Origin of the sequence: Burkholderia sp. Nafp2/4-1b, assembly GCF_003635165.1 — a bacterium.
Classification (GTDB): Bacteria; Pseudomonadota; Gammaproteobacteria; order Burkholderiales; family Burkholderiaceae; genus Burkholderia.
Genome location: NZ_ML058610.1, coordinates 231,911 through 339,173, shown reverse-complemented (window position 1 = coordinate 339,173; position 107,263 = coordinate 231,911). Strand labels below are relative to the sequence as shown.

Genomic DNA, 107,263 nt, shown 5'->3' with positions numbered 1-107,263 from the left:
ACGAGGGTCTTGCCCGTCGCGACGTCGATCCCGCGCTCGTTGTCCGCCGTCCCTTCGAAGCGCAGCGTGTAGCCGGCCGCCTTGAACGCCATCGTCACGAAATCGCGCACGGTTTCGGTGCGGTTCGTTGCCAGCACGAACGTGTCCGGTTCGTCCGCCTGCAGCATGCGCCACATCCCTTCGACGTATTCCTTCGCGAAGCCCCAGTCGCGCTTCGCGTCGAGGTTGCCGAGCTCGAGCACGTCGAGCTTGCCGAGCTTGATCTTGGCGACCGAGTCGGTGATCTTGCGCGTGACGAATTCACGGCCACGCAGCGGCGATTCGTGATTGAACAAGATTCCCGACGAACCGAAGATGCCGTACGACTCACGATAGTTGACCGTGATCCAGTGTGCGTACAGCTTCGCGACGCCATACGGGCTGCGCGGGTAGAACGGCGTGGTTTCGATCTGGGGCACGGCCTGGACCTTGCCGAACATCTCCGAGGTCGACGCCTGGTAGAAGCGGATCTTGTCGTTGACGATGCGAATGGCTTCCAGCACGTTGAGCGCGCCGATGCCGGTGATCTCGGCGGTCGTGACCGGCTGGTCGAACGACACACCGACGAAGCTCTGCGCCGCGAGGTTGTACACCTCGGCCGGTTGCGCCGTCTGAAGCAGGCGGATCGTCGACGACAGGTCGGTCAGGTCGTGCTCGACCAGATTGAGGTCCGGATGCCCGGCGATGCCGAGTTCCTCGATGCGCCAGAAATTAACGGAGCTCGTGCGGCGGTACGTGCCGAACACGCGATAGCCCTTGCCGAGCAGCAGTTCCGCGAGGTACGCGCCGTCCTGACCGGTGATGCCGGTGATGATTGCAGTTTTCTTTTGCATGTCAGATCCTCTGTAGCTTGCGATGATTGAGCGGGCGGGCAGATTTACTCGGCCGCGAGCGCGTTTTCGAGTTCGTCGAGCGTGATGGCGGCGGTTCCGAGCTTGCCGACCACGATGCCCGCCGCGACATTGGCTTCGTGCATCGCACGCAGCCAGTCGCCATGGGTTGCATATCGTACCGCCAGCGTGGCGATGACGGTATCGCCCGCGCCGGACACGTCGAACACCTCGCGGGCCTTCGCCGGTTGATGATGGGCGCCGCGTGCGTCGAACAGCGTCATGCCTTCCTCGCTGCGCGTCACGAGCAGCTTCTCGAGCGACAACTGCTCGCGCAGCGCCTCGGCCTTCGAGGTCAGTTCGGCTTCCGAACCGAACCGGCCTGCGACCGCCTTGAATTCCGAGAGATTCGGCGTGAGCAGGGTCGCGCCGCGATAACGTTCGTAGTCGTCGCCTTTCGGATCGACGAGCACCACCTTCCCCTGCGCGCGGGCGCGCTGAATCAGTGCCTGTACGCCGTCGAGCGCACCCTTATGGTAGTCCGAGAAGATCACGACGTCGGCGCTCGGCAGCGCATCGTCGAACGCGGCCGAGATCTGTGCGAGCACGGCCGGCGCCGGCGTGCGTTCGAAGTCGAGGCGCAGCAGCTGTTGCTGATGACCGACCACGCGCAGCTTTACCGTCGTGTGCAGGTCGTCGTCGACGCAGAGCCGCGCGTCGATGTCGTTCTCGCGGCACAGGCGCGCGATCGTGTCCGCGTTGGCGTCGCGTCCCGCCACCGCGAGCAGTGTGGCGGTCGCGCCGAGCCGCGCGCAGTTATGCGCGACGTTGGCGCTGCCGCCGAGCCGGTTTTCGGTACGCTGGACCGCAACGACTGGCACCGGCGCTTCCGGCGAAATTCGGTTGACGTTGCCGAACCAATACTGATCGAGCATCACGTCGCCGACGACCAGGATATGAGGCTGGGTATTCACGGTGTCCTCGATAATGGCCATGGGTGGGTTCGGGTCAGATATGGCTGGGGCCGCAGACCATATGCAGCAGACGCCCCAGTCTGGGTTTGGCCCCGGGGCACGGCGCGAGCAGGGCGGCTTCGATGTCCGGCGCAGTGATCAGCGCCGCACATTCACGTATCACGCACCCGTTGTAAGCGTCCTTTGAAAACTGGATGCACGGCGAGCAGGGGACGTCAGAATACAGCACGCGGTTCGCTGCGCCGAACGGCGAGAATCGTTGCCACGGGCTCGACGTAAATACGCCGAGCACCGGCCGGCAGACCGACACCAGGTGCAGTGTGCCGCTGTCTGCGCCGACCACGACGTCGCATTCGCCGACCCGCGCGTGGAAATCGGACAGCTTCGCGCCGCCGAGGATCACGTCCGAGTCGGCCAGGTTCAGCATCCGCGCGAGCATCTTCAGTTCGTCTGCCTCGAGCGGGCCGCCGATCAGCTTGATCGCGATGCCGTACTTCGATTGCAGCGATTGCGCGAGCCGCACCCAGGTCGTCGCCGGAATCTTGTTCGCGAAGAAGCCCGCGCTCAGCGAGATGCCGACGGTGCGCAGCGCCGCAGGCCATTGCGGCTCGGCACCGGCTGGCCACATCAGCGACGTGCGCGAGTACGCGCCGGTCAGCGATTCGGTGACGCGCTGCTGGATGCGCGTTTCATGGGTGACGTTGTCGCTGCGCGGTGCGACCGCGCGCGAACCGAGAATGCTGGCCGCTTCCTGGCAGAACCCGTCGTCGCGCAGGAACACGATGAGCGAGTAGCGCTTCAGCTGCGCAATCAGTTCGGGCATGCCTTCGCCGATCCCGTCCTTCTGCAGGTGGGCGAGCTTGGTCGGATGCAGGACCGGCCCGTCCGGCATGAAATGCTCGAGCAGAAACCGGTTGCCCGGCGCCGCATACAAGTCGTAGTTGCCGAACTTCTGCTGTAGGGCGCGCAGCGCGGGCACGCTAAGGACGAAGTCGCCGAGGTGATCGGGCTTGACGACGGCCACGTCAGTCATGATCGCGCTCCAGACGCGTCCCGAGTTTCTGGATCAGCGTCTCGTTGATCATCGATCGAACCAGCGTATTGGTGACCTGCAGCGAAATCGCTTCGGCGATCACGCGCGCCGCGTACCATGGATACATCCAGATCCGGCCGGACATGAAGCGCGACAGCATCCGCGACAGGCGCAGGCGCCGCTCCTGTTGCAGGCAGTACAGGTAGTCCAGCGAAAACGAATTGCCCGGCACGTCGCGCAGCGTGGCCGGCACGATGCGCGATCGATGGATCAGTGCGCGACGGATGCGGCGCGTGAGCGGCAACGGGCGATTCGCCGCGGGCGTGTCGACTGCGGACTCTCCGGGCGCGGCAGCATTTTCGGACAACGGGTCATTGCGCGCGCTCGATCGTGCGGCTGCGCTCTCCGTGTGTCGCACCGCTTCCGTGACGACCGACAGGTATGCTTCGCGCGAGAATTTGCGAACCCACTCCTGACGTGCGCTCAGGGTATGCGCGCCGTAGTCGGGATCGTCGTCGGCGCGCCGGGCGGCTTCGACGAGGCCCTGCGCGATCGAGTGCGGGTTGCACGGGTCGACGTAGCGTGCGAACGGGCCACCAACCTCGGGCAGTGCGCCGGTATCCGACAGCAGCAGCGGGATGCCGCGTGCGAGCGCCTCCAGCGCCGGCAGGCCGAAGCCTTCCCACAACGACGGGTACGCGAGGGCGCAGCAACGCTCGTACTCGTCACGCAGCTTGTCGTCGGGCAGGCGGCCGCAGAGCACGGCACCTTGCACGCGGGAAACCGCGGCCTTGATGACCTCGGCGCCGTGGCCGTCGCCGCCGACGATGCGCAGCGTATAGCCTTCCTTGGCGAGCCCCGACAGCGCGAAGCCCTGGACGAGTCCCGTGATGTTCTTGCGGGTTTCCAGACTGCCGACGAACAGGAATTGCCGCGACGGCTCGCGTCGCTTCGCTTCGACCGGATGATCGAAACGGTCATAGAGCGGGACGACACGCATGCGGCTGCGCGGAATGCCGTAGTTGGCCCACAGGTCGCGCGACGTGCTTTCGCTGATCGACAGGATGTCGATCGACGGATCGTACAGACGGTCGTACGCGATCGAATAGAGGCGCGACACGCTCGGGTTGTGCCACTGCGGGCGTGTGATCGGCGTCAGGTCGAGCACATACGCGATCGTGCGCACGGCGCGGCCGACGAACAGCAGGTACAGCGGGTCGAACACGAAGTTGATGCACGGTGCCTCGGGCTGCCGCTCGTCGTGGCGTCGCGCGAACGCGTCGGGGTTGGCGAGGGCCGCGCCGAGCAGCGCGCCGACGCGCGACTCGAAGCTCGCGTTCAGCGTGTAATCGTTGGCGACGAATTCCGCGAGATCGACCGGTTCGCCCAGTGCCTGCAATTGAACCGGATGACCGGACAGGATCAGGTGGCGCACCGTGTCGCGCACGATGAAGTACATCGCAGTGCGATTGATCGCGAGCGGAGTGATGTCGATGACAAGACGCATCATGCGTGGTGCTCCCATGCCCGCGGGCGGCAGACGGTACGGAAATGCTCGACCGCGGCGCTGATCTCGGTGTGCGTACGTCGCTCGCGCAGGTCGCCGAGCAGGGTCTCGACGGTCGCGAGCAGCGCGCCTTCGCGCAGTACGCCCCAGTGCGCAGAGATCGGGTTCACGCCGACCGGATCGGCAAGACCGAAGTTGGCGATTTCGGTGTCGATGAAGTAGCGATAGTCGGGCGGCAGGAATTCCGCGAACGACGTGTGACGCGGACACAGGGCCGGTTTGCCCGCCAGCAGGTTTTCGAACAGGCCGAGCCCGAGCCCTTCGCCGAACGATGCGGTGAGGAAGCCGTCGCAGATCTGCCCGAGCGCCTGCATCGTGTCGTGCGTCAGCGAGCCGGTGCACAGATAGACACGCGATGCGTCGACGTCATGGCGCCGGGCGATCTGCGCGAACAGCGTCGACACACGGTCGAACAGGCGATCGGCCGTCTCCGTGACGTCGATCGTCGATACCTTGAGGACAAGGCCCGCGCGCGGATGCGCGCGAATCACGTCGAGCCATTCGTCGGCGAGCACCGGGAAGCCCTTGCGCGGAATCAGCGTGTTGGTGCTCAGCAGCAGCAGGTCGCTCGATGTGCGTACTTCGGACAACGAGACGAGTTTCGGGGCCATGCCTTCGCGCAGCGGGATTTCGCGCAGCGTGAGGTCCGGAATCGAAACGTCGCGCGGTTGGGTCGAGCCATGCGGCATCGGACACGGCGTATAGATGACCGGGATCTCTACGCCTTCTTCCTCGAGCATCGGTTGCATGAACTGAGCCGGCACCCACACTTCGTCGATATCGTTGATCGACGCAATCCACGACTGATTGCCGAGGCGATCGGTTTCCCAGAAGAACAGGCCGATGCTCCGCGCGCCGGTGAACGGACGGAAGTTGTCGGGCGTCGAAATCGTCAGGACGACGACCTCGCTGTCGGGCAGCTTGGCGGCGCTCGCGACACAGTTGTCGGCGATCAGCGGATACGGCCATACCGCGACATGGCGCGAAGGGTGGCCGTGCAGATCGACGCCGAGCACGATGTCGAAGTGCGGCTCAAGCCATTCGAGATAGAGACGGGTCGCATACGCATAGCCGCTGTAGCTGTTCAGGTCGCCGCGGACGATCAGTACGCGCCGCTTGGCGGACGGGTTAGCGTTGGTCATGCTGCGTGATCCGCTTGAGTTCCGTGTAAATCAGGTCGACGCAGTCGGCCGTCGCTTGCGATTGGGTGCGGCCGGGGCGCGTGACGTAGTTCCACACGCGCAGGATCGCGCGCTGCACGGGCGCGAACCGCAGCAGCCGGTAGCGCGCGATGCGTGGCGGCAGCGACGTCCGCGGCGCAGCGAGGTGTCTCAGCATGCCGATGCGGGCGAGGAGCTCCGCATCGATTCGCAATGGGGACAGCGCCGGTTGGCGCGTGTCGTCGCGTGTCGGTTCGAGATGCTTTGCGAACGCCTGCGAATCGCGGATTCGCGCGTCGCGAGTCGATGTTTCGTCGCCCGATGCAGCGTCCGGGCGGTTATCGGATTGAGTCATGTCGTCGATCCCTCGTCGTCACTTAGCGCGATCCGCCGTGCAGCCGCAGCGCAATGCGCACGAGCGGCTGTGCAAGCCGTTCGGTCTGCCGCGCGTGGTCCGCCTGCAAGGTGGCGAGCTGGCGTTTCAGGTCCATCGCCTGCGCTTCGGCATGGGCGGCGTTCAGGTGCGCTTCCGACAGTTCGGCGCGCACCGCGGCCAGCTCGTCGTTCAACGCGGCCAGCGCGCGCTCACGCTCTGCCAGGGTGTCGTGCAACGCGCGATGCGCGTCCGGCGACACTTCGGGATCCAGCACGAAGCAGTGGCCGCGCCGCAGCTTTGCGCGGTCGAACACATTCGGCGCGAGCGCGATGCGCGGCTTCAGGTCGCGGTGCTCGGCCGCGACATAGAACCGGTTCAGGCCGTCGAAGTACGCGTATTCGTAACCGGCGTCGGTCACGATCGATTCCCACTCCGCGCTGTTGTCGACCGGTGAATTCGGCTCGGTCGACTCGATCACGAGAATCCATGGGCGGAAGCGCTTGAAGTCTGCGCCGAGCAGCACGTTGCGCTCGAAGCCCTCGACGTCGATCTTCAGGAAATGGATGTCGGCCGGCGCGTACGCTTCGCAGACGTCCGCGAGCGTGCGGACCTCGACCTCGCGTTCGCCGTACAGGCGACCGGATTCACGATAGCGATTCGCGATCTCGGGCGCGTTGGTCGACAGGCCGCGCGCATCGATCTCATAGAGCGTCAGGCGGCCGGGTTTTTCGCCGAGCGCACACGCAAGATTGATGTCGCGCGGCCGATCCTGCACGAGCGCATTGAAATGTTCGGTGACCGGCTCGACGTTGACACCGTGCCAGCCCCGTTCGTAGAACGCCTTCGTGACGGAATCCTCGATCGGTTCGTTGGCACCCACGTCGATGTAGAAACCCTGTTCGACATCGGAAAGCGCGCGCCAGAGAACGATGTCTTCGAAGTTCTGCGCAAAGGAGAGAAAGGTCATTGCCGCTCGATCCGGATGGTGGGTTCGATGAAGCTGAAACCCAGGAAGAAGGGGCGGGTCAGGTTCGCGACCGTGAAGACCAGTGCGTAGTCGCGCCACTCATAGTTGTTGGTCAGGTGATCCGACCCGCTGGTGAGTGCCGTTGCAACCGAATACGAGCCGGGGCCGACGTTCATGTCGAACGCGAACGTGAACTTCAGGCATTCGCCGGCCTTCACGTCCTCGGCGATCTGTTTCGTGTGGTACGTGTTGGTGCCGTAGATGTCCTGGCCGAGGCGGTTCTTGATCATGTAGCCGAGGACGAGCTTCGGAATCGCCGCGTTCGCGCGCACCGTGATCTCGAGCTGCGCGCTCGAGCCCACGTCGACCATTTCGACCTCGTTGCCCGCGCCGTCGTAGAGCGCGATGTGCTCGACCGTCGCTTCACCGGTGCCGGAGATCGTGCGTGTATTGCCGTCCGCCGTCACTTCCTGCCGAATCGTCTGGCTCTGGCGCTGCGCGAGCGACGCGTTGTAGAAGTCGATCACCTCCTCGGGCGGCCCGATCTTGGAGACGGTGCCTTTCTCGAGCAGGATGGCCTTGTCGCAGATCGACTGGATCGACGTCTTGTCGTGCGACACGAGCAGCAGGGTAGTGCCTTGTTCGCGGAACTTGCGGATCCGGTCGAAGCTCTTGTGCTGGAAATACGCGTCGCCGACCGACAGCGCCTCGTCGACGATCAGGATGTCGGGGCGGCGCGCCGTCGCGATACTGAACGCGAGACGCATCTGCATCCCGCTCGAATAGACGCGCACCGGCTGATCGATGTATTCGCCGATCTCGGCGAATTCCTCGATTTCGGGCATCAGTCTGTCGACGTCGTGATTGGTCAGGCCGAGCAGCTGGCCGGCCATGTAGACGTTCTGCCGGCCGGTGAAGTCCGGATGAAAGCCCATGCCGAGTTCGAGCAGCGCGGCGACCGATCCGTTGATCGCGATCTGGCCTTTAGTCGCACGTGTCGTGCCCGTGATGATCTTGAGCAGCGTGCTCTTGCCCGCGCCGTTGACGCCCATCAGGCCCACGGCTTCGCCCGGTTCGATATCGAACGAAATATCGTGCAGAACCCACCGCAGTTCGTGGCGGTTCGAGCCCGGCACGATCCACTCGACGAGTCGTCCCCAGCGGGACCGATAGATTTTGTATGCCTTGCCGACGCCGGCTACCTTGATCGCCGTCATTACAGTTCGTCCACCATTTCAGCCGAGTGCCTGCGGAAAATATATGCGCCGGCCGCGCAGAGCAGGACGGCGAGGGCCAGAACGGGCCACAGCGAGTACCAGTTCGGCATGCGGTGCCACACGCAGATGTCCTGATAGGCGGTGATCACGCGTGCCATCGGGTTGAACATGATGTAGTGGCGCACGCGCTCCGGCAGGACGGTGACCGGATAGACGATCGGCGTGAACCAGAACCAGAACTGCATGACCACGCCGAAGAGCTGGCCGACATCGCGGAAAAAGACATTCAGCACGCCGAGCACGATCCCGAGGCCCATCGAGAAGGCGACCTGGAGCAGCAGCACCGGAATCAGCGCGAAGTACGACCAGCCCGGGAAATTGTTCGAAACCAGCAGGAAGATCGTGAAGAGCGCGAACACGATGCCGAAGTTCAGCAGTGCGTTCAATGCGACGATGATCGGCAGGCAGATGCGCGGAAAGTTGAGCTTCTTGATCAGGTTCGCCTGCTCGAGGAACACGTTCTGCGCACGCGTCAGCGTGTCGGCGAAGAGGCCCCACGTGAGCGAGCCCGCGCACAGGTAGACGCTGTAGGCGAGGTTGCTGTCGACACCGGGTAGTCGTGCGCGCATCAGCTGCGAGAAGATCACCGTATAGACGAAGATCATCGCGAGCGGATTGATCACCATCCACGCTCCGCCGAGCAGCGAATTCCGATAGCGCGATTGAAACTCGCGCTTCACGCTGCTGACGATGAATCCGCGATATCGCCACGCGGATTTGACAATTCCTACTGCCATGCAGAATTCCTATGAACAGGTCGTGCGCGCGACGCGGGGCGGCGGCTTCCGCGCGTGGGTTGCCGTCGGGACGCGCGGCGCGGGAGCGGGAACTCCGCAGCACCGCGACATCCATGCCGCACGCCCCCGGATCGACACGGGGGCGCGGGCGCTTCGCTCCGCCGCGTCGGTTCTACGAGGTGCGGCCGTAGACGTCTTCGAAGCGGACGATGTCGTCTTCGCCGAGATATTCGCCGCACTGCACTTCGATCAGCACGAGATCGAGCACGCCGGGGTTGATCAGCCGATGCTTGTGCCCGGCCGGAATGTAGGTCGATTCGTTCGGTTGAAGCGAAATGATCTGCTCGCCGTTGACGACATCGGCGCAGCCGCTGACGACGACCCAGTGCTCGCTGCGATGGTGATGCATCTGCAGCGACAGCGAGGCGCCCGGCTTGACGACGATCCGCTTCATCTTGAAGCGTTCGCCTTCCTCCAGCACCGTGTAGGTTCCCCACGGACGGTGCACGGTGCGGTGCAGGCGATACGCGCTGTGGTTCGACTGCTTGAGGCCCGCGACGATGTGTTTCACGTCCTGGGCGCGTTGCGCCGAGGCGACGAGCAGCGCGTCCGGCGTATCGACGACGATCAGGTCGTGCACCCCGACGAGGCCGACCATCCGGTCGTCGCTCTGGACGAAGCAGTTGTCGGCGTCGTGAAGTTGCGCATGGCCGCTGATGCGGTTGCCGCGCTCGTCGGGGGCGGTGAGGTTGCTGATCGACAGCCAGGAGCCGATGTCGCTCCAGCCGATATCGCACGGCACGACGTAGACGTTCGCCGAGCGCTCCATAACCGCATAGTCGATCGAGATGCTTTCGGTTTCCCGGAAGGCGGCCGGCGTGAGTTCGAGTGCGTAGTCGCCGTCGCTCGACGTGCTGCGCGCTGCGGTGTCGACCGCATGGACGACCGGTGCGGCAACGCCGGGCGCGTGGCGCTCGAGTTCCGCGAGAATCGTCTGGGCGGTAAAGCAGAACATGCCGGCGTTCCACAGGTGGCGCCCGTCGGCCACGAGCGCCTCGGCGACCGACAACTCCGGTTTCTCGACGAAACGCGTGACCTTGTGTGACGCCGGGCCGCGCGACGGCGCCGCATCGTATTCGATATAGCCGTAGCCGGTTTCGGGGCTGGTCGGGTGGATGCCGAACGTGACGACCTGGCCGTCGACGGCAGCTGCCGCGGCTTGCTGCACTGCAGCATCGAAGGCTGCCTGGTCGGCGACCAGGTGGTCGGCCGGCAGCACCAGCATGACGGCGTCCGGGCCGTGCTCGCGGCGGATCAATTCGGCAGCCGCGCCGATGGCGGCGGCCGTGTTCCGTGCCTCGGGTTCGAGCACGAAGCTGAGCCGGTTGCCTGCCTCGCGCACGTTCGTGCACTCGTCCTTGGTCAGGAAGTAGGTTTCGCGGTTCGTGACGACGACGACTTCGCGTGCAGCGGTGGCCTGCTGGGCCCGAAGATAGGTCTTCTGGAGCAGGCTTTGCCCGTCAGCAAGGCGCAACAGCGGCTTCGGAAACGCTTCACGCGACACGGGCCACAGCCGGGTGCCCGCGCCTCCGCAGATGATGACGGGTATGATATTCATTGACTCGATCTGGTTACGATCCGTTTACGGCATGGTGCGGGACCATCGGAAGGCTGGGATTCTAGCGGATTTCACCCGCCCAAACCATCGCACCATACATCTCGTTACGGAAGTTGCACTGCACGAAAACAACAACAAATCCAGACGGGGTATCGTCGCGCAGGCACGTTCGCCGTAACATGCAGGTATCCCGAATTTGCCTGTTTGTTCCGTCTATCGGCATAATTCCTACCGGTTCACGGCGATCGTGCGCTGGAGCCCCCCAGCCGATCCGCACACACTATACGACATGGCCACGCGGCCAAGCCGTCCGCGCGACGGCCGCCGCACAGTAGTTAACGTTCTGTTTCACTAGGATCTCACGCATGCTTCGATTCAAACCGTCGTGGCGGTCACTGAGCGTATTCGGATTCGACTTGCTCGCCGTCGCCGCTGCATGGATATCGGCTTACGTGATTCGCTTCAACGGGACCGTTCCGGCGGAGTTCTGGCACGGTTGCCTCATTGCGCTCGCGGGCGTCGTCCCGACCTACGCGATACTGTTCCGGATCTGCGGCCTGTACCGCGGCATGTGGGTGTTCGCGAGCCTGCCCGATCTCATCCGCATTGCGAAGGCGGTCGGCAGCGGCGCGCTGATCGTGATGATCGGCTCCGTGATGCTGCAGCCGAGCCCGATCATTCCGCGTTCGGTGCTGCTCGTCTCTCCGCTGCTCCTGTTCCTGTCGACCGGCGGCGCGCGTGCGCTGTACCGGACGGTCAAGGAATTCTACCGATACGGCGGCCTGGTCGCGCAGGGCAAGCCGGTTGTCGTGCTCGGCGCGGGCACGGCCGGCGCGAATCTCGCGCGCGAATTGTCGCGTTCGGCCGATTGGCGCCTGATCGGACTCCTGGACGACGACCCGGCGAAGCGCGGCCGCGAAATCTATGGCTACAAGGTGCTCGGTGCGATCGACGAGTTGCCGCGTTTCGCCGACATGCTGCGCGTCGAGACCGCGATCATCGCGATCCCGTCCGCGCCGGTCGAGGTGCAACGCCGCGTCGCGACGTTGTGCGTGCGCGCCGGTGTGCGCGCGATGGTGCTGCCGGCGCTCGCCGACGTCGCGCAGGGGCAGGCTTCCCTGTCGCGCGTGCGCCAGATCGATCTCGAGGATTTGCTGGGGCGCGAGCCCGTGTCGATCGATACCGCGCACGTCGATGCGCTGCTGCGCGGGCGTGTCGTGATGGTGACGGGCGCGGGCGGTTCGATCGGTTCCGAACTGTGTCGTCAGATCCTGCGGTTCGAGCCGGCCCAACTGGTGGCGTTCGACCTGTCGGAGTACGCGATCTATCGATTGACGGAAGACCTGCACGAACGTTTCCCGGGTGTCGACGTCGTGCCGATCGTCGGCGACGCGAAGGACTCGCTGCTGCTGGATGAAGTGTTCCGTCGCCATGCGCCGCACATCGTTTTTCACGCGGCGGCCTACAAGCACGTACCGTTGATGGAAGAGCTCAACGCGTGGCAGGCGGTCCGCAACAACGTACTGGGCACGTATCGCGTCGCCCGCGCGGCGGCGCGTCATGCCACGCGTCACTTCGTGCTGATCTCGACCGACAAGGCCGTCAACCCGACGAACGTGATGGGCGCGAGCAAGCGTCTGGCGGAAATGGCATGCCAGGCGTTGCAGCAATCGAGCTCGACGCAGTTCGAGACGGTTCGCTTCGGCAACGTGCTCGGCAGCGCCGGCAGCGTCATTCCGAAATTCCAGCAGCAGATCGCAAAGGGCGGCCCCGTGACGGTCACCCATCCGGAAGTCACGCGCTTCTTCATGACGATCCCGGAGGCGTCGCAACTGGTGCTGCAGGCTTCCAGCATGGGCCTGGGCGGCGAGATTTTCGTGCTCGACATGGGGCAGCCGGTCAGGATCGTCGATCTGGCCCGCGACCTGATCCGTCTCTACGGCTTTGACGAGACTCAGATCCGCATCTCGTTCTCGGGCCTCCGGCCGGGTGAAAAACTGTACGAGGAGTTGCTCGCGGACGACGAGACCGCGACCCGTACGCCGCATCCGAAGCTGCGCATCGCACGTGCGCGGGAGGTGCCGGACAATCTGCTCGACGACCTTCTGCCGTGGCTGATGCAGAATCGCGTGTTGCCCGACGACGAAGTGCGCCGGGACCTGCGCCGGTGGGTGCCCGAATACCAGCCGACTGTCTTGCCGCAACTGCAACCGGTGGTTTCCGCACGATCGGCCTGAGCGCTCGCCGTCTACCTTTCATATTCCTGACGCGACACCGTGCCCGTCTTCCCACGGGTCATGGCGTCGTCAAGTTCGTTTGGCCTTCGCCCGCATGAAACTGCTTTTCGATCTCAATTCGCTGCGTCCGCCCCGAAGCGGTATCGGCTACTACACACAACATCTGCTCGAAGGGCTCCTGCGGCGCAGCGACGTCGAAGACGTCGCCGGTTGGGTCGGGCGTAACGTGTTTCAGGGCGAGCGCCTCGACGCGATGATGCTCGACCAGTCGTCGCTGCAGAAGGCCGTCCAGTTCCGCAATGGCATGACCGCGAGCCTGCTGCAGAAATCGCGGTCGATTCCGGGGCTGTATCGTTTGCGCACGGTCGTGCGGAGTTCCGCATCGCGCACGCTGCGCAGCGACTTCGCGCGGCGCGGCTATCTGTATCACGAGACCAACTTCGTCGCGTCGCGCTATCGCGGCCCGAACGTCGTGACCGTGCATGACCTGTCGCACCGGCGTCATCCCGAGTTTCATCCGCAGGTCGCCGTGAACTACCTCGATCACGGGCTGCCGCGTTCGCTGCGCCAGGCCGGCGCGATCATCGTCGACAGCTTGTACACGAAGCAGGAACTGCTCGACATCTATGATGTGCCCGAGGAGCGGGTGGTGCCGATCCATCTCGGTGTCGAACCGGTTTTCCGGCCCTATAGCGAAGAAGAGTGCCGTCCCGTGCTGGATGCGCTCGGGATCCAGTCGCGGCGTTTCGTGCTGTCGGTCTGCACGCTGCAGCCGCGCAAGAACCTTCAGCGGCTGGTCGAAGGCTTCGCCCGGCTCCCGGAGGAGTTGCGACGGATGTATCCACTGGTGCTTGTCGGCGCGGACGGCTGGAAGAATTCGCAGCTGCTGTCGTGTATCGAGCCGCTGGCCCGCGCGGGCCAGATCATCTCGCCGGGCTACCTGTCACGCTCGAGCCTGCTGCATCTGTTCGCGTCCGCCGCGGTCTTCGCGTATCCATCGCTTTACGAAGGATTCGGTCTGCCGGTTGCGGAGGCGATGGCGAGCGGCGCGCCCGTCCTGACGTCGAACGTGACGTCGATCCCGGAAGTGACGAACGGCGCCGCGCTGGAAGTCGATCCGTATTCGGTCGACGCGATCGAAGCCGGTCTCGAGCGCCTGCTGACCGACGCCGCGTTGCGCGACCGGCTGGTGGAGAAGGGCTTGCAGCGTGCCGCCGAGCTGACGTGGGACGCGACCGTCGACAAGACCTGCGAGGTCTATCATTCACTGGTCTGACGCGCGCGGAGACGCATGCCGTCGAGAGGGGGAAAAGACAATGCGGATTGGCGTGAGCGGAGCGACCGGTTTCGTGGGGCGTGCACTGGTGCAGACGTTGTGTGATGCCGGGTACGACGTCGTCGCGCTCGTTCGCCGCCACGCGGGCGACCTCGATGCACGGGCAACCGAGTGCGTCATGGCGGACGACGATTTCGCGAGCGTCGCGGCCGGGCAGCCGGCCTTGCCCCCGTGCAGCGCGTTCGTGCACCTTGCCGCACGCGTGCACGTGATGCACGACGACGCAACCGATCCGCTGGCGTCCTACCGGGCCGCGAACGTCCAGGGCGCGCTAAATGCGCTCGACGCCGCGTGCCGTGCCGGCGTGCGCCGGTTCGTGTTCGTGAGCAGCGTCAAGGCGCTCGGCGAGCACGAGAACGGCCGTCCGCTGCGTGAAGACGATGTTCCAAGCCCGGGCGACCCTTACGGCATCTCGAAGCACGAGGCCGAAGTCGCGCTGCGCGAGGCCTGCGCGGCGCGCGGAATCGAGCTGGCGGTCGTGCGCCCTCCGCTCGTGTACGGCCCCGGCGTTCGCGCGAATTTTCTTGGGCTGATGCGCGCGGTCGCGCGTGGCGTTCCGTTGCCGCTCGGCGCCGCGCATGCGCAACGCAGCATGGTGTATCTCGGAAACCTGGTCGACGCGTTGCGGTTTCTCGCGACACGCGAGAACGCCACGGACGGCGTGTTCCATGTGACCGACGGCCGCGACCAGTCCGTTGCCGATCTCGTTGCGGGAATTGCCGCCGCGCTTGGCCGGTCGCCGCGCCTCGTGCCGGTGCCGGTCGCGTGGCTGCGCGTGGCGGGCGCGTTGACCGGACGCCGCGCGGCGATCGACCGGCTGACGAGCCCGCTGCGGATCGACTGCGCGCAGCTGCGCGCGCTCGGCTGGGTGCCGCCGTTTAGCGTCGAACAGGGACTGGCAAGGACGGTGGCCGCCCTGGCGAAGGGTGACGGAGCATGATCTCGTCGTTGCCCATCCTGATCGTGGCAGCAGTCGCGGCATGCGCGAGCTTCGCGGTACTTGCATGGCTGCTGAAGTCGGGCCTCGCGTGGCGACTCGCCGTCGACGTACCGAACCAGCGCTCTCTTCACGAACGTCCGGTGCCGCGTGTCGGCGGCTGGGGCGTGATGTGTTCGGCGTTGCCGCTGATTGCGCTCGGCGGACCAGGCTTCGGCTGGGCGGCGCTCGCCGCGTCCGTGCTGGCCGTCGTGTCGCTGATCGATGACCGGCGCGGCCTGTCGGCCCGGGTGCGGTTCAGCGTGCATCTGCTCGTTGCAGCGGGCGCTGTCGCGGTTTCGTCGACCGGGATGCCGATCTGGGCAACGGTGCTGGTCGTCGTCGCGCTCGTCTGGATCGTGAATCTCTACAACTTCATGGACGGTGCGAACGGTCTCGCCGCAGGCATGACGGTGCTGGGCTTCGGCACCTATGCGATCGCCGCCGTGCGCGCCGCACCCGAACTCGCGATGGCGAGCGGCGTGATCGCGGGCGCGGGGCTGGGCTTTCTCGTGCTCAATTTCGGAGCGGCGAAGGTATTCCTCGGCGACGTCGGATCGATTCCGCTCGGCTTCCTCGCCGGCGCATTCGGGCTGTGGGGCTGGCAGCATGGCGTGTGGCCGGTGTGGTTCGTCGCGATGGCGTTCGGACCGTTCATCGCGGATGCATCGGTGACGCTGTTGCGTCGCTTGTTGCGCGGGGAGAAGGTCTGGCACGCGCATCGCGAACATTTCTATCAACGACTGGTGCGAGTGCTCGGTTCACACGTGCCGGTGGCGCTGCTGTACTACGCGTTGATGCTGGGCGGTTCGGCGGCCGGACTCGCGGCGCGACAACTGCGTTCCGCCCCGGCGCAATGGGCGATCGTGGTGGTGTGGTACGCCGTGCTCGCCGTCGTCGGCGCATGGATCGAATGGCGCTGGCGCAAGTCTGGATTGACACGTTGAGATCGCGTTATAGCGCGCCGTGCCCGATATATTGATTATCGTATGAAGGACGGCGCCTGCAGGGTGCCGGACCGCACACCCGCGCTGGTATTCGCGCGGCGCCGCCGCCTCACGGGACGATCGAATTGTCCCGGCTTCATCTACCCGCATCCATCCGCATCCACGGGCCGGGGTCGTTTGACTACCACCCGATTCCTTCCTATGTTTTCCTCAAGGTAGCCGTGCGATTGCCGTAAAAGAAAAAGGTGAAAAGCCATATACGAGAGATCTACGGTCCATACCAAACCGATGAAAACGCAGCATATTGCAAGGGGAATGAGCGCGGCACTCATGGTGCTCGCGCTCGCAGGGTGCGGCGGGGACGACAGTCCGACAGCCGCCGCTACTGGTGCCACTGCCACTGCCACTGCCACGGCGCAGGTCGGCAAGCTATCCGCGCTGCGAGCCGCGGGCAACGTGGTGAGCGCGGCGCCGATGAGCGCGACCGCGCCCGTGCATGTTGTGCTCGTGCTCAAGCCGAATGACGAAGCCGGGCTCAATCGCTTCGTGCAGGACGCGCGAACGCCCGGCAGTGCCAGCTTCGGCGCCGTGCTGACCTCGGCGCAGATCGCCGCGCGATACGCGCCGACCGCCGATCAGGTCGCGACCGTGACGACCTATCTGCAAAACAAGGGTTTCACGAAGATCCAGGTCGCGGACAACAACATGATCGTCGAAGCCGACGCGCCGGCCGGCGTGATTTCCGGCGTGTTCCAGACGACGCTGGTGCCGGTCGCGATGGCGGACGGCAGCCGCGCGCATATCAACACCGCTCCCGAGACGATGCCCAATGCACTCGGCGGCGTCGTTCGATCGGTCCTGGGGCTGGATACCGCTACCCGCCTGCATCCGCACTTCGTCCGCGCGTCCGTTTCCGCAGCGGCGCCACGTGCGAACGCGTCGCCGACAACCGCGGCAGTGACGGTCGCCCATAGTCCCATGGACTTCCCGGGCATTTACTCGATGGGGAACACGCCGACCGCTGCCAACATCACGATCGGCATCATTGCGGTAGGCAATCTCACGCAGCCCCTCATCGATCTGACCACCTTCGAAAACAACAACCAGTTGCCCGCGGTCCCTGTTTCGGTGATCAACGCCGGATTGCCGAGCGCCGACACGAGCGCGAACCTCGAATGGTCGCTCGATAGCCAGACCATCGTCGGGATGTCCGGCGGCCTCAAGCAGCTGAATTTCTATGTCGGGTCATCCTTCGCGTGGAGCGATATGGCGCTCGCGATCAATCGGGCGGTGAGCGACAACACCGCCCGCGTCGTGAACATGTCGATCGGCGGTTGCGAAAACTGGGCACCGACGGCCGCCATGGACACACTCTTCCAGATGGCGGTTGCGCAGGGACAGACTTTCGCGGTCAGTTCCGGGGATTCCGGCAGCGTGGCATACGGTTGCTCCGGCACGTCGGTGCAGTACCCGGCGACTTCCCCCTATGTCGTCGCCGTCGGCGGCACAACGCTCTATACGAACGGGAACGGCACCTACGCAGGTGAGACGGCCTGGGATGCGAGCGGCGGCGGTATCAGCGGCATCGAGCCGATTCCATCGTGGCAGTCGAATGTTCCGGCGCTCAGGGGTCGCGCTTTCCGCGGCATGCCGGACATTGCGTTCAACGCCGATCCGAACAGCGGCGAAGCAGTCGTCGCGGGCGGACAAATCGAGATAGTGGGCGGGACGAGCCTGTCCGCGCCGCTGTTTGCCGCGACCTGGGCGCGCATAATGTCCGGTGCATGCACAACGAGTCCCGGCTTCGCAGCGCCCATGCTGTACAGCGCTCAAGCCAGGATCCCGTCGATCTTTCGCGACGTCACCAACGGGTCGAACGGCGCATACAGCGCGGGTTCGGGTTGGGACTTCGTGACCGGCTGGGGCTCGCCGGTCATCAGTACGCTGCGTTCGTTGATATGCACGCCGACGTCACCGATCTATGGCGGCACCGTCAACGAAGGGACGACGCTCGGGCCAACACAAACGGTGTACTCGGCGTCCCAGAGCCATCGCCTGGTCATGCAGGGCGACGGCAATCTCGTGCTGTACAACGCGACCAATGGGGCCGCGGTATGGAGCTCGGGCACCAACGGGAATATGGGGGCATCCGCCGTCTTCCAGACTGACGGCAATTTCGTCGTCTACAGCACGAACGGCAAGGCATTGTGGTCCTCGTCGACCAATGGCACATCGTATGGCCAGAACCTTGTCATACAGGACGACGGCAACATGGTGATCTACCGGACGGCGGTGCCCGTATTTGCAACGGGTACTTCCGCGAGCGGCCTGGCGAATTCGTCGAGCGGCCCGGCGGTCTGGAAGGGCGGCGTCACACTGGGCAGCGGCCAGAGTTTGACTTCAGGCAACGGCGCGAACGTGATCGTCATGCAGGGTGACGGGAACCTGGTGCTGCTTCGCCAGGGCGTTCCGCAGTGGAGTTCCCGTACTGCGAATCATCCGGGCGCCTATGCGACGATGCAGGGCGACGGCAATCTGGTCGTCTACAGTTCGGCGGGGACCCCGCTCTGGTATTCCGGCACCAATGGAAATCCGGGCGCAGCCACTTACGTGCAGGACGACGGCAACATCGTGATCTATTCGCAAATACCGGGCTGGAGCACGAACACCTCGGGAAGGTAGCAGTCCGTTCGTCGAGCCGCCGCGGCGCCGTCTTGATCCTGTCGGCAACGGCGGCTCGCTCATCATCGCGAGAAAGTACCCGTCGTTCGCCGGCCGACCGCGCGCTCAATGTCCGCGCTTCTCCTTCCTCACCACCATCCACCGCGGCACCCTGAACCTGACGATGCTGAGATAAAGCCACACATAAGTCAGCGCGAACAGCACCACAAAAACGAACAGATGCACGGTATGCCGCCAGAACAGCGTCGCGGGAATCACAGCAACGAGGCACAGCAGCCAGAGATAAGGTGAGGTAAGCGAATTCCGCCGCGTGAGATCGTGCGCATGCTTCGTCCCGACGGCCCAGCGCATCAGCCGCTTGTACACCAGCATGTGCAGATGCACGCCATCCGGAATCCCCGGCGACATCCCGCGGATGAACTTCTTCCGGTAGATCGAGAAACACGTCTCGAAGATCGGATACATGAACAGCAGCACCGGATACCACGCCGACACCTCGCGATTGCGCATCACGAGCATGATCGCGAGTTCCGCAAGCATGAAGCCGATGAAATACGCGCCGCCGTCGCCGAGGAAGATCAACCCGGCCGGGAAATTCCACAGGAAGAAGCCGAGCACGGCGCCCATCATGATGATCGACGCGGACATCACGACCGGGTCGTTGACGTGAAACGCAACGTACGCGAGCGACGCGAACATCATGAAGCTGACCATCGACGCGAGCCCGTTGAAGCCGTCGATGATGTTGATGGCGTTGGCCAGTGCCGCGACCGCGAGCACGGTGATGAACGCCGAGATGGCCACGTAGCCGAGCAGGAAATCGAGCGGCGGCACGCTGATGCGCTTGACCGCGATGCCCAGCAGCCAGAACGCCAGCGCGGCGGCGCCCATCGTGCAGAGCAGCCGCGCGCGCGGCGACACGCGCTTGGTCAGGTCCTCGACGAGGCCGGACAGGAACGCCGGCATCCCGCACGCGACGATCCCGAGAATGCTGCCGGCGATCGTCGGGTAGCGCCGCGACACGAGCAGCGCGGCAATCACGACGCCCGCGAGGATCCCGATGCCCCCGACGCGCGGCACCGGCCGCACATGGAATTTCTGCACGCCGGCCAAGTCGCTGTCGACCGAGAATTTCTCGTGCAGATGCGCATAGCGCACGATGAACAAGGTGACGAGCAGGGAAACGATGAAGCCGGACGCGAAGCTGAGCATGGGATCGCTCGAAAAATGGACAGCGGATTATACAAAACCGCGGGGGTTCCCCTCCTGCCATTTCCAGTGGTCCGCGCACATCTCGTCGATTCCGAGCGTCGCGCGCCAGCCGATCAGGTCGGCGGCGGCCTGCGGATTCGCATAGCACTCGGCGATGTCGCCCGGCCGGCGCGCGACGAGTTCGTACGGCACCGGGCGGCCCGACGCCTTCTCGAACGCACGCACGACTTCGAGCACGCTGTAGCCCTGGCCGGTGCCGAGGTTCACGACGAAGCTCGCATCGCGCTTCGTGAGCGCGTCGAGCGCGGCGATGTGCCCCTTCGCGAGATCGACGACGTGGATGTAGTCGCGCACGCCGGTGCCGTCGGGCGTCGGGTAGTCGGAGCCGAACACGCGCAGCTTCTCGAGCTTGCCGACCGCGACCTGCGCGACGTACGGCATCAGATTGTTCGGGATGCCGGCCGGATCCTCGCCGATCAGCCCGCTCGCATGCGCGCCGACCGGGTTGAAATAGCGCAGCGTCGCGATCCGCCACGACGGGTCCGATACCTCGAGATCGCGCAGCACCTGCTCGGCGATCAGCTTCGACTGGCCGTACGGGTTGGTCGCGGACAGCGGGAACGATTCGTCGATCGGCGAGCGCTCCGGCACGCCGTACACGGTCGCCGACGAGCTGAACACGAACTGGCGGACGTTGCGCTCGCGCATGATCTTGAGCACGGAGAGCAGGCCGCCGAGGTTGTTCTGGTAGTACTCGAGCGGCTTCGCGACCGATTCGCCGACCGCCTTGAGCGCCGCGAAATGGATCGTGCCGGTAATCGGGTGCGCGTCGAACACCTTTGCAAGGGCGGCTTCGTCGCACACGTCGACCTGATGCAAAGCCGGTGTCTTGCCGGTAATGCGCTCGATCCGGCGCACGGATTCGGCCTTGCTGTTGACGAGGTTGTCGACGATCACGACATCGTAGCCGTTGTCGAGCAGCTCGACGGCGGTATGCGAGCCGATGTAGCCCGCACCGCCGGTAACGAGGATGGTGCCTTTAGCGGTCATGCTGTGCGCTCCTTCAGAGTGTGAAGCCGGTCAATGTCTGGATGGTCTGCCGGTAACGGTCGACGACCTGCTGCTCGTCGAATTCCGCGGTGACCTTGCGACGCCCGCGCGCGCCCATCGCGTCGCGCCCGGCGGTGCCGATCTCGATCATGCGGATCAACTGCTCGGCGAGGCTCGCGCTGTCGCGCACGCGGCACAGCAAGCCGGTTTCGCCGTCGGCGACGACGTCGCGGCAGCCCGGCACGTCGGTCGCGACGATCGGGCGGCCCATCGCCGACGCTTCCATCAGCGTGCGCGGCACGCCTTCGCGGTACGACGGCAGCACGACGCAATCGGCCGCCGCGATGTGCGGGCGCACGTCATGCGCTTCGCCGAGATATTCGACGACGCCTTCGCCGACCCACGCGTCGACGTCCGCGCGGCCGATCGCGCTCGGGTTGTCGACGCCGAGCGGGCCGAGCAGCTGGAAGCGCGCGTCCGGGTAGCGGGCACGCACGACGCGCGCGGCCTCGACGTATTCGCGCACGCCCTTGTCCCACAGCAGCCGGCCGATCAGGATGAACACCGGGCCATTGCCGGCAGGCAGCGGCACCGGCGCGAACTGTTCGAGATCGACGCCTTCGCCGTGCAGCAGCCGCGCGCGCTCGGGGTGCGCGAGCAGCTGCTCGTCGGTGAAGGTCGCGAGATCGTCGCGGTTCAGGAACCACACCTCACGCGGGAAGCGGAACGCGAACCGGTACAGGCGCTTCGCGACGCTCGCTGCGCGGCTCTTCTGGATGAACACGTATCCGAGCCCGGTCGTGACTGCGATCGACGGCACGCGCGCGAGCCATGCGGCGACGGACCCGTAGATGTTCGGCTTGATCGTGTAATGAAACACGAGATCGGGCTTCAGCGCACGGTAATGGCGCACCAGCGCGGCGAGCGTGCCGAGATCCTCGCGCGGGCTCGTGCCTTTCGACGCGACGGCCAGCGCGACATAGCGGCAGCCCATCTGCTCGAGCAGCGGCACCGTGCGGTCGTGCGGTGCGATCACGACGACCTCGGCGCCGCGCGCGACGAGCGCACGGATCAGCCCGTGGCGGTACGTGTAGATCGCCCAGGCCGTGTTGCAGACGAGCGCGATGCGCAGCGAGGAGGTAGCAGGCATGAAAAAAAGAAAAAAATAAAGCGTCGAAAATGCCGAATGCGGGTCAGGCGGACGGCCGTGCCGCGAACAGCGTCTGCTTGAGCCGCTGCAGCGTACGGTACGGCGTCACGAAATGCAGCAGGTTCTTGGCGAGGCCGGCCCAGTCGTACGGGTTCAGCACGTTGAAGTGACGCAGCAGCAGCGACAGCGTCGAAATCAGCTGGCGGCGGCGCTTGGTCGCGCTGATCCCGCCCTCGTTGAGCTCGTAATAGAGGCCGAGCTCGGGCAGGTTCGCGCAATCGTAGCGTTCCATTAACCGTAAAAAAAGATCGAGATCCTCGGCCGCCCGGTACTTCGCGCGGTAGTTGCCGACTTCGCGCACCGCGTCGATGCGCAGCATGACCGACGGATGCACGAGCGGCGAGCGCAGGAAGCGCGTGCGGCGCAACGCACGCGGGTCGGCCGGCGGCGTCAGCATGAAGCGCGGCTCGCCGGCGCGCGACACGACCTGGGTCCACATGCCGACGCAGGCCACGCGCGGATGGCCGTCGAGATACGCGCGCTCCTTCGCGAGGCGTCGCGGCGCGGCGAGATCGCCGGCGTCGATCCGCGCCGCATAGCGGAAGCCGCGCGCCGCGAGCGCGTCGATGCCGGCCTCGAGCGCGCGCTCGATGCCGCCGTTCTTCGGCATGCGCAGCACCTCGATCGCGAGGCCAGGCAGGTCGGGCGCGACGATCGGCGGCGTGCTGCCGTCGTCGACGATCAGCACGTGCACCGGCGCGTCCTCGCGAAACGACGCGAGGGTACGGACGACATCGTCGTGTCCGTTGTAGGCCGGCATCAGCACGGCCACGTCGTCGAGCGGAGTCGGGCAATCGGGAGGCGTCATGGGCGCAGCTTGAAACGAATGTAATAAAAATTAACGGCGGCGGCGGCGAGATAGCCGGCCGCGAGCCCGACGAGCGCGCCGTACAGGCCGAGCCGGGGAATGGCGAACACGTTGACGAGCGCGGCGATCGCGAGCGCGAGCACCCATTTCGCCAGCAACACGAATTTTGCTTGATATTTGAGAACGATAAGATTGCCTATCGCCTCGATGCCGGCCGGCACGGACAGCCAGACGGCCCAGCGGAAGATGTCGACCGACGCCTCGTAGCCGTGGCCGAACACCTTGCCGACGATCAGCGGGGCGGCCGCGTCCAGTACCAGCGCGCCGGCGGTCATCAGGCCGGCGGTCATCGCGATCAGCCGGACGATGTTGCGGCGCAGCCGTGCGACGTCCTGCACGCGGTACACGAACGCGGGCGCGATGGTCTGCGCGAGCATCAGCGCGAGCGTGATCCAGTTCTCGTTGAGCTGCTGGGCCGCCGCGTAGCGGCCGAGGTCCGCGAACGACACGTGACGCTCGAGCATCAGGCGGTCGAGCTTCAGGAACAGGTACATGCAGATCAGCCCGAGCCAGAACACGGTGCCGGCGGTCGCAAAATGCCGGAACAGCGGCTTGTCGAACGTCCAGCCGAGCGCGCCGCCGTTACGATGGCGGTAGTAGAGCAGCAGTGCGAAGCCGATCGCGGCGGCCTCCAGCGCCCACAGCCATGCGAAGCGGGCAGGGCCGGCGGCCGCGCGCACCAGCAGCCAGACGAGCAGCGCCTTCGCGAGCGCGGTGAGCATGCTGGTAACGAGCTGCGGCTTGCTGTAGGTCATGCTCTGCAGCCACGCGTTGATCACGCCGACGAACGGCTCGCGGAACACCATCGTGACCGCGAGGCCCGCGAGCATCGCGCCGACGAGCGGATCGAACGCGCCGGCGCCGATCGCGATCCAGGTCGCGACGAGCGCGAGCACGGACACGCCGATCCGCAGCACGAACGCGCTGCCGAGCACGGCGCCGAGTTGCGCGGGCGGGCGCTGGACGATGGTCGGAACCAGGATTTCGGCGCCGCACACCCACGTGAGCGGTGCCAGTACGAGGAGCAGCGTATTCGCATACTGCCATTTGCCGAACACGTCCGGCCCGAAATATCGGGCCAGAAGACCGCTGATCGCGATCGCGACGCCGATCTGCGTGAGCCGTTCGAGCCCCAGCCAGACGAGATTCGCGACGGCCTTCGCGACGTCGGGGTTGCCGAATCGCTTCAGCATGCGGGGCAGCCGCGCGCGAGCGAGGCGGCCGGCAGGGCGCCCGAAGGCGGCGGGTTGGCGGCGGCGGAACGGCTAGGCATTAAAATGGACAGAATGCGCGTCATCAAAACCCGCGATTATAAGTGGGATCGGGGTCGCTCCAGCCGCCCCGTTCCTCGTTGCACCGGGCCCGCAGGTATGATGCCGGGCACGCGCGACAGGCGACCAGATCAATTTCCATGCACGCAACCGAGAGAGAATCGATGATCTCCCAATCCATCTTCAAGGCATATGACATTCGCGGTGTGGTCGGCAAGACGCTCGACGCCGACACGGCGCGCGGGATCGGCCGGGCATTCGGCAGCGAAGTGCGCGCACAGGGCGGCGACGCGGTCGTCGTCGCGCGCGACGGCCGCCTGTCGGGGCCCGAGCTCATTGGCGCACTCGCCGATGGCCTGCGTGCGGCAGGCGTCGACGTCGTCGACGTCGGCATGGTCCCCACGCCGGTCGGCTATTTCGCGGCGAGCGTGCCGCTCGCGCTGAAGGGCGGCGAGCGCCGCATCGATTCGTGCATCGTCGTCACCGGCAGCCACAACCCGCCCGACTACAACGGCTTCAAGATGGTGCTGCGCGGCGCGGCGATCTACGGCGAGCAGATCCAGGCGCTGTACCGCCGCATCGTCGACGAGCGCTATGAAACGGGCAGCGGCTCGTTCGAAGAGTTCGACGTCGCGGACCAGTACATCGAGCGCATCGTCGGCGACATCAAGCTCGCGCGTCCGCTGAAGCTCGTCGTCGACGCCGGTAACGGCGTCGCCGGCCCGCTCGCGACGCGCCTGTTCAAGGCACTCGGCTGCGAACTCGTCGAGCGCTTCACCGACATCGACGGCACGTTCCCGAACCACCATCCGGATCCCGCGCACCCGGAAAACCTGCAGGATGTGATCCAGGCGCTGAAGGACACCGACGCCGAACTCGGCTTCGCGTTCGACGGCGACGGCGACCGCCTGGGCGTCGTCACGAAAGACGGCCAGATCATCTACCCGGACCGCCAGCTGATGCTGTTCGCGGAAGAAGTGCTGTCGCGCAACCCGGGCGCGCAGATCATCTACGACGTGAAGTGCACGCGCCATCTCGCGCAGTGGGTGAAGGCGAAGGGCGGCGAGCCGCTGATGTGGAAGACGGGCCATTCGCTGGTCAAGGCGAAGCTGCGCGAGACGGGCGCACCGCTCGCGGGCGAGATGAGCGGCCACGTGTTCTTCAAGGATCGCTGGTACGGCTTCGACGACGGCCTCTACACCGGCGCGCGCCTGCTCGAGATCCTCGCGAAGACGGCCGATCCGAGCGCGCTGCTCAACGGTCTGCCGGACGCGATGAGCACGCCCGAACTGCAGCTCTGGCTCGACGAAGGCGAGAACTTCCGCCTGATCGAGAAGCTGCAGAAGGAAGCGAAGTTCGACGGCGCCGACGAAGTCGTGACAATCGACGGCCTGCGCGTCGAATACCCGGACGGCTTCGGTCTCGCGCGTTCGTCGAACACGACGCCGGTCGTCGTGATGCGCTTCGAAGCTGAGACGAAGGAAGGGCTCGCACGGATCCAGGCGGACTTCCGCCGCGTGCTGACGGCCGCGAAGCCGGACGTCAAGCTGCCGTTCTGAACGCAGGCGGCCCGCGGGCCGCCGCCGGCGCGACGACGGTCGAACCATCGTCGCGCCCTCCCCGAAAAGCGGCGCACGCGGAGGCGTGCGGCCGCTTTTTGCCTGTGTGGTCCCCCGGGCGCGATAAAATCGCGTCTTTATGCCTGTCGCCGGCCGTCCGCCGGCGTTTTTTCAGCGTGCAAAAGATTCTGATCGTGCGCGTGTCGTCGCTGGGCGACGTCGTGCACAACATGCCAGTGATCGCCGATATCCGGCGCCGCCACCCCGACGCGCAGATCGACTGGCTCGTCGAGGAGAGCTTCGTCGACCTCGTGCGGCTCGTCGACGGCGTGCGCGACGTGCTGCCGTTCTCGTTGCGCCGCTGGCGCAAGAAGCTGCTCTCGGGCGCGACGTGGCGCGAGATCCGTGCGTTCCGCAAGCGCCTCGCGGCGCAGCGGTACGACCTCGTGATCGACTGCCAGGGGCTCATCAAGACGGCCTGGGTCGCGAGCTGGGCGCACGGCCCGCTCGCCGGCCTCGGCAATCGCACCGACGGCGCGGGCTACGAATGGCCGGTGCGCTTCTTCTATCGCAAGCGTGTGCCGATCGCACCGCGCACGCACGTTGTCGAGCGGTCGCGCCAGCTCGTCGCGGCCGCGCTGGGTGACCCGGCGCCGACGCCGGCCGATCCGGTCGACTTCGGCCTCGACACGCGTGCAGCCGCGCTCGCGGTCGCCGCGCTCGGGCTGAACCTGCCGGTGCCGTACGTGGTGTTCGTGCACGCGACGTCGCGTGCCGACAAGCAGTGGCCGGACGCCGCATGGATCGAGCTCGGCCAGGCGCTCGTGCGGCGCGGCGTGTCGCTCGTGCTGCCGTGGGGCAACGATGCGGAGCGCGCGACCAGCGAGCGGCTCGCGAAGGAATTCGGCGCGGCCGCGATCGTGCCGCCGAAGCTGTCGCTGCCGGCGGTCGTCGGCCTGATCGACGGCGCGGCCGCGACGGTCGGGGTTGATACAGGTCTGGTTCACATCGCGGCCGCGCTGAAGCGTCCGACGGTCGAACTGTACAATTTCGCGACGGCCTGGCGGACCGGCGGCTACTGGTCGCCGAACGTCGTCAATCTCGGCACGGCGGGGCAGCCGCCGTCGATCGCGCAGGTAAAGGCGGCGCTCGCGGGCTTCGGCCTGCTCTGATGCCTGCCATGTCCGTCAAGCCCGTCCTGCCTATGCTGCCTGTCACGCACGCGAACCGATCATGAGCGAATCCCAGATCATCGAAGTCCCGTCCGCCGACTGGAGCGGACACAACCTGTCGGCGCCGCGCGAGCAGCTGCTGGCCGCGGTCGAGGAAGGCAAGGTGCTGTATTTCCCGCACCTGCGCTTTGCGATCGAAGGCGGCGAGGAAGCGCTGCTCGATCCGGCGCTCGCCGATCCGAAACGCAAGAACATCAGCCTCGCGCCGAACGGCGGCGCGCTCGCCGGCGTGCTCGGCGACAGCGTCACGCAGTCGGCCGTGCGCGCACTGGTCGCGCGCTTCCAGCAGCAGGCCGGCACGCTCGTCGACGGCCTGTTCCCCGAATACCGTGGCAAGCTGCGCGTCGCGCCGACGAGCCTGCGGCTGATGCAGGTCGAGACGCGCCAGACGTCGTGGCGCAAGGACGACAGCCGGCTGCACGTCGACGCGTTCCCGTCGCGGCCGAACTACGGCGAGCGGATCCTGCGCGTGTTCACGAACGTGAACCCGGCCGGCCAGCCGCGCGTGTGGCGCGTCGGCGAGCCGTTCGAGGACGTCGCGAAGCGTTTCCTGCCGAAGATCCGGCCGCAGTTGCCGGGCTCGGCGTGGCTGCTGAACCTGCTGCACGTGACGAAGTCGCCGCGCAGCGCGTACGACCACCTGATGCTGAACCTGCACGACGGGATGAAGGCCGATCTCGACTATCAGAAGACTTGTCCGCAGCAGACGATGCCGTTTCCGCCGGGCAGCGTGTGGATATGTTTCTCCGATCAGACTTCGCATGCTGTGATGTCCGGCCAGTTCATGCTCGAGCAGACCTTCTTCCTGCCGGTCGACGCGATGGTGCGCCGCGAATGCGCGCCGCTCGGGATTCTCGAACGCCTGACCGGCCGGGCGCTGGTTTGAGCGCGCATCTGTTTCGACGCAAGACGGGGGCTGCCTCATGCTGAGGGCGATTTATCGCGCGCTCTGGTGGCTCGTCGCGCCGATCGCGGTGATCCGGCTCCTCGTGCGCTCGCGCAAGGAGCGCAGCTATCGCGAGCACATCGGCGAACGCTTCGGCCACGTCGCGGGCCGCTCGCCGGACGATCGCGCGCCGCTGATCTGGGTACACGCGGTGTCGGTCGGCGAGACGCGCGCCGCGCAGCCGCTGATCGATGCGCTGATGCGTGCGCGTCCCGATGCGCGCATCCTGCTCACGCACATGACGCCGAGCGGCCGCGCGACCGGCGAGCAGATCTTCGGCGAGCGCGTGCTGCGCTGCTACCTGCCGTACGACATGCCGGGTGCGGTGCGGCGCTTCCTGCACGCATGGCGGCCGACGCTCGGCCTCGTGATGGAAACCGAGGTGTGGCCGACGCTGATCGACGAATGCCGCCGTGCTGACGTGCCGCTCGTGCTGACCAACGCGCGGATGTCCGCGCGCTCGCATCGGCGCGCGGCGAAGTTCGGCGCGGCGACGCGCGACGTGTTCGGCGGCTTCTCGCGCGTGCTCGCGCAGAGCCCGGCCGACGCGGAGCGGCTGACGTCGCTCGGCGCGCGCAACGTGACGGTGCTCGGCAACCTGAAGTTCGACATGACGACGCCGCCTGAGTTGGCCGCGCGCGGCCATGCGTGGCGCGACGCGATCGGCACGCGGCCCGTGTGGGTTGCTGCGAGCACGCGCGAGAACGAGGAGGCGCTGGTGCTGCAGGCGTTCGCCGAGATGAAGACGCCCGATGCGCTGCTGATTCTCGTGCCGCGTCATCCGCAGCGCTTCGCGGAAGTCGAGGCGCTGGTGGCGCGCAATGGGCTCAAGTGCGTGCGGCGTTCGGCGTGGGGCGCGAGCGCCGCAGCACTCGCGGCCGGGCGGCCGGCGGCGGCAGAACCATTGCCGCGCGACGTGACGGTGCTGCTCGGCGATTCGATGGGCGAGCTCGGCGCGTACTACGCGGCGAGCGACGTCGCGTTCATCGGCGGGAGCCTGCTGCCGCTCGGCGGGCAGAACCTGATCGAGGCGTGTGCGGTCGGCGTGCCGGTGCTGATCGGGCCGCACGTGTTCAATTTCACGCAGGCGACCGCCGATGCGGTCGCGGCCGGTGCGGCGCTGCAGGTTGCCGATCCGCTGGATCTCGCGCACGTGCTCGACGCGTTGTTCGCGGATCATGCGCGGCGCGTGGCGATGGGCGCGGCCGGTGCGGCGTTCGCGTCGCGTCATCGTGGCGCGACCGCGCGCTCGGTCGATGTGCTCGCGGCGTTGTTGCCGCCGGTGGAGCGCGGTAACGGCGTGATGCCGGACGCAGCCGACGCATCGGACGATTGAGCGGGCGGCGCAAGCCGCCCTGACGCAGGCGAGGCGGCAACGTGCCGCTTCGCCGCTGCTCACACCGTCAACAACCCCTTCTTCTCGATGAACGCGACAACGTCCGCGACGCCTTCGAGCGCCTTCAGGTTCGTCATCACATAAGGCCGCTCGCCGCGCATCTTCTTCGTGTCGGACGCCATCACATCAAGGTTCGCGCCGACGAGCGGCGCGAGATCCGTCTTGTTGATCACGAGCAGGTCGGACTTCGTGATGCCGGGGCCGCCTTTGCGCGGAATCTTCTCGCCGCCGGCGACGTCGATCACGTAGATCGTCAGGTCCGACAGCTCGGGGCTGAACGTGGCCGCGAGATTGTCGCCGCCCGATTCGATGAACACGATGTCGGCATCCGGAAAGCGCGACAGCATCCGGTCGACGGCCTCGAGATTGATCGACGCATCCTCGCGGATCGCCGTGTGCGGGCAGCCGCCCGTCTCGACGCCCATGATGCGTTCCTCGGGTAGCGCGCCCGCGACCGTCAGCAGGCGCTGATCTTCCTTCGTATAGATGTCGTTCGTGATCGCGACGAGGTCGTAGCGCTCGCGCATCGCCTTGCACAGCATTTCGAGCAGCGTGGTCTTGCCGGAGCCGACCGGGCCGCCGATGCCGACGCGCAGCGGCGGCAGTTTCTTCGTGCGGCGGGCGGAGGAGGGGACAGGTGCGTTCATGGTCGGACGAAGAGGTTCAGGAGCGGAACAACCGCGAATACTGGGTTTCGTGCCGCGCGGACAGGATGCCGAGCTGCGGTGCGAACGTGTTGATGGCGTCGGGGGGCGTCGCGAGCGCGCGGCGCACGGCCGCGTCGATCGCGCCGCGCAACGCGACGATGATGCGCTGGCCGGCGAGCTGGCCGAGCGGTACCGCTTTGAGCGCGGCCGACGTCTGGTTCTCGACCCAGCCGAATGCGTAGGCGGCAAGCGTCGCATCGGCGCCGGCATCGTGTGCGGCGGCCGCGTAGGCGAATGCGGTCGGCAGCGCAATCGGTGTGAGCGATGCGAGCGTCGCGCGGCGGCCGGCGTCGCCCCATTCGAGCGACGCGCACAGTTGCGCGAGCGACCAGCCCATCTGCTCGGTCTCGCGGCGCAGCTCAGCCGATTCGCGGCTCGCGACGAACCATGCGTTCTCGCGAGCCAGCGCGTCGGCGTCGTTCGCCTGCCAGCGCGCGAGCTGGTGTGCGAGGAACGGCAGCTCGCCGTGCGCGAGCACATCGGTCAGGCCGCTTGCGATCCAGTCGCGCGCGGTGTCGGCATCGCGGACCAGGTTCGCGTCGAGCGCGGCTTCGAGGCCCTGCGAATAGCTGAATGCGCCGATCGGCAATGCGGGCGACGCGAGATGCAGCAGCGCGACGAGTTCAGTTGTGGTCATGACCGTGGTGGCCGTGCGTGCAGCCGGGACCATGCTGATGATCGTGATCGTGATCGTGATCGTGATCGTGATCGTGATCGTGCGAGTGCGAGTGGCCGTGGTGTTCGCCGAACACCTGCTGCGCGAGCGCGTAGTCCTCGGCGAACGTCGCATCGTGCCCGTGCTTGTGGCCGCCGCCGTACGCACCGGCTTCCGGCTGGAACGGTGCGCTCGTTTCGTCGACCTGCGTGCCGAGCCGGCGCAGCATGTCCGCGAGCACCGGATCGGCTTCGAGTTTCAGGTAGCCGTCGCCGATCTCGACCGGTGTGTGACGATTGCCGAGGTGGTACGCGGCGCGCATCAGCGTGAGCGAATCGGCGGCACGCACGCGCAGCACCGTTTCGGGCGCGGCGACGATGCGCACCAGCGCGCCGTCGTCGGCGACGAGCACGTCGCCGTCGCGCAGCACGGTGCCGCGCGGCAGCAGGACCGCGACGTCCTCGCCGGTGTCGAGCGTCGCCGCGAGGCGGCTCTTGCAGCGGGCGTCATAGGCGAGCGTGAGCGTCGGCGCGCGCGCGACGAGCGACGCGGCCAGCTTCACGTTCGGGGCAATGCGTTTGTCGAGGGTGCGCATGGAGCGAAAAACCGGAAATCAGAACAGGAAATAGCGCTGCGCCATCGGCAGCACCGACGCCGGCTCGCAGGTGAGCAACTGGCCGTCGGCGATCACGTCGTAGGTTTCCGGATCGACGCTGATCGACGGGCGCCATGCGTTGTGGATCATGTCGGCCTTCGTCACGTTGCGGCAGTTGCGCACCGGCACGACGCGCTTCGCGAGCCCGTAGCGTTCCGCGATGCCCGCGTCGGCGGCCATCTGAGACACGAAGGTCAGCGACGTGCGCGCGAGCGCGCCGCCGCGTGTCGCGAACATCTCGCGATAGTGAACGGGCTGCGGCGTCGGGATCGACGCGTTCGGGTCGCCCATCTGCGCGACCGCGATCATCCCGCCCTTCAGGATCATCGACGGCTTGATCCCGAAGAACGCCGGTTCCCACAGCACGAGGTCGGCCCACTTGCCGGGTTCGATCGACCCGACTTCGTGCGCGATGCCGTGAGTAATCGCCGGGTTGATCGTGTACTTCGCGACGTAGCGCTTCGCGCGGAAGTTGTCGTTGCGCGTGTTGTCTTCCGGCAGCGCGCCGCGCTGCACCTTCATCTTGTGCGCGGTCTGCCACGTACGGATGATCACTTCGCCGACGCGGCCCATCGCCTGCGAGTCGGACGACAGCATCGACAGCGCGCCGAGATCGTGCAGGATGTCCTCGGCCGCGATCGTCTCGCGGCGGATTCGCGATTCGGCGAACGCGAGATCCTCGGCGATCGACGGATCGAGGTGATGGCACACCATCAGCATGTCGAGATGTTCGTCGAGCGTGTTGATCGTGTACGGGCGCGTCGGGTTGGTGGACGACGGCAGCACGTTCGCTTCGCCGCACACCTTCAGGATGTCGGGCGCATGGCCGCCGCCTGCCCCTTCGGTGTGGTACGTGTGGATCGTGCGGCCCTTGAACGCGGCGACCGTCGATTCGACGAAGCCGGCTTCGTTCAGCGTATCGGTGTGGATCGCGACCTGCGTGTCGGTGTCGTCGGCCACCGACAGGCAGTTGTCGATCGCCGCAGGCGTCGTGCCCCAGTCCTCGTGCAGCTTCAGGCCGATCGCGCCGGCCGCGATCTGCTCGACGAGCGGCTGCGGCAGGCTCGCGTTGCCCTTGCCGAGGAAGCCGAGGTTGATCGGCCAGCCGTCGGCCGCCTGCAGCATTCGCTCCATGTGCCACGGCCCCGGCGTGCAGGTCGTCGCGTTGGTGCCGGTGGCCGGCCCCGTGCCGCCGCCGAGCATCGTCGTGACGCCCGACGCAAGCGCTTCGTCGATCTGCTGCGGGCTGATGAAATGGATGTGCGTGTCGATGCCGCCCGCGGTCACGATCAGCCCTTCGCCGGCGATCACTTCGGTCGCGGCGCCGATCGCGATCGTCACGCCCGGTTGAATGTCCGGATTGCCGGCCTTGCCGATCGCGGCGATGCGGCCGTGCTTGATCGCGATGTCGGCCTTCACGATGCCCCAGTGATCGAGGATCACCGCGTTCGTGATGATCGTGTCGGGCACGTCGGCGGCCACGCGCTGCGACTGGCCCATGCCGTCGCGGATCACCTTCCCGCCGCCGAATTTCACTTCCTCGCCGTAAGTGGTGAAGTCGCGTTCGATCTCGATCAGCAGTTCGGTATCGGCGAGCCGCACGCGGTCGCCCGTCGTCGGCCCGAACATTTCCGCGTACGCGCGGCGGCTCAAGCGTAGTGTCATGTGCTGTTCCTGAAGAGCGGGGCGCGGCTTAAAGCGGCCCCATCACCTTGCCCTGAAAACCGTAGACGGCGCGATCGCCGGCCAGCTCGACCAGCTCGACGGTGCGCGTCTGGCCCGGCTCGAAGCGCACGGCCGTGCCGGCGGCGATGTTGAGCCGGAAGCCGCGCGCGGCCGCGCGGTCGAACGACAGCGCGTCGTTCACTTCGAAGAAGTGGTAGTGCGAGCCGACCTGCACCGGGCGGTCGCCGGTGTTCGCGACGACGAGCGAGCGCGTCGCGCGGCCCACGTTCAGTTCGTGTTCGCCGTCGTCGGTGAGGATTTCGCCGGGGATCATGCGCGGTACCTCGGTCAAGGAATCGGATGGTGGACGGTGACGAGCTTGGTGCCGTCGGGGAAGGTCGCCTCGACCTGGATGTCGGGGATCATCTCGGGCACGCCGTCCATCACGTCGTCGCGCGTGAGCAGCGTCGTGCCGTAGTGCATCACCTCGGCGACGGTCTTGCCGTCGCGCGCGGCTTCCATCAGCGCGGCGGTGATGAACGCGACCGCTTCCGGATAGTTGAGCTTCAGCCCGCGCGCGCGGCGACGCTCGGCCAGCAGTGCCGCCGTGAAGATCAGCAGCTTGTCCTTCTCTCGGGGAGTCAGTTTCATGAAGGCAGTCGTTCAGGAAAACGTAATTTTTGTCGGTGCGCGAGGCGGCGCGTCGGGCGCGGGTCATCGTAGCACCGCGCCATTTTTCGTGCGTCGTGTATTCGTAATGTAAGCAGCAAGGCGCGTGCCATGCCGATGGAACGTGCGGCGCTGCGCGTTCGTGGTGCGCGATGCATGGATTTCGCGCAAGGCATGCCGCAAACGGGGTGGCGCTGCGCCGGAATGGTGCGTGCCGTGCCGCGCGCTCAGGTTTGCCAGAGACGCAGCGGCCGCGCGTCGACGCCGTGCACGATCGGGCGCAAGTGAAGCCAGCAGTCGGTGAAGTGGCGCTGCAGCGCTTCCATCGACGTCGACATCGCGCGCACCAGCACGACGCCGGGCGTCACGCAGGTCGCGCCGGCGCGTAGCGTGTCGTCGAACGGCATCCGCGCGGCGAGCGTTTCGGCGAGTGCCGCATCGCACGCGGCGCCGGCCGCCCACAGCGTTCCGTACACGGGAAAGCCGGCGAGGCCCTGCAGTGCGCCGCGCAGCGGATCGTGCGCGGCGAGCAATGCACGCTCGGTCCACAGTGGCCGGCCGTCGGCATCGACGAGCGCCGACGCTGAAGCAATGCGGCCTGCCGCCCACGTTTCGCCGGCGGCCTGCCGGCCGAGCTGCGTCGCGTCCCAGCCGATCGCGCTCGCGCCGTTGCCGAGCGTCACCGTGAAGTCGAGCGCGGCGTGGGCCGCGTCGAAGAACAGGTTGTTCTGCGGCAGCCAGTCGAGCCTCGCGTTTGCACCGACCGTGATGCCGATGCGCTGCGTCGCGTCGAGGCCGTTCGATTTGTACCACTTGGTCGCGCCGGGCGTCGTCAGCACCGCGTGCGTGCCGTCGCCGAGCGTGATGTCGATGTCGAGCCGGTCGCCGCCCGCGACGCCGCCCGGCGGATGGACGATGACCGCGTGGCAGATCGCGTCGCCTTCCGGATACAGCGGCCGCTGCACGCGCAGCGGGCCGTCGTGCAGCCGACGCACGAGCGTCGTGCGCGCGCCGTGCCGTTCGAAGCCGAGTTCGAGACGGCCGCGCCACGACTTGGCGATGGCGGGGCGGGACAGCGGGGCGTGGGCGTCGGAGGCGGACATCGGCGGGAAGCTGGGGCGGGCGCGGAAACGAGGATGCTAACGCAACAATATACGCGTTGGCAGATGCATTGCCGAGGGCGCTTGGCACATGCACGGCCGTGCGGACGGTTGCCGGACATTCGCCCACCGCCCACCGCCCACCGCCCACCGGCATCGCACATCCCCTACCGCGTTGCCGCGCTACACCGCGATCAGCTCCCGCACGCCGTTCGCTTCCATATCGCGCGCATCGCCGCCCGCGACGACCTCGCCGCGGCTCATCACCCAATATCGGTCCGCGATCGAGCGCGCGAAATCGTAATACTGTTCGACGAGCAGCACGGTCATCTTCGATTCGTCGACGAGCTGGCGCAGCGTGCGGCCGATGTCCTGGATGATCGACGGCTGGATGCCTTCGGTCGGCTCGTCGAGGATCAGCAACTGCGGCTCGCTCATCAGCGCGCGGCCGATCGCGAGCTGCTGCTGCTGGCCGCCCGACAGGTCGCCGCCGCGTCGTGCGCGCATGTCCTTCAGTACCGGGAACAAATCATAGATGCGGTCGGGCACCTTCGACGGCGCCTTGCGGCTCGCCGCGCCGACGAGCAGGTTCTCCTCGACGGTGAGCCGCGGAAAGATGTCGCGCCCCTGCGGCACGTAAGCGAGCCCGGCCGCGACGCGCGCATACGGCGGCAGCGCGCCGAGCGGCGTGCCGCGCCACGACACGCTGCCGCTCTTCGCGGCGACGACGCCCATCAGGCAGCGCAGCAGCGTGCTCTTGCCGACGCCGTTGCGGCCGAGCAGCACGGTGAGCTTGCCGTCGTCGGCGGCGAGCGTCACGTTGCGCAGGATATGGCTGCCGCCGTAGTACTGGTTCAGTGCATCGATCTTCAGCATCGCATCATCGTCCGAGGTAAGACTCGATCACCGCGTCGTCGCGCTTGACCTGGTCGAGCGTGCCGTGCGCGAGCACCGCGCCTTCTGCCATCACCGTCACGCGGCCCGTGTCGCCCGCGAGCGCCGCGACGAACTCCATGTCGTGCTCGACGACCATCATCGAGCAGGTGCCGCGCAGCGTGTTCAGCAGCTTCGCCAGTTCCATCGTCTCGTGGTCGGTCATGCCGGCCGCCGGTTCGTCGAGCAGCAGCAGCGCGGGGCGCTGCATCAGCAGCATGCCGATCTCGAGCCGCTGCTTCTGCCCGTGCGACAGCTCGCCGGCCGCGCGGTACGCGTCGCTTTCGAGGCCGATCAACGCGAGCGTCTCCTCGATCTTCGCCTGCGCGGTGCGATCGAGCCGCGCGCGCAGCGACGCGAGCCAGCCCTTGTCGGTCTGCATCGCGAGTTCGAGGTTTTCCCACACCGGATGCTGTTCGAACACGGTCGGCTTCTGGAACTTGCGGCCGATCCCCGCGCGCGCAATTTCCGGCTCGTTCATGCGCGCGAGGTTGATGGTCTGGCCGAGAAACACCTTGCCCGCATCAGGCCGCGTCTTGCCGGTGATGACGTCCATCATCGTCGTCTTGCCGGCACCGTTCGGGCCGATCACGCAGCGCAGCTCGCCGACGTCGATCGCGAGCGACAGCTTGTTCAGCGCGCGAAAGCCGTCGAAGCTCACCTCGATGTCCTCGAGATAGAGGATCGTGCCGTGCGACGTGTCGATGCCGTCCGGCACCACGCGCCCCATCGATGCGGTGCCGCTGACGGTCAGCGCATCGGCTTCGGTCGGCGGCATGAACTGGTAGAGGGCCGTGCCGTTCATCGGCGTTTCCCCTTGGCGAGCAGCGTGTCGACGAGGCCCATGATCCCGCGCGGCAGCAGCAGCGGCACGAGCACGAAGATCAGGCCGAGAAAGAACAGCCAGTATTCGGCGAAGTACGCGGTGAAGAAACTCTTCGCGCCGTTCACCGCGAATGCGCCGACGATCGGCCCGATCAGCGTGCCGCGTCCGCCGACCGCAACCCAGATCGCCATTTCGATCGAGTTGCCGGGCGACATCTCGCCGGGATTGATGATGCCGACCTGCGGCACGTACAGCGCGCCCGCGATCCCGCACAGCACGGCCGACAGCGTCCATACGAACAGCTTGTATGCAAGCGGGCTGTAGCCGAGGAACATCAGCCGCGTCTCGCCGTCGCGTACCGCGGTCACGACGCGCCCGAGCTTGCTCGTGACGACCGCGCGCGCGGCGACGAACGCGAGCACCAGCGTCGCGAAGGTCAGCAGCAACAGCACCGTGCGCGTGCCGGGCGACGTGATCGGAAACCCGGCAATGCGCTTGAAGTCCGTGAAGCCGTTGTTGCCGCCGAAGCCCGTCTCGTTGCGAAAGAACAGCAGCATCGCGGCGAACGTCAGCGCCTGCGTGATGATCGACAGGTACACACCTTTCACGCGCGAGCGGAATGTGAAAAAGCCGAACACCCACGCGAGCACGGCCGGCACGAGCACGACCAGCGCGAGCGCCCATGCGAGATGCTGCGTGCCGCTCCAGTACCACGGCAGCTGATGCCAGTCGAGGAACACCATGAAGTCGGGCAGGTCGCTGCCGTACTTGCCGTCGCGGCCGATCTCGCGCATCAGGTACATGCCGATCGCATAGCCGCCGAGCGCGAAGAAGAGGCCGTGGCCGAGGCTCAGGATTCCGCAGTAGCCCCACACGAGGTCGAGCGCGAGCGCGGTGATCGCGTAGCACATCAGCTTGCCGGCGAGCGTCATCGCATACGCGGACAGATGGAACGCGCTCGACTCGGGCGCGACCAGCGCGGCGAGCGGCACGCCGATGCCGATCGCGATGCACAGCGCGACGAGTGCGAGCCACGCGCGGCGCGACAGCAGCGCAGGGCGGGGCGGCAGGCCGAGCGCGAATCCTTCCGCCGCGCGCGCGGCGGCAGTGGCCGGCTTCGGCGCGTCGGCGACCGGGTTCGACAACGAATCGCTGAATGAAGTCACGTCAAGCCTCCGCGCTGCGTCCCTTCGGGGCAAACATGCCCTGCGGACGTTTCTGGATGAACAGCACGATCATCACGAGCACCGCGATCTTCGCGAGCACGGCGCCCCAGAACGGCTCGATCGCCTTGCCGACGAGGCCGAGCCCGAAACCGCCGAGCACGGTGCCGGCGATCTGCCCGACACCGCCGAGCACGACCGCCATGAACGAATCGATGATGTAGTTCTGCCCGAGGTCGGGCCCCACGTTGCCGATCTGCGACAGCGCGCAGCCGCCGAGGCCCGCGATGCCCGCGCCGAACGCGAACGCATACGCGTCGACGCGTGCGGTCTTCACGCCGACGCAGGCGGCCATCCGCCGGTTCTGCGTGACCGCGCGCACGAACAGGCCGAGCCGCGTCTTCGTCAGCACGGCCCATGCGACGAACACCACGGCGAGCGCGAACGCGAGGATCGCGAGCCGGTTGTACGGCAGGATCAGGTTCTGCATCACGGTCACGCCGCCGCTCATCCACGACGGGTTCACGACCTGCACGTTCTGCGCGCCGAACAGCATGCGGGTCGCCTGGATCAGGATGAGGCTCACGCCGAAGGTCGCGAGCAGCGTCTCGAGCGGGCGCCCGTACAGATGCCGCAGCACGAGCCGTTCGAGCACGATGCCGACGAGCGCGGCCGCCGCGAACGACACGGGCACGGCGACGAGCGGATACCAGTCGAACGCGGCCGGCGCATAGCGCTGGATCAGCGTCTGCACCACATAGGTTGCGTACGCACCGATCATCAGGAACTCGCCGTGCGCCATGTTGATCACGCCGATCAGCCCGTACGTGATCGCGAGACCGAGCGCCGCGAGCAGCAGCACGCTGCCGAGCGACAGGCCCGCGAATACGGTGCCGACGATCTCGCCGCGGCGCTGCAGCGTGTGCAGTGCATCGAGCCCTTGCTGCGCGGCGTCGCGCACGCGCGCGTCGGGTTCCGTGTAGCTGCCGTCGGCGTTCTTCGCGACGAGCGGGCGCAGTTGTTCGATCATGTCGAGATCCTGGCGCGCGGCCACGACCTGCACGGCTTCGAGACGCTTCGCCGGATCGGCATCGTGCAGCGCGGCGATCGCCCACAGGGCATCGAGGCGACGCTTCAATGCCGGATCGGTTTCCTTCGCGCGGGCACGATCGATCATCGGCTTGAGCGCCGGGTCGGGTGACTTCAGCAGCGCGTCGATCGCGTCGCGCCGCGCGGCCACGTCGGGCGATGCCAGCGCGAGACCCGACAGCGCGCCGGCGATCTTCGTGCGCAGCAGGTTGTTCAGCATCACGGGCTGCGCGTCGCCGGCTGGTGTCGCGGCCTGCGTGAGCGCGTCGCGCGCGGTGTCGCCGGTCTGGATCAGCAGCCGGCCGTCGCCGGTGGCAAGCGCGTCGCCGGTCGACAGCGCGTTGAGCAACGCGACGGCGCGCGGATCGGTATCGGCGGCAAGGTGTTCGATCGCGGCCGTTTTGGCATCGAAGTCGTCGCCGGCGAGCGCGGCGGTATCGGCGGCCGTCAGCGCGAATGCGGCGCGCGGCAGCGCGCAAGCCAGCGCAGCGCACGCGACGATCGCAGCGACGGTCCGGTGAAAGCGTATCGGCATCGGAATTCCTGTCAGGCGTGGAGAAGCGCTCTCACGCAGTGGCATGACGGCTGCGGCGTCGGTAATGGCGACGGCGCTTCATGCCGTCGCACCGACGCGCCGGGTTCGACGCTCTGCCGCCGCGCAAGCCACGAGCCGCGCGCGGCCGGGACGCTGCACGTGCGCGCAACGCCCCGCATCGCATCAGACGAGCGCCGCGCGCTGCCGGCGCAGGAACGCCGGAATCGAGCTGACGATGTCCGGCTTGCCTTGATTGCCTGCGATGAACGGGCTCCACGGCTGCGCGCGCACGGCCGTCTTCGTCTTCCACACGACATTGAACTGCCCGTCGCCGCGGATCTCGCCGATCATCACCGGCTTGTGCAGGTGGTGGTTGCCGTCCATCGAGAGCGTGAAGCCCGACGGTGCGACGACGGTCTGGCCGATCATCGCGACGCGCACCTTGTCGACGTCGGTGCTCTTTGCCTTCTCGACGGCCTGCTTCCACATGTGGATGCCGACAAAGGTCGCTTCCATCGGATCGTTGGTCACGCGCTTCGCGCCGCCGGGCAGGTTGTTCGCCTTGACCCATGCGGCGAACTGGTCCTTGAACTTCGTGTTGGTCGGGTTCTTCACCGACATGAAGTAGTTCCATGCGGCGAGATGGCCGACGAGCGGCTTCGTGTCGATCCCGCGCAGCTCTTCCTCGCCGACCGAGAACGCAACCACCGGCACGTCGGTCGCCTTGATCCCCTGGTTGCCGAGTTCCTTGTAGAACGGCACGTTCGAATCGCCGTTGATCGTCGAGATCACGGTCGTCTTGCCGCCCTGCGCGAAGGTCTTGATGTTCGCGACGATGGTCTGGTAATCGCTGTGGCCGAACGGCGTGTAGACCTCCTGAATGTCGGCGTCCTTCACGCCTTTCGATTTCAGGAACGCACGCAGGATCTTGTTGGTCGTGCGCGGATACACGTAGTCGGTGCCGAGCAGGAAGAAGCGCTTCGCGCCGCCGCCTTCGGCGCCCATCAGGTACTCGACGGCCGGAATCGCCTGCTGGTTCGGCGCGGCGCCCGTGTAGAACACGTTGCGCGACATTTCCTCGCCTTCATATTGCACCGGGTAGTAGAGCAGCCCGTTCAGCTCCTCGAACACCGGCAGCACCGACTTGCGCGACACCGACGTCCAGCAGCCGAACACGCACGCGACCTTGTCCTGCGTGAGCAGCTGGCGCGCCTTTTCGGCGAAAAGCGGCCAGTTCGACGCGGGATCGACGACCACCGGCTCGAGCTTGCGGCCCAGCACGCCGCCGCTCTTGTTGATGTCGGCGATCGTCATCAGCGCCGTGTCCTTCAGCGACGTTTCGGAGATCGCCATCGTGCCCGACAGCGAATGCAGGATGCCGACCTTGATCGGGCCGGTGCCCGCATCGGCCGCGTGCGCGAACGGACTCTTGCCTGCCAGCGCGAGCGCACCGGCCATAGAACCGAACTTCAGCAGACTGCGACGTTTCATCGGTATCCCCTTGACGTGTTGGTTGTGTGCGCGCCGTGAAGGCGCCCGCATGGGGATAACGCAAGGCATGTGCCAGTCGCGCGGATGCACGCCTGGCGTGCCTCGGCGGCAACGGATGAAGCGTCGGCGCGGTGCGCATGACGCGTCGTGCAGCATGCGCGATCCTTCGCGGTGCAGTCGCGCGGGCGCAAATGGTGCACGGCGTCTGCTCGGGTTGGTATGCGGAAGGGGGGCGAAGCGAAAGCAGAAACGGAAACGGGCGCGCAATGCGCACCCGTTTGGTGGATTCGTACGACCAGCGGCAACGCGCCGTTCGACGTGGCGGCGCGCGATGCGCCGCGGGGGAGGTCAGTAAGCGGTCAGTGACTCAGTAGCGCGGCACGGACGGATCGACGTCGCGCGACCACGCGTCGATACCACCCTGCAGGTTGTACAGCTTCGTGAAGCCGCGCGATTCGAGGAACATCGCGACCTGCGCGCTGCGCATCCCGTGGTGACATACGCAGACGATTTCCGCTTCGTCGTCGAGCTCCTCGCTGCGCGCGGGAATCTGCTGCATCGGGATCGACACGCTGCCGGCGATCTGCGCGGTCGAGATTTCCCACGGCTCGCGCACGTCGAGCACGACCGGCGCGGGGCGCGCCGGATCGCGAAGCCATTCCGCGAGCATCGCGGGCGTCAGGATCTGCATGGGGCCGCCGCTCAGAACTTGAAGCGCGACGGTTCGATCGCGTTGACGAGGTGGTCGACGTAGGTTTCGAACACGTCGGCGACACGGTACTGCTTGTCGTCGATGCGCGTGATGATCTGCGCCTTCATCACCGGACGGCCGCCGACGAACGCCGACAGGCGGCCGCCGACCTTCAGCTGTTCGAGCATCTGCTGCGGCACCACGGGCAGGCCGCCCGCGACGCAGATCACGTCGTACGGCGCCTTGTCGGGCCAGCCGAGCGAGCCGTCGCCGAGCGCGACTTCCGCGTTCGTCACGCCGTCGTTGCGCAGGTTGTCTTCCGCGAACTTCGCGATGGCCGGATCGATCTCGACGGCCGTCACGTGCTGCGCGCGATGCGCGAACAGCGCGGCGAGGTAGCCGGAGCCCGCGCCGATCACGAGTACGTTCTCGTGCTTCTTGACCGCCAGTTCCTGCAGCACGCGCGCTTCGACGCGCGGGAACAGCATCTTGGTGCGGCCGCCGGGCAGCGGCAGCTCGAGGTCGGCGAACGCGAGATCGCGGTGTTCGGGCGACACGTAGTTTTCACGCTTGACGATCGACAGCAGGCCCAGGACGTCGAGATCCAGCACGTCCCACGGCCGGATCTGTTGTTCGATCATGTTGAAACGCGCGTTTTCGATATTCATGGTGTGGTCAGGCAGCCAGATCGGCCATCAGCGGGGATAGAGAAACTTCGTGATTGTACCAAACGGGGCGGCCGGGAAGCCTTCAGACGGCCTGCAACAGACCTTTACCCCTTGCTCTTCTTGATCTGCGCCTCGAATGCGAGGTCGAGCTTGCTGGCCTTGCGCGGCTTCTTGGGGCCGAATTCGTCGACGAACTTGACGAATTCGTCGAGCGGCAGCGGCTCGCTGCGTTTCTGGGCGGTGCCGCCGGAACGGTCGACCAGGTAGAACAGGCCGCCGGCCATCATGACGACCGCGAACTGCGGGTTGCCGGAGCGGGTCTTCAGGCGTTCGACTGCGTTGGTTGCCTTGGTGGTGCGCATGGTGCGGGTTCTTGCAGGGGCGGAGAGCCCCTTACTGTATCAAACCGGCCGCCCGCCCGCGGCCGCGCTGCGTCAGACGGTGCGCGAGTAGCGCTGGCGCGGCGTCTGGCCGAGGTACGCATCGAACGCCATCGCGATGTTGCGCACGACCATCCGGCCTGCCGGGTGGATCGTCAGGCGGTCGCCGGCGACGCTCAGTAGCCCGTCCTGCTCGAACCCGCGCAGCGCGTCCAGCTCGCGCGCGAAGTGATCGGCGAAGCGGATGCCGTGCGCGGCCTCGATGTGCGAGAACGGCAGTTCGAGGTTGCACATCAACTGGGTAATCACGTCGCGGCGCAGCCGGTCGTCGGCCGTGAGCCGCACGCCGCGCGCGATCGGCAGCCGGCCTGCGTCGAGCGCGGCGCCGTAGGCGGGCAGGTCCTTCGCGTTCTGCGCATAGACGTCGCCGACCTTGCCGATCGACGACACGCCGAAGCCGACCAGGTCGGTATCCGCGCGCGTGCTGTAGCCCTGGAAATTGCGCTGCAGCGTGCCGTTGCGCTGCGCGCGCACGAGCTCGTCGGACGGCCGCGCGAAGTGATCCATCCCGACGTACACGTAGCCGGCCGAGGTCAGCATGTCGATCGCGAGGCCGAGCAGCGCGACGCGCGTGGCGGGCGGCGGCAGCGCCGCATCGTCGATCTGCCGCTGCATCTTGAACAGATGCGGCATGTGCGCGTAGCCGAATACCGACAGGCGGTCCGGCGCGAGTTCGATGATCGTTTCGAGCGTGCGCGCGAACACGGCGACCGTCTGGTGCGGCAGCCCGTAGATCAGGTCGACGCTGACCGAATGGAAGCCCGTCGCGCGCGCGGCCGACAGCAGGTCGGCCGTCATCGCGAGCGGCTGGACCCGGTTGATCGCCTGCTGCACGACCGGATCGAAATCCTGCACGCCGAGGCTCAGCCGGTTGAAGCCGATGTTGCGCAGATGCACGAGCGTCGCCGGCGTGACCGTGCGCGGGTCGATCTCGATCGAGAATTCGGCGTCGGCATCCGGTGCCAGCGTGAAATGCTCGCGCGTGGCCGCCATCAGCTCGGCCGTTTCCGCATCCGACAGGAAGGTCGGCGTGCCGCCGCCCCAGTGAAGTTGCGTGACGGGGCGCGCGGGATCGAACAGCGCGGCCTGCAGCGCCAGCTCGCGCTTCAGTTGCTCCAGATACGGGCGCGCGCGACGGTGGTTGTTGGTCGCGATCTTGTTGCAGCCGCAATAGAAGCAGGCCGTGTTGCAGAACGGGATATGGAAGTACAGCGACAGATCGCTCGACGATGCGCCGGGGTCGCCGGCGGCGCGCACGTAGTCGGCCGGGTCGAAGTCCTCGCGGAACTGCAGCGCGGTGGGGTACGACGTATAGCGCGGCCCGTTCGCGCCGTACTTCGCGAGCAAATCGGGACGGAACAGTGTGTCGGCAGAACCGGAACTCATGATGGTCTCGCGCTTTTCAGATGCCTTCGAGTATATAAACGCGCGTTTCGGCGGCATTGTGTAATAACGTCGCAGCCGGCGGTGGCACAATGCGCGGTGGGCTGCCGCGTACCGCGTCCGGTTGCCGCACCGTTTTCGTTGTCTGTCGAGAGAGCCGAGTGTCCGTCGAAATGCCTGTCCGTCCGGCGCCCGCCGATGTCCCGCCGCCGCACGCGTGTCGTGAAGGATGCGGCGCGTGCTGCATCGCGCCGTCGATTTCATCGCCGATTCCGGGGATGCCCGACGGCAAGCCGGCCGGCGTGCGCTGCGTGCAGCTCGGCGACGATCTGCGCTGCCGGATCTTCGGCCGGCCCGAGCGTCCCGCGTGCTGTTCCGGGTTGCAGCCATCCGCCGAGATGTGCGGCGAGTCGCGCGACGACGCGCTCGCGTGGCTCACGCGCCTCGAGGTCGCGACGCTGCCGTCGCCCGGCGCCGGTGCGGGCCGCTAGGCGCGCGACCGCATTGCCTTGCCTTGCCGCCTCGTCGCCATTCATCGCGCGGTGCACGGAACCGGCAGCCTGCGCCGCGGTACTAACTTCGGTCCGCGGCGCCCGATGATCCGGAGCCGATAGCCCGGCTGCCCCGTCGCCCGATACAGGAGATTGTCCAGCATGACCGCATCTTGCACGCCCCGCCGGCGCCGTTTCCTCGCCGTCTGCGCCGGCGCCATCGGCGTGTCGGTATCGCTCGCCGCGTGCGCGTCGACGTTCCCGTTCATCCCCGATCACTACACCTTCTCGCGCGGCGACGTGCAGAAAGCCGTCGCACGCAAGTTCCCGTACCAGAAGACGGTCGCGCAGATCGTCGACGTATCGCTCGCGAATCCCGCCGTGAACCTGCTGCCCGACCAGAACCGCGTCGCCGTGCAGCTCGACGCGCATTTCGCGAGTCCGTTGCTGCGCGCACCGGTGAGCGGCAAGTTCACCGTGTCGGGCCAGTTGGCCTACGACGCGCCGAGCCGCTCGGTCGTGCTGAAGGCGCCGGCCGTCGACAGCCTCGTGCTCGACGGCGATGCGCAGATGTACGCCCAGCAGATCAGCGCGGCCGCGGGCTTGCTTGCGACCCAGGCGCTGACCAACTATCCGATCTACACGTTCAAGCCCGAGCAACTGCAATTTGCCGGGGTCAACTACGAACCCGGTACAATTACGATTCTTACAAACGGCATACGCGTGGCGATCGTCGAAAAGTGACGGTGTACCGCGCGCGGCCGGGCGGGCCGCGGCGGTGACGCGGCCCTTTCTTTCGACCACTTCGGAGTTGGGCCACGGATGGACTGGATCCTGATCTGCAAGGCATTGATCCTCGGCGTCGTCGAGGGACTGACGGAATTCCTCCCGGTGTCGAGCACCGGTCACCTGATCGTCGCGGGCAGCTTCCTCAACTTCAACGACGCGCACGCGAAAACCTTCGACGTCGTGATCCAGTTCGGCGCGATCCTCGCCGTCTGCTGGGAATACCGCCAGCGGATCGTGTCCATCGTGACCGGCTTGCCGAGCCGGCCCGACGCGCAGCGCTTCACGCTCAATGTCGTGATCGCGACCATTCCCGCGATCGCGCTCGGCCTGCTGTTCGAGAAGAAGATCAAGGCCGTGCTGTTCTCGCCGGTGCCGGTCGCGTTCGCGCTCGTCGTCGGCGGCGCGATCATCCTGTGGGCCGAGGCGCGGCAGCGCGAACGCACCGAGCCGCCGCGCGTGCAGTCGATCGATGCGCTCACGCCGCTCGACGCGCTGAAGGTCGGCATCGCGCAATGCTTCGCGCTGGTGCCCGGCATGTCGCGTTCGGGCTCGACGATCATCGGCGGGATGCTGTTCGGGCTCGACCGGCGTGTCGCAACCGAATTCTCGTTCTTCCTCGCGATTCCGATCATCTTCGGCGCGACGCTCTATGAAACCGTCAAGGACTGGCAGGCGTTCACCGTCGATTCGCTCGGCCTGTTCGCGCTCGGGCTCGTCGCCGCGTTCGTCAGCGCGTTCGTGTGCGTGCGCTGGCTGCTGCGGTTCGTCGCGACGCACGACTTCACCGTGTTCGCGTGGTACCGGATCGTGTTCGGCCTGTTCGTGTTGCTCGTGGGGTACAGCGGCTGGCTGAACTGGGCGTGATGCGGGCGCGGACGCAATCGCGCTTCCCATGACAAACGGCCCAATCGGCAGATGCCGGTTGGGCCGTTTTGCGTTGCGCGGCTGTGCGTCGTGCTCAGCCGGCGCGCTTGCGGAACACCAAGTCCCACACGCCGTGACCGAGCCGCAGCCCGCGCCGTTCGAACTTCGTGACAGGGCGGTAGTCGGGGCGCGGCGCGTAGTCGGCGGCGGTGTTTTCGAGCGTCGGTTCGGCGCCGAGCACTTCCAGCATCTGTTCCGCGTAGTTCTGCCAGTCGGTCGCGCAATGCAGGTACGCGCCCGGCTTCAGCCGCGACGCGAGGTGCGCGACGAGCGGCGGCTGGATCAACCGGCGCTTGTGGTGCCGCGCCTTGTGCCACGGATCCGGGAAGAAGATGTGCACGCCGTCGAGGCTTTCCGGCGCGAGCATGTGCTCGAGCACTTCGACCGCGTCGTGCTGGATGATGCGGATGTTCGGCAGGTCCTGCTCGCCGATCAGCTTCAGCAGCGCGCCGACGCCCGGCTCGTGCACCTCGACGCCGAGGAAGTCGTCGCCCGGGCGATGCGCGGCGATTTCCGCGGTCGATGCGCCCATGCCGAAGCCGATCTCCAGGATGCGCGGTGCGCGGCGGCCGAACACGGCATCCCAGTCGGGGATTTCCGCCGCGTACGGCACGACGAAGCGCGGGCCGAGATCGTCGAGCGCGCGGCGCTGGCCGGTCGACACGCGGCCGGCGCGCGTCACGAAGCTGCGGATGCGGCGGCGGTGCAGCGGATTGACTTCGTCGGCGCCGTCGGCGGCTTGGTCGGGAAGGTCGGCGTCGTGCGGCGGCAGGCCGGCTTCGTTCGGATCGTCGTGCATCATCGGTACGGAAAGGCTCGGTTGCGGGCGAGGGCCCGTTGCGCGTAGCAGTGCGCCGGGTGATCGGGCACATGGTACAAAAAAGCCGCCTTCGACGAGGCGGCTCATGCGCAGGCTGCAGTGCAGCAGAAAGTGGAGCGGGCGATGGGAATCGAACCCACGTCATCAGCTTGGGAAGCTGAGGTAATGGCCATTATACGACGCCCGCAGAACGCGTAATTCTACAGGGTTTGGCGGCTGTGTTGCAAGCGAGGCCTTTGGGTGGCCGGCAAACGGCTTCGCGTTCCCCCATGGTGGCCCGTCTCGATGCGCCGGTGACGCTCACCGGGCGACAGCTGCGATGCGAGGCGCATTCCGCCGCCAACGCGAATCCGGTCAACGCGAACCGGGCCGCACAGCCGCCGCACGCGCATCCAACCCCGTGTCGAAATTAGACGAGTCGGTGTCGGAACCATACAAGCTGCGGTAAGGCTTTCGCTCTAACGTGACAGACCTCTTACCCGATCGTTAGCCTGGAGCCGACATGTCCGATTTCATTACCGTTCTGCGCAAGACCTGCCCGACGCCCGTCGTCGACGCGACCAAGTGGAAGCGCATCGGCGGCGATCCGCACACCGTGAACCTCAACGCTTACCTGTCCAAGGACGGCAGCAAGATCATGGGCACCTGGATCTGCACGCCGGGCAAGTTCGAAGTGAACTACGAGAAGTGGGAATACTGCCACTTCCTCGACGGCTACTGCATCATCACGCCGGAAGGCGAGGAAGCCGTGCACCTGAAGGCCGGCGACGTGTTCGTGATCGAACCCGGCATGAAGGGGACGTGGGAAGTGGTGGAGACGGTGCGCAAGTACTTCGTGTTCGCCTGAGCAGGCCAGAACAGCGCCCGCGATCCGTGCAGCGCGACGATGGGCGGGTGCCGATCGACCTTTCAGCTTCGGCGCGCCGTCAGCGTGCGCCGGTTGCTCCCGGCCGGCGCAACGCCAACTGCGCGCTGCCGCGCGCGCGTCGACCGCTTCACGAAGAAACTCCCGTTTCGATGCTCAGCGCCTTTTCGATCGCGGCAATCAATCTGAACGCATCGTCGCGGCCGATCAGCAGGCCGCGACTGGTGTACTCGCAGCCGAACGCGTAGAAGGTCGGCAGAAGCGTGACTGCATCGTTCTGCCGGTCGAAATCGACTTCGCATTTCGTCAACGGAAAGAACGGAGGGTCTTCGACGAGCGGCTCGTACACGGCATTCTCCTAGTACTGCTTGCGAGGCGGCAGCAAGCGCTTGGCACGCAGGCGCTGTCTCGCGACGGCGCTGGCTTTCTTGCGCTTGCGTTCGGTCGTCGGCTTTTCATAGCCGGTACGACTGCGCAACTCGCGGATCAAACCCGTCTTCTCGATGCTTCGCCGGAAGCGCCGGATCGCGACCTCGACGGGTTCGTCGGGCTTGAGGATGATCGTTGTCATGCAGGTCCTGTTTTCAAGTAAAGCGTGGAGGAAAGCTAGCGGAGTCGAGTCATGACGGCACTCGCGATCCCGTCGGACTCGAATTCGGAATATCCGGCCCGGATCGACAGTGCGCGCACGGCCGCGAACATCTGCAACTCCGGTTGATGGCGCAACGCGGAGCCGGCGAGGCTGTCGCGCGGCATTGCGTCGGTCCGCGAGATTTCGCGCCGTTCGATCTGGCCGATCAATTCGTCGATGATCATTTCGTGCTCCAAAGCGCGCGGCGACTGCGGGCGCCGCGGCAAGAGACATGCAACAGGCGTCAGGGGACGTCGGCGAACAGCGGTTGCTTGCCGGGATCGCCGTCGATGATCCCTTCCGCATAGCGAAGCGACGCCCGGCGCGCTTCGCCCGCCGATTCGAATGGCGCATGCTCGAGCAGCCGGAATGTTTCGCTGCGGGTCAGTGTGTCGGATGTGCCGCGCTGGCAGATCTTCACGGCCGCGTCGAAGCCGGCGTCGTAGTTGTGCGGATTGCCGTTCTGCGACGGAACGTGCGGGTAAATCAACGGATAGATTTCGAAGCCGCGATAGAGATGCATGCTCATGATGAACTCCTGGGTTCGGCCGCGACGAATCGCGTGGACGAACGCATCCAACCGGTATCACCGCTGTGCGGCGCGACGGGTGGGGTGAAAAGGGCAGCAGTGCGTGCGGATGGAGGCGCGACGCAGCAAAGAGGGCAGACGGCGGGGCGAGCGGTCAGAGGAATGACGCGTGCTCGGACAAATTCATCATACGCGCTTCGTGTTGGATGTCCATCTTATTCTGGGAGTAGGCCTGCGGGCTCGATGAACGCCGCCGAGATGCGCAACGCGCGCCGCGCATGCCGGGAAAGAAGTCAGTACTCCGATGTTATAAGGATCGATCGGTGTCGATGCTCTGCTGCAGCACGTCGCGTTGCGGGAACCTGCGGGCGGCCGCCGCGCGGCTGCGTGATGTCGCGGCGCGGCGCCCGAACGGGCGTATGATCGCGCGACGCCACTCGCGCACCGTTCGACGCTACCGCCGCTCCATCATGCCGCTTTCCGATTCGCCCGATTCCGCTGATTCCCCCGATGCCGGCGCCGCAGGCTCGGCACTGCCGGCCCATCTCGTCGCGTCGGCCGTGGAGGCGCTCGCGCGCGCCGACGCGCTGCTCGTGACGGCCGGCGCCGGCATCGGCGTCGATTCGGGGCTGCCCGATTTCCGTGGCACGGACGGCTTCTGGCGCGCGTATCCGGCGCTGCGTCACGAGCGTTTTGAATTCCACGAGATCGCGTCGCCGCAGGCGTTTCGCGCGCATCCGCAACTCGCGTGGGGCTTCTACGGCCATCGTCTCGGACTCTATCGGCAGACGGTGCCGCACGCCGGCTTCGCGATCCTGCGACGCTGGATGGACGCGATGCCGAACGGCGGCTTTGTACTGACGAGCAATGTCGACGGCCAGTTCCAGAAGGCCGGTTTCGATCCGGCGCGCATCGTCGAGATCCACGGCTCGATTCATGCGATGCAGTGCCTGCGACCGTGCTCCGACCACACCTGGGACGCCGCGCCGTTCATGCCGGAAGTCGATGCGGCCGCGTGCCGGCTGGTTGGCGAACTGCCGCGCTGCCCGCGTTGCGGTGGCCTCGCGCGGCCAAACATCCTGATGTTCGGCGACCGCGGCTGGCTCGGCGAACGCTACGACGCGCAGGAGCGCGCATTGCAGGACTGGATCGCGCAGGCCGGATCGGTGACGGTCGTCGAGATCGGCGCGGGCACCGCGATTCCGACGGTGCGGCAGCTCAGCGAACGGCTTGGCACTGACGTGATCCGCATCAACGCACGCGAAGCGCATGCGCGCCGTGCGGACGTGATCGGGCTGCAGGGCGGTGCGCTCGCGACGCTGGTCGCGCTCGACCGCGCATGGCGCGGCAGCTGAGCCGCGCGACGACCCGGCTGGCGGCGATTGCCCTCGACGACAGGGAGGGCCGAGCCGCGGGTCGATCGCGCGCCTGCCGACCTCGCTGCCGGCATTGCCGGCGCGGCGCGAATCCGCATACAGTTCGGCGTAGGCCGCCTCTGCCGCGCGGCTTAGTCAGCGAGGAGCTCTCTTGTTCTATTCGATCGTCGCGATCTTCGTCGGTGCCGGGCTCGGCGCATTGCTGCGCTGGTTCCTGAGCCTCGCGCTCAACGAATTCTTTCCGGCCGTGCCGCTCGGCACGCTCGCCGCGAACCTGATCGGCGGCTACGTGATCGGCATTGCCGCCGTCGCCTTCACCACCCGCGTCGGGCTGCCGCCCGAGTGGCGGCTGTTCGTGATCACGGGCTTCCTCGGCGGGCTCACGACGTTCTCGACCTATTCGGTCGAGGTGATGACGCACGCGGTGCAGGGCGAATTCGGATGGGCGTTCGCGGTGGCTGCCCTACACTTGACTGGATCGTTCACGCTGACGGCGCTCGGCATGTGGACCGCGCGCGCGTGGTTCGCGGCGGCCTGAGCGCGCCGGCACCGGGAGGGCGCGATGGACAGGGTCTTCTTGCGCTTCTACGTGCACGAGCAGCACCGGTTGCACTGGAAGCCGCTGTGGGAGTGGTTGCTGGAGGAAGGCAACCGGATGGGCGTCGCGGGCGGTTCCGCGTTCCGGGCGATGGCCGGCTTCGGCCGGCATCGGGTGCTGCACGAGGACCGCTTTTTCGAACTGCAGGGATCGCTCACGATCGAGGTCGAGTTCATCGTCACCGAAGACGAGGCGCGGCAGTTGATCGAGCGGGTGTCGCGCGAGAAAGTGCGCCTGTGCTACGCGACGATTCCGGCGCGCTTCGGGGTGATCGACACGCTCGGCGCGCCGCCCGCGCAGGGGCCGGCGGCGTAGCGCCGTGCAGTGCGTCAGATGCCGAACAGCGTCAGCGACACGGCGGCGCGCGTGACGATCATCAGCAGGACCTGCACGATCACGAACAGCAGGATCGGCGACAGGTCGATGCCGCCGAGATTCGGGATCACGCGGCGCAGCGGGTTCAGGAACGGCGCGGTGAGCTGGTAGAGGATCGGCATCGCCGGCGAGCGCGGGTTGAGCCACGACAGCAGCGCCATCAGGATCGTCATCCAGATCACGAGATTGAGCGCCCACTTCACGACGGTCAGCAGCGCGACCACGATGAGCGTCGCGATCACCGAGGCCGGATCGAAGCCGGCCATCACGACCATCAGCACCACATAGACGAGTGCCGTGAGGAGGGCTGCGACGACGCTCGCCCAGTCGATGCCGCGCACGCCCGCGATCACGCGGCGCAGCGGCAGCACGAGCCAGTTGGTCGCCTGCAGCACGGCCTGCGTGACGGGGTTGTACGGCGGCACGCGAACGGCCTGCATCCAGACGCGCAGGATCAGCGCGGCGCCGAACAGCGTGAAGACGGTATTGAGCAGAAAACGGGCGATCTCGCCGAACATCGTTGGCATCCTTTTTATACAGTCGGGTAGCGTGCGGCCGCCAACGCCGGATGGCGGCGCATCGGCCGACACCTTATCACGCCTCGTCTTGCGGCGGGGAGGGGTGGCCGGTCGTGCGCGCGAGCGACGTCTCGACGGCGTGCGCGAGCGCCGGCAGCGCGGCCGGCGGCGCCGCGCGCTTCGCCGCGAGCGCGACGGCGCGGCGCGTCATCAGCGCATACAGCGTCGCATGATCGCCGCCGCGCGCCTCGAGCAGCGCGAGCTGGCGCTCGACGATACCGGTGTCGCCGCGCGACACGGGGCCCGCGAGTGCATTGGCGAGCCCCTTGTCGCGCGCCGTCTCGATCGTGCCGGCGAGCATCGGCAGCAGCGCGCGCAACGCGGCTGCCTCGTCGAAACCGAGACCGCGCCACAGCTCGACCGCCTCCGACAAGCCGCACAGCGCGAAGCTCGCTGCGTAATGCGCGGCCGCGTGATAGAGCATCCGGCCGCCGGCCGGGATCGACAGCGGATGGCAGCCGAGTGCGGCAGCAAGTCGCAGCAGTGTCGCGTGCAGCGCACCGTCGGCTTCGAGCGTGACCGAGCAGCCGTCGATGCGGCCGAGATCGGCGTCCGTCCCGCCGAACAGGTAGAGCGGATGGAAGCCTCCGGTGGCCGCGCCCTGCCGTTTTGCAGGATCGAGCAGTTTGACCGCCGACGCGCCGCTGCAGTGGACCAGCGCCTGGCCTGCCGCGCGCGCCGCATCGAACTGCAGCGCCGCGGCGGTCGACGCGAGATGGTCGTCGGGCACGGTCAGGAAGATCAGGTCGGCGGCGTCGACGACCTGCTGCGGCGCGTCTACCGCGCGGCAGCCGTCGATGCGCGCGGCGAGTGCCGCGGCCGATTCCGGCGTGCGGCTCGCGAGCGCGACGACCGGAAAGCCGGCCGCCGCGAAACGAAGCGCGAGGCAGCGCGCCAGGCGGCCGGCGCCGATGAAGCCGAGGCGGGGCGTGTCGGGGAGGGACATGACGGGGCACCAGGCGAAAAAGGAGCAGCCGCCAGTATCGCAGGAATGGAAACGCGATCGCTCGTCGGTAGCAGCGGGGCGGTTCCACGCGTGCGGTCGATGCACGGGCGCGTCGGTTTCGCCGTTCGACGACGCTTACTTGATGCGTCCCCGAATCACGCCGACGCCGCGTCCCGCTCGAAGTGTCGGCGTCTTGTCTCGAATTTGTAATCGTTCATTACGCAAGCGTCCGCGCTGCGCATACCGCAGCCGGTAAGACTGACCGGCCTGCCCGCCGCGATTGCACTGGTCGGACGGAATGGCGCGACCCGCAAGGGGAAGCACGGGATCGCGCAGCGTTGCCGCACGGTGCCCGCGGCCGCGTGGAATTGCAATTTGCAACAAATGCGCGACACGCGAGGGGCGGGTTTTCGCTACATTGCTTCCATGCGACGTGCATGCCCGCCGTTGCCGACAGGAGCGCATAAATTGCCGCTCCAGCAGGAGAATCGAAGTGAAAAAGCTCATTCCGTTCATCGCCGCCGCGGCGCTCGGCCTGGGTGCCGCAGGCGCCGCGCAGGCCCACGTGTCGATCGGGGTCGGCATTGGTGTCCCGGTCGCACCTGCGTATCCCGTCTACGCGGCGCCGCCGCCCGTGTACTACGCACCGCCGCCGCCGCCCGTGTATTACGCACCGGCACCGGCATACTATGCGCCGCCGCCCGTGGTCGTCGGCGGCTACTACGGTCGTCCGTACTGGCGTCACGGTTACGGCGGCTGGGGCCACCACGGCTACTGGCGTCGTTGACGCGTCGCGCGCGGCCTGACCGCGCGTGGCAAAACGGCGCAATGCCCCGCAGGGCATTGCGCCGTTTTTCATTTGGAAGCGGCTTCGCGCGCGGCGGTCACACCGCGTGAGCGATCAGGTCGCGATAGCCGCCGACGATCACGCTGTACGAGAAATACGCAAACAGCAGCGCCGACGCCACGTGGCACGCGCGCATCAGCCCCGCGCCCGCGCGCTTGCGGCCGTGATTCGCGAGCGTGCACATGAACAGCGTCCAGGCGAGGCCGCCGAGGAAAAAGCCGGACAGGAACACCGATGCCGTCGCCGGCGTGGTCGCGCCGGCTTTTGCGATCAGTGCGCCGCCGACAGCCGCGAACCACAGGATCGCGCTGGGCGACGACATCGCGAGCAGCATCCCGCGCATGAAGCTGCGCCGCGCGCTGACGCGCGGCTGCGGGGAGTCGTCCGCGTCGCCGGCGTCGGCATTTCCGGCCGGCGCGAGCGCTTCGCGCGCCATCTTCCACGTGAGAAACAGCAATACCGCGCCGCCGCCGATCCAAACGACCCAGCGCACGGCCTCGAATTGCAGCAGCACGGCCATCCCCGCGAGCGCGAGCGCCGCGTAGACGAGATCGCCGACGCACGAGCCGACGCCGAGCCAGAAGCCCGGCCGGAAGCCGTGCGACAGCGTCAGCGACAGCATCGCGACGTTGACGAGACCGATGTCGAGACACAGCGACAGCGACAGCAAGAAGCCGTCGGACAGCATCGAGGCGGGAGGAGAGCTCATCGTCGTTCGTCGGGTGGGGTGTTCGATGCACGGGCCGGCGAGCACCGGCCGCATGCGCTTACAGGCCGATCTCCTGCCAGAGCCGGTCGACGCGCGCCTTCACGGCCGCGTCCATCTCGATCGGACGGCCCCATTCGCGGTTCGTCTCGCCGGGCCACTTGTTGGTCGCGTCCAGCCCCATCTTCGAGCCGAGGCCCGCGACGGGCGACGCGAAATCGAGATAGTCGATCGGCGTGCTGTCGACCATCACGGTGTCGCGCACGGGGTCGACGCGCGTCGTGATTGCCCAGATCACCTCGTTCCAGTCGCGGATGTTCACGTCCTCGTCGACGACCACGATGAACTTCGTATACATGAACTGCCGCAGGAAGCTCCACACGCCGAACATCACGCGCTTCGCATGGCCGGCGTAGCTCTTCTTCATCTGGACGATGGCCATCCGGTAGCTGCAGCCTTCCGGCGGCAGGTAGAAGTCGGTGATCTCGGTGAACTGCTTCTGCAGCAGCGGCACGAACACCTCGTTCAGCGCAACGCCGAGCACGGCCGGCTCATCGGGCGGCTTGCCCGTATAGGTCGAGTGATAGATCGCGTCGCGGCGCATCGTGATGCGCTCGACGGTGAACACCGGAAACCATTCCTGCTCGTTGTAGTAGCCGGTATGGTCGCCGTACGGGCCTTCGAGCGCGTGCTCGTAAGCGGCGGAAGCGTTGCCGGCCGGCCGCGGCGGCGCGCCGGCCGGGGCAGGGGCGGGCGCCCCTTCCTGCGGATAAATGAAGCCCTCGAGCACGATCTCCGCGCGCGCGGGCACCTGCAGCGTGTCGACGCCGGGCGTCAGGCACTTCGCGAGCTCGGTGCGGCTGCCGCGCAGGAGGCCGGCGAACTGATACTCGGACAGCGAATCGGGCACCGGCGTCACGGCGCCGAGCGTCGTGGCCGGATCCGCGCCGAGCACGACCGCGACCGGGTACGGCTTGCCGGGGTTCTGCAGCGCGAATTCGCGGAAGTCGAGCGCGCCGCCGCGATGCGCGAGCCAGCGCATGATCAGCTTGTTGCGGCCGATCAGTTGCTGACGATAGATGCCGAGGTTCTGGCGCGGCTTGTTCGGCCCGCGCGTGACCGTCAGGCCCCACGTGACGAGCGGCCCTGCATCGCCGGGCCAGCAGGTCTGGATCGGCAGCTTGTTCAGGTCGACGTCCGCACCCTCCCAGACGATCTCCTGGCATGGCGGCGACGACACCGATTTCGGCGCCATGTCCCACACGGCCTTCGCGAGCGACAGCAGCTTGCCGGCGTCCTTCAGGCTCTTCGGCGGATCGGGCTCCTTCAGCGCGGACAGCAGCCGGCCGAGGTCGCGCAGCGAGCCGAGCGCGGCGTCGTCGCCTGCATCGACGCCCATCCCGAGCGCGACGCGGCGCGGCGTGCCGAACAGGTTGCCGAGCACCGGGAACGCATTGCCGGGCGGTGCGTTGAACAGCAGCGCCGGGCCGCCGGCGCGCAGCACGCGGTCGCACAGCTCGGTCATTTCGAGCACGGGCGACACGGGTTGCGTGACGCGCCGCAGCTCGCCGAGCGCCTCGAGGCGCTGAATGAAATCGCGTAAGTCTTTGTATTTCATGAAGAAGGGTCCGGGCCGCCCGCGGGCGGGCAGCGATGGGCGGGCGCAGCGGCCGCTGCGGCCCCGAATCGACCGACGATTTTACCCGGGTGGCCGCGCGCACGCCCGGCCGCGAAAAAAGTCGATCCCGCGCGAAGCCCCTACGGCAAGGGGCTCGCGATCTGAAGGGCGATTCAAAATTACTTTTTGTTATAGTTTTGACTTTTTATAGTGTTGACGATCTATAAAACCCTGCTAGAATCCGCTCACATTGGTTGCAGGGTAAAAGGCTTCGAGCCGCCAATCACCGATCTTTGACGCAGCGCGTCACCGTCCGCCGAACCCTGCACGGCGTATTCGACGGCCTTAGTCGTAGTCCCAGCCAGCGCCACGAGACGCTGGTTTTTTGCGTGGGTGCCACCGCGTATGCCCGCCTCGCCCAATGTGCGAAGGTGCCGGCCCTCTTACACCGTGGCCTCGAACGGTACTTATACCGTTTCCCCGATGCTCGTGCGCCCCGACCAAGGCGTGCGGCATCGTGATTCCGCGGCACGTTTTTTGTCTCGCCATCGAGCTGAGCGAGCCGCACGAGTCATGTTCATGGGAGATGATCTGAATGAACGCTTGGTTATCGTGGCGTCCTAGTGAGCAGCATGCGCAGTTCGTGCGTGGTATGTTGCGTCGCGGGACGCGTGTCAGTCACCATTTATTCAGCGTTGTCGGCTGTTTCGCTGTCGCGATCGCACTTGCCCTCTGGCTGCTGCCGACCGTGCGGGGAAACCTCGCCGCGAAGCTGATGCCGGTCGTATCCGCGGCCGTGCAGGCCGGTCCGGCCCGTCTGCTGACCGGTCATCCGCTGCCGAACTTCGCGCCTGCCGGCGCGCAGCCGCAGCAGGAAGACGCTCCTGAAACGGATGCGCTCGCCGTCGGTCTCGACGTCGCACCCGAAACCGCCGCGCAGAATGATGCGGCCGATGCGGCCCGCAACGGCCCGTCGCCCGTCGCGCTCGCGAAACTGATCCCGACCCAGCGGGTCCCGGCCGATGCGCGCGACGATCGTGCGCTCGCGTCGAACCGCGAACAGGCGCTCGTCGCCACCTACCTGTCGCGCCGCTACCGCGTCGCGCAGGAGCCGCTCGGCCAGCTCGTCAAGGCCGCGTTCCAGACCGGCCACGACGTCGGCCTCGATCCGCTGCTGCTGCTGTCCGTGATGGCGATCGAATCGCGCTTCAACCCGTACGCGGAAAGCGGCGTGGGCGCACAAGGCCTGATGCAGGTCATGTCGAAGGTCCATTCCGACAAGTTCGAATATTTCGGCGGGACCGACACCGCGCTGCAACCGCTCGCGAACCTGCAGGTGGGCGCGCTGGTGCTGAAGGACTGCATCGCCCGCGGCGGCTCGCTCGCGAGCGGCCTGCGCATGTACAACGGCTCGACGAACCCGGACGACACTGCGTACGGCTCGAAGGTCATGGCCGAGCGCGGCCGCCTGCGCGACGTCGCGCGTGGCCGCAGCGTGCCGATCAATGCGCCGCAGGCGCCGGCCCAGCCGTCGAAACCGATCGTGACCGCGGCCGTAACGGCGGCGTCAGGCGGCGCGAAGCGCGTGCACGCGACGCTCGACAACGCACAGCCGATCACCGCGAAGGCCGCCGCGCCGAAGAGTGCGCCGCAGGACGACGCGAGCGTCGACACCGCGAAGCAGCCGCACGGCGATCATTCGGAACTCGGCGCGTAAGCCTCGTAGCACCGCGCGGTTCTGGCCGGACCCAAGCAAAAAAGCACCCGATTTGGGTGCTTTTTTTTGCGCGATGGGTAGCGCCCGGTACGCCGGGCGGGAGGGTAGCCAGGGCGTCAGTCAGTGCTGGCCGAACAGCGTCGCGAGCCGCTCGACGGCCTCTTCGAGGCGTGAATAGGCGGTCGCATAAGACAGCCGGATATAGTCGCGCGGCGCATGCACGCCGAAGTCCATGCCCGGCACCAGCACGACGCCGGCGTCGTGCAGCATCGCCTGCGTGAGCGCAGCGCTGTCGCCCGCCGCCGGATGGGCGACGCCGCCGCAGTGCGCATACACGTAGAACGCGCCGTCCGGCATCACGGGGACCGTGAAGCCGAGCCGCTCGAGCGCCGGCGCGATGAAGTCGCGGCGACGCTTGAACTCGAGGCGGCGTGCTTCGTAGATGTCGAGCGTCGCCGGTTCGAAGCACGCGAGCGCCGCGTGCTGCGCGAGCGCGGATGGGCAGATGAACAGGTTCTGCGACAGCTTTTCGAACGTGCTCACGAGCGCGGGTGGCACGACCAGCCAGCCGAGCCGCCAGCCGGTCATGCTGAAGTACTTCGAAAAGCTGTTCACGGTGACGACGTCGTCGCCGTAAGACAGCGCCGACACGGGCGCCGCGTCGTAGCTGAGCCCCTGGTAGATCTCGTCGACGATGGTGAAGCCGCCGCGGGCGCGCACGGCTTCGACGATGCGCTTCAGCTCGTCGGGCTCGAGCGACGTGCCGGTCGGGTTCGACGGCGACGCGAGCAGCACGCCGCGCGTGCGGCTGCCCCAGCGCGTGCGGACGTCGTCGGCGGTGAGCTGGAAACGGGCTTCCGGGCCGCTCGGCACGAGCACCGGGCGGCCTTCGGCCGCCGCGACGAAGTGCCGGTTGCACGGATACGACGGGTCGGGCATCAGCACTTCGTCGTCGCGGCCGACGAGCGCGAGGCACGCGAGCAGGAGCGCGGCCGACGCGCCGGCCGTCACGACGATCCGCTCGGGGCTGATCGTGAGGCCGTACGCGCGCGCATAGTGCGCGGCGATCGCTTCGCGCAGCGGCGCGATGCCGAGCGCGCTCGTGTACTGCGTGACGCCGCGGCGCAATGCGGCCGCGGCCGCCTCGACGACCGGCTCCGGCGCGGTGAAGTCCGGCTCGCCGATGCCCATGTGGATAACATCGCGCCCGGAGGACTCGAGCCGCTGTGCCTCCTTCATCAGTTCCATCACATAGAAGGGCTGGATCGCGTCGACGCGTGCGGCGAGCGTGACGAGCGTATCGGCGTTGGTATTCATCGGTCGGGCGGGGCGGGGAGCGGGGGGAGAACGAAAAACGGGCGCCTGCGCGCCCGTCCAGCTACGGAATCAGCCGTTGCGGCGCGCCTGCGTTTCAGCGGGGCGCAGCTTCGCGGCGAGCTTGTCGAGCACGCCGTTGACGTACTTGTAGCCATCGGAGCCGCCGAACGTCTTCGCGAGTTCGACTGCTTCGTTGATGATCACGCGATACGGCGTTTCGACATGATGCGTGAGCTCGAACGTCGCGATCAGCAGCACGGCGCGTTCGACCGGCGACAACTGGTCGACCGGACGGTCCAGCGACGGCGTGAGGGCTTCGACGAGCGTGGCGTGCTCGCGAATCACACCGTGCAGGATCGCATCGAGCAACTCCTTGTCGGCCTTGTCGTAACCGAGCGCGCCGCGCAGTTGCGCGTCGATCTCGCCGGAGGACGCGTTCGACAGCAGCCACTGATACAGGCCCTGCGTCGCCAGCTCGCGCGATTGTCGGCGGGCGCTCTTCTTCATGCGCGCTCCTCTTCGTCGTCTTCGTCTTCTTCTTCGTCCTCTTCGTCGCCGAGCTGGTCGAGGGCCATGGTCAGATTGGCCATCTCGACTGCGACGCGTGCGGCGTCACGACCCTTTTCGGTCATGCGCGCGACGGCCTGCTCGTCGTTTTCGGTCGTCAGGACCGCGTTCGCGATCGGCACGTTGAAGTCGAGGCCGATGCGGGTGATGCCCGCGCCGCTTTCGTTCGACACGAGTTCGAAGTGGTACGTCTCGCCGCGGATTACCGCGCCGAGTGCGATCAGTGCGTCGAACTGGCCGCTTTCCGCGAGCTTTTGCAGCGCGAGCGGGATTTCCAGCGCGCCGGGCACCGACACGAGCAGCACGTCTTCACCGGAGACGCCGAGGCGCTCGAGTTCTTCGACGCATGCATCGGCGAGGCCGTTGCTGACGGGTTCGTTGAAGCGGGATTGCACGATGCCGATACGCAGGCCGTCGCCTTCGAGATTCGGTTGGTATTGTCCGATTTCCATGATCTGGTCCGTGGTGTGGATGAACGGTTATAGGGCGAAAGCGCCGTGGCGGGTTACGCGTTGGACGCCGGGCAGGACTTGGCTTCTTCGCCGGGCATCGGAATGAAGCCCGTGACCTCGAGGCCGTAGCCGGACATGCTGCCCAGCTTGCGCGGATTCGACAGCACCTGCATCCTGGCGACGCCGACATCGCGCAGGATCTGCGCGCCGATGCCGAACGTCTTGAAATCGACCGGCCGGCGCTTCAGCGCAGCGGCCCTTTCTTCCTCGTCGAACGCCTTGAAGACGTCGATCAGATGTTCCTTCGTGTCGCCGCAGTTGAGCAGCACGATCACGCCGAGGTCGCGCTCCGCGATGTCGCGCATCGCGGCGTCGAGCGTCCACGAGTGCGTCGAGATGCCCGTCTCGAGCAGGTCGAGGACCGACAGCGGCTCATGCACGCGCACCGGCGTGTCGACGTCGGGCGACGGCGTGCCGCGCACCAGCGCGATATGCGGCGAGCCGCTCGGCTGGTCGCGGTACAGCACCGCGCGGAACGTGCCGTGCGCGGTCTGCATCGTGCGCTCGGCGATCCGCTCGATGATCGATTCGGTGCGGCTGCGGTAGTGGATCAGATCGGCGATCGTGCCGATCTTCAGGCCGTGTTCCTTCGCGAACTCGAGCAGGTCGGGCAGGCGCGCCATCGTGCCGTCGTCCTTGATGACCTCGCAGATCACCGCGGCCGGCGTGAGCCCCGCGAGCGCGGTGAAATCGCAACCGGCCTCGGTGTGGCCGGCGCGCACCAGCACGCCGCCCGGCTGCGCCATGATCGGGAACACATGGCCCGGCTGCACGATGTGCTCGGGGCGAACGTCGTGCGCGACCGCCGTGGCGATCGTGTGCGCGCGGTCGGCGGCCGAGATGCCGGTCGTCACGCCTTCGGCCGCTTCGATGCTGACCGTGAACGCCGTGCCGTACTGCGTGCCGTTGCGGTAGGTCATCAGCGGCAGGTGCAACTGCTTGCAGCGTTCCTGCGTCAACGTCAGACAAATCAGGCCGCGGCCGAACTTGGCCATGAAGTTGATCGCTTCCGGCGTGACGAATTCGGCGGCGATCACGAGGTCGCCTTCGTTTTCGCGGTCTTCTTCGTCGACCAGGATCACCATCCGGCCGGCTTTCAACTCCGCGATGATGTCGAGCGTGGAGGCGAGCGTCATAAGGGGGCGAGAAAGAGGAAAGTGCGTATTTTACGCCAGCCGGACTACGTTTCGGCTGGCGCGGGCTGCGGGCGACCGCCGAGCGCGCCCGAAAGCGGTGCGGCGGCCTTGCGGCGCGGGGCCGCCCGGGCCGCCGCCGCCGGCCCGAAGAATACGGGCAGCCGCAGGCCGGCCGGGGCGCGGCGTTGCGTTACGTGTGTTCGTCACGCGTGCTCGTTGCGCCCGCCGAGGTAGTCGAGCTTGCCGAGTTCGACGCCACTGTGGCGCAGGATGTCGTACGCGGTCGTCACGTGGAAGAAGAAGTTGGGCAGCACGAAGTTCAGCAGGTACGACTGGCCGGTGAACTCGATCGGGCCGACGCGCATCTTCAACACGACCTGGCGCGCCTCGCTGCCGTCGATCTGCGCGGCGTCGAAACCCTTCAGGTAGTCGATCGTCTTCTGGATGCGCGCATGCAGTTCGTCGAAGGTCTGCTCGACGTCGGGATAGCTCGGGATGTCGACGCCCGCGAGCCGCGCGGCGCAGCCCTTGGCCGTGTCGGTCGCGATGTAGACCTGGCGGACGAGCGGCAGCATGTCCGGATAGAGGCGTGCGCCGATGAACACCGACGGGTCGATCTGCTTCTCGGCCGCGTGCGCCTGCGCCTTGCCGAGGATGTGCTGCAGGTTGGTGAGGCCGCGGATCAGGACGGGCAGCGAAGCCTGGTACATCGAGATGGACATGGGGACGACTCCTGGTGGAAAAGAGGGCAGCCGGTATCGGTCGCGCCGTGCGATGCGGCGCCGAAAACGCTGCCGTTGCATCTTAGCGCGACGCGCCGGCCCGTGCGCGTCGTTGGCCATCCGGCCAGGTGTCGGGCCGAACCGGCGGCCGGCTTTCCCGGTGGAGGAGCGCAGCCCGTCCGGTCAGTCCTGGTGCACGCCTTGCGAGGCCGACATCATCCGCTCGACATACCGCGCGATCATGTCGATCTCGAGGTTCACCTTGTCGCCGGCCTTCACGTGACGCAGCGTCGTGACCTCGACCGTATGCGGGATCAGGTTGATCGAGAATTCGCAGCCGTCCGCACGATCGTCGACGGAATTGACGGTCAGGCTCACGCCGTTGACGGTGATCGAGCCCTTGTACGCGAGATAGCGGCCGAGCTCGCGCGGCGCGACGATCCGCAGCTCGTGCGATTCGCCGACCGGTGCGAAGCGCGTGACGGTGCCGAGGCCGTCGACGTGGCCCGACACGATGTGCCCGCCGAGGCGGTCGTGCGCGCGCAGCGCCTTCTCGAGGTTCACTTCGCCGGGCTGCGCGAGGCCGACCGTGCGGTTCAGGCTTTCGCGCGACACGTCGACGTCGAAGCCGGTGTCGGTCTTTTCGATGACCGTCATGCACGCGCCCTGGATCGCGATGCTGTCGCCAAGCGCGACGTCGGCGAGGTCGAGCCCGCCCGCGCGCACGGTCAGCCGCACGCCCGCGTCGGGCGACGCGCCGAGCGGCGCGATCGATTCGATGCGGCCGACGGCCGCGACAATTCCGGTAAACATCGTGACGGCTCCGTTCGGTTTCAGTAGGAGGCGGCCGGCGCCGCGACGCGCGCCAGGATCCGCAGATCGTCGCCGATCCGCTCGACGCTGCGGAACGTGAGGCGCGTGCGCGCGTCGAGGCTCGCCGGCGCGGCGAGGTCGAACATGCCGGCCGCGTCGCTGCCGAGCAGGCTCGGCGCGAGATAGATCAGCAGCTCGTCGACGCACCGCTCGCGCAGCAGCGAGCCGTTCAGCTTGTGACCGGCCTCGACGTGCAGCTCGTTGACGCCGCGTGCGCCGAGCGCCGCCAGCATCGCGGGCAGGTCGACCTTGCCGTGCGCATTCGCGAGCGGCACGATTTCCGCGCCGCGCGACTTCAGCACGTTCGCGCGCACTTCGCCGCCGGCATCGAGCCGCCCGCAGAAGATCAGCAGCGGCGCGCCTTCGAGCAGGCGAGCATCGAGCGGCAGGTCGAGACGGCTGTCGACCAGCACGCGCTGCGGCTGGCGCGGCGTGTCGATGCCGCGCACGGTCAGCAGCGGGTTGTCCTCGCGCACGGTGCCGATGCCGGTGAGGATCGCGCATGCGCGCGCGCGCCACGCGTGGCCGTCGAGACGCGCGGCCTCGCCGGTGATCCACTGGCTTTCGCCGGACGGCAGCGCGGTGCGCGCATCGAGCGACGCGGCCGTCTTCATCCGCACCCACGGGCGGCCGCGCGTCATCCGCGACACGAAGCCGATGTTCAGTTCGCCCGCTTCGTTCGCGAGCAGTCCGCAGCGCACGTCGATGCCGGCGTCGCGCAGCATCCCGAGGCCGCGGCCCGATACCTGCGGATTCGGGTCTTCCATCGCCGCGACGACCTTCGCGACGCGCGCGTCGATCAGCGCATTCGCGCACGGCGGCGTGCGGCCGAAGTGGCTGCACGGCTCGAGCGTCACGTACACGGTGGAACCGGCGACGTCATGGCCGCGCGCACGCGCGTCCTTCAGCGCCTGCACTTCCGCGTGGTCCTGGCCGGCCGGCTGCGTGAAGCCTTCGCCGATCACGTGGCCGTCCTTGACGATCACGCAGCCGACGCGCGGGTTCGGCGCGGTCGTATACATGCCGCGCGCCGCGAGCGCGAGCGCGCGCTGCATGTGGGCGAAATCGGTATCCGAGAACATGCGCGCGGACCCGGGTCAGGCGGCCAGCGCCGCGAACGCGCGGCGGGCGGCCGCGAGCGTCGCGTCGATCACCGCGTCGTCGTGCGTGCTCGACACGAAGCCGGCCTCGTACGCGGACGGCGCGAAGTACACGCCTTCGTCGAGCATCAGATGGAAGAAGCGGTTGAAGCGCTCGATGTCGCTCTTCGTCACTTCCGCGAAGCTGGTCGGCACGCGCTCGGCGAAGTAGAGGCCGAACATCGCGCCGATCGAGTCGGCCGCGAACGGCACGCCGGCCGCGCGCGCTTCGGCCGCGAGGCCGTCGGCGAGGCGCTTCGTCTGCGCGGTGAGCGCGTCGTAGAAGCCGGGCGCCTGGATCAGCTGCAGCGTCTTCAGGCCCGCGGCGACCGCGATCGGGTTGCCCGACAGCGTGCCGGCCTGGTACACGCCGCCGAGCGGCGCGAGGTGGCCCATGATGTCGCGGCGGCCGCCGAACGCGGCAGCCGGCATCCCGCCGCCGATCACCTTGCCGAGGCAGGTGAGGTCGGCCGCGATCCCGTAATGCGCCTGCGCGCCGCCGAGCGCGACGCGGAAACCGCACATCACTTCGTCGAAGATCAGCACGGCGCCGTGCTTCGTGCACAGCGCGCGCAGCGCATTCAGGAATTCCGGCGTGCCGCGCACGAGGTTCATGTTGCCCGCGACGGGCTCGACGATCACCGCGGCGATCTCGTCGCCGAACGCGCCGAACGCTTCTTCGAGCGCGGCGACGTTGTTGTATTCGAGGACGGTCGTGTGCTTCGCGATGTCGGCGGGCACGCCGGCCGACGTCGGGTTGCCGAACGTCAGCAGGCCCGAGCCGGCCTTGACCAGCAGGCTGTCCGCGTGGCCGTGGTAGCAGCCCTCGAACTTGACGATGCGGCTGCGGCCGGTGAAGCCGCGTGCGAGACGCAGCGCACTCATCGTGGCCTCGGTGCCGCTCGATACCATCCGCACCTGTTCGATCGACGGCACGAGCTTGCAGATTTCCTCGGCGATCTCGATTTCCGCCTCGGTCGGCGCGCCGAACGAGAAGCCGTCTGCGAGCACGTTCTGCACGGCCGACAGCACTTCCGGATGGACATGGCCGACGATCATCGGGCCCCACGAGCCGATGTAGTCGATGTATTGCTTGCCGTCGGCATCCCAGAAGTACGGGCCTTGCGCGCGCGACACGAAGCGCGGCGTGCCGCCGACGGAGCGGAACGCGCGGACCGGCGAGTTGACGCCGCCCGGAATGGTCTTCTGGGCGCGTTCGAAGAGGATCTGATTGTTGGACATGTGCGAAACCTGCGAGAGAGCGGCGCGGGCGACCTGTGCACGGGCCGCGGCGCGTGGGCGGAACGATCGTCCGATTGTACAAGAGACGCGCCCGACGGGCCCGCGACCGGTTCCGCGGCGTTTGGGCGCGTGGCGGCACGGGGGCCGCCGCGGGCGCGCCGGATCCGCCCCGGTTATCGCGGCGGCTTGCGCTTGCCGGTCAGCTCGGCCCAGCGCTTTTCGAGCGGGCCTTCGACCATCGGCTTGATCGTCGTGCCGGAGCTCTGCGCATCCCAGGTCTGCACCGAGTAAGGATGCACGCGCAGCGCGTCGCGCGGGATCACGACGTCCTGATGCGCGTCGACCAGCCAGTCGTAGACGAAGTCGATGCACAGCCGGTAGCCGCGTTTGGTCGCCGGATCCGGCACTTCATAGGGTGCGCGCGTCACGTAGCCCGAACCGAACACGCCCTTCGGCTCCTTCGCGACGCGGTGCAGGAACACGCGGTCGCCCGGCAGGATGCCGCGTGCGAAGCCGCAGCCCCAGACGTCATGCACGGCTTCGCCGGCCTTCACGCGCGCGGCGACGTCGGGCAGCTCGGGCCACGGCCATTTCTTGGGGCTCCAGATCAGCAGGAAGGCGGTCATCGGTTCGGTCGTGCGTCGATTGGTCTGACAAGAGAAGCGGCGAGCCGCAAGCTTAATCGAATCCGCGCGCCGCCTCGCGCGAACGCGTCCGCAACGCCGGCTGCGCGGACATGTTGCCTCCGTGCACCGCACACGGCGGGCGGCGCGCCGAAGCGCGCGAAAAAGTTGCGCGTACAATCATGGGCTTGAACGCGCCGCTCGCGGCGCCGCCTCCCGTCTTCACCGCCACGCGCGCCGCGATGCGCGCGGGCTCCCATTCCGGATACCCATGTCCCACGTCGTCCGGCGCCGGCCCGATGCCCGGCTGATCCTGTTGCTCGGCGCGCTCGCCGCCTGCGGGCCGATCGCCACCGACATGTACCTGCCGAGCCTGCCGTCGATCGCCGCCGGCTTCTCCGTGAGCCCCGGCGCCGCGCAGCGCACGCTGACGAGCTTCATGGCCGGCTTCTCGATCGGCATGCTGCTGTACGGCCCGCTGTCCGACACGTGGGGCCGCCGCCCGGTGCTGCTCGGCGGCATCGCGCTGTTCACGCTCGCGAGCATCGGCTGCTTCGTGTCGGGCTCGATCGACATGCTGATCCTCGTGCGCTTCCTGCAGGCGCTCGGCGCAGGCGCCGCGTCGGTGCTCGCCCGCGCGATCGCGCGCGACGCGCATGAGCCGACCGACGCGGCGAAGGTGCTGTCGATGGTCGCGATCGTCACCGCGGTCGGGCCGCTGCTCGCGCCGTTGATCGGCGGCCAGATCCTGCGCTTCGCCGGCTGGCGCGGCGTGTTCGTCGTGCTGGCCGCGTTCGGCGCGTTGTGCGCGGCAACCGCGTACCTGCGCGTACCCGAAACCTGGCCGAAGGAGCGGCGCAAGAGCGCGGCCGTGCTCGCGTCGTTCGCGTCGTACGGGCGCATCCTGTCGGATCCGGTCGCGTGGGGGCACATGCTGTGCGGCGGGATGGCGTTCGCGTCGATGTTCTCGTACATCACGGCGACGCCGTTCGTGTACATCGAGTATTTCCACGTGTCGCCGCAGCACTACGGGCTGCTGTTCGGGCTGAACGTCGTCGGGATCATGATCGGCAACTTCACCAACACGCGGCTCGTCGGACGGCTCGGCTCGCTGCGCCTCATCGCGGCCGCGTCGCTCGTGAGCGGCATCGCGTCGCTCGCGGTTGCGCTCGTCGCGCTGACGGGGTGGGGCGGGCTGTGGTCGATCGTCGTGTGCCTGTTCTTCGTGGTCGGCGTGGTCGGGATCCTGTCCGCTAACTGCACGACCGACCTGATGCATCGTTATCCGCACAACGCCGGCGCATCGGCGGCCGTGTTCGGCGCGATGCAGCTCGCGCTCGGCGCGCTCGCCAGCGTCGCGATCGGCGCACTCGCCGATGGCACGCCGTTCGCGATGGGCGTGACGATCGGTGTCTGCGGCGTGCTGGTTTTCGCCGGACGTTATCTCGTGCTGCGCTGGCACGGCCGGCCGGTGAAAGCGGGCGCCTGAACCGCGGCCGCCGCAAAAAGAAAAACGCCACCGGCGCAGAGCAGCGCGCGGTGGCGTTTTTTTCGGGCGGGCGCGGGAAAGCGGCAACCCGCGATCCGAGCCGCGTCGCGCGTCAGTCCCGCGCGACGTCCTTCGCCGCCGGCGATGCGCCGTGGCTCAGCCAGTCGAGCACGTCGGCCGTTTCGTCGTCGCTCGCCCGCGCGCGCGCCTGCGCGACGGCCTCCGGCAATTCGCCGTTGGTCGATGCGCGACGGATCGCGACGCCGACCGCGAGGACGTCGATCATCAGCAGATGCAGGACCCGCGAGATCATCGACAGCTGCGATTCGCGCATCTCGATGTGATCGGTCTCGAGCGCGACGGTCGCGCGCTTCGCGAGCGGCGTGTTGCTCGACGTGATCGCAATCACCTTCGCACCGGCCTGCATCGCGACATCCAGCACGCGCAGCAGCTCGGGCGCGCGTCCCGACTTCGACACCGCGACGATCACGTCGCCCTTGCCGAGCAGCGCGGCCGACGCGGCCTGCATGTACAGGTCGCCGTACGCGATCGTCGGAATCCCGAAGCGGAAGAACTTGTAGTGCGCATCCTGCGCGACGATGTTCGAGTTGCCGAGCCCGTAGAACTCGATGCGGCGCGCGCCGTTCAGGATCTCGATCGCGTTCTCGACATGCTCGAAGTTCAGGTGCTCGCGCAGCTGCAGGATCGCGGACACCGTGTTGTCGAGCACCTTCGCGCCGAAGTCGGTGGCCGTGTCGCCGAGATGCACCTGGCTGTGGCTCATCGGGATCGTGCCGGTGAGGCCGGTCGCGAGCTTCAGCTTGAAGTCCGACAGCCCCTGGCAGCCGAGCGAGCGGCAGAAGCGGATCACCGTCGGCTGGCTCACGTCCGCCTTGCGCGCGATGTCGACGATCGGGTCGTTGATGATCGAGCGCGGATGGTTCAGCGCGAGATCGGCGACGCGGCGCTCGGCCGGCGTCAGCGCGTCGCGCATCTGGCGGATCCGCTCGAACACGGCCGACGACGCACCGCCCGAGCGGTTCGACAGCTGCTCCGCGAGAATCGCCGACACGCCGAGGAACGCCGGATATTCGGCGGTAATCAGGTAGGTCGGGATGTTCTCGAGATAGTGCGCGAAGCGGCCCTTCGCCTCGAAGCGCGCGCGGAACGACGAGCGCGTGAACAGTTCGCCGAGCTTCAGCGCGACACCGCCGCCGATGTAGACGCCGCCGAGCGCGCCGAGCGTCAGCGCGACGCTGCCTGCGAACGAACCGAGGATGCCGCAGAAGCATTCGACCGTCTCGAGCGCGAGCGCATCGCCCGCATGCGCGCGCTCGACGATCTCGACCGTGTCGACGGTCGCGGCGACGCGCTTCTTGTCGCGCGCGGCGAGCGCGCGATAGATGATCTCCATGCCGGGGCCCGCGCACACGCGTTCGAACGACACGTGCGGAAACTTCTTGCGCGCGTACTGCAGCACGAGATCCTCGCGCTCGTCCTGCGGCGCGAACGACGCGTGACCGCCTTCGCTGCCGAGCGCGATCCAGCGGTCGTCGGCCGGAATCAGGCCGGACACGCCGAGCCCGGTGCCGGGCCCGAGCAGCCCGATCACGCTGTTCTGGCGGCGCGCGCCGCCGCCGACCTGCACGCGCTGCGCGTCGGTCAGGCCGGGCAGCGCCATCGCGAGCGCGGTGAAGTCGTTGACGACGAGCAGCGTGTCGAAGCCGAGCGCGCGGCGCGTCGCCTCGATCGAGAAGCTCCAGTCGTGATTGGTCATCGTGACCTGGTCGCCGTCGACCGGGTTCGCGATCGCGATCGCCGCGTGGTTCACGCGGCTGATCTTCACGTCCTTCAGATACTTGCGGATCGCGTCGGTGATCGTCGGATAGTCGGCGCCGGGATACACGCGGATCTGCGTGATCTCGCCCGGGCCGGTTTCCAGCGCGAAGCGCGCGTTGGTGCCGCCGACGTCCGCGAGCAGGCGCGGGCCGTCGGCATGCTGACCCGCGACGACCGCCTTACTTTGCGCACCAGTAGACATCGAGCTGGGTCCCCTTGTCGTTGGCCAGTTGGGAAATCGCGTTGTTCTGCAGCGTCGCGGCCGCGGCGTCGAGCACGTCGCGTTTGCGGCTGCCCGCGATCAACAGGAAGAGCCGCTCGACGCGCTTCAGCGCATCGAGCGAAAAGCTCACGCGCGCATGCGGCGCGGCGCCGGGATGCACGGCGACGAAGCGCTCGGGCGTCGTGATCGCGTGGTCCCATTCGGGCGCGTCCGCGAAAATCGACGCGGTGTGGCCGTCCTCGCCCATGCCGAGCACCGCGACGGTCGGCACGCGGTAGTCGGCGTTCGCGTTCAGCGCGGCGACGTGCGCGTCGAGCGACACGCGCGTGTCGACGAGCGGCAGGAAGCGGGCAGGGGCCGCCGCATGCTGCAGCAGCGTGTCGCGCACGAGTTGCGCGTTGCTGGCCGCGTCGTCGTCCGGCACCCAGCGGTCGTCGACCAGCGTGACGTCGACGCCGGCCCAGTCGAGCGCCGCGTGCGACAGCGTGTGCAGGAACGGGCGCGGGCTCGTGCCGCCGGACACCGCGAGCGTCGGGCGCGCGGGGCCGGCGAGCGCCGCGCGCAGCGCATCGCCGACGGCGCGCGCGAGCGCTTCGCTTTGCGCTTCCTGGGTGTCGAAAGCGTGAATCTCGATCACATCTCCTCCGGACTGCTTTGTCTGTTCAATTCGTATGGATCATGGGGCACGTTGCCGCGCGCCACGCGCACGGCAACGGTTTGCATCAGTTTTCTTCTTCGAGCCAGCAGGTGCCGTGCTGCGCGAGCATCGCGCTCGCCGCGGCCGGCCCCCAGGTACCCGCCGCGTACGGCTTCGGCGGCTTCAGCGTGCGCGCCCATTCGTTCAGGATCGGCTCGACCCAGCGCCATGCGGCTTCCTGCTCGTCGCGCCGCACGAACAACGCGAGGCGGCCGTTGATCACGTCGAGCAGCAGGCGCTGGTAAGCCTCCATCTGCCCTTCCTTGAAGAACTGGTCGAACGCGAGGTCGAGGTGCACGCTCGCGAGGTTCATCCCTTCGCCGGGCTGCTTCGCGAGGCAGTACAGGCGAATCGTCTCGTTCGGCTGCAGCCGGATCACGAGGCGGTTCGAGCCGGCGCGCAGCGCGGTGGGCCCCAGTGCCGAGTGCGGCACCGGACGGAAGTTGACGACGATCTCCGCGACGCGGTCGGCCAGACGCTTGCCGGTGCGCAGGAAGAACGGCACGCCGGCCCAGCGCCAGTTCTCGATCTCGACCTTCAGCGCGACGAAGGTTTCGGTCGCGCTGTCGGGCTTCACGCCCGGCTCGGTTGCATAGGCCGGCACCTGCGCGCCCTTGATCACGCCCGCATGATACTGGCCGCGCACCGCGACCTTGCCGATGTCGCGCGGATCGACGGGCTTCAGCGCGCGCAGCACGCGCAGCTTCTCGTCGCGCACCGAGTCGGAATCCATCGAGTGCGGCGGCTCCATCGCGACGATCGACAGCAACTGCAGCAAGTGGTTCTGCACCATGTCGCGCAGCGCGCCCGTATTGTCGTAGAAATCGCCGCGCGCCTCGACGCCCAGTTCCTCGGCAATCGTGATCTGGATGCTCTCGACCCATTCGCGGCGCCACAGCGGCTCGAACAGCGCATTGCCGAAGCGCAGCGCGAGCAGGTTCTGTACGGGTTCTTTTCCGAGGTAGTGATCGATCCGGTAGATCTGGCCTTCCGCGAAGATCTCGCCGACCGCGTCGTTGATCGCGTTCGACGACTTCAGGTCGTAGCCGAGCGGCTTCTCGAGCACGATGCGCGCGCCTTCGTTCAGGCCGACCGACGCGAGCGCCTTGCAGATCGGCACGAACAGCGACGGCCCCGTCGCGAGATAGAACACGCGGATGCCGGACAGATGCGCGATCGCGTCGCGCAGCACGACGTAATCCTCCGCGCGGCCGAGGTCGAGCTTCACGTATTCGATGCGCTCGAGGAAGGATTTCCACGTGCTTTCGTCGAATGCGTTGCCGGCCGCCTTCGCGGCGTGCGGCTTCACATGCGTGTCGACCCACTCGAGATAGTGCGACCGATCCGATTCGTGCCGCGCGACGGCCACGATCCGGCCGCCTTCCGCGAGCATGTTGCCGCGATGCGCTTCGAACAGCGCGGGCAGGATCTTGCGCATCGACAGATCGCCGGTGCCGCCGAAAAGTACGAAGGTAAAGCTGGAATCGGTATGCATGTGTCTCCGCCGTGTTGGGGGTGCTCGGAAGCGATCCGTAGTGCGATAAAAATATTTTTGACACTGAATTGTAGTTTAACTACAATCCGCCGCAAGGGGTAGCACCTGGGTGAAGAAAAAAAGAAGTGCGGTCGATGAACTGCGCGAGCTTCGCCTTCGGGAACGCCTTGTGCCGAATGTTATCGGACATTGACGGTGCGCATCGTCCGCGCGCCGTCGCCCCGGGCTCGCGCCGCGGCATCGCGGCGGGCCAGAAACACAATGAGGAGACACGCCGTTGAATCTCGATTCACGCTTTCTGTAAGAGCCCGGCCGGTCATCGGCCCCGTACGCTGCACGCGTCCCGCGGCTCGATTTCCCCGTCGTTTATCAAGAAGCCGGTTCCCGTCAGGGAACCTCACGAGTTGATTCAGTCTGGAGGAGATAAGTAATGAAAGTTCGCTCGATCATGGGCGCGCTCTGCGCCGCAGGTCTGATGGCAGGCGCCGTGGCGGCGCAGGCGGCCGAGAACGTAACGGTGCTGCACTGGTGGACGTCGGGCGGCGAGTCGAAGGCCGTCGGCGTGCTGAAGGACGACGTGCAGAAGCAGGGCTACGTGTGGAAGGACTTCGCGGTCGCGGGCGGCGCGGGCGCGGCGGCCATGACCGCGCTGAAGACCAAGGTGATCAGCGGCGACTCCCCGTCCGCCGCGCAGATCAAGGGCCCGCTGATCCAGGACTGGGCCGACCAGGGCGTGCTCGTCAACATCGATTCCGCCGCGGGCGACTGGAAGCAGAACCTGCCGCCGGAAATCGACAAGATCATCAAGTACAAGGGTCATACCGTCGCCGCGCCGTTCTCGGTGCACCGCGTGAACTGGCTCTATATCAACAAGGCCGCGCTCGACAAGGTCGGCGCGAAGGTGCCGGCCACCTGGCCCGAATTCTTCGCGGTGGCCGACAAGCTGAAGGCCGCGGGCGTCCAGCCGGTCGCGATGGGCGGCCAGCCGTGGCAGGACCTGACGCTGTGGGAAGACGTCGTACTGTCGCAAGGCCCGGCGTTCTACAAGAAGGCGCTCGTCGATCTCGACCAGGCCACGCTGACGTCGCCGCAGATGGTGTCGGTGTTCGACACGGTCCGCAAGATCCAGGGCTACTTCGACACCGGCCGCAACGGCCGCGACTGGAACCTCGCGACCGCGATGGTCATCAACGGCAAGGCCGGCATGCAGTTCATGGGCGACTGGGCGAAGGGCGAGTTCGAGAACGCCGGCAAGAAGGCGGGCAAGGACTACATCTGCGCGCCGGTGCCGGGCACCGCGAATTCGTACACGTTCAACGTCGACTCGTTCGTGTTCTTCCAGCAGAAGGGCGAGAAGAACGCGACGCCGGGCCAGATCGCGCTCGCGAAGACGATCATGACGCCGGAGTTCCAGGAGCAGTTCAGCCTGCTGAAGGGCTCGGTGCCGGTGCGTCTCGGCGTGAAGATGGACAAGTTCGACGACTGCGCGAAGAAGTCGTACGCCGACGAGCAGACCGCGATCAAGTCGGGCGGCTTCGTGCCGTCGCTCGCGCACGGGATGGCGCAGGGCGACGCAACGGCCGGCGCGATCACCGACGTCGTGACGAAGTTCATGAACTCGCAGCAGGATTCGAAGAGCGCGGTCGCCGCGCTCGCGAAAGCCGCGAAGGTGAAGTAAAGCGCGACAGGCGCCCGGCCGGACGCGCACGATCGGCCGGGCGTTTTTGCATGTGCAGCAAACGGGCTCGCCCGCGGACCCGTGCCGTACCCGGCGCCGGCCCGGCCTGCGTCGCCCTCGTTCCAGGAGTCGAATCAAGTGGCTGCCCCTCTTAGCGGAAACGGATCCGGCGCTGCCGTCGCACGGCGCACGTCGCCGATGTCGGCCTTCGCCGATCGCTGGATCCCGAAGCTCGTGCTCGCGCCGAGCCTCGCGATCGCCGTGGTGTTCATCTACGGCTTCATCCTGATTACCGGCTATCTGTCGCTGACCCGCTCGCGGCTGTTGCCCAACTACGAATTCGACGGCTTCGGCCGTTACACGGACCTGTTCCAGAACGACGTGTGGTGGACCTCCGCTGCGAACCTCGGCTGGTTCGGGATTCCGTTCATCGCGATCTGCGTCGGCCTCGGGCTGTTCCTCGCGATCCTGCTCGACCAGCGGATCCGCAACGAAGGCGCGCTGCGCGCGATCTTCCTGTACCCGATGGCGCTGTCGTTCATCGTGACCGGCACCGCGTGGCAGTGGATCCTGAACCCGGGCCTCGGCCTCGAGAAGGTGATGCACGACTGGGGCTGGACGAGCTTCTCGTTCGGCTGGCTCGACGATCCGGACAAGGCGATCTTCTGCGTGGTGATCGCGGCCGTGTGGCAGTCGACCGGCTTCGTGATGGCGCTGTTCCTCGCGGGGCTGCGCGGCGTCGACGCCGAGATCTTCAAGGCCGCGCAGGTCGACGGCGCGACGCTGCCGACCATCTACCGCAAGATCGTGATCCCGAGCATGCGCCCGGTGTTCTTTTCGGTGCTGCTGATCCTTTGCCACATCACGATCAAGACCTTCGACCTGGTCGTCGCGCTGACGGCGGGCGGCCCGGGCACGTCGTCGTCGTTGCCGGCCATGTTCATGTACACGTTTTCGTTCAACCGCGGCCAGCTCGGGCTGGGTGCCGCGTCGTCGGTGATGATGCTCGCGACCGTGGTCGCGGTGCTGGTGCCGCTGATGTATATGGAATCGAGGAGCACCCGCAATGCAGCCTAAGATGACGATCAGTCGGGCAGTGATCTATGCGGCGCTGATCCTGTTCGCGCTGTATTTCCTGTTCCCGATCTACGTGATGCTGTCGACGTCGTTCAAGGACCTCGAACAGCTGCGCACCGGCAACCTGCTGACGCCGCCGACTCACTGGACTTTCGATCCGTGGGTCAAGGCGTGGAGCGGCGCGTGTACCGGCGTGCGCTGCGACGGGATGAAGCCGTTCTTCCTGAACTCGCTGCAGATGGTGATTCCGGCCGTGCTGATCTCGTCGCTGGTCGGCGCGTTCAACGGCTACGTGCTCACGCACTGGCGCTTTCGCGGCGCGGACGCGCTGTTCACGATGATGCTGGTCGGCTGCTTCATTCCGTTCCAGGTGATCCTGCTGCCGATGGCGCGCCTGCAGGGGATGCTCGGTCTCGCGAACACGATTCCGGGCCTGGTGTTCGTGCACGTCGTGTACGGGATCGCGTTCACGACGATGTTCTTCCGCAACTTCTACGTGAGCGTGCCGGCCGAGCTCGTGAAGGCCGCGCGCATCGACGGCGCGGGGTTCTTCACGATCTTCACGAAGATCCTGCTGCCCGTGTCGCTGCCGATCTTCATGGTGTGCCTGATCTGGCAGTTCACGCAGATCTGGAACGACTTCCTGTTCGGGATCGTGTTCTCCGGCGTCGACTCGATGCCGATCACGGTCGCGCTGAACAACCTCGTCAACACGTCGACGGGCGTGAAGGAATACAACGTCGACATGGCCGGCGCGATCATCGCCGCGCTGCCGACGCTGCTCGTCTACGTGGTCGCCGGCCGCTACTTCGTGCGCGGTCTCACGGCAGGCGCGGTGAAGGGGTAAGCGCGGCTTCATCCGATACGACGAACCGGCCGCGCACGACGCGCGGCGCATCGAAACGAACCCGACGCGGCGCCTGCGTGCGCCGCGCGAGACGAGACAGAGGATTCACAGCATGGCAAGCCTTTCCATCCGTGACGTGTACAAGACCTACCCGAACGGGGTGCCGGTCCTGAAGGGTGTCGACATCGAGATCGAGGACGGACAGTTCCTGATCCTGGTCGGCGGCTCGGGCTGCGGGAAATCGACGCTGCTCAACATGATCGCCGGCCTCGAGACGGTCACGAGCGGCGAGATCTGCATCGACGGCAAGGTCGTCAACAACCTGTCGCCGAAGGATCGCGACATCGCGATGGTGTTCCAGTCGTACGCGCTGTATCCGTCGATGACGGTGCGCGAGAACATCTCGTTCGGCCTGAACATCCGCAAGGTGCCGAAGAGCGAGCAGCAGCAGATCGTCGAGCGCGTGTCGTCGATGCTGCAGATCCAGCATCTGCTCGACCGCAAGCCCGGCCAGCTGTCGGGCGGCCAGCGTCAGCGCGTCGCGATGGGCCGGGCGCTCGCGCGCGATCCGTCGCTGTTCCTGTTCGACGAGCCGCTGTCGAACCTCGACGCGAAGCTGCGCATCGAGATGCGCGCGGAAATCAAGCTGCTGCACCAGCGCCTCGGCACGACGATCGTCTACGTGACGCACGACCAGATCGAGGCGATGACGCTCGGCGACCGGATCGCGGTGATGAAGGACGGCGTGGTCCAGCAGTTCGGCGCGCCGCAGGACATCTACGATTCGCCGTCGAACCTGTTCGTCGCGGGCTTCATCGGCGCGCCGCCGATGAACTTCATCAACGGCCGCCTCGTCGAGCAGGGCAGCGGGATCGCGCTCGAGATCGACACGGGCCTCGCGCGCAGCGCGCTGATCCTGCCGTTCGACGCGGCGAAACTGAAGTCGCACGTCGGTCGCGAGGTCATTCTCGGGCTGCGTCCGGAGCGCATCACCGACGCGCGCAATGCCCATCACGGCGAGGCGTCGAAGCTGCAGCCGATCGACGTGCGCGTCGACGTGACCGAGCCCACGGGCCCGGACACGCACGTGTTCGCGCAGGTGAACGGCAAGCGGATCGTGAGCCGCGTGCATCCGGCCGCGAATCCGCAGCCCGGGCAGACGCAGTCGCTGCTGTTCGACGTGTCGAAGGCGGTGCTGTTCGATCCGGCGTCGGAAGAGCGGATCGCGTGACGCGCCGTGTGCGCCGAATGTAGGAGAAGGGGCCGTGTCCAAACGGCCCCTTTTGTTTTTGACTTGCCGGCGCTGCAGCGTCAGTGCGGCAACCGCACGTCGAACTTGAACGTCGCGAGCCGTGCGACGAGGATGAACGCGGTCGCGAGCAGCACGCTGTACACCGAGTCGAACTGCAGCCACGTCAGCAGCAGGTAGAACCAGCAGCCGACGAACGCGCAGGTCGCGTACGGCCGCGAATCGCGCAGGATCAGCGGGATGTCGTTGCACAGCACGTCGCGGACGATCCCGCCGACCACACCGGTGATCACGCCCATCATCACCGCGATGAAGCGCGGCATCTCGGCATCGAGCGCGATCGAGGTGCCGGAGATGCTGAAGATGCCGAGCCCGATCGCGTCGGCCACCAGCAGCAGCCGCTCGGCCGACAGCCGCGACAGCATCCGCAGCACGAACGGCGCGAACAGCGCGAGCACGAAAATCACGATCACGTAGTCGTCGTGCACGACCCAGTAGAACGGCCGGCGTTCGAGCAGGATGTCGCGCAGCGTGCCGCCGCCGAACGCGGTGGCGAGCGCGACGACGAACGTGCCGACCGAGTCGAGACGGTTCTTGCGCGCCTCGATGAAGCCCGAAATCGCAAAGGCCAGCGTCGCGATCGCCTCCAGAATCGAGATCGCGAGCGTCAGCCTAGGATGCGGCACGCGGCCCCCGGTCGGCGGGCGCCGCGAGCGGCTGCAGCAGCACGAGCACCGCGCCCGCGCCGCCGTCGTGGCTGCGCGCCTCGCAGAACGCGATCACTTCTTCCTTCTGCACGAGCCACGCGCGCACCTTGCCTTTCAGCACCGGTTCCTTGCCGATCGAGCCGAGCCCCTTGCCGTGGATCACGCGCAGGCAGCGCAGGCCCTTCTTGCCGGCCTCGCGGATGAATTCCGCGAGCGCGTCGCGTGCTTCGTCGCGCCGCATCCCGTGCAGATCGAGCTGCGCCTGCACGATCCACGCGCCGCTCCTCAGCTTGCGCACGACGTCGCGGCTGATGCCGGGGCGGTGGTAGTACAGCGATTCGTCGCTGTCGAGCAGCGTCTCGGGATCGAATTCGTCGGACAGCGTCGCGTTCAGCACGTCTTCTTCGTCGCGTTGCGTCTGCTTCGGCACCGGATCGGGCGGCGTGCGGCCGGACTTCGCGCGCGGCGGCGCACTCAGCGGCTGGATCGCGCCGATTTCGTTGCGGAACAGGTTCGCGTCGGCTTCCGCCTGGCGGGCGGCCTTCGCGGTTTCGACGCGGGTGCGCTCGCGGCGGTCGGCTTCGCCTTGCAGCGACTTGCGCAATGCGCCGAGGCCGGCCAGGCCCTGGCCGCGCAACGCGGCGGCGTCGGGGGCGGGCGGCGGCGCCTCGGGAGCCGGGCTCGCGGGACGGGCAGCGATCTGCCGCTTCGCGGGATCGCTCGGATGGGGCTGGTTCTTTGCCATGATTCGGTAACCGGGCAGGCGCGTTCGCACGCGCGGGCACAAAAAAAGCCGCTGCACGGCCGCAGCGGCTTTCCGGTCAAGCGCGCTTCGCGGCAGCGGACGCCATTGTAGCGCCCGGCGTGCGAAGGCTTGACGCTTACTTCTTGTCGTGCAGGCTTTCGAGGTAGCGCTGCGCGTCGAGCGCGGCCATGCAGCCCGTGCCGGCGCTCGTGATCGCCTGGCGATACACGTTGTCCTGCACGTCGCCGGCGGCGAACACGCCCGGCACGCTGGTCGACGTCGCGTTGCCCTGCAGGCCGCTCTTCGTCAGGATGTAGCCGTCCTTCATCTCGAGCTGGCCCTGGAACAGGTCGGTGTTCGGCTTGTGGCCGATCGCGACGAACACGCCCTGCACGGTGAGGTCCTGCTTCTCGCCGGTCTTCACGTTCTTGATGCGCAGGCCCGTGACGCCCGAGTCCTCGCCGGTCACTTCGTCGAGCACGTGGTCCCACTTGATGTCGACGACACCTTCCTTTTCCTTTTCCAGCAGGCGGTCGATCAGGATCGGCTCGGCGCGGAATTTGTCGCGGCGGTGGATCACCGTGACCTTCTTCGCGATGCCCGTCAGATAGAGCGCTTCCTCGACGGCCGTGTTGCCGCCGCCGATCACCGCGACTTCCTGGTTGCGATAGAAGAAGCCGTCGCAGGTGGCGCAGGCCGACACGCCCTTGCCCATGAACGCTTCCTCGGACGGCAGGCCGAGATACTGCGCGGACGCGCCGGTCGCGATGATCAGCGAGTCGCACGTGTATTCACCCGAATCGCCGATCAGCCGGATCGGCTGTTCGTGCAGTTTCGCGGTGTGGATGTGGTCGAATACGATTTCGGTGTTGAAGCGCTCCGCGTGCTCCTGGAAGCGCGCCATCAGTTCCGGGCCTTGCACGCCCTTCGCGTCCGCCGGCCAGTTTTCGACATCGGTCGTCGTCATCAGCTGGCCGCCCTGCGCGATGCCGGTGACCAGCACCGGGGACAGGTTGGCGCGGGCCGCGTAGACGGCAGCCGTGTAGCCGGCGGGGCCGGAACCGAGAATCAGGACTTTGGCGTGTTTGGGCGTGGACATGTGCGAATCCGTAAAAGGCGGCCCGGCGGGCGGGGTAAGGCGCGCCGGACGGTCTGGGTTGACCGGGATGCCGTCATAGATGGGTATCAGACGCGCATTATAAAGGCCCCGTTGCTGCGCTGCCGAACGAGAGTTTCAATCGGCACGATAGCGTTCCCCCGCCGGCCGGCCCGCTTCGGCAACGCGTGACGGCGGGGGAGCGGGCAGGGCGCGGCGGCGGCGGGACGCGCGGCGGCGCATTGCCGCAGGCACCGCCCGGGGGGTGTCCGCGGCCCGAATCGCGACCGCGGCGTCGGCTTCGGCGGCCCCGGCCCTCTTATGTAACCGTCATTTACACTTGGCGGCCCGATGCAGCGTTTACAATAAGCGCGATCGAACGACAGGCGGGCGCGCGGCCCGTCCTCTATATACGGATTCATGGCAAAAGCTCCTTATTCCGCCCAGGCACAGGCGTTGCCGCACCGGATGTCGAAGCTCCTCACGGAGATCCGCTGGATTCTCCAGGTCGCGCTCTGCGCTTTTCTGGTGATGGCCCTGCTGAGCTACAGCCGGCGCGATCCGAGCTGGACGCACGCCGCGCAGGTGGACCACATCTCGAACTGGGCCGGGCGCGTCGGTGCGTGGACGGCCGACATCATCCTGCTGCTGTTCGGCCTGTCGGCCTACTGGCTGATCGTGCCGCTCGGGCGGCGCATCGCGGTCAACTACCGGCGCATCACGCGTCACGAGGCGGTCGTCGACGAACCGGAGCGGCCGATCGGCTGGCTCACCGAGATCTTCGCGTTCGTGCTCGTCGTGCTCGCGTGCGACGGCATCGAGGCGCTGCGGATGTGGTCGCTGAAAGTGCAGCTGCCGCGCGCGCCGGGCGGCGTGATCGGCGAGGCGGTGGCGGGCGCGATGTCGCACGCGTTCGGCTTCACCGGCGGCACGCTGCTGCTGCTGATCCTGCTCGCGATCGGCCTGTCGCTGTATTTCCGCTTCTCGTGGCTGTCGGTCGCCGAGCGCGTCGGCGGCGCGATCCTGTCCGCCGTCAACGTCGCGAAGCTGCGCCGCGAGGCCGAGCGCGACCGCAAGCTCGGCGAGGCCGCGGCCGTGCGCCGCGAAGGCAAGGTCGAGGAGGAGCGCGTGCGCATCGAGGATCACGAGCCCGTGACGATCGTGCCGCCGGTCGTCACGCCGGCGAAGTCGGAGCGCGTCGAGCGCGAGCGCCAGGTGCCGCTCTTCACCGACCTGCCGGGCGATTCGACGCTGCCGCCGGTGTCGCTGCTCGATCCCGCGCCGAAGACGCAGGAAGCGATCTCGGCCGACACGCTCGAATTCACGTCGCGCCTGATCGAGAAGAAGCTGAAGGACTTCGGCGTCGAGGCGAGCGTCGTCGCCGCGTATCCGGGCCCGGTCGTCACGCGCTACGAGATCGAGCCGGCCACCGGCGTGAAGGGCAGCCAGATCGTCAACCTCGCGAAGGACCTCGCGCGTTCGCTGTCGCTCGTGTCGATCCGCGTGGTCGAGACGATCCCGGGCAAGAACTACATGGCGCTCGAACTGCCGAACCAGCGCCGGCAGACGGTGCACCTGTCCGAGATCATCGGCTCGGAAGTCTATGCGGCCGCGTCGTCCGCGCTGACGCTGAGCCTCGGCAAGGACATCGGCGGCAAGCCGGTCTGCGCGGATCTCGCGAAGATGCCGCACCTGCTGGTCGCCGGCACCACCGGTTCGGGCAAGTCGGTCGGGATCAACGCGATGATCCTGTCGCTGCTGTACAAGGCCACTGCCGAGCAGGTGCGCCTGATCCTGATCGATCCGAAGATGCTCGAAATGAGCGTCTACGAAGGCATTCCGCACTTGCTGTGCCCGGTCGTTACCGACATGCGCCAGGCCGGCCATGCGCTGAACTGGACTGTCGCGGAGATGGAGCGCCGCTACAAGCTGATGAGCAAGCTCGGCGTGCGCAATCTCGCGGGCTACAACAACAAGATCGAGGATGCGGCGAAGCGCGAGGAAAAGATTCCGAATCCGTTCAGCCTGACGCCGGACGATCCCGAGCCGCTCGGCCGCCTGCCGAACATCGTCGTCGTGATCGACGAGCTGGCCGACCTGATGATGGTCGTCGGCAAGAAGGTCGAGGAGCTGATCGCACGGATCGCGCAGAAGGCGCGCGCGGCCGGCATCCACCTGATCCTCGCGACGCAGCGTCCGTCGGTCGACGTGATTACCGGCCTGATCAAGGCGAACGTGCCGACGCGCATCGCGTTCCAGGTCTCGTCGAAGATCGACTCGCGCACGATTCTCGACCAGATGGGCGCCGAGTCGCTGCTCGGGATGGGCGACATGCTGTACCTGGCACCGGGCACCGGGCTGCCGGTGCGTGTGCACGGCGCGTTCGTCGGCGACGACGAAGTGCATCGCGTCGTCGACAAGCTCAAGGAGCAGGGCGAGCCGAACTACGTCGAAGGGCTGCTCGAAGGCGGCACCGTCGACGGCGACGAGGGCTCGGCGGGAGCGGGAACCGGCGAAGGCGGCGGCGAGTCTGATCCGCTGTACGACCAGGCGGTGGAGATCGTCATCAAGAACCGCCGCGCGTCGATTTCGCTCGTGCAGCGCCATCTGCGGATCGGCTACAACCGCGCGGCGCGGCTGCTCGAACAGATGGAACAGTCGGGGCTCGTGTCGGCGATGTCGTCGAGCGGCAACCGCGAAATTCTTGTGCCGGCGCGCGACGCGGAATGAGTCCGCGGCGCCCGCAGCGCCGGCCACCCAGGGAGAAAACCGCATCATGCAGCAACTTTCGTTCGCCCCTTCCCTTCGTTCGACGCGGCGCTGGCTCGGCGCGGCGCTCGCCGGCGCATCGCTGATGCTCGCGGCGACGCACGCGTTCGCGGGCGGCACCGAGCAACTGAAGGCCTTCGTGTCGCAGGTGCGTTCGGCGAAGGGCGATTTCACGCAGCAGATCGTCAAGGCGCCGGCCAAGGGCGCGAGCGCCGCGCAGGCCGCGCCGAAGCCGAACGACAATTCGAGCGGCACGTTCGTGTTCTCGCGTCCGGGCAAGTTCATCTGGACGTACCAGAAGCCGTACCAGCAGGTGCTGCAGGCCGACGGCGACAAGCTCTACGTGTACGACCGCGACCTGAACCAGGTCACCGAGCGCAAGCTGAACGGCGCGCTGGGCGCGAGCCCGGCCGCGATCCTGTTCGGCAGCAACGACCTCGACAAGAACTACACGCTGCGCGATGCGGGCGAGAAGGGCGGCATCGAATGGCTCGAGATGCTGCCGAAGGCGCAGGACACGCAATTCCAGCGAATCGGCATCGGTTTCCGCAACGGCACGCTCGCCGCGATGGAACTGCACGACGTGTTCGGCAACGTCACGCTGCTGACGTTCACGAACATCCAGACGAACCCGCCGCTGAAGGGCGACGCGTTCAAGTTCGTCGTGCCGAAGGGTGCGGACGTGATCAACGGCTGACCTTCGTTGCGCCGTTTTCCCGACACGGGCCTGCCGGCAACGGCAGGCCCGTGTTGTTTGGGGACGCGGGTACCGGGCGCCGTGCAACGGACGCGTGCAACGGGCGCGGGCACCGGCGCGTGCAACAGGCGCCCTGCAACGAGCGCGGGTACCGGGCTTGGGCACTAGGCGCAGGCGCCAAGCGCGGCGGCGGGTTCGCGCGGCTGTCATAATGTCGGGTCCGGCGGCCGCTGCGGCCGCCATCGTTTGATCTGGAGCGAGGGTTCATGTCCGACCTGTTTCAAGTCGAGCCGCGCCGGCCGCTCGCCGAGGCGCTGCGGCCGAAGACGCTCGCCGAGGTGATCGGCCAGACGCATCTGCTGGGCGAAGGCAAGCCGCTGCGGCTCGCGTTCGAATCCGGCAAGCCGCATTCGATGATCCTGTGGGGGCCGCCCGGTGTCGGCAAGACCACGCTCGCGCGCCTCACCGCGCTCGCGTTCGACTGCGAGTTCATCGCGCTGTCCGCGGTGCTCGGCGGCGTGAAGGATATCCGCGAGTCGATGGAGCAGGCGAAGGACACGCTGAACCGCACCGGCCGCCACACGATCCTGTTCGTCGACGAAATCCATCGTTTCAACAAGGGGCAGCAGGACGCGCTGCTGCCGTTCGTCGAGTCGGGGCTCGTGACCTTCATCGGTGCGACGACCGAGAATCCGAGCTTCGAAGTCAACTCGGCACTGCTGTCGCGGGCGCAGGTGTATGTGCTGCAGTCGCTGAACGACGACGAGATGCGCCTGCTGCTCAAGCGCGCGCAGGAAATCGCGCTCGACGGCCTCGCGTTCGACGACAAGGCGATCGATACGCTCATCGGTTACGCGGACGGCGACGCGCGGCGCTTCCTGAACCTGCTCGAGCAGGCGCAGACCGCCGCGGCGTCCGCCAAGATCACGACCATCGATGCCGAGTTCGTCAGCAGCGCGATGACGTTGAATGCGCGGCGCTTCGACAAGGGCGGCGACAACTTCTACGACCAGATCTCGGCGCTGCACAAGTCGGTGCGCGGTTCGAGCCCGGACGGCGCGCTGTACTGGTTCTGCCGGATGATCGACGGCGGCGCGGATCCGAAGTATCTCGCGCGGCGGATCGTGCGGATGGCGTGGGAAGACATCGGCCTCGCCGATCCGCGCGCGCTGCAGGTGGCGAACGACGCGGCCGAGACTTACGAGCGGCTCGGCTCGCCCGAAGGTGAGCTTGCACTCGGGCAGGCCGTGATCTATCTCGCGTGCGCGGCGAAGAGCAACGCGGGCTACAACGCGTTCAAGGATGCGATGGCGTTCGTCAAGCAGGACAAGTCGCGCGAGGTGCCGGTGCATCTGCGCAATGCGCCGACCAAGCTGATGAAGGAGCTCGGCTACGGCCACGCTTACCGCTACGCGCACGACGAGCCGAACGCCTATGCGGCCGGCGAGACGTACCTGCCGGACGGGATGCGCGAGCCGCGCTGGTACAAGCCGGTGCCGCGCGGGCTCGAAGCGAAGATCGCCGACAAGCTCGCATGGCTGCGCGAGCTCGACCGCGAGGCCGGCAAGAAGGACTGACCGGCGGCGCGCGGGCCGGTTCGATCCGCGCTGCCGTGGACGCGTCAGCGCTTGCGGCCCGGCTGCTGTTTCTTCCAGTATTCGAACGGCTCTTCGTGGCATTCGATGTCGAGTTCGGCGACCCGCGCATGCAGGCGTTCCTGCGCATCGGCGACGGCGAGGTTGTAGATCGCCGGCGCGATTTCCTGAATGAAGAAATGCAGCAGCGCGCCGGCCTGGATGTTGCCGATCGGCTCGTCCATGTTTTCTGTGAAATAACGTTGCAGCGACGCGATCGCGCGGTCGCGTACATCCTTGTCGAGTTCGATGGTCATCGGATTCCTTGGGGGCTGTGACGACGCGGAGCCGGCGCTCCGCTTGATTCGGTTGCCGCCGGCCGGCGCGGGCGTGTTGCGATCCGTCATCGCCAGGCGCGCGGCAATTCGCCGGCCGCCGATGCGGCGGACCGCCAATGCGATACTGCCATGGCCGCCCGTTTGCGGCACTGTCCATCCGGCCGATGCCGTGGTGGCGCCGCGGTGCGTTAGAATTCCCGTCTTACACAACGATTTTCCAAGTCCTCCCATGCTCGACATCCAGTTGCTGCGCAAAGACCTCGACGGCGTCGCGAAGCGCCTCGCCGATCGCGGCTACACCCTCGACGTCGCCGCGTTCTCCGCCCTCGAAGCGGAACGCCGCGCGATCCAGACCCGTACCGAAGAGCTCCAGGCCCGTCGCAACAGCCTGTCGAAGCAGATCGGCGCGCTGAAGGGGAAGGGCGAGGACACGTCGGCAGTCATGGCCGAAGTCGGCGGAATCGGCGACGAGATGAAGGCGTCGGAGGTCAAGCTCGGCGAGATCCAGACACGCCTGTCCGACCTGATGCTGGGCATGCCGAACCTCGCGCACGAAAGCGTGCCGGTCGGCAAGGACGAGGCCGACAACGTCGAAGTGCGCCGCTGGGGCACGCCGCGCCAGTTCGACTTCGAGGTGAAGGATCACGTCGACGTCGGCACGCCGCTCGGCCTCGATTTCGAAACCGGCGCGAAGCTCGCCGGCGCGCGCTTCACGATGCTGCGCGGCTCGATCGCCCGCCTGCACCGCGCGCTCGCGCAGTTCATGATCGATACGCACACGCTGCAGCACGGCTACACCGAGACGTACACGCCGTACATCGTGAACCCGGAAATCCTGTACGGCACGGGCCAGTTGCCGAAGTTCGCGGACGACATGTTCCGCGTCGAGAAGGGCGGCGGCGAAAACACGATCACGCAGTACCTGATCTCGACGTCCGAGATTTCGCTGACGAACACCGTGCGCGAGTCGATCGTTGAAGGCTCCGCGCTGCCGATCAAGCTGACCGCGCATTCGCCGTGCTTCCGTTCGGAAGCCGGCTCGTATGGCCGCGACACGCGCGGGATGATCCGCCAGCACCAGTTCGACAAGGTCGAGATGGTGCAGGTCGTCGCGCCGGACGCATCGTACGCGGCGCTCGACGAGATGGTCGGCCACGCGGAAGCGATCCTGCAGAAGCTCGGCCTGCCGTACCGCGTGATCACGCTGTGCACGGGCGACATGGGCTTTTCGGCTGCGAAGACGTTCGACCTCGAAGTGTGGCTGCCCGCGCAGAACACCTATCGCGAGATCTCGAGCTGCTCGAACACCGAGGCGTTCCAGGCGCGCCGGATGCAGGCGCGATTCCGCAACGCGCAGGGCAAGCCGGAACTCGTGCATACGCTGAACGGCTCGGGCCTCGCGGTCGGCCGCACGCTCGTCGCGGTGCTCGAGAATTATCAGAATGCCGACGGTTCGGTCACGGTGCCGGAAGTGCTGCGTCCGTACATGGGCGGCATGGAGCGGATCGACGCGCCGGCACAGGCGTCGTAACGCGGGCCTGTCGAAGCCCTCGAAAAAATTTGCAGAAAGGGCTTGTCAGCCGCGAAGCGATCGTCTTATAATCTTTTTCTCGCGGAAACGACCAGCCGCGAAATGCAGCAAAGGAAGGAGAGGTGGCAGAGTGGTCGAATGTACCTGACTCGAAATCAGGCGTACGGTTTCCCCGTACCGTGGGTTCGAATCCCACCCTCTCCGCCAAAATACGAAGCCCCGTGATTCGAAAGGATCACGGGGTTTTTCGTTTTAGGTCGTCGCTGCGATGTGCGATGTGCGATGTGCGATGTGTGTTGGCCGTCGTCGTGCGCCGCTGCATGACGCAGTGGGACAGTCGCGCCACAGCATCGCACGCGCCGCACCTGATCGGCCCGCACCGCACACGAGCCTTCACCGCTTTCCTCAGCTTTAAGCCTTCGATGTCCGCGCCGTTAACACGGTGCGGCGGCCGGCACCCATGCCGCCCGCCATCGTTCCCCGTCGATTCAAGGTCCCATGAAGCTGAGCTACAAGATTCCCCTCGCATTCGCCGTTGCGCTGCTGCTGATGTTCTGCGGCGCGCTGTATGGCATCCACGTTCTCAATCGCTCGATCGATACGTTCTCGAACGACGTGCAGGCGCGTGTCGCCGACGAGCGCCTCGTATCGGCGACGCTCGTGCAGTTCAAGTTGCAGGTCCAGGAATGGAAGGACACGCTGCTGCGCGGCAGGCAGCCGGACAAGCTCGACAAGTACTGGCAGGCATTCCAGACGCGCGAGCGCACGGTCGACACGCTCGCCGCGCAGCTCGTCAATCAGCTGCCGCCCGGCGAGAGCCGTACGCTCGTCGAGCAGTTCATGCGCGCGCATGCGGCGATGGGCGAAGGCTACCGGCGCGGGTTCGACGCGTTCAAGGCCGCGGGCTTCGAACCGACGGCCGGTGACGCGGCCGTCGCGGGCGTCGACCGCGCGCCGGCCGAGCTGCTCGAGCGCGCGGCGAAGTCGATCGCCGACGAGAGCGCCGCCGTGTCGGCGCACGCGAGCCGCGACGCGCGCTACGCGACCGCGGCGAGCGTCGTGCTGATGCTCGTCGTGCTCGGCATCGCGATGATCGGTGCGTTCCTGTTCAGCCGCGCTATCCTGCGGCCGCTCGATCGGGCGGTGGCCTGCGCGCAGGCGGTGGCTGCCGGCGACCTGACGCGCGACGTCGACGCGGCCGGCCGCGACGAGATCGCCGACCTGCTGCGCGCGTTGCAGCGGATGCAGGCGAGCCTGTCGGGTGTCGTGCTCGAAGTGCGCACGCATGCGGAAGCCGTCGCGACCGCGAGCGCGCAGATCGCATCGGGCAATCACGACCTGTCGTCGCGCACCGAGTCCCAGGCTGCGTCGCTCGAGGAAACCGCCGCCAGCATGACGGAGCTGACGGGCATCGTGCGCCAGTCGGCCGAACATGCGCAGCACGCGGCGCAACTGGCGCGGGACGCATCGGACATCGCGTCCGCGGGCGGCGGCGTGATGACGCGCGCGGTCGACACGATGAGCGGGATTGCGGCCAGCGCGGCGAAGGTCGGCGAGATCATCGCGGTCATCGACAGCATCGCGTTCCAGACCAACATTCTCGCGCTGAACGCGGCCGTCGAGGCGGCGCGAGCGGGCGAGCAGGGGCGCGGCTTCGCGGTCGTCGCGTCGGAGGTGCGCACGCTCGCGCAGCGCAGCGCGGCGGCCGCGAAGGAGATCAAGGGACTCATCGAGCAATCGACGCAGCGGGTCGACGAGGGCGCCGTGCTGATCGGCCGCGCGGGCGAATCGATCCACGAGATCGTCGGCGCGGTGCAACGCGTGACGACGATCGTCGGCGAGATCTCGTCCGCGTCGCAGGAGCAGAGCGGCGGCATCCAGCAGGTGAACGTCGCGGTCACGCAGATGGACGAAGCGACGCAGCGCAACGCCGCGCTGGTCGAACAGGCGTCGGCCGCGACGCAGGCGCTGGCCGAGCAGGCAAGTGCGCTGCGCCACGCGGTCGCCGTGTTCCGGCTGCCGCAGGTTGCATGACGATATTGCCGACGGCGACCGTGCGGTCCCGCATCACGCCGCGGCCGGATACTGCGCGAGCACGCGCGCGCGGATCGACGGCTTGATGTTCGATTTCGCCATGTCGCCGCCGTAGTGGGCGACGACCCGCGGATTCATCACGCGATACCAGAGCGGCGGCACATACGCGAACAGGATCATCGTCGCGTAGCCGGCCGGCAGTTGCGGCGAGTCGTCGAAGTGGCGCAGCGCCTGGTACGAGCGCGTCGGGTTCGCGTGGTGGTCGGCGTGCCGCTGCAACTGGTACAGGAACAGGTTCGTGACGACATGATTGCTGTTCCACGAATGCTGCGGCGTGCAGCGCTCGTAGCGGCCGCTGGGCAGCTTGCGGCGGCCGAGCCCGTAGTGTTCGACATAGTTGACGACTTCGAGCAGCGACGCGCCGTATACGGCCTGGATCACGAGGAACGGAATCACGACCTTGCCGGCCATCGCGATCGCGATGCCCCACACGACCACCGTCATCGCCCACGCGTGCAGCACCTCGTTGCGCCAGGTCCACGGTGAATGCCCGAGCCGCTCGAGGCGCGCCTTTTCGAGCCGCCATGCCGAGCGGATGCTGCCCGTCACCGTGCGCGGCAGGAACGCCCAGAACGATTCGCCGTAACGTGCGCTTGCCGGGTCCTCGGGCGTCGCGACCCGCACGTGATGGCCGCGGTTGTGCTCGACGAAGAAGTGCCCGTACGCTACCGGCGCGAGCGTGACCTTGGCGAGCCAGCGCTCGAAGCGGCTCGTCTTGTGCCCGAGTTCGTGCGCGGTGTTGATCGAGATGCCCGTCGCGGCGCCGAGCGACAACGCGAAGCCGACGTAGTCGTACCACGCGAGCGCATGCGTGCCGACGATCCATACGCAGATGAAGAACGCGAAGTATTCGACCAGCGTCGCGAGATGGACGATGTAGCGGTAATAGCGCTCGCGTTCGAGATGCGGGACGACGTCTTCGGGCGGATTGTCGCGATCGTCGCCGATCAGCGTATCGAGAATCGGGATCACGCCGAACGCGAACAGCGGGCCGAACCACCAGAACACGTGCAGGCCCGTCGACAACGCGAGCTGCGCCGCCAGAATCGGCAGCGTGATGGTCACCGCCCCGAGCAGCCATAGATAACGTTTGCCATCCGACCAGCCCGAGGCCGATGCGTCGGTCATCGCCATTGTCTCCCTCCTTTGAAGGCCTGCGCCTGCACTCGCAGGCGCGGCGGCCATGTCTACGCGTTTGACGTCGCTGGAATCGTTATGGGGCCGCGGCACGGCGCGCGGCACCGGATCGGTGGTCCGGTTGTGCCAGTTATACGACCGTCGCGCACGCTTTCCAAACCCTGGCGCTAGGCGTGCAACTCCAAACAGCTGTGCCGGCATGACGCAGGCCGGGAAGGGGCGGCAAGGGGGGATTGAAACGAGCCGGCATGGCCCCGATCGGCCCGCGCGCCGGGCGTTGTGGTCAGATGAATAGATGACGTGTTGAACGCGTACAGCGAGCGGCGCGTCCCACAACAAATGTTGCAACGCAATAAATCTGGTTGACGACGCATGGCGGCGCAGCCCTGTTGCAAACATATCCATTACGGACCATTATGGCTGCGGCGCCGAAATGCGGGCCCGCCTTGCATGAGTGCCGCACACGGCAAGGCAAGCGAGCAGACGCGTCCGGTCGCATCGCTCGAATGACCGGGTGCCGCCATCGTCGAAGCACCGATGCTGCACCTGCACACGGGCGCGGGTGCGGTGCCTGCAGCCTTTCAATCCGTGCTGTCATTTGAAAATAACGATTTGACTCATGCCCCGCTTTCGGTTGAAGCTAGTAACTTGCTGTCCGAAGGGGGCTGTGCCTGCATGAGTTCGACCTTGACCGTTCGTCGTATCGCCGCCAACCAGGGCGGCGTGTATCGCGAACTCCGCGCCGCATCGCTGCGTGAGCCCTACGCGCCCGGCGAAGCGCCGGAGGCCGAATTGCTGAACGTCGATTCCGACGCAGCGGCGGCCACTGCCGCGCTGCGCGCCGCGTCCGACGAGTCGACGACTTTCCTGCTGTACACCGAAGGCCACCCGGCCGGCATGATCGGCGCGTATTTCGACAATACGCCCGAGCGGCGCGCGTTCGTCAGCGAGTTGTGGGTCGCGCACGCGGTCCGGCACCTGCGCGGCGGCGTGCTGCTGCTCGAAACGGCCACCGGCTGGCTCGCCGAACGCGGCGCGCAGGACGTCTACGCGTGGATCGCCGATGCGAACCGCAACGCGATCCGCTTCTACGAACGCGCGGGGTTCGGCAACACGGGCGAGCACGCGCCGATCGCGCGGATGCCCGGCGCGATGAAATCGCTGTTCGTGTCGCACTTCACCACCCCCTGACGCATGAAGCCACGGGCCGCACGGCGCGATGAAGCCCCGCTCGCCCGTCCGACTGCCCGCCTGCCGGTCGCGCGCTCGTCGCGACCCTCACCACTCGGTTGCCCAAAAATAATGGCCGCACGCGTGGACGCCTGTAAAATACGCAAAAATTTTTTGCAGAGTGTCCATGTCGCTTAAAAAATCGCCATTCTTCGAGCTGCGCAGCGGATCGGTCGATACGTTGTTGTTCACCGTGAAGACGACCGATCTCGATGCGTTGCGTGCCGAACTGGTCAAGCGCTTCGAAGCGACTCCCGAGTTTTTTGCCGATGACGTCGTCGCGATCGACGTCCGCCGTCTCGCGGACGGCGAACGCGTCGCGCTCGCCGACATCCGCCAGATGCTGAACGACGTGCGGATGCGGCCGGTGGGCGTGGTTGCGCTGGCGACGCAAGGCTGGGCGGGGGAAGCCGGTCTGCCGCTGCTCGAGGCGCGCGATCGCCGTGTGGCGGGGGCGTCGGCCGCGAAGCCGGCGGACGAAGCGGAGCCGGCGCCCGGCGCGGCCGCTGCCGTGGCAGCCGAACCGGCGCCGGAGCCTTCGCCGACGCCGATTCCGGCGGGCGGCCAGACGCTGGTGATCGACCGGCCGCTGCGTTCGGGGCAGCAGATTTACGCGAAAGGGGACCTCGTGGTGCTTGCGCCGGTCAGTCACGGCGCCGAGATCATCGCGGAAGGCAACATCCACATCTACGCGCCGCTGCGCGGCCGCGCACTCGCGGGCGTGCACGGCAATCACGACGCGCGCATCTTCTGCACGTGTCTGGAGCCGGAACTGATTTCGATCGCGGGTATCTATCGAACGACCGAGAACCCGTTGCCCGCCGACATACTGGGCAAATCGGTGCAGATCCGGCTCGAAGAGGAAAAACTGATGATCGAACCGCTGCGCCTGACGTGATTCACGCGGCACGCTCCGGATCGATCGGCTCTCATTGACGAACACAGGGTATTGGGTAAATGGCAAAAATCATCGTGGTGACTTCGGGCAAGGGCGGCGTGGGCAAGACGACGACCAGCGCGAGCTTCGCGTCCGGCCTCGCGCTGCGCGGCCACAAGACGGCCGTGATCGACTTCGACGTCGGCCTGCGTAACCTCGATCTCATCATGGGCTGCGAGCGTCGCGTGGTGTACGACCTCGTCAACGTGATCCAGGGCGAAGCGAACCTGAACCAGGCGCTGATCAAGGACAAGAAGTGCGAGAACCTGTTCATCCTGCCGGCGTCGCAGACGCGCGACAAGGATGCGCTCACGCGTGACGGCGTCGAGAAGGTGCTGAACGACCTGATCGCGATGGATTTCGAATACATCGTCTGCGATTCGCCGGCCGGCATCGAGGCAGGCGCGCTGCACGCGATGTACTTCGCGGACGAAGCGCTGATCGTCACGAACCCGGAAGTGTCGTCGGTGCGCGACTCGGACCGCATTCTCGGCATCCTGTCGTCGAAGACGAAGCGCGCGGCCGAAGGCAAGGATCCGATCAAGGAACACCTGCTGATCACGCGCTACAGCCCGAAGCGCGTGAGCGAAGGCGAGATGCTGTCGCTCGAGGACATCAGCGAGATCCTGCGCATCAAGCTGATCGGCGTGGTGCCCGAATCCGAAGCCGTGCTGCACGCATCGAACCAGGGTCTGCCGGCCGTGCATATCGACGGTACCGACGTTGCGGAAGCGTACAAGGACGTCGTCGCCCGCTTCCTCGGCGAGGACAAGCCGCTGCGCTTCACCGATTACCAGAAGCCGGGCCTGCTGCAGCGCCTCTTCGGCAGCAAGTAACGGAGGCCGCCCATGTCCATCCTTTCGTTTCTCCTCGGTGAGAAGAAGAAGTCCGCGTCGGTCGCGAAGGAGCGCCTGCAGCTCATCATCGCGCACGAGCGGGTCGGTGGCCGGCCGCCGGCCGATTACCTGCCGGCGCTGCAGAAGGAGCTCGTCGCGGTCATCTCGAAGTATGTCCATATCTCGGACGACGACATCCGCGTGAGCCTCGAGCGCCAGGACGATCTCGAAGTCCTCGAAGTGAAGATCGAGATCCCGCAGGCCTGAGCTTCACCGTTCTCTCCCGCACGGCGGCGCATGCCGCCGTGCGCGTCTTACGCCCTGTTGCACTTTCGGGCACGCCGTAACACGGCGCCTGTCGGCCGTTGGTCGACCTCCCGCATTGAACGAATACGCTCGCGTCATTCGTCAATCAGGAGGTTGTGATGGCTGTCTCTACCGTTCAACGTCGTATCGTTTCGCTCGCGCTGTTCGCCGCGGGCCTGTCAGCCGTCGCCGCGCCGCTCGCCGCGCACGCGGACGAAATCCTCGTCGGCACACCGGTGATGGTGCAGTCGGGCCGGATGGTCGTCGCCGAACCGGTGCGCGCGTCCGTCGAGGAAGTCGTCGTCGTCGCGCCGAATGCGCCGCCGCCCGTGCGTTACGAGGTCGTGCCCGACGCGCGCGTCGGCTATGTGTGGGAGCGCGGTCACTGGCGCTGGGAGCATGGCCGCTACGTATGGATCGGCGGCCACTGGGAAGCCGAGCGCATCGGCATGCACTGGGTGCCGGGCCACTGGGATCAGCGCGGCCCGAACTGGTTCTGGACGCGCGGTCACTGGGCCTGACGGAGACGCGCGATGAAACGAACCGTCATTGCCATCGCACTCGTCGCGATCACGCTCGCCGGCTGTATCGTCGTGCCGGCACGGCCCGTCTACTATCGGCCGGCGCCCGTGGTGATCTACTGAGGGTCGCGCGGATCCGTGCGCGTCGGGGCGTGCGCGCCCGCTCCAGACGGGCCGCCGTCGTGCGGCGTCGCCGGCGTATGCGGGGTGCCGCGGTCGGCCGCCGGCGCATCCGGCTCGCTCCCTTCGGGTTCGCGCAGCGTCTCGAGCGGGTCGGCGGGCGCGGCCGCCGCATCCTGCGGTTCGGTGACACCGGTGGCGGCCGCCGAGGCAGCAGCGGATTCAGCAGCGGATTCAACGGATTGGGCGACGCTCACGGGCGGCGCGAGATAGCGCTGCGCGAGCGTTTCATAGAGCGGCGGCGCGAAGAAGCGCGAAACGCGGCTCGACACCAGCGCGGTCGCCATCAACGAAATCACGAGCGCGTGGCCGTTGATCATCTCCATCACGATCACGAACGACGTGATCGGCGACTGCGTGACTGCCGCGAGATAGCCGACCATCGCGAGCGCGATCAGCATCGGCAGGCTCAAGTCGCCGAACACGATGTGCAGCAGGTTGCCGAACCCGGCGCCGATCGACAGCGACGGCGCGAAGATCCCGCCCGGAATGCCCGGCAGGTACGACGCGACCATCGACACCATCTTCAGGAACGGATAGAGCACCGACAGTTGCTCATGGCCGTCGAGCAGGCCACGCGCCTCCGCATAGCCGCTGCCGAACGTCGTCCCGCCCGATACGAGCCCGACGACCGCGATCACGAAGCCGCACAGCGCGGCAAACGCGATCGGACGCTCGCGGTACAGGCCGAGCAGGCGCGCGGGCAGCCAGCGCCCCGTATTGAGCAGCAGCCAGCTGAAGAGGCCGCCCGCGATGCCCGTCACGATCGCGGTGACGAGCACGGCGACGGCGAGCATCTTCGGGAAATGCTGGCCGGCATCGATCGTGCCGAAGTAGGTGTAATTGCCGTTCAGGCCCAGTGCGACGACACCGGCGAGGATGATCGCTGTGATCAGCACGCCGCTTGCGCGGGCGGAAAAGCTGCGGGTGAGTTCCTCGATCGCGAACACGATCCCGGCGAGCGGCGTATTGAATGCGGCCGACAGGCCGGCTGCCGCCCCGGCGAGCACGAGCTGCCGTTCGATCTGGGCGTTCGAGCGCGGGTAGAAGCGCCGCAGGTTGAACATCAGCGCCGCGCCGACCTGCACGGTCGGACCTTCGCGGCCGATCGTGAAGCCGCCGAGGATGCCCATGAACGAGATCAGCACCTTGCCGAACAGGATGCGCAGCGTCAGCAGCCGCGCGCCGAAGGTGGTCGGGCTTGCATGCAGCGTCGCGATGACCTGCGGGATCCCGCTGCCTTCGGCGCCGCGAAAGAAGCGGCGCGTGAGCCATGCGGATGCCGCGGCGATCGCCGGCGTCAGCAGCAACGGCAGCCACGCGGCGTGGTCGCGCATCGTGCGGAAGGTGTCGTAGCCCCAGTCGATCAGCCGCGCATACAGCACCGCCGCGAGGCCCACCGCGATCGCTCCGAGCCAGAACACGCCGTACTGGCGCCAGATCCGCAGCGAGCGGCGGGTGAGGGCGGGAAACAACCCGGAAACAAGGGGGGGAACGGGGCGTTGCATCGGCGAGGGGCCGGAGGGCAAAGACCCCATTATAAAAACAACCGGACGAGGCCGGGGCTCGATAAACTTCGACAAAACGACGCAATTTGTTGCAAATGTAATGCCGACGTAATGCTATGCGCGCGCGCCGTCGTTAGCATGGCGGAACGGCAGCTCATTCCCCATAAGAAACGTGAAACGCATCCTGATCGTGAAAGTGACGTCGCTCGGCGACGTCGTCCAGACGCTGCCTGTCGTCGCGGACCTCCACCGCGCCTTTCCGGGCGTGGCGGTCGACTGGGCCGTCGACGAGTCGTGCGCCGAGGTCGTGCGCTGGCACCCAGGCGTGAGCAACGTGCTCGGCGCACCGCTGCGACGGTTCAAGAAGCTCCGCAACGGCGGTGACCTGAAGGCGATCTCGGCGTCGATCGGTGCGCTGCGCGCGCACCGCTACGATGCGGTCATCGATCTGCACGGCGTCTACAAGAGCGCGATCATCTCGGCGCTCGCACGCGCCGCGCGCCGGTTCGGCTATCAGACGCAGGATCTTGGCGAGACCGGCGCCCGCTTTGCGTACTCGCATCGCTTCGGCCCGCGCCCGAATTGCGATGCGTGGCATGGCATGCGCGTGAGCGCCGGCGAGGCGCTCGGCTATGTCCCTGAAGGCATCGCCGCGTACGGAATCATTGCGCCGCAGGATGCGAACCTGCCGCCTGCCGTGACCGACGGCGCACCGTTCATGCTGCTGTTTCACGCGACTTCCAACCCCGACAAGAAGTGGCCGGCCGACCACTGGGCCGCGCTCGCGATGCAGGTGATGGCGCGCGGCCTGCGCGTGCTGCTGCCGTGGGGATCGCCCGCCGAGCACGACGCCGCGCAGGACATCGCCGCGCGTGCGCCCGGCGCGATCGTGCTGCCCGCGATGTCGGTGCGCGAGCTGGGCGCGGCCATCGGCCGGGCTGCGCTGGTGGTGGGCGTCGATACCGGGTTCGTGCACATGGCGCACGCGCTGCAGCGGCCGACGGTGATGATTTTCGTCGCGACGTCGCGCCACCATTGCGGCATCGGCGGCGCACCGAATGCGCTGTCGATCGGCGAGCCCGGCGCCCCGCCGTCGGTCGACCAGGCGCTCGAGGCGATCGACGCGGTCGGCCCCGCCTATGGTGCGTTGCGCGCGCAGCTGACGGCCTAGGGGCTGCACTGGCCCATGGCCGGCGTGAATCGGCCCGCGGCGGCTGTGGCCGGTCGCTTCACGCGAGCAGCGCTTCGACCGTGATCACCGCAGCGATGGCCGCGAGATTGGCGAGCAGCGCCTCGAGCAGCAGGCCGCGCCACGTTTTTGGCCGGAAACGCGCCGCGAGCAGCAGCGCACCCCCCAGCGCGAGCGCCAGGATCGGGACCAGTTCGGCGTTGTGGAGGTGGATGTTCATCGCGGCGGCTCCTTCACGGAGAGGTCCCGGGGGCGCACGATGGCGCCCTCAGGGCCGAGTACAGGCAGCGCCGCCCGCCGCACAACCCGGGCCGCCCCGGCGCCTCAGACGAGCGATGCGTCGCGGGTTTCGCGCATCAGCAGCACGCCGATCAGGCTGATTGCCGCCGCAACCGACACATAACCGCCGACCCACGACAGGCCGCCGCGCGCGGCGAGCAACTGCGCGATGTACGGCGCGATCGACGCGCCGAGAATTCCGCCTAGGTTGTACGCGACGCCCGCGCCCGTGTAACGGACGTTGGTCGGAAACAGCTCGGGCAGCAGCGCGCCCATGGGCGCGAACGTCACGCCCATCAGGAACAGCTCGATCGTCAGGAACAGCGCGACGAGCGGCATCGAGCCGCTGCCGAGCAGCGGTTCCATCGCGAAGCCGGACAGCAGCGCGGCGATCGCGCCGACGACCAGCACCGGCTTGCGCCCGAAGCGATCCGACGCCCATGCCGACAGCGGCGTGGCGAGCCCCATGAACACCACCGCGAAGCACAGCAGGCCGAGGAAGCTCTGGCGCGGAATATGCAGCGCCGACACGCCGTACGACAGCGAGAACACCGTCGAGATATAGAACAGCGTGTAGCAGACCACCATTGCGAGCGCGCCGAGCAGCGTCGGCCGCCAGTGTTGCGACAGGAGCGTCGCGACCGGTACGCGCACGCGTTCGTTGCGGTCGAGCGTGGCCTGGAACGCCGGCGTCTCGGTGATCTTCAGCCGCACGTACAGGCCGAGCGCGACGAGCACCGCGCTGACGAGGAACGGGATGCGCCAGCCCCAGCTGCGGAATTGCTCGTCGGACAGCGACAGCGCGAGCGCGAAGAACAGCCCGTTCGACATCAGGAAGCCGACCGACGGGCCGAGCTGCGGGAACATCCCGAACCAGCCGCGCTTGCCTTGCGGCGCGTGTTCGGTCGCGAGCAGCGCCGCGCCGCCCCATTCGCCGCCGAGGCCGATCCCCTGGCCGAAGCGCAGCACGCACAGCAGCACGGGTGCGAGCGCACCGATCGTGTCGTAGCCGGGCACGAAGCCGATCGCGGTTGTCGATACACCCATCACCAGCAGCGACGCGACGAGCGTCGATTTGCGGCCGATGCGGTCGCCGAAGTGGCCGAACAGGAACGAGCCGATCGGCCGTGCGATGAACGCGATGCCGAACGTGACGAAGGCGGACAGCGCCTGCGCGGTCGCGGAGCCGTGCGGGAAGAACACGGGACCGATCACGAGCGCCGCGGCGGTCGCGTACACGTAGAAGTCATAGAACTCGATCGCGGTGCCGATGAAGCTCGCGAACACGATGCGCCGGTGGGTGACGGCGCCGGCCGAACCAGTTGCATGTGCAACGGCCGGGGGAGATGCGGACATGGATGTCTCCGTTTTGTCGTTGGGGCGATCGGCTGAGCGTGCGCTCAGACAGGCGGGGCGCTGCCGGGTGTGCCGAGCGGATGATGCGGTGGCGGCGTGGACGCGCGCCGTGGCGCGGACGTCACGCGCCGGTCGACGATGGAGACGGATAGTCGCCGCCGCCCGGTGCCGGCGTGGTCGGCTCGCATGCCGGGTGCGGCGCGCGAACGCGCGCGCGGGAGGGTGGCCGCGCGATTGCGGAAAATTATAGCCAGCGCCGCCGCACACCGGCAATCGCGCGGCGCGCGGTCAGTCGATCGATTGAGCCTGGGCCGACGCGATGCTTTGCAACTGGAAGCGACCGTCGTCGTTGAACAGCCAGCCTTCCATCATCTCGACCCGCCCGTTGCCGTCCAGCAGTTTCGACGGCGGTGCCGGCAGCGGTGCCGAGCGACGCAGCGATGCGAGCGCGAGCGCTTCCGCTTCGCTGTCGCCGTTGCTGCGATAGACGGAAGCGTTGACGACGCGGCCGCTGCTATCGACGGTGAACGCGACGACGACGAGCGAGCGCAGCATCGCCTGCGGCGTGCCGCGCGACACGCTGGACGGATTGTGTTCGGCGACGCAGTGCGCGACTTCCACGCGATACTGATCGCGATTCGCGCCGCGCGTGAGCGACGTGATCGACGGGATCGTCACGACCGAATGCAGCGAAGGTGGTGGCGTGATCGTGCAGGCGGCAAGCATGGCGGCGGCGACCAGCGCGGCAATGCGCAGCCGGTCGACGCTCGGGCAGGGAAGAGAGGGCATGGGGGAGTGCCGGAGGTGACTATAAAAAAATGATAGGCGCCCGAGGCCGGCGTGCTATCGGGAGAAACGCATAGCGCGCGAGTCGCGACGTGGCGATTCGCGGATGAACGCGTCCGGCGGTGCGCCAGGCGGGCGTTGCAGGGCGATATGACGTCCCATGTGACGATGCGCGCGCAATGGGCGCGCGATGTGCGGCACGAGAATTGCGCATACGTCGCGACGGGTAGCGCACCGCGGCACGGCCGCGCCTGCTCAGTAGCCGTGCGTCACGAGCGCGAGAACGGACAGGTCCGGATGGGTGCCGTCGATGATGCTCTTGCCGATGTGCACGGCGTCATGCACCGCTTCGTCGACGCTCGCGAAGCTTTCCTCGCCGTCTGCGTGGAAGGGTACCGCGTGATCGGGGAGCGCGGGATTCGCACCCGGATGGCAGACATAGCCGGTGTAGGTGTAACGCGCGTCGCTGCCGGGCATGAGGCTCGGCACCACATGGATCTCGAAGCCTTCGTAATCGACGTGATCCGTCGCTGTGGACAGTTCGGTCATGGCGATCTCCGTGTGCCGCACGCACGGGTGGCGCGCGCGGCATCGCATCGCGGCGGCGGTCGTGTCGCCGTGCTGATCGAATTCTAGGCGATCGCGGGCCGGCCCGTGAGGCCGTCGCGCAACGCCGGTCGTGCCGTGTCGCGCGTTAACGCGTGCAGCGCGCGTCCTTGCGTTGCACCACGAGGATCACCGGATACTTCTGGCCATGCTCGAGTTCCACCGGCGCGACGACCGTCAGCGTCGCCGGATCGGAATCGTCGTACACGCTCACCTGCTCGTTGCGGATATAGGTGACGCCGGTGCAGTTCGACGCGCGACCGTCATCCGATACCTTGCACTGGAGCTCGTTTTCCTTCAGGTAGTTGTACGGCGCCGGGCTCGCGAGATATTCGCGCAGGCCGCGCGGCGAGCCGCCAACACCCTTCACGTACGCGATCGCGCACGACGGCGTTTGCGCGTCGGTGCCGGAGGCGGCATCGGCGGCCGCGGCATGCGCGCTTACGATAGCCAGCAGGGCGGCGAGCGACGAGGCGATGAAGGACTTCATGACGTGGTTTCCCGTTTCGCGAATCGGAGCGCCGGATTGTAACGGCATCCGGCGGGAGGCGTCGGCACGCGACGCGGGTGCCGCGCACGGAAAATCGCCGGGCAAACAAAAACCCCGTCATTCGATGAATGGACGGGGTTTGGCGAACTTCCTGGCGGAAGCGGTGAGATTCGAACTCACGGACAGTTTCCCGTCGCCGGTTTTCAAGACCGGTGCCTTAAACCGCTCGGCCACGCTTCCACACGAGGCGGCATTGTAACCGAAATGCCGCCTCGTTCCGCCTCAATCGTCACGCAGGAACAATTCCTGCAGGTCGTTGAGGAAGCGTTGGCCCAGCGGCGTCGGCGCGATCTGCGCGAAATCGCGCGTGATCAGCCCGCGTCGTTCCGCTTCCTGCAGGGCCGGCTCGATCGTGCTGATCGGCAGGCCCGTGCGTTCGACGAAGCTATGTACGGGGAAGCCCTCGACGAGCCGCAGCGTGTTCAGCATGAACTCGAACGGCAGATCGCGCGCGCCGACTTCACGCTCTTCCTGCACCGGCGTGCCGGCCATTGCCTGTTCGATGAAGGTCGCCGGATGCTTGTAGCGCGCCTGTCGCAGGATCCGGTTCGGGAACGACAGCTTCGTGTGCGCGCCCGCGCCGATCCCGAGATAGTCGCCGAAGCGCCAGTAGTTCAGGTTGTGCTTGCACTGGTGATTCGGCTTCGCGTACGCGGACACCTCGTAACGATCGTAGCCGGCCTCGGCCGTGCGCGCGTGGATCCATTCCTGCATGTCGGCCGACGCGTCGTCGTCGGGCACCGCCGGCGGAAACTTCGCGAACAGCGTATTCGGCTCGAGCGTGAGGTGATACAGCGACAGATGCGGCGGCGCGTACGACAGCGCGGTCTCGATGTCGGTCCGGCATTCGTCCAGCGTCTGGTTCGGCAGCGCGAACATCAGGTCGAGGTTGAAGTTGTCGAACGTCTTCGCCGCGATCTCGACGGCCGCGCGCGCCTGCGCGGTATCGTGGATGCGGCCGAGCGCCTTCAGATGGCCTTCGTTGAAGCTCTGGATGCCGACCGACAGGCGGTTCACGCCGCTCGCGCGAAACTGCGCGAATTTCGCGGCCTCGAACGTGCCGGGATTCGCCTCGAGCGTGATCTCCGCGTCGGCGTCGAGCGGCAGCAATGCGCGCACGTCGGACAGCAGCCGATCGAGGCCGGCTGCCGACAGCAGGCTCGGCGTGCCGCCGCCGATGAACACGGTATGCACCTGGCGGCCCCACACGAGCGGCAGCGCCTGTTCGAGATCGGCACGCAGCGCGTCGAGGTACTCGGTCTCGGGGAACCGCTCGCCCTTCCATTCATGCGAGTTGAAGTCGCAGTACGGGCACTTGCGCACGCACCACGGAAAATGCACGTACAGCGCGAGCGGCGGCAGCGACGTGAGCCGCACCTGGCCGGGCGACGTGAACTTCGCGACGACGCGCGCGCCGGTTTCTGCCGCCTGGCTCATGCGGCCTCCGGCTGCGAATGCGTGACGAAGACGGTCATGCTGGTTCCTCTGCAAGCCGCGCGAGCAACGCCTTCAGCGCGAGCGCGCGATGGCTGTGCGTGTTCTTCACGGCCGGTTCGAGTTCGGCGGCCGTCGCGCCGAGCGCCGGCAGGAGGAAATACGGGTCGTAGCCGAAGCCATGCTCGCCGCGCGGCGTGTCGACGATCTCGCCCGCCCAGCGCCCTTCGGCGAACAGCGGTTCCGGATCGTCCGCGTGGCGCACGAGCGCGAGCACGCAGCAATAGTATGCGCGCCGGTCGTCGACGCCGCGCAGCTGCTCGACGAGATACGCATTGTTCGCTGCGTCGCCCTTGGCGCCGCCCGCGCGCTGCGCGTAGCGCGCCGAATAGACGCCCGGCGCGCCGCGCAGCGCGCGCACGCACAAGCCCGAATCGTCGGCGATCGCCGGCAGGCCGGTGAGGCGCGACGCATGGCGTGCTTTCGTCAGCGCATTCTCGATGAACGTGCCGAACGGCTCCTCCGCCTCGGGCACGGCGAGATCGCCCTGCGGCACGATCTCGATGCCGACCGTCGAGAACAACGCGGTGAATTCGCGCAGCTTGCCGGCGTTGTTCGATGCGAGCACGATGCGCGACAGCGGCGCGACAGTGCGATCGTCAGCCATGGCTCGCGCCCAGCACGTCTTTCTGCAGCTGCACGAGCTGACCGATCCCGCTTTGCGCGAGGTCCAGCAGCGCGTTCATCTCGGCGCGCGAGAACGGCACGCCTTCGGCGGTGCCCTGAACTTCGACGAAGCCGCCGGCGCCCGTCATCACGACGTTCATGTCGGTGTCGCACTGCGAATCTTCCGCGTAGTCGAGGTCGAGCACGGGCGCACCCTGGTACACGCCGACCGAGATCGCCGCGACGTGGTCGGTGATCGGCGAGCGCGCGAGCTTGCCGGCCGCGATCAGCTTCGACACGGCGTCGTGCGCGGCGACGAACGCGCCGGTGATGCTCGCCGTGCGCGTGCCGCCGTCGGCCTGGATCACGTCGCAGTCGATGTGGATCGTGCGCGGGCCCAGCGCCTCGAGATCGAACACCGCGCGCAGCGCGCGGCCGATCAGGCGCTGAATTTCCTGCGTACGGCCCGTCTGCTTGCCGCGGGCGGCTTCGCGGTCGCTGCGCGTGTGGGTCGCGCGCGGCAGCATCCCGTATTCGGCCGTCAGCCAGCCCTGGCCGCGATCGCGCAGGAACTCGGGCACGCGCTCGGCGACGCTCGCGGTGCAGATCACCTTGGTATCGCCGAATTCGACCAGCACCGAGCCTTCGGCGTGTTTCGTGTAATGGCGCGTGAGCGCGACCTTGCGCAGTTCGTCGGCGCGGCGGCCGCTCGGGCGGGAAAGTGAAGACGTCATGGGGAATCGTGGACGGAAGAGGAAACCCCGATTTTAGCGCCGAACGGCAGCCGTGCCCGGCGGGGTGGGGCGCAAAAATGGGATAATGCGCGCTTCCCGCCCCGCGCCTTGCAATGCGCCGGGCGCCTCGACATATTCCGCCCGCAAGGGCACCCAGACGGCGAGACGAACCATGATCTACAGCATGACGGGCTATGCGAGCGCAACGCGCGAACTCGTGACGGCCACCGGCAACGGCGGCACCAGCGTGTCGGTCGAACTGCGCACCGTGAACTCGCGCTTTCTCGACCTCAATTTCCGCATGCCGGACGACGTGCGCGCGTGCGAACCCGCGCTGCGCGAAATGCTGATGAACAAGCTGTCGCGCGGCAAGGTCGACGTGCGCATCAACCTGCAGCGCGGCGAGCAGAGCATCGGCGCGGGCGCGCTGAACCAGACGGCACTCGGCCAGCTCGCCGAGCTCGAGCGTTCGGTGCTCGATGCATTCCCGGGCGTCGGCCGCCTGCGCGCGGGCGAGGTGCTGCGCTGGCCGGGCGTGCTCGCCGAGAGCGGCGTGTCGGCGGAAGCGATCCGCGACGCGGTGCTCGCATGCGGCAAGGAAGCGATCGGCGAGCTCGTCGTCGTGCGTTCGCGCGAAGGCGCGCAACTGGCGACGATGCTGCTGTCGAACGTCACCGAAATGGAAGCGATCGTCGCGCGCATCACGCCGCTCGTGCCGGAGCTGATCGCGAAGCATCAGCAGAAGATAGTCGAGCGGCTGCAGGAAGCGCTCGGTCTCGCGGCGCCCGAAGGCAGCTCGACGATCGTCACGCGCGAGGAAGCCGCGGAGCGCATTCGGCAGGAAGTGACGATGTACGGCATCCGGATCGACATCGCCGAAGAGCTGTCGCGACTCATCGCGCACCTGAACGAAACGCGTCACGTGATCGAGAAGGGCGGCCGCGTCGGCAAGCGACTCGACTTCATGATGCAGGAACTGAATCGCGAAGCAAACACGCTCGGCTCGAAGGCGGCGGCGAAGGAACTCGCTGATGCATCGATGGCGCTCAAGCTGTTGATCGAGCAGATGCGTGAGCAAGTGCAAAACCTGGAGTAAAAGAGATGCAACGACCCCCACGCTCACTGCGTTCCCTGCCCCCCGAGGGGGCGGTCCGGCGGAGGCTGACATGACCGACCACCACCGCGACGCCCACGCGTCGCATGCGCTGCACGGCGGCGTCTATCCCGGCAACCTGTTCATGGTCATCGCACCGTCGGGTGCCGGCAAGTCGACGCTCGTGAACGCGCTGCTGTCGAAGGACAGCGAAATCTGCCTGTCGATTTCGTACACGACGCGCAAGCCGCGCCCCGGCGAGCAGGACGGCCAGCACTACCACTTCACGACCGTCGAGGATTTCCGCGCGCGCCACGCCGCGCACGAATTCCTGGAAAGCGCGGAAGTGCACGGCAACTACTATGGCACGTCGCGCGTCTGGATCGAAGAGCAGATGATGAACGGCCACGACGTGCTGCTCGAGATCGACTGGCAGGGCGCGCAACAGGTGAAGAAGCAGTTCCGCAACGCGGTCGGCATCTTCATCTTGCCGCCGTCGCTCGACGCGCTCGAGGAACGTCTGAAGAAGCGCGGGCAGGACGAGCCGAACGTGATCACGCGGCGTCTGCTCGCCGCGGGCAGCGAGATGGCTCACGCATCCGAAGCGGAATACGTCGTGATCAACGAAAATTTCGCTCGTGCGCTGGCCGAGCTCGAATGCATCGTCGCGGCCACGCGCCTGCGTTTTGCTTCGCAGTACGCTCGACATGCGGAGTTGTTCATCGAGCTCGGCATCCATCTGCCCCACGCGGAATGACGCGGGGGTAGAGGGACATAAGGTAGAATAAGCACTAAATTCAGAAGGAATCTCCAACATGGCTCGCATTACCGTCGAAGACTGCCTGAAGCAAATCCCCAACCGCTTCGAACTGGCGCTCGCCGCCACCTACCGCGCGCGGCAGCTCGCGCAAGGCCATACGCCGAAGATCGAGAGCCGCGACAAGCCGACCGTCGTCGCGCTGCGCGAGATCGCCGCCGGCCAGGTCGGCGTCGAGATGCTGAAGAAGGTGCCGGTGTAACGCGCATCCGGCCCGTTCCAGCCATGTAGTCCACGCGCGCAACGACTCGACCAGGAGGCGAATATGAGCACCACCCCATCGTCCGCCTCCGCGGATTCGACCACCGAAGCCACGGCCCAGTCGCCTGCGCGCCAGTACATCGACGCGGTCCTCGAACAGTCCTTCCGGCATCTGTTCGGGCCGACCGCCACTCCGGAGCAGCCGCGCAAGCACGGCGTCGTTTCGATCGCGAAACTGACGGCCGCGCTTGCCGAGTATCTCCCTCCGGATGAAATCAAAGAGATCAAGGCGGCGTTCCACTTCAGCGACGAAGCCCATCTCGGTCAATATCGCCAGAGCGGCGAACCCTACATCACCCATCCCGTCGCCGTCGCGGAAATCTGCGCCGGCTGGAAGCTCGACGCGCAAGCCGTGATGGCCGCGCTCCTGCACGACGTGATGGAAGACCAGGGCGTGACCAAGAGCGAGCTCGCCGAACGGTTCGGCCCGAAGGTCGCCGAACTGGTCGACGGCCTGTCGAAGCTCGACAAGATGGAGTTCCGCAGCCGCGAAGAAGCGCAGGCGGAAAACTTCCGCAAGATGCTGCTCGCGATGGCGCGCGACGTGCGCGTGATCCTCGTGAAGCTCGCCGACCGTCTGCACAACATGCGCACGCTCGGCGCGGTGCCGATGGAAAAGCGCCGCCGCGTCGCGCGCGAGACGCTCGACATCTATGCGCCGATCGCGCACCGCCTCGGGTTGAACAACACGTATCGCGAGCTGCAGGACATGAGCTTCGCGAACTTCAATCCGCATCGCTACGCGACGCTCGAGAAGGCGGTGAAAGCCGCGCGCGGCAACCGCCGCGAAGTGATCAGCAAGATCCTCGAGGCCGCGCAGCGCGCGATGACCGACGCGAAGATCGACGCCGAGATCACCGGCCGCGAAAAGACGATCTACAGCATCTACCGCAAGATGCGTGATAAGCAGCTGTCGTTCTCGCAGGTGCTCGACGTGTACGGTTTTCGCGTCGTCGTCGACAGCGCGCTCGACTGCTACACGTGCATCGGCGCGCTGCACGCGCTGTACAAGCCCGTGCCCGGCAAGTTCAAGGACTACATCGCGATCCCGAAGATCAACGGCTATCAGTCGCTGCACACGACGCTCGTCGGGCCGTTCGGCGCGCCGATCGAGTTCCAGGTTCGCACGCGCAAGATGCATGAGATCGCCGAGGCAGGCGTGGCCGCGCACTGGCTGTACAAGAATGGCGGCGCCGATCTGAACGACGTGCAGAAGCGCGCGCACCAGTGGCTGAAGTCGCTGCTCGACATCCAGAGCGAAGCCGGCGATTCGAGCGAATTCCTTGAGCACGTGAAGATCGACCTGTTCCCGGATGCGGTCTACGTGTTCACGCCGAAGTCGAAGATCATGGCGCTGCCGCGCGGCGCGACCGCGCTCGATTTCGCGTATTCGATCCACAGCGATCTCGGCAACCAGTGCGTGGCCGTGAAGATCAACAACGAGCTGCTGCCGCTGCGGACCGAGCTGAAGAGCGGCGACATCGTCGAGGTGATCACCGCGCCGTATTCGAAGCCGAACCCCGCGTGGCTCGGTTTCGTGCGCACCGGCAAGGCACGCTCGGCGATTCGCCACTACCTGAAGACGATGCGCCTGAACGAGTCGGTGCAGCTCGGCGAGCGGCTCGTCGACCAGAGCCTGAAGGGTTACGGGTTCACACTGGCCGACGTGACGCCGGAAGTATGGGAAAAGCTCGTGCAGTGGACGGGCAACAAGAGCCGCCAGGAAATCTTCGCGGACATCGGCCTCGGCCGCCGCGTCGCGGCGGTGATGGCCAAGCGCATCGAGGTGCTGATGACCGGCCGCGATGCGGACGACGATCTGCCGAAGTCCGAGCGGCATCCGGCGCACAATGCGCCGCCGGTCGTCATTACCGGCACCGAAGGGATGTCGGTGCAGCTGTCGGCATGCTGCCGCCCGATTCCGGGCGACGCGATCATGGGCTATATCGGCATCGGCCTCGGGATGGCGATTCATACGACCGATTGCCGGGTCGCGCAGCGCATCCATCGCCGCGATCCGGGCCGCTGGATCGACGTCGAATGGGCACCGCAGCCGGGCCGTCTGTTCGACGTCGCGGTGAAGGCGCTCGTGAAGAACACGAAGGGTATCTTCGCGCGCGTCGCGGCGGACATCACGTCGGCCGACGCGAACATCGTCCATATCGCGATGGATGAAGACCTGACGCACGAATCGACGGTGCTGCGCTTCGTGATCCAGGTCAGCGACCGCGTGCACCTCGCGAACGTCATGCGGCGCGTGCGGACCAATCCGGACGTGATGCGGATCATGCGCGAGCGCTCGACCGACGACAGCGTGCATGCGCGCCACGACGGCGGCATGCGCATCGAGCGCGAGCGGCAGGATTACTGACATTGCGCGGTTAGTTTTGCACGCGATACGACGGCGGCCACGGGCCGCCGTTTTTGTTTGTGAAGCGCGCCGGGCGGCACGTGGTACAGGGCGGCTCCGCGTTCGCGTTGTACGGGAGTCTCGCTTGCCGGAGGAGGGGAATGGGGAGCGGAAAAGAAAAAAGGGCCTTCCCGGAGGAAGGCCCTTCTGAGGTGGCGCGGCTGGCAGGAT

Annotated in this window: 105 protein-coding genes and 3 tRNA genes; 39 read left to right on the top strand and 69 right to left on the bottom strand. The window is 67.0% G+C overall.

The genetic code is table 11. The features are described from left to right. The 10 genes from C7H84_RS21705 to C7H84_RS21660 form a co-directional block, all read right to left on the bottom strand. On the bottom strand, window positions 1-872 hold an 872-nt coding region (locus C7H84_RS21705), incomplete at its 3' end, for a GDP-mannose 4,6-dehydratase (RefSeq protein ID WP_162999337.1). A 44-nt stretch (window positions 873-916) separates the two neighbouring features. Next, the gene (rfaE1, locus tag C7H84_RS21700; RefSeq protein WP_346428390.1) at window positions 917-1,843 is read right to left on the bottom strand and encodes a D-glycero-beta-D-manno-heptose-7-phosphate kinase; all 927 of its coding nucleotides are present in this window, start codon (window positions 1,841-1,843) and stop codon (window positions 917-919) included. Window positions 1,844-1,877: 34 nt separating this feature from the next. Next, a complete protein-coding gene (locus C7H84_RS21695) occupies window positions 1,878-2,876 on the bottom strand; it encodes a glycosyltransferase family 9 protein (protein WP_121860701.1) in 999 nt (332 codons plus the stop codon). Then, entirely contained in the window at window positions 2,869-4,386 is a 1,518-nt protein-coding gene (locus C7H84_RS21690) for a glycosyltransferase family 1 protein (protein WP_162999336.1), read from the bottom strand. The genes C7H84_RS21695 and C7H84_RS21690 overlap by 8 nt, the downstream gene beginning before the upstream one ends. Further along, window positions 4,383-5,585: a glycosyltransferase gene (locus C7H84_RS21685; RefSeq protein ID WP_121860699.1), complete on the bottom strand. Its 1,203-nt coding sequence runs from the start codon at window positions 5,583-5,585 to the stop codon at window positions 4,383-4,385. The genes C7H84_RS21690 and C7H84_RS21685 overlap by 4 nt, the downstream gene beginning before the upstream one ends. After that, complete coding sequence (locus tag C7H84_RS21680; RefSeq protein WP_121860698.1) at window positions 5,572-5,958, bottom strand: hypothetical protein; 387 nt, start codon at window positions 5,956-5,958, stop codon at window positions 5,572-5,574. The genes C7H84_RS21685 and C7H84_RS21680 overlap by 14 nt, the downstream gene beginning before the upstream one ends. A gap of 22 nt (window positions 5,959-5,980) precedes the next feature. Continuing rightward, complete coding sequence (locus C7H84_RS21675) at window positions 5,981-6,946, bottom strand: FkbM family methyltransferase (RefSeq protein ID WP_121860697.1); 966 nt, start codon at window positions 6,944-6,946, stop codon at window positions 5,981-5,983. Further along, window positions 6,943-8,163, bottom strand: a complete 1,221-nt coding sequence (locus C7H84_RS21670; protein ID WP_121860696.1) for an ABC transporter ATP-binding protein — start codon at window positions 8,161-8,163, stop codon at window positions 6,943-6,945. Before C7H84_RS21670 ends, C7H84_RS21675 begins: the two co-directional genes overlap by 4 nt. Next, window positions 8,163-8,960, bottom strand: a complete 798-nt coding sequence (locus tag C7H84_RS21665; RefSeq protein WP_121860695.1) for an ABC transporter permease — start codon at window positions 8,958-8,960, stop codon at window positions 8,163-8,165. The genes C7H84_RS21670 and C7H84_RS21665 overlap by 1 nt, the downstream gene beginning before the upstream one ends. A gap of 172 nt (window positions 8,961-9,132) precedes the next feature. After that, window positions 9,133-10,578: a mannose-1-phosphate guanylyltransferase/mannose-6-phosphate isomerase gene (locus C7H84_RS21660; RefSeq protein WP_121860694.1), complete on the bottom strand. Its 1,446-nt coding sequence runs from the start codon at window positions 10,576-10,578 to the stop codon at window positions 9,133-9,135. Between the two features lie 365 nt (window positions 10,579-10,943). Between C7H84_RS21660 and C7H84_RS21655 the strand changes: the two genes are divergently transcribed. From C7H84_RS21655 to C7H84_RS21635, 5 genes are all read left to right on the top strand, one after another. Then, entirely contained in the window at window positions 10,944-12,815 is a 1,872-nt protein-coding gene (locus C7H84_RS21655) for a nucleoside-diphosphate sugar epimerase/dehydratase (protein ID WP_121860693.1), read from the top strand. A gap of 94 nt (window positions 12,816-12,909) precedes the next feature. After that, on the top strand, window positions 12,910-14,091 hold the full coding sequence (locus C7H84_RS21650) for a glycosyltransferase family 1 protein (protein ID WP_121860692.1): 1,182 nt from the start codon (window positions 12,910-12,912) through the stop codon (window positions 14,089-14,091). A 40-nt stretch (window positions 14,092-14,131) separates the two neighbouring features. Continuing rightward, entirely contained in the window at window positions 14,132-15,091 is a 960-nt protein-coding gene (locus C7H84_RS21645) for an NAD-dependent epimerase/dehydratase family protein (protein ID WP_121860691.1), read from the top strand. Further along, a complete protein-coding gene (locus C7H84_RS21640) occupies window positions 15,088-16,074 on the top strand; it encodes a glycosyltransferase family 4 protein (protein WP_121860690.1) in 987 nt (328 codons plus the stop codon). The genes C7H84_RS21645 and C7H84_RS21640 overlap by 4 nt, the downstream gene beginning before the upstream one ends. A gap of 288 nt (window positions 16,075-16,362) precedes the next feature. Then, window positions 16,363-18,756: a protease pro-enzyme activation domain-containing protein gene (locus tag C7H84_RS21635; RefSeq protein ID WP_121860689.1), complete on the top strand. Its 2,394-nt coding sequence runs from the start codon at window positions 16,363-16,365 to the stop codon at window positions 18,754-18,756. A gap of 105 nt (window positions 18,757-18,861) precedes the next feature. Here the strand turns inward: C7H84_RS21635 and C7H84_RS21630 are convergent, their stop codons facing one another. The 5 genes from C7H84_RS21630 to C7H84_RS21610 are packed head-to-tail and all read right to left on the bottom strand — an operon-like array spanning window position 18,862 to window position 24,289. After that, window positions 18,862-19,968: a glycosyltransferase gene (locus C7H84_RS21630; protein WP_121860688.1), complete on the bottom strand. Its 1,107-nt coding sequence runs from the start codon at window positions 19,966-19,968 to the stop codon at window positions 18,862-18,864. Between the two features lie 27 nt (window positions 19,969-19,995). Beyond that, the gene (gene galE / locus C7H84_RS21625) at window positions 19,996-21,018 is read right to left on the bottom strand and encodes a UDP-glucose 4-epimerase GalE (protein WP_121860687.1); all 1,023 of its coding nucleotides are present in this window, start codon (window positions 21,016-21,018) and stop codon (window positions 19,996-19,998) included. A 13-nt stretch (window positions 21,019-21,031) separates the two neighbouring features. Next, the gene (locus C7H84_RS21620; RefSeq protein WP_121860686.1) at window positions 21,032-22,168 is read right to left on the bottom strand and encodes a glycosyltransferase family 4 protein; all 1,137 of its coding nucleotides are present in this window, start codon (window positions 22,166-22,168) and stop codon (window positions 21,032-21,034) included. 43 nt (window positions 22,169-22,211) lie between these two features. Then, on the bottom strand, window positions 22,212-23,036 hold the full coding sequence (locus C7H84_RS21615) for a glycosyltransferase (RefSeq protein WP_121860685.1): 825 nt from the start codon (window positions 23,034-23,036) through the stop codon (window positions 22,212-22,214). Further along, window positions 23,033-24,289: an oligosaccharide flippase family protein gene (locus C7H84_RS21610; RefSeq protein ID WP_121860684.1), complete on the bottom strand. Its 1,257-nt coding sequence runs from the start codon at window positions 24,287-24,289 to the stop codon at window positions 23,033-23,035. Before C7H84_RS21610 ends, C7H84_RS21615 begins: the two co-directional genes overlap by 4 nt. Window positions 24,290-24,531: 242 nt before the next feature. On the opposite strand from C7H84_RS21610, the gene C7H84_RS21600 reads away from it, so the two are divergent. The 4 genes from C7H84_RS21600 to waaA all read left to right on the top strand — a co-directional run bounded on the left by C7H84_RS21600 (window position 24,532) and on the right by waaA (window position 29,440). Further along, complete coding sequence (locus C7H84_RS21600; RefSeq protein ID WP_121860682.1) at window positions 24,532-25,926, top strand: phosphomannomutase/phosphoglucomutase; 1,395 nt, start codon at window positions 24,532-24,534, stop codon at window positions 25,924-25,926. 143 nt (window positions 25,927-26,069) lie between these two features. Next, on the top strand, window positions 26,070-27,098 hold the full coding sequence (waaC, locus tag C7H84_RS21595) for a lipopolysaccharide heptosyltransferase I (protein WP_346428391.1): 1,029 nt from the start codon (window positions 26,070-26,072) through the stop codon (window positions 27,096-27,098). Window positions 27,099-27,159: 61 nt separating this feature from the next. After that, window positions 27,160-28,044: a Kdo hydroxylase family protein gene (locus tag C7H84_RS21590; protein ID WP_121860680.1), complete on the top strand. Its 885-nt coding sequence runs from the start codon at window positions 27,160-27,162 to the stop codon at window positions 28,042-28,044. 37 nt (window positions 28,045-28,081) lie between these two features. After that, the gene (gene waaA / locus C7H84_RS21585; protein ID WP_121860679.1) at window positions 28,082-29,440 is read left to right on the top strand and encodes a lipid IV(A) 3-deoxy-D-manno-octulosonic acid transferase; all 1,359 of its coding nucleotides are present in this window, start codon (window positions 28,082-28,084) and stop codon (window positions 29,438-29,440) included. Between the two features lie 59 nt (window positions 29,441-29,499). Here waaA and ureG read toward each other — a convergent pair whose 3' ends face one another. The 16 genes from ureG to hemN all read right to left on the bottom strand — a co-directional run bounded on the left by ureG (window position 29,500) and on the right by hemN (window position 44,173). Then, window positions 29,500-30,147, bottom strand: a complete 648-nt coding sequence (gene ureG / locus C7H84_RS21580) for an urease accessory protein UreG (RefSeq protein ID WP_121860678.1) — start codon at window positions 30,145-30,147, stop codon at window positions 29,500-29,502. A 16-nt stretch (window positions 30,148-30,163) separates the two neighbouring features. Then, the gene (locus C7H84_RS21575) at window positions 30,164-30,844 is read right to left on the bottom strand and encodes an urease accessory protein UreF (protein ID WP_121860719.1); all 681 of its coding nucleotides are present in this window, start codon (window positions 30,842-30,844) and stop codon (window positions 30,164-30,166) included. Next, entirely contained in the window at window positions 30,831-31,457 is a 627-nt protein-coding gene (gene ureE, locus C7H84_RS21570) for an urease accessory protein UreE (RefSeq protein WP_121860677.1), read from the bottom strand. Before ureE ends, C7H84_RS21575 begins: the two co-directional genes overlap by 14 nt. An 18-nt stretch (window positions 31,458-31,475) precedes the next feature. Continuing rightward, on the bottom strand, window positions 31,476-33,182 hold the full coding sequence (gene ureC / locus C7H84_RS21565) for an urease subunit alpha (protein WP_121860676.1): 1,707 nt from the start codon (window positions 33,180-33,182) through the stop codon (window positions 31,476-31,478). Window positions 33,183-33,210: 28 nt separating this feature from the next. Further along, on the bottom strand, window positions 33,211-33,516 hold the full coding sequence (locus C7H84_RS21560) for an urease subunit beta (protein ID WP_121860675.1): 306 nt from the start codon (window positions 33,514-33,516) through the stop codon (window positions 33,211-33,213). A 14-nt stretch (window positions 33,517-33,530) separates the two neighbouring features. Beyond that, window positions 33,531-33,833, bottom strand: coding sequence for an urease subunit gamma (gene ureA / locus C7H84_RS21555; protein WP_006406310.1), 303 nt, complete (start codon window positions 33,831-33,833; stop codon window positions 33,531-33,533). Window positions 33,834-34,078: 245 nt separating this feature from the next. Then, a complete protein-coding gene (locus C7H84_RS21550; protein WP_121860674.1) occupies window positions 34,079-34,954 on the bottom strand; it encodes an urease accessory protein UreD in 876 nt (291 codons plus the stop codon). 180 nt (window positions 34,955-35,134) lie between these two features. Beyond that, a complete protein-coding gene (gene urtE / locus C7H84_RS21545; protein WP_121860673.1) occupies window positions 35,135-35,827 on the bottom strand; it encodes an urea ABC transporter ATP-binding subunit UrtE in 693 nt (230 codons plus the stop codon). A 4-nt stretch (window positions 35,828-35,831) separates the two neighbouring features. Beyond that, complete coding sequence (gene urtD / locus C7H84_RS21540) at window positions 35,832-36,689, bottom strand: urea ABC transporter ATP-binding protein UrtD (protein WP_121860672.1); 858 nt, start codon at window positions 36,687-36,689, stop codon at window positions 35,832-35,834. Next, window positions 36,686-37,876 carry an urea ABC transporter permease subunit UrtC gene (gene urtC, locus C7H84_RS21535; RefSeq protein ID WP_121860671.1) on the bottom strand — a complete coding sequence of 397 codons (1,191 nt, stop codon included), beginning with the start codon at window positions 37,874-37,876 and terminating at the stop codon, window positions 36,686-36,688. The genes urtD and urtC overlap by 4 nt, the downstream gene beginning before the upstream one ends. A 1-nt stretch (window position 37,877) precedes the next feature. Beyond that, on the bottom strand, window positions 37,878-39,497 hold the full coding sequence (gene urtB / locus C7H84_RS21530; protein ID WP_121860670.1) for an urea ABC transporter permease subunit UrtB: 1,620 nt from the start codon (window positions 39,495-39,497) through the stop codon (window positions 37,878-37,880). A 183-nt stretch (window positions 39,498-39,680) separates the two neighbouring features. Continuing rightward, complete coding sequence (gene urtA / locus C7H84_RS21525; RefSeq protein WP_121860669.1) at window positions 39,681-40,988, bottom strand: urea ABC transporter substrate-binding protein; 1,308 nt, start codon at window positions 40,986-40,988, stop codon at window positions 39,681-39,683. 367 nt (window positions 40,989-41,355) lie between these two features. Beyond that, a complete protein-coding gene (locus C7H84_RS21520; RefSeq protein WP_006758748.1) occupies window positions 41,356-41,679 on the bottom strand; it encodes a rhodanese-like domain-containing protein in 324 nt (107 codons plus the stop codon). 11 nt (window positions 41,680-41,690) lie between these two features. After that, complete coding sequence (locus C7H84_RS21515; protein WP_121860668.1) at window positions 41,691-42,347, bottom strand: protein-L-isoaspartate O-methyltransferase; 657 nt, start codon at window positions 42,345-42,347, stop codon at window positions 41,691-41,693. A gap of 104 nt (window positions 42,348-42,451) precedes the next feature. Continuing rightward, complete coding sequence (locus C7H84_RS21510; RefSeq protein ID WP_121860667.1) at window positions 42,452-42,709, bottom strand: hypothetical protein; 258 nt, start codon at window positions 42,707-42,709, stop codon at window positions 42,452-42,454. 72 nt (window positions 42,710-42,781) lie between these two features. After that, a complete protein-coding gene (gene hemN / locus C7H84_RS21505) occupies window positions 42,782-44,173 on the bottom strand; it encodes an oxygen-independent coproporphyrinogen III oxidase (RefSeq protein WP_121860666.1) in 1,392 nt (463 codons plus the stop codon). Between the two features lie 170 nt (window positions 44,174-44,343). Between hemN and C7H84_RS21500 the strand changes: the two genes are divergently transcribed. The 3 genes from C7H84_RS21500 (at window position 44,344) to C7H84_RS21490 (ending at window position 46,314) form a co-directional block, all read left to right on the top strand. After that, window positions 44,344-44,661, top strand: coding sequence for a YkgJ family cysteine cluster protein (locus C7H84_RS21500; RefSeq protein ID WP_121860718.1), 318 nt, complete (start codon window positions 44,344-44,346; stop codon window positions 44,659-44,661). Window positions 44,662-44,823: 162 nt separating this feature from the next. Beyond that, window positions 44,824-45,405, top strand: coding sequence for a DUF1439 domain-containing protein (locus tag C7H84_RS21495; RefSeq protein WP_121860665.1), 582 nt, complete (start codon window positions 44,824-44,826; stop codon window positions 45,403-45,405). 78 nt (window positions 45,406-45,483) lie between these two features. After that, a complete protein-coding gene (locus C7H84_RS21490) occupies window positions 45,484-46,314 on the top strand; it encodes an undecaprenyl-diphosphate phosphatase (RefSeq protein WP_121860664.1) in 831 nt (276 codons plus the stop codon). Between the two features lie 94 nt (window positions 46,315-46,408). On the opposite strand, the gene trmB is transcribed toward C7H84_RS21490, so the two are convergent. Further along, the gene (gene trmB, locus C7H84_RS21485) at window positions 46,409-47,176 is read right to left on the bottom strand and encodes a tRNA (guanosine(46)-N7)-methyltransferase TrmB (protein ID WP_121860663.1); all 768 of its coding nucleotides are present in this window, start codon (window positions 47,174-47,176) and stop codon (window positions 46,409-46,411) included. 130 nt (window positions 47,177-47,306) lie between these two features. Then, a tRNA-Gly gene (locus C7H84_RS21480) sits at window positions 47,307-47,381 on the bottom strand. A 315-nt stretch (window positions 47,382-47,696) separates the two neighbouring features. Between C7H84_RS21480 and C7H84_RS21475 the strand changes: the two genes are divergently transcribed. Then, window positions 47,697-48,041, top strand: coding sequence for a cupin domain-containing protein (locus tag C7H84_RS21475; RefSeq protein WP_006758755.1), 345 nt, complete (start codon window positions 47,697-47,699; stop codon window positions 48,039-48,041). Window positions 48,042-48,189: 148 nt separating this feature from the next. On the opposite strand, the gene C7H84_RS21470 is transcribed toward C7H84_RS21475, so the two are convergent. From C7H84_RS21470 to C7H84_RS21455, 4 genes are read right to left on the bottom strand one after another with little or no spacing between them, the layout of a single operon-like run. Next, window positions 48,190-48,408, bottom strand: coding sequence for a hypothetical protein (locus tag C7H84_RS21470; RefSeq protein WP_121860662.1), 219 nt, complete (start codon window positions 48,406-48,408; stop codon window positions 48,190-48,192). A 9-nt stretch (window positions 48,409-48,417) separates the two neighbouring features. After that, window positions 48,418-48,630, bottom strand: coding sequence for a 30S ribosomal protein S21 (gene rpsU / locus C7H84_RS21465; RefSeq protein WP_121860661.1), 213 nt, complete (start codon window positions 48,628-48,630; stop codon window positions 48,418-48,420). Between the two features lie 35 nt (window positions 48,631-48,665). After that, window positions 48,666-48,875 (bottom strand): hypothetical protein, encoded by a 210-nt coding sequence (locus tag C7H84_RS21460; RefSeq protein WP_121860660.1) that lies wholly within the window; start codon window positions 48,873-48,875, stop codon window positions 48,666-48,668. A 59-nt stretch (window positions 48,876-48,934) separates the two neighbouring features. Further along, window positions 48,935-49,219: a hypothetical protein gene (locus C7H84_RS21455; protein ID WP_121860659.1), complete on the bottom strand. Its 285-nt coding sequence runs from the start codon at window positions 49,217-49,219 to the stop codon at window positions 48,935-48,937. 470 nt (window positions 49,220-49,689) lie between these two features. On the opposite strand from C7H84_RS21455, the gene C7H84_RS21450 reads away from it, so the two are divergent. The 3 genes from C7H84_RS21450 to C7H84_RS21440 all read left to right on the top strand — a co-directional run bounded on the left by C7H84_RS21450 (window position 49,690) and on the right by C7H84_RS21440 (window position 51,508). Then, entirely contained in the window at window positions 49,690-50,574 is an 885-nt protein-coding gene (locus C7H84_RS21450; protein WP_121860717.1) for a Sir2 family NAD-dependent protein deacetylase, read from the top strand. 172 nt (window positions 50,575-50,746) lie between these two features. Further along, on the top strand, window positions 50,747-51,133 hold the full coding sequence (gene crcB, locus C7H84_RS21445; RefSeq protein ID WP_121860658.1) for a fluoride efflux transporter CrcB: 387 nt from the start codon (window positions 50,747-50,749) through the stop codon (window positions 51,131-51,133). Window positions 51,134-51,157: 24 nt separating this feature from the next. Then, window positions 51,158-51,508: a DUF190 domain-containing protein gene (locus C7H84_RS21440; protein ID WP_121860657.1), complete on the top strand. Its 351-nt coding sequence runs from the start codon at window positions 51,158-51,160 to the stop codon at window positions 51,506-51,508. A 14-nt stretch (window positions 51,509-51,522) separates the two neighbouring features. Here C7H84_RS21440 and C7H84_RS21435 read toward each other — a convergent pair whose 3' ends face one another. The 3 genes from C7H84_RS21435 to C7H84_RS36505 form a co-directional block, all read right to left on the bottom strand. Beyond that, on the bottom strand, window positions 51,523-52,086 hold the full coding sequence (locus tag C7H84_RS21435) for a YggT family protein (RefSeq protein WP_121860656.1): 564 nt from the start codon (window positions 52,084-52,086) through the stop codon (window positions 51,523-51,525). 76 nt (window positions 52,087-52,162) lie between these two features. Further along, window positions 52,163-53,092: a DUF2520 domain-containing protein gene (locus tag C7H84_RS21430; RefSeq protein ID WP_121860655.1), complete on the bottom strand. Its 930-nt coding sequence runs from the start codon at window positions 53,090-53,092 to the stop codon at window positions 52,163-52,165. 135 nt (window positions 53,093-53,227) lie between these two features. Beyond that, window positions 53,228-53,599 (bottom strand): hypothetical protein, encoded by a 372-nt coding sequence (locus C7H84_RS36505; RefSeq protein WP_162999335.1) that lies wholly within the window; start codon window positions 53,597-53,599, stop codon window positions 53,228-53,230. Here C7H84_RS36505 and C7H84_RS21420 point away from each other — a divergent pair. Further along, window positions 53,586-53,879 (top strand): hypothetical protein, encoded by a 294-nt coding sequence (locus tag C7H84_RS21420; RefSeq protein WP_041489767.1) that lies wholly within the window; start codon window positions 53,586-53,588, stop codon window positions 53,877-53,879. The genes C7H84_RS36505 and C7H84_RS21420 overlap by 14 nt on opposite strands. Before the next feature lie 97 nt (window positions 53,880-53,976). Here the strand turns inward: C7H84_RS21420 and C7H84_RS21415 are convergent, their stop codons facing one another. Together C7H84_RS21415 and C7H84_RS21410 are read right to left on the bottom strand one after the other, a co-directional pair. Beyond that, window positions 53,977-54,648: a LysE family transporter gene (locus C7H84_RS21415; RefSeq protein WP_121860653.1), complete on the bottom strand. Its 672-nt coding sequence runs from the start codon at window positions 54,646-54,648 to the stop codon at window positions 53,977-53,979. A 58-nt stretch (window positions 54,649-54,706) separates the two neighbouring features. Then, the gene (locus C7H84_RS21410) at window positions 54,707-56,263 is read right to left on the bottom strand and encodes a UbiD family decarboxylase (RefSeq protein WP_121860652.1); all 1,557 of its coding nucleotides are present in this window, start codon (window positions 56,261-56,263) and stop codon (window positions 54,707-54,709) included. A 595-nt stretch (window positions 56,264-56,858) separates the two neighbouring features. On the opposite strand from C7H84_RS21410, the gene C7H84_RS21405 reads away from it, so the two are divergent. Further along, a complete protein-coding gene (locus C7H84_RS21405) occupies window positions 56,859-57,980 on the top strand; it encodes a transglycosylase SLT domain-containing protein (protein ID WP_121860651.1) in 1,122 nt (373 codons plus the stop codon). Window positions 57,981-58,100: 120 nt separating this feature from the next. Here C7H84_RS21405 and C7H84_RS21400 read toward each other — a convergent pair whose 3' ends face one another. The 9 genes from C7H84_RS21400 to C7H84_RS21360 all read right to left on the bottom strand — a co-directional run bounded on the left by C7H84_RS21400 (window position 58,101) and on the right by C7H84_RS21360 (window position 66,114). Then, on the bottom strand, window positions 58,101-59,297 hold the full coding sequence (locus tag C7H84_RS21400; protein ID WP_121860650.1) for a pyridoxal phosphate-dependent aminotransferase: 1,197 nt from the start codon (window positions 59,295-59,297) through the stop codon (window positions 58,101-58,103). Window positions 59,298-59,366: 69 nt separating this feature from the next. Then, entirely contained in the window at window positions 59,367-59,804 is a 438-nt protein-coding gene (gene nusB, locus C7H84_RS21395) for a transcription antitermination factor NusB (protein ID WP_014897817.1), read from the bottom strand. Next, on the bottom strand, window positions 59,801-60,316 hold the full coding sequence (gene ribH, locus C7H84_RS21390; protein WP_121860649.1) for a 6,7-dimethyl-8-ribityllumazine synthase: 516 nt from the start codon (window positions 60,314-60,316) through the stop codon (window positions 59,801-59,803). The genes nusB and ribH overlap by 4 nt, the downstream gene beginning before the upstream one ends. A 53-nt stretch (window positions 60,317-60,369) precedes the next feature. Further along, window positions 60,370-61,512 carry a bifunctional 3,4-dihydroxy-2-butanone-4-phosphate synthase/GTP cyclohydrolase II gene (ribBA, locus tag C7H84_RS21385; protein ID WP_121860648.1) on the bottom strand — a complete coding sequence of 381 codons (1,143 nt, stop codon included), beginning with the start codon at window positions 61,510-61,512 and terminating at the stop codon, window positions 60,370-60,372. 203 nt (window positions 61,513-61,715) lie between these two features. Further along, window positions 61,716-62,234, bottom strand: a complete 519-nt coding sequence (locus tag C7H84_RS21380; RefSeq protein ID WP_121860647.1) for a DUF1993 domain-containing protein — start codon at window positions 62,232-62,234, stop codon at window positions 61,716-61,718. A 183-nt stretch (window positions 62,235-62,417) separates the two neighbouring features. Beyond that, a complete protein-coding gene (locus C7H84_RS21375; RefSeq protein WP_121860646.1) occupies window positions 62,418-63,047 on the bottom strand; it encodes a riboflavin synthase in 630 nt (209 codons plus the stop codon). A 20-nt stretch (window positions 63,048-63,067) separates the two neighbouring features. Beyond that, window positions 63,068-64,189, bottom strand: coding sequence for a bifunctional diaminohydroxyphosphoribosylaminopyrimidine deaminase/5-amino-6-(5-phosphoribosylamino)uracil reductase RibD (gene ribD, locus C7H84_RS21370; protein ID WP_121860645.1), 1,122 nt, complete (start codon window positions 64,187-64,189; stop codon window positions 63,068-63,070). Window positions 64,190-64,204: 15 nt separating this feature from the next. Beyond that, window positions 64,205-65,488, bottom strand: a complete 1,284-nt coding sequence (hemL, locus tag C7H84_RS21365; RefSeq protein WP_121860644.1) for a glutamate-1-semialdehyde 2,1-aminomutase — start codon at window positions 65,486-65,488, stop codon at window positions 64,205-64,207. Between the two features lie 173 nt (window positions 65,489-65,661). Further along, window positions 65,662-66,114: a hypothetical protein gene (locus tag C7H84_RS21360; protein WP_121860643.1), complete on the bottom strand. Its 453-nt coding sequence runs from the start codon at window positions 66,112-66,114 to the stop codon at window positions 65,662-65,664. A gap of 268 nt (window positions 66,115-66,382) precedes the next feature. Between C7H84_RS21360 and C7H84_RS21350 the strand changes: the two genes are divergently transcribed. Beyond that, entirely contained in the window at window positions 66,383-67,600 is a 1,218-nt protein-coding gene (locus tag C7H84_RS21350; RefSeq protein WP_121860641.1) for a Bcr/CflA family multidrug efflux MFS transporter, read from the top strand. A gap of 112 nt (window positions 67,601-67,712) precedes the next feature. On the opposite strand, the gene C7H84_RS21345 is transcribed toward C7H84_RS21350, so the two are convergent. The 3 genes from C7H84_RS21345 to zwf all read right to left on the bottom strand — a co-directional run bounded on the left by C7H84_RS21345 (window position 67,713) and on the right by zwf (window position 71,854). Continuing rightward, complete coding sequence (locus C7H84_RS21345) at window positions 67,713-69,641, bottom strand: bifunctional transcriptional regulator/glucokinase (RefSeq protein WP_121860640.1); 1,929 nt, start codon at window positions 69,639-69,641, stop codon at window positions 67,713-67,715. Next, window positions 69,619-70,299, bottom strand: coding sequence for a 6-phosphogluconolactonase (pgl, locus tag C7H84_RS21340; RefSeq protein WP_121860639.1), 681 nt, complete (start codon window positions 70,297-70,299; stop codon window positions 69,619-69,621). The genes C7H84_RS21345 and pgl overlap by 23 nt, the downstream gene beginning before the upstream one ends. 85 nt (window positions 70,300-70,384) lie before the next feature. After that, window positions 70,385-71,854 carry a glucose-6-phosphate dehydrogenase gene (gene zwf / locus C7H84_RS21335; RefSeq protein WP_121860638.1) on the bottom strand — a complete coding sequence of 490 codons (1,470 nt, stop codon included), beginning with the start codon at window positions 71,852-71,854 and terminating at the stop codon, window positions 70,385-70,387. A gap of 430 nt (window positions 71,855-72,284) precedes the next feature. Between zwf and C7H84_RS21330 the strand changes: the two genes are divergently transcribed. The 4 genes from C7H84_RS21330 to ugpC all read left to right on the top strand — a co-directional run bounded on the left by C7H84_RS21330 (window position 72,285) and on the right by ugpC (window position 76,687). After that, window positions 72,285-73,532 (top strand): ABC transporter substrate-binding protein, encoded by a 1,248-nt coding sequence (locus C7H84_RS21330; RefSeq protein WP_121860637.1) that lies wholly within the window; start codon window positions 72,285-72,287, stop codon window positions 73,530-73,532. Between the two features lie 138 nt (window positions 73,533-73,670). Further along, window positions 73,671-74,609 carry a sugar ABC transporter permease gene (locus C7H84_RS21325; protein WP_121860636.1) on the top strand — a complete coding sequence of 313 codons (939 nt, stop codon included), beginning with the start codon at window positions 73,671-73,673 and terminating at the stop codon, window positions 74,607-74,609. Further along, window positions 74,599-75,456 carry a carbohydrate ABC transporter permease gene (locus C7H84_RS21320; protein WP_121860635.1) on the top strand — a complete coding sequence of 286 codons (858 nt, stop codon included), beginning with the start codon at window positions 74,599-74,601 and terminating at the stop codon, window positions 75,454-75,456. The genes C7H84_RS21325 and C7H84_RS21320 overlap by 11 nt, the downstream gene beginning before the upstream one ends. A 112-nt stretch (window positions 75,457-75,568) precedes the next feature. After that, window positions 75,569-76,687 (top strand): sn-glycerol-3-phosphate ABC transporter ATP-binding protein UgpC, encoded by a 1,119-nt coding sequence (ugpC, locus tag C7H84_RS21315; RefSeq protein ID WP_121860634.1) that lies wholly within the window; start codon window positions 75,569-75,571, stop codon window positions 76,685-76,687. Between the two features lie 80 nt (window positions 76,688-76,767). Here ugpC and C7H84_RS21310 read toward each other — a convergent pair whose 3' ends face one another. The 3 genes from C7H84_RS21310 to trxB all read right to left on the bottom strand — a co-directional run bounded on the left by C7H84_RS21310 (window position 76,768) and on the right by trxB (window position 79,256). Continuing rightward, the gene (locus tag C7H84_RS21310) at window positions 76,768-77,391 is read right to left on the bottom strand and encodes a trimeric intracellular cation channel family protein (RefSeq protein ID WP_121860633.1); all 624 of its coding nucleotides are present in this window, start codon (window positions 77,389-77,391) and stop codon (window positions 76,768-76,770) included. Further along, window positions 77,378-78,157: a Smr/MutS family protein gene (locus C7H84_RS21305; protein WP_121860632.1), complete on the bottom strand. Its 780-nt coding sequence runs from the start codon at window positions 78,155-78,157 to the stop codon at window positions 77,378-77,380. Before C7H84_RS21305 ends, C7H84_RS21310 begins: the two co-directional genes overlap by 14 nt. 136 nt (window positions 78,158-78,293) lie before the next feature. Beyond that, a complete protein-coding gene (gene trxB, locus C7H84_RS21300) occupies window positions 78,294-79,256 on the bottom strand; it encodes a thioredoxin-disulfide reductase (protein WP_121860631.1) in 963 nt (320 codons plus the stop codon). A 417-nt stretch (window positions 79,257-79,673) separates the two neighbouring features. Here trxB and C7H84_RS21295 point away from each other — a divergent pair, with 417 nt between their 5' ends. The 3 genes from C7H84_RS21295 (at window position 79,674) to C7H84_RS21285 (ending at window position 84,296) form a co-directional block, all read left to right on the top strand. Next, complete coding sequence (locus C7H84_RS21295; RefSeq protein ID WP_121860630.1) at window positions 79,674-81,983, top strand: DNA translocase FtsK; 2,310 nt, start codon at window positions 79,674-79,676, stop codon at window positions 81,981-81,983. A 46-nt stretch (window positions 81,984-82,029) separates the two neighbouring features. Beyond that, window positions 82,030-82,719, top strand: a complete 690-nt coding sequence (gene lolA, locus C7H84_RS21290; RefSeq protein WP_121860629.1) for an outer membrane lipoprotein chaperone LolA — start codon at window positions 82,030-82,032, stop codon at window positions 82,717-82,719. A gap of 266 nt (window positions 82,720-82,985) precedes the next feature. Continuing rightward, complete coding sequence (locus C7H84_RS21285; RefSeq protein WP_121860628.1) at window positions 82,986-84,296, top strand: replication-associated recombination protein A; 1,311 nt, start codon at window positions 82,986-82,988, stop codon at window positions 84,294-84,296. Between the two features lie 44 nt (window positions 84,297-84,340). Here C7H84_RS21285 and C7H84_RS21280 read toward each other — a convergent pair whose 3' ends face one another. Next, entirely contained in the window at window positions 84,341-84,610 is a 270-nt protein-coding gene (locus tag C7H84_RS21280; protein ID WP_121860716.1) for a DUF2164 domain-containing protein, read from the bottom strand. Window positions 84,611-84,860: 250 nt separating this feature from the next. On the opposite strand from C7H84_RS21280, the gene serS reads away from it, so the two are divergent. From serS to C7H84_RS21265, 3 genes are all read left to right on the top strand, one after another. After that, the gene (gene serS, locus C7H84_RS21275) at window positions 84,861-86,162 is read left to right on the top strand and encodes a serine--tRNA ligase (RefSeq protein ID WP_121860627.1); all 1,302 of its coding nucleotides are present in this window, start codon (window positions 84,861-84,863) and stop codon (window positions 86,160-86,162) included. 116 nt (window positions 86,163-86,278) lie between these two features. After that, a tRNA-Ser gene (locus tag C7H84_RS21270) sits at window positions 86,279-86,369 on the top strand. 291 nt (window positions 86,370-86,660) lie between these two features. After that, window positions 86,661-88,196 carry a methyl-accepting chemotaxis protein gene (locus tag C7H84_RS21265; RefSeq protein WP_121860626.1) on the top strand — a complete coding sequence of 512 codons (1,536 nt, stop codon included), beginning with the start codon at window positions 86,661-86,663 and terminating at the stop codon, window positions 88,194-88,196. Between the two features lie 33 nt (window positions 88,197-88,229). Here C7H84_RS21265 and C7H84_RS21260 read toward each other — a convergent pair whose 3' ends face one another. Next, entirely contained in the window at window positions 88,230-89,390 is a 1,161-nt protein-coding gene (locus C7H84_RS21260; protein WP_121860625.1) for an alkane 1-monooxygenase, read from the bottom strand. A gap of 678 nt (window positions 89,391-90,068) precedes the next feature. Between C7H84_RS21260 and C7H84_RS21255 the strand changes: the two genes are divergently transcribed. From C7H84_RS21255 to C7H84_RS21235, 5 genes are all read left to right on the top strand, one after another. Next, entirely contained in the window at window positions 90,069-90,584 is a 516-nt protein-coding gene (locus C7H84_RS21255; protein WP_162999334.1) for a GNAT family N-acetyltransferase, read from the top strand. A 166-nt stretch (window positions 90,585-90,750) separates the two neighbouring features. Next, window positions 90,751-91,521, top strand: a complete 771-nt coding sequence (gene minC, locus C7H84_RS21250; RefSeq protein ID WP_121860624.1) for a septum site-determining protein MinC — start codon at window positions 90,751-90,753, stop codon at window positions 91,519-91,521. Between the two features lie 59 nt (window positions 91,522-91,580). Then, window positions 91,581-92,396, top strand: a complete 816-nt coding sequence (minD, locus tag C7H84_RS21245) for a septum site-determining protein MinD (RefSeq protein ID WP_121860623.1) — start codon at window positions 91,581-91,583, stop codon at window positions 92,394-92,396. Window positions 92,397-92,408: 12 nt separating this feature from the next. Beyond that, on the top strand, window positions 92,409-92,663 hold the full coding sequence (gene minE, locus C7H84_RS21240) for a cell division topological specificity factor MinE (RefSeq protein WP_006476634.1): 255 nt from the start codon (window positions 92,409-92,411) through the stop codon (window positions 92,661-92,663). Between the two features lie 158 nt (window positions 92,664-92,821). Continuing rightward, window positions 92,822-93,223 (top strand): YXWGXW repeat-containing protein, encoded by a 402-nt coding sequence (locus C7H84_RS21235; protein ID WP_121860622.1) that lies wholly within the window; start codon window positions 92,822-92,824, stop codon window positions 93,221-93,223. 116 nt (window positions 93,224-93,339) lie between these two features. Here the strand turns inward: C7H84_RS21235 and C7H84_RS21230 are convergent, their stop codons facing one another. Continuing rightward, the gene (locus C7H84_RS21230; RefSeq protein WP_121860621.1) at window positions 93,340-94,911 is read right to left on the bottom strand and encodes a chloride channel protein; all 1,572 of its coding nucleotides are present in this window, start codon (window positions 94,909-94,911) and stop codon (window positions 93,340-93,342) included. A 172-nt stretch (window positions 94,912-95,083) separates the two neighbouring features. On the opposite strand from C7H84_RS21230, the gene waaC (C7H84_RS21225) reads away from it, so the two are divergent. After that, entirely contained in the window at window positions 95,084-96,082 is a 999-nt protein-coding gene (gene waaC / locus C7H84_RS21225; RefSeq protein WP_121860620.1) for a lipopolysaccharide heptosyltransferase I, read from the top strand. A gap of 58 nt (window positions 96,083-96,140) precedes the next feature. Here waaC (C7H84_RS21225) and C7H84_RS21220 read toward each other — a convergent pair whose 3' ends face one another. From C7H84_RS21220 to rph, 9 genes are all read right to left on the bottom strand, one after another. Beyond that, a complete protein-coding gene (locus C7H84_RS21220) occupies window positions 96,141-96,320 on the bottom strand; it encodes a hypothetical protein (RefSeq protein WP_121860619.1) in 180 nt (59 codons plus the stop codon). A 104-nt stretch (window positions 96,321-96,424) separates the two neighbouring features. Then, the gene (locus C7H84_RS21215; RefSeq protein ID WP_121860618.1) at window positions 96,425-97,735 is read right to left on the bottom strand and encodes an MFS transporter; all 1,311 of its coding nucleotides are present in this window, start codon (window positions 97,733-97,735) and stop codon (window positions 96,425-96,427) included. Window positions 97,736-98,023: 288 nt separating this feature from the next. Next, the gene (locus C7H84_RS21205; protein WP_121860617.1) at window positions 98,024-98,524 is read right to left on the bottom strand and encodes an energy transducer TonB; all 501 of its coding nucleotides are present in this window, start codon (window positions 98,522-98,524) and stop codon (window positions 98,024-98,026) included. Between the two features lie 252 nt (window positions 98,525-98,776). Further along, on the bottom strand, window positions 98,777-99,070 hold the full coding sequence (locus C7H84_RS21200) for a hypothetical protein (protein ID WP_121860616.1): 294 nt from the start codon (window positions 99,068-99,070) through the stop codon (window positions 98,777-98,779). A 145-nt stretch (window positions 99,071-99,215) separates the two neighbouring features. Beyond that, entirely contained in the window at window positions 99,216-99,617 is a 402-nt protein-coding gene (locus tag C7H84_RS21195) for a hypothetical protein (RefSeq protein ID WP_121860615.1), read from the bottom strand. A gap of 152 nt (window positions 99,618-99,769) precedes the next feature. After that, a tRNA-Ser gene (locus tag C7H84_RS21190) sits at window positions 99,770-99,857 on the bottom strand. A gap of 42 nt (window positions 99,858-99,899) precedes the next feature. Next, window positions 99,900-101,114 carry a radical SAM family heme chaperone HemW gene (gene hemW / locus C7H84_RS21185; RefSeq protein ID WP_121860614.1) on the bottom strand — a complete coding sequence of 405 codons (1,215 nt, stop codon included), beginning with the start codon at window positions 101,112-101,114 and terminating at the stop codon, window positions 99,900-99,902. A 34-nt stretch (window positions 101,115-101,148) separates the two neighbouring features. Beyond that, complete coding sequence (gene rdgB, locus C7H84_RS21180) at window positions 101,149-101,778, bottom strand: RdgB/HAM1 family non-canonical purine NTP pyrophosphatase (protein WP_121860613.1); 630 nt, start codon at window positions 101,776-101,778, stop codon at window positions 101,149-101,151. Further along, window positions 101,771-102,511, bottom strand: coding sequence for a ribonuclease PH (gene rph, locus C7H84_RS21175; protein ID WP_121860612.1), 741 nt, complete (start codon window positions 102,509-102,511; stop codon window positions 101,771-101,773). Before rph ends, rdgB begins: the two co-directional genes overlap by 8 nt. A 172-nt stretch (window positions 102,512-102,683) precedes the next feature. On the opposite strand from rph, the gene C7H84_RS21170 reads away from it, so the two are divergent. From C7H84_RS21170 to C7H84_RS21155, 4 genes are all read left to right on the top strand, one after another. Then, complete coding sequence (locus C7H84_RS21170) at window positions 102,684-103,607, top strand: YicC/YloC family endoribonuclease (RefSeq protein WP_121860611.1); 924 nt, start codon at window positions 102,684-102,686, stop codon at window positions 103,605-103,607. 70 nt (window positions 103,608-103,677) lie between these two features. Next, the gene (gene gmk, locus C7H84_RS21165; RefSeq protein ID WP_121860610.1) at window positions 103,678-104,361 is read left to right on the top strand and encodes a guanylate kinase; all 684 of its coding nucleotides are present in this window, start codon (window positions 103,678-103,680) and stop codon (window positions 104,359-104,361) included. A 58-nt stretch (window positions 104,362-104,419) separates the two neighbouring features. Next, window positions 104,420-104,623: a DNA-directed RNA polymerase subunit omega gene (gene rpoZ, locus C7H84_RS21160; RefSeq protein ID WP_006025620.1), complete on the top strand. Its 204-nt coding sequence runs from the start codon at window positions 104,420-104,422 to the stop codon at window positions 104,621-104,623. Window positions 104,624-104,686: 63 nt separating this feature from the next. Then, window positions 104,687-107,053: a bifunctional (p)ppGpp synthetase/guanosine-3',5'-bis(diphosphate) 3'-pyrophosphohydrolase gene (locus C7H84_RS21155; protein ID WP_121860609.1), complete on the top strand. Its 2,367-nt coding sequence runs from the start codon at window positions 104,687-104,689 to the stop codon at window positions 107,051-107,053. The last annotated feature ends 210 nt before the right edge of the window (window positions 107,054-107,263 follow it).

Bases quoted from the DNA above. Each gene is read 5' to 3' on its own strand.
- C7H84_RS21285 (WP_121860628.1), top strand. From the start codon at position 82,986: ATGTCCGACCTGTTTCAAGTCGAGCCGCGCCGGCCGCTCGCCGAGGCG.
- C7H84_RS21670 (WP_121860696.1), bottom strand. From the start codon at position 8,163: ATGACGGCGATCAAGGTAGCCGGCGTCGGCAAGGCATACAAAATCTAT.
- C7H84_RS21255 (WP_162999334.1), top strand. From the start codon at position 90,069: ATGAGTTCGACCTTGACCGTTCGTCGTATCGCCGCCAACCAGGGCGGC.
- C7H84_RS21500 (WP_121860718.1), top strand. From the start codon at position 44,344: ATGCCTGTCCGTCCGGCGCCCGCCGATGTCCCGCCGCCGCACGCGTGT.
- rdgB (WP_121860613.1), bottom strand. From the start codon at position 101,778: ATGGCTGACGATCGCACTGTCGCGCCGCTGTCGCGCATCGTGCTCGCA.
- C7H84_RS21260 (WP_121860625.1), bottom strand. From the start codon at position 89,390: ATGGCGATGACCGACGCATCGGCCTCGGGCTGGTCGGATGGCAAACGT.
- galE (WP_121860687.1), bottom strand. From the start codon at position 21,018: ATGACCGCTAAAGGCACCATCCTCGTTACCGGCGGTGCGGGCTACATC.
- C7H84_RS21350 (WP_121860641.1), top strand. From the start codon at position 66,383: ATGTCCCACGTCGTCCGGCGCCGGCCCGATGCCCGGCTGATCCTGTTG.
- C7H84_RS21695 (WP_121860701.1), bottom strand. From the start codon at position 2,876: ATGACTGACGTGGCCGTCGTCAAGCCCGATCACCTCGGCGACTTCGTC.
- C7H84_RS21345 (WP_121860640.1), bottom strand. From the start codon at position 69,641: ATGTCTACTGGTGCGCAAAGTAAGGCGGTCGTCGCGGGTCAGCATGCC.
- C7H84_RS21550 (WP_121860674.1), bottom strand. From the start codon at position 34,954: ATGTCCGCCTCCGACGCCCACGCCCCGCTGTCCCGCCCCGCCATCGCC.
- C7H84_RS21510 (WP_121860667.1), bottom strand. From the start codon at position 42,709: ATGCGCACCACCAAGGCAACCAACGCAGTCGAACGCCTGAAGACCCGC.
- C7H84_RS21675 (WP_121860697.1), bottom strand. From the start codon at position 6,946: ATGACCTTTCTCTCCTTTGCGCAGAACTTCGAAGACATCGTTCTCTGG.
- ugpC (WP_121860634.1), top strand. From the start codon at position 75,569: ATGGCAAGCCTTTCCATCCGTGACGTGTACAAGACCTACCCGAACGGG.
- C7H84_RS21330 (WP_121860637.1), top strand. From the start codon at position 72,285: ATGAAAGTTCGCTCGATCATGGGCGCGCTCTGCGCCGCAGGTCTGATG.
- rph (WP_121860612.1), bottom strand. From the start codon at position 102,511: ATGACGTCTTCACTTTCCCGCCCGAGCGGCCGCCGCGCCGACGAACTG.
- ureC (WP_121860676.1), bottom strand. From the start codon at position 33,182: ATGACACTACGCTTGAGCCGCCGCGCGTACGCGGAAATGTTCGGGCCG.
- C7H84_RS21630 (WP_121860688.1), bottom strand. From the start codon at position 19,968: ATGCTCAGCTTCGCGTCCGGCTTCATCGTTTCCCTGCTCGTCACCTTG.
- C7H84_RS21680 (WP_121860698.1), bottom strand. From the start codon at position 5,958: ATGACTCAATCCGATAACCGCCCGGACGCTGCATCGGGCGACGAAACA.
- hemL (WP_121860644.1), bottom strand. From the start codon at position 65,488: ATGTCCAACAATCAGATCCTCTTCGAACGCGCCCAGAAGACCATTCCG.
- rpoZ (WP_006025620.1), top strand. From the start codon at position 104,420: ATGGCTCGCATTACCGTCGAAGACTGCCTGAAGCAAATCCCCAACCGC.
- C7H84_RS21215 (WP_121860618.1), bottom strand. From the start codon at position 97,735: ATGTCCGCATCTCCCCCGGCCGTTGCACATGCAACTGGTTCGGCCGGC.
- C7H84_RS21455 (WP_121860659.1), bottom strand. From the start codon at position 49,219: ATGAGCATGCATCTCTATCGCGGCTTCGAAATCTATCCGTTGATTTAC.
- C7H84_RS21640 (WP_121860690.1), top strand. From the start codon at position 15,088: ATGATCTCGTCGTTGCCCATCCTGATCGTGGCAGCAGTCGCGGCATGC.
- ureG (WP_121860678.1), bottom strand. From the start codon at position 30,147: ATGAACGCACCTGTCCCCTCCTCCGCCCGCCGCACGAAGAAACTGCCG.
- serS (WP_121860627.1), top strand. From the start codon at position 84,861: ATGCTCGACATCCAGTTGCTGCGCAAAGACCTCGACGGCGTCGCGAAG.
- ribH (WP_121860649.1), bottom strand. From the start codon at position 60,316: ATGGAAATCGGACAATACCAACCGAATCTCGAAGGCGACGGCCTGCGT.
- C7H84_RS21655 (WP_121860693.1), top strand. From the start codon at position 10,944: ATGCTTCGATTCAAACCGTCGTGGCGGTCACTGAGCGTATTCGGATTC.
- C7H84_RS21205 (WP_121860617.1), bottom strand. From the start codon at position 98,524: ATGCCCTCTCTTCCCTGCCCGAGCGTCGACCGGCTGCGCATTGCCGCG.
- hemN (WP_121860666.1), bottom strand. From the start codon at position 44,173: ATGAGTTCCGGTTCTGCCGACACACTGTTCCGTCCCGATTTGCTCGCG.
- C7H84_RS21665 (WP_121860695.1), bottom strand. From the start codon at position 8,960: ATGGCAGTAGGAATTGTCAAATCCGCGTGGCGATATCGCGGATTCATC.
- lolA (WP_121860629.1), top strand. From the start codon at position 82,030: ATGCAGCAACTTTCGTTCGCCCCTTCCCTTCGTTCGACGCGGCGCTGG.
- ribBA (WP_121860648.1), bottom strand. From the start codon at position 61,512: ATGACGCTCGCCTCCACGCTCGACATCATCGCGGAGTTGAAAGCCGGC.
- C7H84_RS21560 (WP_121860675.1), bottom strand. From the start codon at position 33,516: ATGATCCCCGGCGAAATCCTCACCGACGACGGCGAACACGAACTGAAC.
- rpsU (WP_121860661.1), bottom strand. From the start codon at position 48,630: ATGACAACGATCATCCTCAAGCCCGACGAACCCGTCGAGGTCGCGATC.
- waaA (WP_121860679.1), top strand. From the start codon at position 28,082: ATGCTGAGGGCGATTTATCGCGCGCTCTGGTGGCTCGTCGCGCCGATC.
- C7H84_RS21635 (WP_121860689.1), top strand. From the start codon at position 16,363: ATGAAAACGCAGCATATTGCAAGGGGAATGAGCGCGGCACTCATGGTG.
- C7H84_RS21495 (WP_121860665.1), top strand. From the start codon at position 44,824: ATGACCGCATCTTGCACGCCCCGCCGGCGCCGTTTCCTCGCCGTCTGC.
- C7H84_RS21690 (WP_162999336.1), bottom strand. From the start codon at position 4,386: ATGATGCGTCTTGTCATCGACATCACTCCGCTCGCGATCAATCGCACT.
- C7H84_RS21235 (WP_121860622.1), top strand. From the start codon at position 92,822: ATGGCTGTCTCTACCGTTCAACGTCGTATCGTTTCGCTCGCGCTGTTC.
- C7H84_RS21400 (WP_121860650.1), bottom strand. From the start codon at position 59,297: ATGAATACCAACGCCGATACGCTCGTCACGCTCGCCGCACGCGTCGAC.
- C7H84_RS21435 (WP_121860656.1), bottom strand. From the start codon at position 52,086: ATGTTCGGCGAGATCGCCCGTTTTCTGCTCAATACCGTCTTCACGCTG.
- hemW (WP_121860614.1), bottom strand. From the start codon at position 101,114: ATGAGCCAGGCGGCAGAAACCGGCGCGCGCGTCGTCGCGAAGTTCACG.
- C7H84_RS21575 (WP_121860719.1), bottom strand. From the start codon at position 30,844: ATGACCACAACTGAACTCGTCGCGCTGCTGCATCTCGCGTCGCCCGCA.
- C7H84_RS21195 (WP_121860615.1), bottom strand. From the start codon at position 99,617: ATGAAGTCCTTCATCGCCTCGTCGCTCGCCGCCCTGCTGGCTATCGTA.
- C7H84_RS21280 (WP_121860716.1), bottom strand. From the start codon at position 84,610: ATGACCATCGAACTCGACAAGGATGTACGCGACCGCGCGATCGCGTCG.
- C7H84_RS21650 (WP_121860692.1), top strand. From the start codon at position 12,910: ATGAAACTGCTTTTCGATCTCAATTCGCTGCGTCCGCCCCGAAGCGGT.
- C7H84_RS21155 (WP_121860609.1), top strand. From the start codon at position 104,687: ATGAGCACCACCCCATCGTCCGCCTCCGCGGATTCGACCACCGAAGCC.
- C7H84_RS21375 (WP_121860646.1), bottom strand. From the start codon at position 63,047: ATGTTTACCGGAATTGTCGCGGCCGTCGGCCGCATCGAATCGATCGCG.
- C7H84_RS21430 (WP_121860655.1), bottom strand. From the start codon at position 53,092: ATGTCCCTCCCCGACACGCCCCGCCTCGGCTTCATCGGCGCCGGCCGC.
- C7H84_RS21415 (WP_121860653.1), bottom strand. From the start codon at position 54,648: ATGAGCTCTCCTCCCGCCTCGATGCTGTCCGACGGCTTCTTGCTGTCG.
- C7H84_RS21515 (WP_121860668.1), bottom strand. From the start codon at position 42,347: ATGAATATCGAAAACGCGCGTTTCAACATGATCGAACAACAGATCCGG.
- C7H84_RS21460 (WP_121860660.1), bottom strand. From the start codon at position 48,875: ATGATCATCGACGAATTGATCGGCCAGATCGAACGGCGCGAAATCTCG.
- C7H84_RS21490 (WP_121860664.1), top strand. From the start codon at position 45,484: ATGGACTGGATCCTGATCTGCAAGGCATTGATCCTCGGCGTCGTCGAG.
- C7H84_RS36505 (WP_162999335.1), bottom strand. From the start codon at position 53,599: ATGAGCTTTTTCACTTCGATTCTCCTGCTGGAGCGGCAATTTATGCGC.
- C7H84_RS21295 (WP_121860630.1), top strand. From the start codon at position 79,674: ATGGCAAAAGCTCCTTATTCCGCCCAGGCACAGGCGTTGCCGCACCGG.
- C7H84_RS21450 (WP_121860717.1), top strand. From the start codon at position 49,690: ATGCCGCTTTCCGATTCGCCCGATTCCGCTGATTCCCCCGATGCCGGC.
- C7H84_RS21610 (WP_121860684.1), bottom strand. From the start codon at position 24,289: ATGCTGAAGCGATTCGGCAACCCCGACGTCGCGAAGGCCGTCGCGAAT.
- C7H84_RS21600 (WP_121860682.1), top strand. From the start codon at position 24,532: ATGATCTCCCAATCCATCTTCAAGGCATATGACATTCGCGGTGTGGTC.
- gmk (WP_121860610.1), top strand. From the start codon at position 103,678: ATGACCGACCACCACCGCGACGCCCACGCGTCGCATGCGCTGCACGGC.
- minD (WP_121860623.1), top strand. From the start codon at position 91,581: ATGGCAAAAATCATCGTGGTGACTTCGGGCAAGGGCGGCGTGGGCAAG.
- minC (WP_121860624.1), top strand. From the start codon at position 90,751: ATGTCGCTTAAAAAATCGCCATTCTTCGAGCTGCGCAGCGGATCGGTC.
- C7H84_RS21380 (WP_121860647.1), bottom strand. From the start codon at position 62,234: ATGTCCATCTCGATGTACCAGGCTTCGCTGCCCGTCCTGATCCGCGGC.
- C7H84_RS21440 (WP_121860657.1), top strand. From the start codon at position 51,158: ATGGACAGGGTCTTCTTGCGCTTCTACGTGCACGAGCAGCACCGGTTG.
- ribD (WP_121860645.1), bottom strand. From the start codon at position 64,189: ATGTTCTCGGATACCGATTTCGCCCACATGCAGCGCGCGCTCGCGCTC.
- nusB (WP_014897817.1), bottom strand. From the start codon at position 59,804: ATGAAGAAGAGCGCCCGCCGACAATCGCGCGAGCTGGCGACGCAGGGC.
- C7H84_RS21230 (WP_121860621.1), bottom strand. From the start codon at position 94,911: ATGCAACGCCCCGTTCCCCCCCTTGTTTCCGGGTTGTTTCCCGCCCTC.
- C7H84_RS21220 (WP_121860619.1), bottom strand. From the start codon at position 96,320: ATGAACATCCACCTCCACAACGCCGAACTGGTCCCGATCCTGGCGCTC.
- C7H84_RS21645 (WP_121860691.1), top strand. From the start codon at position 14,132: ATGCGGATTGGCGTGAGCGGAGCGACCGGTTTCGTGGGGCGTGCACTG.
- C7H84_RS21405 (WP_121860651.1), top strand. From the start codon at position 56,859: ATGAACGCTTGGTTATCGTGGCGTCCTAGTGAGCAGCATGCGCAGTTC.
- C7H84_RS21170 (WP_121860611.1), top strand. From the start codon at position 102,684: ATGATCTACAGCATGACGGGCTATGCGAGCGCAACGCGCGAACTCGTG.
- trmB (WP_121860663.1), bottom strand. From the start codon at position 47,176: ATGATGCACGACGATCCGAACGAAGCCGGCCTGCCGCCGCACGACGCC.
- C7H84_RS21320 (WP_121860635.1), top strand. From the start codon at position 74,599: ATGCAGCCTAAGATGACGATCAGTCGGGCAGTGATCTATGCGGCGCTG.
- trxB (WP_121860631.1), bottom strand. From the start codon at position 79,256: ATGTCCACGCCCAAACACGCCAAAGTCCTGATTCTCGGTTCCGGCCCC.
- C7H84_RS21685 (WP_121860699.1), bottom strand. From the start codon at position 5,585: ATGACCAACGCTAACCCGTCCGCCAAGCGGCGCGTACTGATCGTCCGC.
- C7H84_RS21265 (WP_121860626.1), top strand. From the start codon at position 86,661: ATGAAGCTGAGCTACAAGATTCCCCTCGCATTCGCCGTTGCGCTGCTG.
- C7H84_RS21360 (WP_121860643.1), bottom strand. From the start codon at position 66,114: ATGACCGCCTTCCTGCTGATCTGGAGCCCCAAGAAATGGCCGTGGCCC.
- urtD (WP_121860672.1), bottom strand. From the start codon at position 36,689: ATGAACGGCACGGCCCTCTACCAGTTCATGCCGCCGACCGAAGCCGAT.
- C7H84_RS21520 (WP_006758748.1), bottom strand. From the start codon at position 41,679: ATGCAGATCCTGACGCCCGCGATGCTCGCGGAATGGCTTCGCGATCCG.
- C7H84_RS21620 (WP_121860686.1), bottom strand. From the start codon at position 22,168: ATGCCTGCTACCTCCTCGCTGCGCATCGCGCTCGTCTGCAACACGGCC.
- C7H84_RS21305 (WP_121860632.1), bottom strand. From the start codon at position 78,157: ATGGCAAAGAACCAGCCCCATCCGAGCGATCCCGCGAAGCGGCAGATC.
- C7H84_RS21615 (WP_121860685.1), bottom strand. From the start codon at position 23,036: ATGACGCCTCCCGATTGCCCGACTCCGCTCGACGACGTGGCCGTGCTG.
- C7H84_RS21475 (WP_006758755.1), top strand. From the start codon at position 47,697: ATGTCCGATTTCATTACCGTTCTGCGCAAGACCTGCCCGACGCCCGTC.
- ureE (WP_121860677.1), bottom strand. From the start codon at position 31,457: ATGCGCACCCTCGACAAACGCATTGCCCCGAACGTGAAGCTGGCCGCG.
- urtA (WP_121860669.1), bottom strand. From the start codon at position 40,988: ATGAAACGTCGCAGTCTGCTGAAGTTCGGTTCTATGGCCGGTGCGCTC.
- C7H84_RS21200 (WP_121860616.1), bottom strand. From the start codon at position 99,070: ATGACCGAACTGTCCACAGCGACGGATCACGTCGATTACGAAGGCTTC.
- C7H84_RS21660 (WP_121860694.1), bottom strand. From the start codon at position 10,578: ATGAATATCATACCCGTCATCATCTGCGGAGGCGCGGGCACCCGGCTG.
- urtB (WP_121860670.1), bottom strand. From the start codon at position 39,497: ATGCCGATACGCTTTCACCGGACCGTCGCTGCGATCGTCGCGTGCGCT.
- ureA (WP_006406310.1), bottom strand. From the start codon at position 33,833: ATGAAACTGACTCCCCGAGAGAAGGACAAGCTGCTGATCTTCACGGCG.
- zwf (WP_121860638.1), bottom strand. From the start codon at position 71,854: ATGCATACCGATTCCAGCTTTACCTTCGTACTTTTCGGCGGCACCGGC.
- urtE (WP_121860673.1), bottom strand. From the start codon at position 35,827: ATGCTGAAGATCGATGCACTGAACCAGTACTACGGCGGCAGCCATATC.
- C7H84_RS21410 (WP_121860652.1), bottom strand. From the start codon at position 56,263: ATGAAATACAAAGACTTACGCGATTTCATTCAGCGCCTCGAGGCGCTC.
- C7H84_RS21590 (WP_121860680.1), top strand. From the start codon at position 27,160: ATGAGCGAATCCCAGATCATCGAAGTCCCGTCCGCCGACTGGAGCGGA.
- minE (WP_006476634.1), top strand. From the start codon at position 92,409: ATGTCCATCCTTTCGTTTCTCCTCGGTGAGAAGAAGAAGTCCGCGTCG.